The sequence below is a fragment of the Amycolatopsis jiangsuensis genome, from assembly GCF_014204865.1.
Taxonomy (GTDB): domain Bacteria; phylum Actinomycetota; class Actinomycetes; order Mycobacteriales; family Pseudonocardiaceae; genus Amycolatopsis; species Amycolatopsis jiangsuensis.
The window spans coordinates 3,974,562-4,085,977 of sequence record NZ_JACHMG010000001.1 but is presented as its reverse complement, the minus strand read 5'-3'; the positions used below and the strand labels follow the sequence as shown (position 1 = coordinate 4,085,977).

At 70.9% G+C, this 111,416-nt stretch carries 113 protein-coding genes and 1 pseudogene (2 of these 114 cut by a window edge); 63 read left to right on the top strand and 51 right to left on the bottom strand.

Annotated elements, in window-relative coordinates; translation table 11 throughout:
* Positions 1-487, top strand: the 3' portion of a protein-coding gene (locus BJY18_RS17945) for a DUF3558 domain-containing protein (RefSeq protein WP_184781070.1). The gene continues 95 nt to the left of window position 1, outside the view; 487 of the gene's 582 nt are visible here — the last part of the coding sequence; its start codon lies beyond the left edge, outside the window; its stop codon occupies positions 485-487.
* Between the two features lie 230 nt (positions 488-717).
* Here the strand turns inward: BJY18_RS17945 and BJY18_RS17940 are convergent, their stop codons facing one another.
* Complete coding sequence (locus tag BJY18_RS17940) at positions 718-999, bottom strand: hypothetical protein (protein WP_184781069.1); 282 nt, start codon at positions 997-999, stop codon at positions 718-720.
* Positions 1,000-1,179: 180 nt separating this feature from the next.
* Here BJY18_RS17940 and BJY18_RS17935 point away from each other — a divergent pair.
* A pseudogene (locus BJY18_RS17935) lies at positions 1,180-2,173 on the top strand (IS481 family transposase).
* A 1-nt stretch (position 2,174) separates the two neighbouring features.
* Here BJY18_RS17935 and BJY18_RS17930 read toward each other — a convergent pair.
* Positions 2,175-3,326: a helix-turn-helix domain-containing protein gene (locus BJY18_RS17930; protein WP_184781068.1), complete on the bottom strand. Its 1,152-nt coding sequence runs from the start codon at positions 3,324-3,326 to the stop codon at positions 2,175-2,177.
* A 203-nt stretch (positions 3,327-3,529) separates the two neighbouring features.
* Here BJY18_RS17930 and BJY18_RS17925 point away from each other — a divergent pair, with 203 nt between their 5' ends.
* The gene (locus BJY18_RS17925; RefSeq protein ID WP_312873876.1) at positions 3,530-4,426 is read left to right on the top strand and encodes an alpha/beta fold hydrolase; all 897 of its coding nucleotides are present in this window, start codon (positions 3,530-3,532) and stop codon (positions 4,424-4,426) included.
* 60 nt (positions 4,427-4,486) lie between these two features.
* Positions 4,487-5,419: an esterase/lipase family protein gene (locus BJY18_RS17920; RefSeq protein ID WP_184781066.1), complete on the top strand. Its 933-nt coding sequence runs from the start codon at positions 4,487-4,489 to the stop codon at positions 5,417-5,419.
* A 3-nt stretch (positions 5,420-5,422) separates the two neighbouring features.
* On the opposite strand, the gene BJY18_RS17915 is transcribed toward BJY18_RS17920, so the two are convergent.
* Positions 5,423-5,911: a GNAT family N-acetyltransferase gene (locus BJY18_RS17915; protein ID WP_184781065.1), complete on the bottom strand. Its 489-nt coding sequence runs from the start codon at positions 5,909-5,911 to the stop codon at positions 5,423-5,425.
* Between the two features lie 118 nt (positions 5,912-6,029).
* On the opposite strand from BJY18_RS17915, the gene BJY18_RS17910 reads away from it, so the two are divergent.
* Positions 6,030-6,452: a hypothetical protein gene (locus BJY18_RS17910; RefSeq protein WP_184781064.1), complete on the top strand. Its 423-nt coding sequence runs from the start codon at positions 6,030-6,032 to the stop codon at positions 6,450-6,452.
* Here the strand turns inward: BJY18_RS17910 and BJY18_RS17905 are convergent.
* The gene (locus tag BJY18_RS17905) at positions 6,388-8,250 is read right to left on the bottom strand and encodes an elongation factor G (protein ID WP_184781063.1); all 1,863 of its coding nucleotides are present in this window, start codon (positions 8,248-8,250) and stop codon (positions 6,388-6,390) included. The genes BJY18_RS17910 and BJY18_RS17905 overlap by 65 nt on opposite strands.
* Before the next feature lie 246 nt (positions 8,251-8,496).
* Between BJY18_RS17905 and BJY18_RS17900 the strand changes: the two genes are divergently transcribed.
* On the top strand, positions 8,497-8,937 hold the full coding sequence (locus BJY18_RS17900; protein WP_184781062.1) for a DoxX family protein: 441 nt from the start codon (positions 8,497-8,499) through the stop codon (positions 8,935-8,937).
* Between the two features lie 77 nt (positions 8,938-9,014).
* Here the strand turns inward: BJY18_RS17900 and BJY18_RS17895 are convergent, their stop codons facing one another.
* From BJY18_RS17895 to BJY18_RS17885, 3 genes are all read right to left on the bottom strand, one after another.
* Complete coding sequence (locus BJY18_RS17895) at positions 9,015-9,719, bottom strand: TIGR03089 family protein (protein ID WP_184781061.1); 705 nt, start codon at positions 9,717-9,719, stop codon at positions 9,015-9,017.
* Between the two features lie 21 nt (positions 9,720-9,740).
* A complete protein-coding gene (locus BJY18_RS17890; protein ID WP_184784682.1) occupies positions 9,741-11,045 on the bottom strand; it encodes an LCP family protein in 1,305 nt (434 codons plus the stop codon).
* Between the two features lie 401 nt (positions 11,046-11,446).
* Positions 11,447-12,973 (bottom strand): LCP family protein, encoded by a 1,527-nt coding sequence (locus BJY18_RS17885; protein WP_184781060.1) that lies wholly within the window; start codon positions 12,971-12,973, stop codon positions 11,447-11,449.
* A gap of 137 nt (positions 12,974-13,110) precedes the next feature.
* Between BJY18_RS17885 and rfbB the strand changes: the two genes are divergently transcribed.
* Both rfbB and rfbD read left to right on the top strand, forming a co-directional pair.
* On the top strand, positions 13,111-14,103 hold the full coding sequence (rfbB, locus tag BJY18_RS17880) for a dTDP-glucose 4,6-dehydratase (RefSeq protein WP_184781059.1): 993 nt from the start codon (positions 13,111-13,113) through the stop codon (positions 14,101-14,103).
* A 30-nt stretch (positions 14,104-14,133) separates the two neighbouring features.
* Positions 14,134-15,018, top strand: a complete 885-nt coding sequence (gene rfbD / locus BJY18_RS17875) for a dTDP-4-dehydrorhamnose reductase (protein WP_184781058.1) — start codon at positions 14,134-14,136, stop codon at positions 15,016-15,018.
* A 75-nt stretch (positions 15,019-15,093) separates the two neighbouring features.
* Here rfbD and BJY18_RS17870 read toward each other — a convergent pair whose 3' ends face one another.
* From BJY18_RS17870 to BJY18_RS17855, 4 genes are all read right to left on the bottom strand, one after another.
* A complete protein-coding gene (locus BJY18_RS17870) occupies positions 15,094-16,458 on the bottom strand; it encodes an NAD-dependent succinate-semialdehyde dehydrogenase (RefSeq protein WP_184781057.1) in 1,365 nt (454 codons plus the stop codon).
* Between the two features lie 64 nt (positions 16,459-16,522).
* Positions 16,523-17,608, bottom strand: a complete 1,086-nt coding sequence (locus BJY18_RS17865) for a glycosyltransferase family 4 protein (RefSeq protein WP_184781056.1) — start codon at positions 17,606-17,608, stop codon at positions 16,523-16,525.
* Positions 17,601-20,114, bottom strand: a complete 2,514-nt coding sequence (locus BJY18_RS17860) for a glycosyltransferase (RefSeq protein ID WP_184781055.1) — start codon at positions 20,112-20,114, stop codon at positions 17,601-17,603. The genes BJY18_RS17865 and BJY18_RS17860 overlap by 8 nt, the downstream gene beginning before the upstream one ends.
* A gap of 33 nt (positions 20,115-20,147) precedes the next feature.
* Entirely contained in the window at positions 20,148-21,074 is a 927-nt protein-coding gene (locus BJY18_RS17855) for a glycosyltransferase family 2 protein (RefSeq protein WP_184781054.1), read from the bottom strand.
* Between the two features lie 18 nt (positions 21,075-21,092).
* Between BJY18_RS17855 and BJY18_RS17850 the strand changes: the two genes are divergently transcribed.
* Positions 21,093-22,160 (top strand): glycosyltransferase family 4 protein, encoded by a 1,068-nt coding sequence (locus BJY18_RS17850; protein WP_184781053.1) that lies wholly within the window; start codon positions 21,093-21,095, stop codon positions 22,158-22,160.
* Positions 22,161-23,251: 1,091 nt separating this feature from the next.
* Positions 23,252-24,382, top strand: coding sequence for a glycosyltransferase family 4 protein (locus BJY18_RS17845; protein WP_184784681.1), 1,131 nt, complete (start codon positions 23,252-23,254; stop codon positions 24,380-24,382).
* Positions 24,383-24,568: 186 nt separating this feature from the next.
* Here BJY18_RS17845 and mptB read toward each other — a convergent pair whose 3' ends face one another.
* A complete protein-coding gene (mptB, locus tag BJY18_RS17840; protein ID WP_184781052.1) occupies positions 24,569-26,083 on the bottom strand; it encodes a polyprenol phosphomannose-dependent alpha 1,6 mannosyltransferase MptB in 1,515 nt (504 codons plus the stop codon).
* A gap of 191 nt (positions 26,084-26,274) precedes the next feature.
* Between mptB and BJY18_RS17835 the strand changes: the two genes are divergently transcribed.
* The gene (locus tag BJY18_RS17835; RefSeq protein WP_184781051.1) at positions 26,275-27,138 is read left to right on the top strand and encodes a glycosyltransferase family 2 protein; all 864 of its coding nucleotides are present in this window, start codon (positions 26,275-26,277) and stop codon (positions 27,136-27,138) included.
* A gap of 108 nt (positions 27,139-27,246) precedes the next feature.
* Here the strand turns inward: BJY18_RS17835 and BJY18_RS17830 are convergent, their stop codons facing one another.
* On the bottom strand, positions 27,247-27,693 hold the full coding sequence (locus BJY18_RS17830; protein WP_184781050.1) for a hypothetical protein: 447 nt from the start codon (positions 27,691-27,693) through the stop codon (positions 27,247-27,249).
* Positions 27,694-27,836: 143 nt separating this feature from the next.
* Here BJY18_RS17830 and manB point away from each other — a divergent pair, with 143 nt between their 5' ends.
* Positions 27,837-28,916, top strand: coding sequence for a mannose-1-phosphate guanylyltransferase (gene manB / locus BJY18_RS17825; protein ID WP_184781049.1), 1,080 nt, complete (start codon positions 27,837-27,839; stop codon positions 28,914-28,916).
* On the top strand, positions 28,916-29,809 hold the full coding sequence (locus tag BJY18_RS17820) for a DNA-3-methyladenine glycosylase family protein (RefSeq protein ID WP_184781048.1): 894 nt from the start codon (positions 28,916-28,918) through the stop codon (positions 29,807-29,809). The genes manB and BJY18_RS17820 overlap by 1 nt, the downstream gene beginning before the upstream one ends.
* 1 nt (position 29,810) lies before the next feature.
* Here the strand turns inward: BJY18_RS17820 and BJY18_RS17815 are convergent, their stop codons facing one another.
* The 6 genes from BJY18_RS17815 to BJY18_RS17790 all read right to left on the bottom strand — a co-directional run bounded on the left by BJY18_RS17815 (position 29,811) and on the right by BJY18_RS17790 (position 34,091).
* Entirely contained in the window at positions 29,811-30,035 is a 225-nt protein-coding gene (locus BJY18_RS17815) for a hypothetical protein (protein ID WP_184781047.1), read from the bottom strand.
* Positions 30,036-30,106: 71 nt separating this feature from the next.
* Positions 30,107-30,460 (bottom strand): GntR family transcriptional regulator, encoded by a 354-nt coding sequence (locus tag BJY18_RS17810; RefSeq protein ID WP_184781046.1) that lies wholly within the window; start codon positions 30,458-30,460, stop codon positions 30,107-30,109.
* Positions 30,457-30,993, bottom strand: a complete 537-nt coding sequence (locus BJY18_RS17805; protein WP_184781045.1) for an NUDIX hydrolase — start codon at positions 30,991-30,993, stop codon at positions 30,457-30,459. The genes BJY18_RS17810 and BJY18_RS17805 overlap by 4 nt, the downstream gene beginning before the upstream one ends.
* Positions 30,990-32,378 (bottom strand): coenzyme F420-0:L-glutamate ligase, encoded by a 1,389-nt coding sequence (locus BJY18_RS17800; RefSeq protein WP_246458904.1) that lies wholly within the window; start codon positions 32,376-32,378, stop codon positions 30,990-30,992. The genes BJY18_RS17805 and BJY18_RS17800 overlap by 4 nt, the downstream gene beginning before the upstream one ends.
* Positions 32,353-33,345 carry a 2-phospho-L-lactate transferase gene (gene cofD / locus BJY18_RS17795; protein ID WP_184781043.1) on the bottom strand — a complete coding sequence of 331 codons (993 nt, stop codon included), beginning with the start codon at positions 33,343-33,345 and terminating at the stop codon, positions 32,353-32,355. Before cofD ends, BJY18_RS17800 begins: the two co-directional genes overlap by 26 nt.
* The gene (locus tag BJY18_RS17790) at positions 33,342-34,091 is read right to left on the bottom strand and encodes a GNAT family N-acetyltransferase (RefSeq protein WP_312873875.1); all 750 of its coding nucleotides are present in this window, start codon (positions 34,089-34,091) and stop codon (positions 33,342-33,344) included. The genes cofD and BJY18_RS17790 overlap by 4 nt, the downstream gene beginning before the upstream one ends.
* A 22-nt stretch (positions 34,092-34,113) precedes the next feature.
* Between BJY18_RS17790 and BJY18_RS17785 the strand changes: the two genes are divergently transcribed.
* From BJY18_RS17785 to dapC, 3 genes are all read left to right on the top strand, one after another.
* Positions 34,114-34,311 (top strand): hypothetical protein, encoded by a 198-nt coding sequence (locus BJY18_RS17785; protein WP_184785071.1) that lies wholly within the window; start codon positions 34,114-34,116, stop codon positions 34,309-34,311.
* A 116-nt stretch (positions 34,312-34,427) separates the two neighbouring features.
* Positions 34,428-34,748, top strand: coding sequence for a ferredoxin (gene fdxA / locus BJY18_RS17780; protein ID WP_184781041.1), 321 nt, complete (start codon positions 34,428-34,430; stop codon positions 34,746-34,748).
* Positions 34,745-35,830: a succinyldiaminopimelate transaminase gene (gene dapC / locus BJY18_RS17775; protein WP_184781040.1), complete on the top strand. Its 1,086-nt coding sequence runs from the start codon at positions 34,745-34,747 to the stop codon at positions 35,828-35,830. The genes fdxA and dapC overlap by 4 nt, the downstream gene beginning before the upstream one ends.
* Positions 35,831-35,834: 4 nt before the next feature.
* Here the strand turns inward: dapC and BJY18_RS17770 are convergent, their stop codons facing one another.
* A complete protein-coding gene (locus BJY18_RS17770) occupies positions 35,835-36,452 on the bottom strand; it encodes a TetR/AcrR family transcriptional regulator (protein WP_184781039.1) in 618 nt (205 codons plus the stop codon).
* Between the two features lie 82 nt (positions 36,453-36,534).
* On the opposite strand from BJY18_RS17770, the gene BJY18_RS17765 reads away from it, so the two are divergent.
* Positions 36,535-37,953 carry an FAD-dependent monooxygenase gene (locus BJY18_RS17765; RefSeq protein WP_184781038.1) on the top strand — a complete coding sequence of 473 codons (1,419 nt, stop codon included), beginning with the start codon at positions 36,535-36,537 and terminating at the stop codon, positions 37,951-37,953.
* Between the two features lie 756 nt (positions 37,954-38,709).
* Here BJY18_RS17765 and BJY18_RS17760 read toward each other — a convergent pair.
* From BJY18_RS17760 to BJY18_RS17750, 3 genes are all read right to left on the bottom strand, one after another.
* Positions 38,710-39,663: a CHAD domain-containing protein gene (locus tag BJY18_RS17760; protein WP_184781037.1), complete on the bottom strand. Its 954-nt coding sequence runs from the start codon at positions 39,661-39,663 to the stop codon at positions 38,710-38,712.
* Positions 39,664-39,764: 101 nt separating this feature from the next.
* Complete coding sequence (gene dapD, locus BJY18_RS17755) at positions 39,765-40,745, bottom strand: 2,3,4,5-tetrahydropyridine-2,6-dicarboxylate N-succinyltransferase (protein WP_184781036.1); 981 nt, start codon at positions 40,743-40,745, stop codon at positions 39,765-39,767.
* A gap of 29 nt (positions 40,746-40,774) precedes the next feature.
* Complete coding sequence (locus tag BJY18_RS17750; protein ID WP_184781035.1) at positions 40,775-41,215, bottom strand: hypothetical protein; 441 nt, start codon at positions 41,213-41,215, stop codon at positions 40,775-40,777.
* 43 nt (positions 41,216-41,258) lie between these two features.
* On the opposite strand from BJY18_RS17750, the gene dapE reads away from it, so the two are divergent.
* Positions 41,259-42,332, top strand: a complete 1,074-nt coding sequence (gene dapE / locus BJY18_RS17745) for a succinyl-diaminopimelate desuccinylase (protein WP_184781034.1) — start codon at positions 41,259-41,261, stop codon at positions 42,330-42,332.
* 74 nt (positions 42,333-42,406) lie between these two features.
* Here the strand turns inward: dapE and BJY18_RS17740 are convergent, their stop codons facing one another.
* Together BJY18_RS17740 and BJY18_RS17735 are read right to left on the bottom strand one after the other, a co-directional pair.
* Complete coding sequence (locus BJY18_RS17740) at positions 42,407-43,444, bottom strand: chitinase (protein ID WP_376774684.1); 1,038 nt, start codon at positions 43,442-43,444, stop codon at positions 42,407-42,409.
* 242 nt (positions 43,445-43,686) lie between these two features.
* On the bottom strand, positions 43,687-45,282 hold the full coding sequence (locus BJY18_RS17735; RefSeq protein WP_184781032.1) for a M4 family metallopeptidase: 1,596 nt from the start codon (positions 45,280-45,282) through the stop codon (positions 43,687-43,689).
* A 344-nt stretch (positions 45,283-45,626) separates the two neighbouring features.
* On the opposite strand from BJY18_RS17735, the gene BJY18_RS17730 reads away from it, so the two are divergent.
* Both BJY18_RS17730 and BJY18_RS17725 read left to right on the top strand, forming a co-directional pair.
* The gene (locus BJY18_RS17730) at positions 45,627-46,412 is read left to right on the top strand and encodes an LOG family protein (RefSeq protein WP_184781031.1); all 786 of its coding nucleotides are present in this window, start codon (positions 45,627-45,629) and stop codon (positions 46,410-46,412) included.
* Positions 46,412-46,960: an LOG family protein gene (locus tag BJY18_RS17725; RefSeq protein WP_184781030.1), complete on the top strand. Its 549-nt coding sequence runs from the start codon at positions 46,412-46,414 to the stop codon at positions 46,958-46,960. Before BJY18_RS17730 ends, BJY18_RS17725 begins: the two co-directional genes overlap by 1 nt.
* Here BJY18_RS17725 and BJY18_RS17720 read toward each other — a convergent pair.
* Positions 46,944-47,558, bottom strand: coding sequence for a dihydrofolate reductase family protein (locus tag BJY18_RS17720; RefSeq protein ID WP_184781029.1), 615 nt, complete (start codon positions 47,556-47,558; stop codon positions 46,944-46,946). The genes BJY18_RS17725 and BJY18_RS17720 overlap by 17 nt on opposite strands.
* 15 nt (positions 47,559-47,573) lie before the next feature.
* The gene (locus BJY18_RS17715; RefSeq protein WP_184784680.1) at positions 47,574-48,248 is read right to left on the bottom strand and encodes a lysophospholipid acyltransferase family protein; all 675 of its coding nucleotides are present in this window, start codon (positions 48,246-48,248) and stop codon (positions 47,574-47,576) included.
* Between the two features lie 54 nt (positions 48,249-48,302).
* On the opposite strand from BJY18_RS17715, the gene BJY18_RS17710 reads away from it, so the two are divergent.
* The 4 genes from BJY18_RS17710 (at position 48,303) to BJY18_RS17695 (ending at position 50,613) form a co-directional block, all read left to right on the top strand.
* On the top strand, positions 48,303-49,211 hold the full coding sequence (locus BJY18_RS17710; RefSeq protein WP_184781028.1) for a glucosyl-3-phosphoglycerate synthase: 909 nt from the start codon (positions 48,303-48,305) through the stop codon (positions 49,209-49,211).
* Between the two features lie 67 nt (positions 49,212-49,278).
* Positions 49,279-49,602 carry a DivIVA domain-containing protein gene (locus BJY18_RS17705; RefSeq protein WP_184781027.1) on the top strand — a complete coding sequence of 108 codons (324 nt, stop codon included), beginning with the start codon at positions 49,279-49,281 and terminating at the stop codon, positions 49,600-49,602.
* Positions 49,595-50,053 (top strand): SRPBCC family protein, encoded by a 459-nt coding sequence (locus tag BJY18_RS17700; RefSeq protein WP_184781026.1) that lies wholly within the window; start codon positions 49,595-49,597, stop codon positions 50,051-50,053. Before BJY18_RS17705 ends, BJY18_RS17700 begins: the two co-directional genes overlap by 8 nt.
* Positions 50,050-50,613, top strand: coding sequence for a DNA-3-methyladenine glycosylase I (locus BJY18_RS17695; protein WP_184781025.1), 564 nt, complete (start codon positions 50,050-50,052; stop codon positions 50,611-50,613). Before BJY18_RS17700 ends, BJY18_RS17695 begins: the two co-directional genes overlap by 4 nt.
* Positions 50,614-50,655: 42 nt before the next feature.
* On the opposite strand, the gene BJY18_RS17690 is transcribed toward BJY18_RS17695, so the two are convergent.
* Positions 50,656-51,450, bottom strand: a complete 795-nt coding sequence (locus BJY18_RS17690) for an enoyl-CoA hydratase-related protein (protein ID WP_184781024.1) — start codon at positions 51,448-51,450, stop codon at positions 50,656-50,658.
* A 199-nt stretch (positions 51,451-51,649) separates the two neighbouring features.
* Here BJY18_RS17690 and BJY18_RS17685 point away from each other — a divergent pair, with 199 nt between their 5' ends.
* Both BJY18_RS17685 and BJY18_RS17680 read left to right on the top strand, forming a co-directional pair.
* The gene (locus tag BJY18_RS17685; protein WP_091294302.1) at positions 51,650-51,817 is read left to right on the top strand and encodes a DUF3117 domain-containing protein; all 168 of its coding nucleotides are present in this window, start codon (positions 51,650-51,652) and stop codon (positions 51,815-51,817) included.
* 89 nt (positions 51,818-51,906) lie between these two features.
* The gene (locus tag BJY18_RS17680) at positions 51,907-53,328 is read left to right on the top strand and encodes a leucyl aminopeptidase family protein (protein ID WP_184781023.1); all 1,422 of its coding nucleotides are present in this window, start codon (positions 51,907-51,909) and stop codon (positions 53,326-53,328) included.
* On the opposite strand, the gene BJY18_RS17675 is transcribed toward BJY18_RS17680, so the two are convergent.
* Positions 53,316-54,260, bottom strand: coding sequence for a LysR family transcriptional regulator (locus BJY18_RS17675; RefSeq protein WP_221457802.1), 945 nt, complete (start codon positions 54,258-54,260; stop codon positions 53,316-53,318). The genes BJY18_RS17680 and BJY18_RS17675 overlap by 13 nt on opposite strands.
* Before the next feature lie 27 nt (positions 54,261-54,287).
* Between BJY18_RS17675 and BJY18_RS17670 the strand changes: the two genes are divergently transcribed.
* Positions 54,288-55,487: an MFS transporter gene (locus BJY18_RS17670; protein ID WP_312873874.1), complete on the top strand. Its 1,200-nt coding sequence runs from the start codon at positions 54,288-54,290 to the stop codon at positions 55,485-55,487.
* 6 nt (positions 55,488-55,493) lie between these two features.
* Here the strand turns inward: BJY18_RS17670 and BJY18_RS17665 are convergent, their stop codons facing one another.
* Positions 55,494-56,147: an O-methyltransferase gene (locus BJY18_RS17665; RefSeq protein ID WP_312873873.1), complete on the bottom strand. Its 654-nt coding sequence runs from the start codon at positions 56,145-56,147 to the stop codon at positions 55,494-55,496.
* Positions 56,148-56,336: 189 nt separating this feature from the next.
* On the opposite strand from BJY18_RS17665, the gene sigE reads away from it, so the two are divergent.
* From sigE to BJY18_RS17640, 5 genes are all read left to right on the top strand, one after another.
* Entirely contained in the window at positions 56,337-56,951 is a 615-nt protein-coding gene (sigE, locus tag BJY18_RS17660) for an RNA polymerase sigma factor SigE (RefSeq protein WP_184781021.1), read from the top strand.
* Positions 56,948-57,670, top strand: coding sequence for an anti-sigma factor family protein (locus BJY18_RS17655; protein WP_184781020.1), 723 nt, complete (start codon positions 56,948-56,950; stop codon positions 57,668-57,670). The genes sigE and BJY18_RS17655 overlap by 4 nt, the downstream gene beginning before the upstream one ends.
* 611 nt (positions 57,671-58,281) lie before the next feature.
* Positions 58,282-59,814: a S1C family serine protease gene (locus BJY18_RS17650; RefSeq protein ID WP_184781019.1), complete on the top strand. Its 1,533-nt coding sequence runs from the start codon at positions 58,282-58,284 to the stop codon at positions 59,812-59,814.
* A 100-nt stretch (positions 59,815-59,914) separates the two neighbouring features.
* Positions 59,915-60,331, top strand: a complete 417-nt coding sequence (tatB, locus tag BJY18_RS17645) for a Sec-independent protein translocase protein TatB (protein WP_184781018.1) — start codon at positions 59,915-59,917, stop codon at positions 60,329-60,331.
* An 84-nt stretch (positions 60,332-60,415) separates the two neighbouring features.
* On the top strand, positions 60,416-60,907 hold the full coding sequence (locus BJY18_RS17640; RefSeq protein WP_184781017.1) for a hypothetical protein: 492 nt from the start codon (positions 60,416-60,418) through the stop codon (positions 60,905-60,907).
* Between the two features lie 58 nt (positions 60,908-60,965).
* Here BJY18_RS17640 and BJY18_RS17635 read toward each other — a convergent pair whose 3' ends face one another.
* From BJY18_RS17635 to BJY18_RS17620, 4 genes are read right to left on the bottom strand one after another with little or no spacing between them, the layout of a single operon-like run.
* Positions 60,966-62,111 carry an Mrp/NBP35 family ATP-binding protein gene (locus BJY18_RS17635; RefSeq protein ID WP_184781016.1) on the bottom strand — a complete coding sequence of 382 codons (1,146 nt, stop codon included), beginning with the start codon at positions 62,109-62,111 and terminating at the stop codon, positions 60,966-60,968.
* A 37-nt stretch (positions 62,112-62,148) separates the two neighbouring features.
* The gene (locus BJY18_RS17630) at positions 62,149-62,646 is read right to left on the bottom strand and encodes a DUF1003 domain-containing protein (RefSeq protein WP_184781015.1); all 498 of its coding nucleotides are present in this window, start codon (positions 62,644-62,646) and stop codon (positions 62,149-62,151) included.
* Positions 62,639-63,955: a magnesium transporter MgtE N-terminal domain-containing protein gene (locus BJY18_RS17625; protein ID WP_184781014.1), complete on the bottom strand. Its 1,317-nt coding sequence runs from the start codon at positions 63,953-63,955 to the stop codon at positions 62,639-62,641. Before BJY18_RS17625 ends, BJY18_RS17630 begins: the two co-directional genes overlap by 8 nt.
* Before the next feature lie 60 nt (positions 63,956-64,015).
* Positions 64,016-64,915: an aminoglycoside phosphotransferase family protein gene (locus BJY18_RS17620; RefSeq protein WP_184781013.1), complete on the bottom strand. Its 900-nt coding sequence runs from the start codon at positions 64,913-64,915 to the stop codon at positions 64,016-64,018.
* Between the two features lie 93 nt (positions 64,916-65,008).
* Here BJY18_RS17620 and BJY18_RS17615 point away from each other — a divergent pair, with 93 nt between their 5' ends.
* Positions 65,009-66,034 carry a slipin family protein gene (locus tag BJY18_RS17615; RefSeq protein WP_246458902.1) on the top strand — a complete coding sequence of 342 codons (1,026 nt, stop codon included), beginning with the start codon at positions 65,009-65,011 and terminating at the stop codon, positions 66,032-66,034.
* Here the strand turns inward: BJY18_RS17615 and BJY18_RS17610 are convergent.
* Both BJY18_RS17610 and BJY18_RS17605 read right to left on the bottom strand, forming a co-directional pair.
* Positions 66,019-66,828, bottom strand: a complete 810-nt coding sequence (locus BJY18_RS17610) for a DUF4190 domain-containing protein (protein WP_184781012.1) — start codon at positions 66,826-66,828, stop codon at positions 66,019-66,021. The genes BJY18_RS17615 and BJY18_RS17610 overlap by 16 nt on opposite strands.
* A gap of 30 nt (positions 66,829-66,858) precedes the next feature.
* Positions 66,859-67,185 carry a DUF4190 domain-containing protein gene (locus BJY18_RS17605; protein WP_184781011.1) on the bottom strand — a complete coding sequence of 109 codons (327 nt, stop codon included), beginning with the start codon at positions 67,183-67,185 and terminating at the stop codon, positions 66,859-66,861.
* Positions 67,186-67,340: 155 nt separating this feature from the next.
* On the opposite strand from BJY18_RS17605, the gene BJY18_RS17600 reads away from it, so the two are divergent.
* The 6 genes from BJY18_RS17600 (at position 67,341) to BJY18_RS17575 (ending at position 73,725) form a co-directional block, all read left to right on the top strand.
* The gene (locus BJY18_RS17600) at positions 67,341-68,537 is read left to right on the top strand and encodes an acyl-CoA dehydrogenase family protein (protein ID WP_184781010.1); all 1,197 of its coding nucleotides are present in this window, start codon (positions 67,341-67,343) and stop codon (positions 68,535-68,537) included.
* An 84-nt stretch (positions 68,538-68,621) separates the two neighbouring features.
* Positions 68,622-69,143 carry a YflT domain-containing protein gene (locus BJY18_RS17595; protein ID WP_184784677.1) on the top strand — a complete coding sequence of 174 codons (522 nt, stop codon included), beginning with the start codon at positions 68,622-68,624 and terminating at the stop codon, positions 69,141-69,143.
* A 282-nt stretch (positions 69,144-69,425) separates the two neighbouring features.
* The gene (locus BJY18_RS17590; protein WP_184781009.1) at positions 69,426-70,760 is read left to right on the top strand and encodes an ABC transporter substrate-binding protein; all 1,335 of its coding nucleotides are present in this window, start codon (positions 69,426-69,428) and stop codon (positions 70,758-70,760) included.
* The gene (locus BJY18_RS17585; RefSeq protein WP_312873872.1) at positions 70,757-71,704 is read left to right on the top strand and encodes a carbohydrate ABC transporter permease; all 948 of its coding nucleotides are present in this window, start codon (positions 70,757-70,759) and stop codon (positions 71,702-71,704) included. The genes BJY18_RS17590 and BJY18_RS17585 overlap by 4 nt, the downstream gene beginning before the upstream one ends.
* On the top strand, positions 71,704-72,546 hold the full coding sequence (locus BJY18_RS17580; protein ID WP_184781008.1) for a carbohydrate ABC transporter permease: 843 nt from the start codon (positions 71,704-71,706) through the stop codon (positions 72,544-72,546). Before BJY18_RS17585 ends, BJY18_RS17580 begins: the two co-directional genes overlap by 1 nt.
* Before the next feature lie 3 nt (positions 72,547-72,549).
* Positions 72,550-73,725 carry an ABC transporter ATP-binding protein gene (locus BJY18_RS17575; protein ID WP_184781007.1) on the top strand — a complete coding sequence of 392 codons (1,176 nt, stop codon included), beginning with the start codon at positions 72,550-72,552 and terminating at the stop codon, positions 73,723-73,725.
* A gap of 40 nt (positions 73,726-73,765) precedes the next feature.
* Here the strand turns inward: BJY18_RS17575 and BJY18_RS17570 are convergent, their stop codons facing one another.
* On the bottom strand, positions 73,766-74,665 hold the full coding sequence (locus BJY18_RS17570; protein ID WP_312873871.1) for a hypothetical protein: 900 nt from the start codon (positions 74,663-74,665) through the stop codon (positions 73,766-73,768).
* A 216-nt stretch (positions 74,666-74,881) separates the two neighbouring features.
* Between BJY18_RS17570 and BJY18_RS17565 the strand changes: the two genes are divergently transcribed.
* Positions 74,882-75,076, top strand: coding sequence for a PspC domain-containing protein (locus BJY18_RS17565; RefSeq protein WP_184781006.1), 195 nt, complete (start codon positions 74,882-74,884; stop codon positions 75,074-75,076).
* A gap of 92 nt (positions 75,077-75,168) precedes the next feature.
* On the opposite strand, the gene BJY18_RS17560 is transcribed toward BJY18_RS17565, so the two are convergent.
* Positions 75,169-75,849 (bottom strand): TetR/AcrR family transcriptional regulator, encoded by a 681-nt coding sequence (locus tag BJY18_RS17560; RefSeq protein WP_184781005.1) that lies wholly within the window; start codon positions 75,847-75,849, stop codon positions 75,169-75,171.
* Positions 75,850-75,967: 118 nt separating this feature from the next.
* Between BJY18_RS17560 and BJY18_RS17555 the strand changes: the two genes are divergently transcribed.
* On the top strand, positions 75,968-77,470 hold the full coding sequence (locus BJY18_RS17555) for an MFS transporter (RefSeq protein WP_184781004.1): 1,503 nt from the start codon (positions 75,968-75,970) through the stop codon (positions 77,468-77,470).
* Positions 77,471-77,548: 78 nt separating this feature from the next.
* On the opposite strand, the gene BJY18_RS17550 is transcribed toward BJY18_RS17555, so the two are convergent.
* From BJY18_RS17550 to corA, 3 genes are all read right to left on the bottom strand, one after another.
* Positions 77,549-78,391, bottom strand: coding sequence for a chromosome partitioning protein ParB (locus BJY18_RS17550; protein ID WP_184781003.1), 843 nt, complete (start codon positions 78,389-78,391; stop codon positions 77,549-77,551).
* Positions 78,388-79,092 carry a metallophosphoesterase family protein gene (locus BJY18_RS17545; protein ID WP_184781002.1) on the bottom strand — a complete coding sequence of 235 codons (705 nt, stop codon included), beginning with the start codon at positions 79,090-79,092 and terminating at the stop codon, positions 78,388-78,390. The genes BJY18_RS17550 and BJY18_RS17545 overlap by 4 nt, the downstream gene beginning before the upstream one ends.
* A gap of 198 nt (positions 79,093-79,290) precedes the next feature.
* Positions 79,291-80,379, bottom strand: coding sequence for a magnesium/cobalt transporter CorA (corA, locus tag BJY18_RS17540; protein WP_184781001.1), 1,089 nt, complete (start codon positions 80,377-80,379; stop codon positions 79,291-79,293).
* 324 nt (positions 80,380-80,703) lie between these two features.
* Here corA and BJY18_RS17535 point away from each other — a divergent pair, with 324 nt between their 5' ends.
* Together BJY18_RS17535 and BJY18_RS17530 are read left to right on the top strand one after the other, a co-directional pair.
* Entirely contained in the window at positions 80,704-81,207 is a 504-nt protein-coding gene (locus tag BJY18_RS17535; protein WP_184781000.1) for a MaoC family dehydratase, read from the top strand.
* Positions 81,208-81,241: 34 nt separating this feature from the next.
* Positions 81,242-82,387 carry a DUF2332 domain-containing protein gene (locus BJY18_RS17530; protein ID WP_376774762.1) on the top strand — a complete coding sequence of 382 codons (1,146 nt, stop codon included), beginning with the start codon at positions 81,242-81,244 and terminating at the stop codon, positions 82,385-82,387.
* A 418-nt stretch (positions 82,388-82,805) separates the two neighbouring features.
* Here the strand turns inward: BJY18_RS17530 and BJY18_RS17525 are convergent, their stop codons facing one another.
* Positions 82,806-83,231, bottom strand: coding sequence for an NUDIX hydrolase (locus BJY18_RS17525; protein ID WP_184780998.1), 426 nt, complete (start codon positions 83,229-83,231; stop codon positions 82,806-82,808).
* A gap of 170 nt (positions 83,232-83,401) precedes the next feature.
* Here BJY18_RS17525 and BJY18_RS17520 point away from each other — a divergent pair, with 170 nt between their 5' ends.
* The 6 genes from BJY18_RS17520 to BJY18_RS36945 all read left to right on the top strand — a co-directional run bounded on the left by BJY18_RS17520 (position 83,402) and on the right by BJY18_RS36945 (position 87,427).
* Positions 83,402-83,572, top strand: a complete 171-nt coding sequence (locus BJY18_RS17520; protein WP_184780997.1) for a hypothetical protein — start codon at positions 83,402-83,404, stop codon at positions 83,570-83,572.
* Between the two features lie 21 nt (positions 83,573-83,593).
* Positions 83,594-84,154, top strand: coding sequence for a PH domain-containing protein (locus BJY18_RS17515; protein WP_184780996.1), 561 nt, complete (start codon positions 83,594-83,596; stop codon positions 84,152-84,154).
* 67 nt (positions 84,155-84,221) lie between these two features.
* Positions 84,222-85,085, top strand: a complete 864-nt coding sequence (locus BJY18_RS17510) for a PHP domain-containing protein (RefSeq protein WP_376774682.1) — start codon at positions 84,222-84,224, stop codon at positions 85,083-85,085.
* A 1-nt stretch (position 85,086) separates the two neighbouring features.
* Positions 85,087-85,716, top strand: coding sequence for a MarC family protein (locus BJY18_RS17505; RefSeq protein ID WP_184780994.1), 630 nt, complete (start codon positions 85,087-85,089; stop codon positions 85,714-85,716).
* Positions 85,717-85,794: 78 nt separating this feature from the next.
* Positions 85,795-86,655, top strand: a complete 861-nt coding sequence (locus BJY18_RS17500) for a RecB family exonuclease (protein WP_184780993.1) — start codon at positions 85,795-85,797, stop codon at positions 86,653-86,655.
* Positions 86,656-86,686: 31 nt separating this feature from the next.
* A complete protein-coding gene (locus BJY18_RS36945; RefSeq protein ID WP_246458900.1) occupies positions 86,687-87,427 on the top strand; it encodes a hypothetical protein in 741 nt (246 codons plus the stop codon).
* A gap of 15 nt (positions 87,428-87,442) precedes the next feature.
* Here the strand turns inward: BJY18_RS36945 and BJY18_RS17490 are convergent, their stop codons facing one another.
* Entirely contained in the window at positions 87,443-88,180 is a 738-nt protein-coding gene (locus BJY18_RS17490; protein WP_184780992.1) for a TetR/AcrR family transcriptional regulator, read from the bottom strand.
* A gap of 111 nt (positions 88,181-88,291) precedes the next feature.
* On the opposite strand from BJY18_RS17490, the gene BJY18_RS17485 reads away from it, so the two are divergent.
* Positions 88,292-89,761, top strand: coding sequence for an MFS transporter (locus tag BJY18_RS17485; protein WP_184780991.1), 1,470 nt, complete (start codon positions 88,292-88,294; stop codon positions 89,759-89,761).
* Between the two features lie 25 nt (positions 89,762-89,786).
* Positions 89,787-90,728, top strand: a complete 942-nt coding sequence (locus BJY18_RS17480) for an alpha/beta hydrolase (RefSeq protein WP_184780990.1) — start codon at positions 89,787-89,789, stop codon at positions 90,726-90,728.
* A gap of 11 nt (positions 90,729-90,739) precedes the next feature.
* On the opposite strand, the gene BJY18_RS38065 is transcribed toward BJY18_RS17480, so the two are convergent.
* From BJY18_RS38065 to BJY18_RS17465, 3 genes are all read right to left on the bottom strand, one after another.
* Positions 90,740-90,889 (bottom strand): TetR/AcrR family transcriptional regulator C-terminal domain-containing protein, encoded by a 150-nt coding sequence (locus BJY18_RS38065; protein WP_184784673.1) that lies wholly within the window; start codon positions 90,887-90,889, stop codon positions 90,740-90,742.
* A 33-nt stretch (positions 90,890-90,922) separates the two neighbouring features.
* Entirely contained in the window at positions 90,923-92,572 is a 1,650-nt protein-coding gene (locus tag BJY18_RS17470; RefSeq protein ID WP_246460021.1) for an Rv3212 family protein, read from the bottom strand.
* 238 nt (positions 92,573-92,810) lie between these two features.
* Entirely contained in the window at positions 92,811-94,409 is a 1,599-nt protein-coding gene (locus BJY18_RS17465; protein ID WP_312874109.1) for a DEAD/DEAH box helicase, read from the bottom strand.
* 572 nt (positions 94,410-94,981) lie between these two features.
* Here BJY18_RS17465 and BJY18_RS17460 point away from each other — a divergent pair.
* Together BJY18_RS17460 and BJY18_RS17455 are read left to right on the top strand one after the other, a co-directional pair.
* Complete coding sequence (locus BJY18_RS17460) at positions 94,982-95,617, top strand: ferritin-like fold-containing protein (protein WP_184784671.1); 636 nt, start codon at positions 94,982-94,984, stop codon at positions 95,615-95,617.
* Between the two features lie 119 nt (positions 95,618-95,736).
* On the top strand, positions 95,737-95,967 hold the full coding sequence (locus tag BJY18_RS17455) for a DUF3107 domain-containing protein (RefSeq protein WP_184780988.1): 231 nt from the start codon (positions 95,737-95,739) through the stop codon (positions 95,965-95,967).
* A gap of 67 nt (positions 95,968-96,034) precedes the next feature.
* Here BJY18_RS17455 and BJY18_RS17450 read toward each other — a convergent pair whose 3' ends face one another.
* Together BJY18_RS17450 and BJY18_RS17445 are read right to left on the bottom strand one after the other, a co-directional pair.
* Entirely contained in the window at positions 96,035-96,361 is a 327-nt protein-coding gene (locus BJY18_RS17450) for a DUF4873 domain-containing protein (RefSeq protein WP_184780987.1), read from the bottom strand.
* 14 nt (positions 96,362-96,375) lie between these two features.
* Positions 96,376-97,146 carry a TetR/AcrR family transcriptional regulator gene (locus BJY18_RS17445; RefSeq protein ID WP_184780986.1) on the bottom strand — a complete coding sequence of 257 codons (771 nt, stop codon included), beginning with the start codon at positions 97,144-97,146 and terminating at the stop codon, positions 96,376-96,378.
* 89 nt (positions 97,147-97,235) lie between these two features.
* Here BJY18_RS17445 and BJY18_RS17440 point away from each other — a divergent pair, with 89 nt between their 5' ends.
* A complete protein-coding gene (locus BJY18_RS17440) occupies positions 97,236-98,144 on the top strand; it encodes an AurF N-oxygenase family protein (protein ID WP_184780985.1) in 909 nt (302 codons plus the stop codon).
* On the top strand, positions 98,141-99,052 hold the full coding sequence (locus BJY18_RS17435) for an alpha/beta fold hydrolase (protein ID WP_184780984.1): 912 nt from the start codon (positions 98,141-98,143) through the stop codon (positions 99,050-99,052). Before BJY18_RS17440 ends, BJY18_RS17435 begins: the two co-directional genes overlap by 4 nt.
* Before the next feature lie 4 nt (positions 99,053-99,056).
* Here BJY18_RS17435 and BJY18_RS17430 read toward each other — a convergent pair whose 3' ends face one another.
* Positions 99,057-99,746, bottom strand: coding sequence for an alpha/beta fold hydrolase (locus tag BJY18_RS17430; protein ID WP_184780983.1), 690 nt, complete (start codon positions 99,744-99,746; stop codon positions 99,057-99,059).
* A 4-nt stretch (positions 99,747-99,750) separates the two neighbouring features.
* The gene (locus BJY18_RS17425) at positions 99,751-100,377 is read right to left on the bottom strand and encodes a TetR/AcrR family transcriptional regulator (protein WP_184780982.1); all 627 of its coding nucleotides are present in this window, start codon (positions 100,375-100,377) and stop codon (positions 99,751-99,753) included.
* Between the two features lie 141 nt (positions 100,378-100,518).
* Here BJY18_RS17425 and BJY18_RS17420 point away from each other — a divergent pair, with 141 nt between their 5' ends.
* The 3 genes from BJY18_RS17420 to moeZ all read left to right on the top strand — a co-directional run bounded on the left by BJY18_RS17420 (position 100,519) and on the right by moeZ (position 104,038).
* Positions 100,519-101,469, top strand: a complete 951-nt coding sequence (locus tag BJY18_RS17420; RefSeq protein WP_184780981.1) for an alpha/beta fold hydrolase — start codon at positions 100,519-100,521, stop codon at positions 101,467-101,469.
* A gap of 94 nt (positions 101,470-101,563) precedes the next feature.
* Positions 101,564-102,745, top strand: coding sequence for a DUF3152 domain-containing protein (locus tag BJY18_RS17415; protein WP_184780980.1), 1,182 nt, complete (start codon positions 101,564-101,566; stop codon positions 102,743-102,745).
* A gap of 111 nt (positions 102,746-102,856) precedes the next feature.
* Entirely contained in the window at positions 102,857-104,038 is a 1,182-nt protein-coding gene (gene moeZ, locus BJY18_RS17410) for an adenylyltransferase/sulfurtransferase MoeZ (protein WP_184780979.1), read from the top strand.
* Positions 104,039-104,244: 206 nt separating this feature from the next.
* Here moeZ and BJY18_RS17405 read toward each other — a convergent pair whose 3' ends face one another.
* Positions 104,245-104,838: a TetR/AcrR family transcriptional regulator gene (locus BJY18_RS17405; RefSeq protein ID WP_184780978.1), complete on the bottom strand. Its 594-nt coding sequence runs from the start codon at positions 104,836-104,838 to the stop codon at positions 104,245-104,247.
* Positions 104,839-105,006: 168 nt separating this feature from the next.
* Between BJY18_RS17405 and BJY18_RS17400 the strand changes: the two genes are divergently transcribed.
* The 5 genes from BJY18_RS17400 to BJY18_RS17380 form a co-directional block, all read left to right on the top strand.
* Positions 105,007-106,152 (top strand): FAD-dependent oxidoreductase, encoded by a 1,146-nt coding sequence (locus BJY18_RS17400; protein ID WP_184780977.1) that lies wholly within the window; start codon positions 105,007-105,009, stop codon positions 106,150-106,152.
* Between the two features lie 115 nt (positions 106,153-106,267).
* On the top strand, positions 106,268-107,065 hold the full coding sequence (locus tag BJY18_RS17395) for a TIGR02569 family protein (RefSeq protein ID WP_184780976.1): 798 nt from the start codon (positions 106,268-106,270) through the stop codon (positions 107,063-107,065).
* Positions 107,066-107,182: 117 nt separating this feature from the next.
* A complete protein-coding gene (locus BJY18_RS17390; protein ID WP_184780975.1) occupies positions 107,183-109,225 on the top strand; it encodes a molybdopterin oxidoreductase family protein in 2,043 nt (680 codons plus the stop codon).
* Positions 109,222-110,640, top strand: coding sequence for an FAD-dependent oxidoreductase (locus BJY18_RS17385; RefSeq protein WP_184784670.1), 1,419 nt, complete (start codon positions 109,222-109,224; stop codon positions 110,638-110,640). Before BJY18_RS17390 ends, BJY18_RS17385 begins: the two co-directional genes overlap by 4 nt.
* A gap of 35 nt (positions 110,641-110,675) precedes the next feature.
* On the top strand, positions 110,676-111,416 hold the 5' portion of the coding sequence (locus BJY18_RS17380) for an MFS transporter (RefSeq protein ID WP_246458898.1). It continues 615 nt past the right edge of the window; 741 of the gene's 1,356 nt are visible here — the first part of the coding sequence; its start codon is at positions 110,676-110,678; its stop codon lies beyond the right edge, outside the window.

The window sequence follows — 111,416 nt, the reverse complement described above, 5'->3', positions numbered from 1 at the left end:
GGACGCGTCTTCGTCATCGGCCGATCCTTCGCTGAAGGTGCCCGCTCCGCTGCCGACGCAGGAACTGCTGAGTGACCCGTGCAGTGCGTTGACTGATGCGCAGCTCGCGGATATCGGTCTGGCGCCGCCGGGCAAGGTCTCGCAGGGTCCGCCAGACTTGTGCGGGTGGTCTGCCTCCACGATCCCGGAAAACCGCGTTAACGTGGGAGCGGTTCCGCAGAACAAGGGCGGTATCAGCGATATCTACGACCAGAAGGCGCAGCAGGCCTACTTCCAGCCGGTCACGGTGAACGGCTATCCCGGGGTCCTCGCTGCCGCGGACGACCTGCGCTCGTCGGGCACGTGCAGTCTGTGGGTTGGCATCACCGACCAGCTCGCCTTCACCGTGGTCACCATGATCACCACCGGGCAGAACAAGCCCAAGACCTGCGAGAGCGCCCAGAAAATCGGCGCGGCAGTGGTCACGCACCTGAAGGGCGCTGCCTGAGTAAAGGCCCGGCCGCCGCACCGGTATCGGGTTCGGTGCGACGGCCGGGGATCAGGGGGAGGGAAGCCGTGTTCCTCGGACGATAAGGCCCCGGCCGCCGCGCCGTCGTCGGGGGCATCCGTCGCGGCGGCCGGCAGATCATTCGTCGCGGCCGTGCTGTTCGTCGTCGCCGGTCTCGGCGTTGCCGTCCAGCTCCACGGTGCCGTCGTCGCTGATGCACTTGCCCATGGTCACCACAGCGAATTTCGTGGTGCGCGCGGGCCGGTGAAGAAGCAGGTCACGCAGTCCTCGGGGTGGTCGCGATCCTCCCCGAGCTCGGGCGACAGCTCACCGCGGAACGTCGTCCGCTGCGGGATCGGCTGGCCGCGCGTGCACTTCGGCCACGCCACCTCCGCGCCCGCCTGCTCGCGCGAGAACCGGTGGTTCCGTCCATCCTTCGCCCAACGGTGTACCGCGTACTGCGCGTCGGTCACCAGCTCTGCGGGTAGCTCCCCTGCGATCCGCACCGTCATGTGGCGGACACTAAAAGTGCGTACGACCGGGGTGTGTCCTACAGGGACACACATGGCCTAGGTGTACTGGCCCGGGAGGTTGCGAACGTGGGGACACGTAGTCGGATGATCTTGGCGTGCGGGAGGACCTCCGGGTTTGGTGTGGATCACCACAATCTGCACCACGCCACGGAGGTCCTCGTGTCACACCGTAATGCCCCGTTGAGTCCGACTGGCAGACTGCGCCTGGCCCGTTGTGTGGTGGACGACGAATGGCCGCTACGGCGAGCTGCTGAGCGGTTCCAGGTGTCGGTGTCCACCGCCCAACGCTGGGCTAACCGGTACCGCGTCGAGGCGCGAGGCGGGCATGACCGACCGGTCCTCACGTCCGCACTTCAGCCCGCGCCGCACCCCGACGCGCACCGAGCGGCGGATCATCAAGGTTCGGGTGCTGAGGCGGTGGGGGCCAGCCCGGATCGCGTCGTTGCTGCGCCTGGTGCCCTCCACCGTGCATCGCGTGCTGGTCCGCTACGGCCTGGCCCGCCTGTCCCACCTCGACCGTGCCACCGGCCGGCCGGTGCGGCGCTACGAGCGCGCCACCCCGGGCGAGCTGGTACACGTGGACATCAAGAAACTGGGCAACATCCCCGACGGAGGCGGCCACCGGGCCGTCGGCCGTCAGGCCGGGCAGCGGCACCGCACCCGCACGCCAGACAAAACCCTGGACTCCCATGGCCGCAGCCATGTCGGCTACAGCTACCTGCACAACGCCGTGGACGATCATTCCCGACTCGCCTACAGCGAAATCCTGCCCGACGAGAAGAAGGAAACCGCGGCCGCGTTCTGGCAGCGCGCTCAAATTTTCTTTGCTGCCAGCGGGATCACCGTCCAGCGGGTGCTCACCGACAACGGATCATGCTACAAGTCCCGACTCTGGCGCGAGACTCTCATCACGGCTGGGATCACACACAAACGCACCCGGCCCTACCGGCCGCAAACCAACGGGAAAGTGGAACGGTTCAACCGCACCCTGCTCGGCGAGTGGGCCTACGCCCAGCCCTACCAGTCCGAAACCCAACGCCGCGAAGCGTTCCCGCGATGGCTGCACACCTACAATCACCACCGCGGCCACACCGCGCTCGGCGGCCAACCACCCGCCAGCCGCGTCCCCAACCTCCCGGGCCAGTACACCTAGATCACCCGGTCGGTGCAACGCCCATGCGCCACGCCAACCCGCGAAGCTCACGGCCACCAGCGTCACGCCTTGCCGTCGCGAGGACGCTCGACACCGCCTCGCGAACGAAGATGTTGCCCCGCACCTGCTCGGGAGCCAGCGCCTCCGCCCTCAGCAGCGCGGCCAGCCCGGCTTCCCGGTGGCTCCGGCTCCCGAGCAGCCCCCGGCCGTAGTCGGTCCAGAACGTTGCCTGCCGCCCGGTCGAGATGGTTTCCGGGCGGATGGTCTTCGCGATCTCCGCGACGTGGGTGCCGTGCCCCAGTTCCACATCTATGGAGACGCGGAAGATGGCCGCGTTCGTCCGACCGAACTGCATGATGCCCGCTGGCCACGGCGAGGTGTCAGGTCCCAGCTCCTCGGCGAGCGCCGCGGTCAGGTTCGCCATGCCCCGGGTCTCGGGTCGGCCGGGTGGCGCCTCGTCGGCGACTTTCACGGACAGCTCGTACTGTCTGGGCCGGTCTGTGGAGGAGATGAACTGCGCGCGGGCGTAGTCGGCGACACCGGCCCACACCGGATCGTCGAGCTTGTCCGCGACCTGCCGCATCCGCTCGGCTGCAAGGGACGGCATACCCGGGACCCGCAGGCGGCCGGCGATACTGCCTGCTACGTGGTATGCGGTGAGCAGCGGGGCCAGCGCCTCGTGTCCGGTGGCCGGGTCAGCTGCAGCGGCGAGTAGATCACGCACCAGCGGAGCCAGCCTGTCCACCTGCTCCGGGTAGCCGCCGGCGCCGCCGCGCGCGGCTGAGTTGTTGCGTGCTTCGTGGAACGCCGCGAGATCGGCGAGGACGGCAGGCAGGGGGCGGCCGGGCGCGTCTGGGACTTCGCCGACCCACCATCCGCTGAGGAGGTTCGCGAGGACGTTTGCCGCGTCGTGGGTCTCCTGAGGCGTCCGGCCAGCGGACATGAGCTGTCCGGTGAATTCGTCGGGGGAGACGCGCAGCGCGAGCGCGAGTGCTTCGAGGACCTGGCGACTGTTGATGGGCTTCTCGCCGCGTTCGAGCTTGCCGAGATAGCCGTGGGAAAGCCCGGCCAGCTGCGCGGTCGTGCGCAACCCGAGCTTTCGCCAGTCCCGGATCTCGCGAATCCGGCGGCCGAGGTCGTCTGATTCGGGCACGGTGCATCCCTCATTTGCGGAGTTGACCTCTTCGCGTGGCCCCGGGAGCTACCCGGGGCCCGTTCCTCCGCGAAGAGGTGCAGCACCAGCCTACCTGGGTGCAGCCGGGAGCCAGGCTCACACGCGCACCGTGATCAGTAATCCCACTGCCATCCGAGGCTGCCGTTTGAGAAGCCGCCGTAGGCGGTGAGGAGCAGCGCGCCATGCGCATCGGGGGTGCCGATCACGATCCGGGCAAAGCGCTCCAATCCGTGCCTCCGCGCCGGCCCCGAGTATCTTCACCTCAGGTTCGCTCAGGGTGGAGGTACGGCATGCCGGCAGTGACGACCGCGGGTGGGCAGCGAGTTCACTACGTGGATCACGGTGGTGACGGTCCCGCTGTTGTTCTGCTGCACAGTTTTCTCATGGACACGACCATGTGGGCGCCGCAGGTTGCGGTGTTCGGTGACGGCTACCGGCTGGTGGCCGTCGACGAGCGTGGGCACGGGGGCACTCCGGCCGAGGGGCCGTTCGACTACTGGGACGTCGCCAGGGACGTGTTCGCCGTGCTCGATCGGCTCGAAATCGACACCGCGGCGGTGATCGGCACCAGTCAGGGTGGGTTCGTCGCGTTGCGGATGGCTTTGCTCGCGCCCGGGCGGGTCACCTCGCTCGCCGTGCTGGGCACGTCGGGGGAGGCGGAGGACGAGCAGGTCGCCGACGCGTACCGGCAGCTGGCGCGGGTGTGGCTCGAACAGGGCGCCGACAGCGTCGTCGACGGGGTCGCGAAGATCTGCCTCGGTGACGCGGACGCGTCGGACTGGACGCCGAAGTGGCGCCACGTTCCCGGCGAGCGGCTGATGCGGATCATGAACGTGCTGGTCGACCGGGACGGGGTGCTCGATCGCGTGGGCGAGATCGACGTGCCGGTGCTCGTGCTGCACGGTACGGCGGATCTGGCCTATCCGGTCGCCAGGGCGGAGGCACTCGTCGCCGCCCTGCCGAAGGCCGAGCCGTTGGTGACGATCGAGGGCGGGGCCCACTTCCTCAGCCTCACCGACGCCGACGCGGTCACCCCTCACCTGCGGCGATTCCTCGATGCGCAGACGGACGGAAAATAACCGTTTCCCTTTCCGGTTCACCGCGTTAAGCAGTCATCGGATTCACAGAGAGGTGAACGGATGGGCATGCGCGGGTTCGGGCGGCGGATGGTGGCAGTGGCGGCGGCACTCGGGGCGGTCGCCCTGACGACGGGTACCGCATCGGCGGCGGACAAGGAGCCGACCGGACCGGTCCAGCCGAACATCGTCGCGGCGGCGATCTACTCGGTGGCGCAACCGACGATCGCCCCACCGGGTGCGAACGACTGGGACTGCACACCGTCCGAGGATCACCCCAACCCCGTGCTGCTGTCCAACGGCACCACGGCCAACGCCTACGAGAACTGGGCGAACCTTTCGCAGCTGCTGGCCGACGAGGGCTACTGCGTGTTCGCCGGCAACTTCGGCGGCTCGCCCGGCTCCGTCCTGCAGACCGTCGGCCCGGTCGCCGGCACGGCCTCGCAGCTGGCCACCTTCGGCGACAAGGTCCTCGAGGCCACCGGCGCGTCGAAGCTGGACGTCGTGGGCCACTCGCAGGGCGGGATGAACCCGCGCTACTGGATCAAGAACCTGGGTGGCGCGTCGAAGATCGACAAGCTGATCGGGCTGTCCCCGTCCAACTACGGCACCAGCCTGTTCGGCCTGCTCAGCGCGATCCAGGCGATCCCGCCGGCCCGCGACGTGGTCGGCGCGGCGTGCCCGTCCTGCAACGAGCAGTCCACCGGTTCCGAGTTCATCACCGACCTCAACGCCGGTGGCGACACCGTGCCGGACGTGGACTACACGGTGATCCAGACGAAGTACGACGAAGTGGTCACCCCTTACACCAACGCCTACCTCAAGCCCGCGTCGAACGTGAAGAACATCCTGCTCCAGGACATCTGCTCGCAGGACTTCACCGACCACCTCGGCATCCCGTACGACCCGATCGCGCAGCGTGAGGTGCTCAACGCGCTCGATCCGCAGAACGCTGTCACGCCGAAGTGTGTTTACGTGCCGCCGGTGATCGGCTGAGCGTCACAGCATCCGGTGCATGACGTGCAGTCCGACGTACCCGTGCACCGGATGGTGGAACGCTTCCGGCACGGTTCCGACCACCGTGAAGCCGAGTGACTTCCAGAGCGCGACCGCGTGGGTGTTGGTCTCGACCACCGCGTTGAACTGCATCGCGCGGTAGCCCTCAGCCCGGGCGAGATCGAGGACGTGCTCCGCGAGCGCCCGGCCGACCCCCAGCCCGGAACAGGCGGGATCGACCATGAAACTCGCGTTCGCCACGTGCGCACCGGCACCCGGGTGATTGGGCAGGACTTTCGCCCATCCGAGTACCTTTCCGGTGTCGTCCACGGCGACCACCGACCGCTGTGGCGGTACTCCCTGCCACATCGCCCGCGCGGCCGGTTCCCCGAGGTCACGAGGAAAGGTGTAGGTCTCGCCCGCGGCGACGATGGCCTGCAGGAACGGCCAGACCGCCGGCCAGTCCCCCGCGGTGGCGTCGCGAATCCGCATGCACGAATTCTGCCGCGCGGGGCGGGTTGCCCGCGGAAGGGGTAAGAACGCGAACACTTTTCGACCCGGAAGACCATTGTGGTTGTGCAAACGAAGTCCGGATGTCACAGTCGTCGGCATGTTCTGGCCCGTCCCCGACACCTGGACGCCGCGTGACGAAGCCGAGCTCGTCGCGGGCTGGCGGCTGTGGCTCGAGCTGAGCGACCGCGTGTGGCCCACCGCGGCGTGGGACGGCACGCCGGCGGACGCCGTCCATGCGTTGCGGGAGCTGCTGGACGCGTGCGAGGACATCGAGGACGGCTGCCGTGCCGCAGGGGAGCCGTCGGAGGAGTTCGGGCACCTGATCCAGCCGCTGGTGTTGTCCGCGAGCGCGGTGATCGGCCTGTGGTGGGACGACCACGCGCCGCTGGACCCCGATCGCGCTCGCGCGCTGCACGAGGACCTGCAGCGGTTCGCCACGCTTGCCGAGCGGGTGCTCACTGTGCTGTCCGTGCACGGCGGCTGGGCGGAACTCGACGCGGTCCGCCGCCGTCCGGCCTGACCCGGTACTCGGCGAAGCTGCTCGCGAAGGTCCCTTCCCCCTGCGTCAGCCCGGGTAGCGCCTGTTCGAACTCGTGTGCCACCGCCGCCGGGAGCAGTCCGGTCACCGTGCATCCGTCCCCGGACACCACTGGCTCGCCAGGTGTCGCGCCGAGGTCCACGAGCCCGCGCAGAACCGTGCTCACCGTGCCGGCGGGTGCGGAGACCTCGAAGGAGTGGACGGGTTCGTGCACCCGGGTACCGGCCCGGCGCAGTGCCTCGTCCAGCACCAGGCGGGTCATCCCTCGGAAGTCCCCGGCCGAGCTGAGCGGCGCGTAGAACGCCGTTTCGGTGAGCGTGACCAGGCAGTCGATGACCTCCCAGCCATGCGGGCCACGCCGCAGCGTCTCGTGCACGGTCTCCTCGATGGCCTTGTGGAAGGCAAGCGGCAGGGCCCCGAGTTCGACCTCGCGCCGATAGGCGGTTCCCGATCCGGCCGGGCGCGGCTCGACGCGGAGACCGACCGTGGCCCAGAAGTACACCCGCTCGTCCGGCGCCGGATTCCGCATTCGGTGCCCGGTCCCGCGCAGCCTTTCCACGCAAAGTGGACGGGACTCCTCGAATTCCGCGGTGAGGCCGAACTCCTCGGCGAGCCTCGTGCGGAGTACCTCCTTCTGCACTTCGCCATAGAGCCGTACCGTGAGTTCGTGGTCCTGGCGCCGGACGCGGATGAACGGGTCCTGTTCGGACAGTCGTTCCAGCGCCGTGTGCAGTGCTGCCCGGTGCTCCGGATCGGCCGGCCGCACGATCGTCTCCAGGCTCGGCGGGGCGAAGAACCGGCGCCCCGGCAGGTCGGTGTGGTCGCCGATCCGGTCGCCGATCCTGGCTTCCGGCAGCCCCCGAACCCGCGCGACGTCGCCTGCGCACGCGACGCCTTCGGCGGGCGTCGCACCGTGCTCGTAGATCCGGACCGCGGACGGTTTGCCGGTCAGCTCGAGCACACCGTCCTCGGTCCGGCGGCGCAGCGGGATCTGCTGCCGGGCAGCCAGCGAGCCCGACGACACGCGCACGTAAGCGACCTTCTCCCCGGAACGGCCGCGTTCGATCTTGAAGACGGTGGCCTCGAGTGGCCCGTCCGCACTGCGCTCGCGGGCGGGCAGCAGTTCGCGTACGGCGTCGACGAGCTCACGCACCCCGGCGCCGGTGATCGCGGAGCCGAACAGCACCGGGTAGACCTCGGCTCGGCCCACCTGACGTACCAACGCTTTTCGACAGTCCACTTCGGACGTTGACCCGGAAACGTAGGATGCCAGGAAATCCTCGTCGGTGGCGAGCGCGTCGGTGAGTTCTTCGGTGAGCGCCACACATTTCGGGGAAAGCTTGGTGCGCAACAGGTCCGGCAGCTCGTCCGGCCGCGCGCCGGGGCGGTCGGTCTTGTTCACGAACACCAGAGTCGGGATGCCGAGCCGGATCAGCGTGCGCATCAGCACGCGGGTCTGCGCCTGCACGCCCTCGACCGCGGACACCACGAGCACCGCGCCGTCGAGCACGCCGAGCGCCCGCTCGACCTCGGCGATGAAGTCGGAGTGCCCGGGCGTGTCCACGAGCGTGATCCGGTGGTCCGGGGTGGAGACGGCCACCACCGAGGAGGTGATGGTGATGCCGCGGCGGCGTTCGAGGTCGAGCGAATCGGTCTGCGTGTCGCCGGCCTTGACGCTGCCGGCCTGGCCGATCACGCCGGTTTCGAACAGCAGCCGCTCGGTCAGGCTGGTCTTACCGGCGTCGACGTGCGCGAGAATTCCGATGGTCAGGGTCTTCATGCGGGAAGTGGTCCTCGGATGCGGGGGACAGGCCGAACTGGGGTCGATCGGACTGCACGCGCATCGGGGCCTCCCTGCGGTAGACGGACCGCCGGACGGTACCGCCCGCGGCCGGGTGGGCGCACCGGGTTTTCCGGTGCCTGTCGGTTTCCTGTCGATCACTCGCCGGAGCCACCACCATGGTGCCGGGTGCCCTACCGTCGACCTGGTCAGTTGAACTTTCACCCACCAGGAGCTGTGACCGGTATGTTCGATCGAGTCAAGGACGTCGCACTACTGCTCGGCCGGATCGGCGTGGCAGTCGTGTTCTTCGCCCACGGCCTGCAGAAGTGGGACAGCGGGGTCGGCGCCACCGCGGGGATGTTCGACAAGATCGGCATCCCGCTGCCGACCTTCGCGGCGATTTTCGTGATCGTGCTCGAGGTGCTCGGCTCGATCGCCTTCGTGGCCGGGTTCCTGCTGCCGCTGATCACGCTGGGATACGTGATCGACATGGTCGGCGCGCTGGTCAGCGTGCACGGCGCCAACGGCCTCACCGGCGACGGCGGCTACGAGCTCGTGCTGGTGCTCGGCCTCGCCGCACTGGCGCTGGGCCTCAACGGCGGACGGCTGTCGCTGGACCACGTGCTGTTCTGGCGGCGCCGGGAGGCGCGCCTCGCCTCCACCCGGGAGTTCGAAACCGCGTAGCCCTCGCTGCGGTTGCCCGGCAAGAAGGCCTCCCGCAGGGACTGGATCCCCTGCGGGAGGCCTTCACGGCGTTGTCGTCAGGCGGGCAGGTCGGCGGTGGTGCGCTCGGCCTCCCGGCGGGCGGCCAGCTTCGCCGGGTCCGCGTTGCTCACCTGCACCAGGTGCGCCCCCGCGGCGAGCGGTACGAGCAGGCCGTCCAGTACGCCTTCCGGCACCGTCCAGTCTACTGTGGACAGAACGCGGTCGGCGGTGGTGAGGCCGATTTTCCCGGCGCGCTCCCGGGCTTCGGCGAGTACTTCGTCCACAGTGGAGGAGCCGAGGGCCGGAGTGTCGCCGGGAGTCGGCTGCGGTGGTACGAACTGGTCGCCGGACAGCCGGGCCTCGCTCAGGTAGTCCAGTGCGCCGTCCGGCGGCGGAGAGGCGAGGCCGCGACCCATCGGATCGAGCGAGACGACCGCGACGGCCGGGGCGGCCACCTGCTCCTCGGGACCGACGAACACCACGCGTGCACCGTCGGGCTCCGCCACCACGCGCGCCCCGCACCACCAGGCGCCGAGCAGGACGCCGGCGGTCTGCCAGTGCGCGGGCAGCCGCACCGCGACGTCGTCGCCCGGCTCCACGTCGAACTCGTCCACCAGCCAGTTCGCGGTTTTCGCGGCCCAGTTCACGGTGGTCGCCACGGACAGCTCGACCCGGCTGCCGAGCCGGTCGTCGTAGTGCGTGACCAGCGGTTTCGCCGGGGAACCGAGGAGGGGGCGCAGCAGGTGCTCGGTCAGGCTCATGGGGCAAGGCTAGCCGGGCGGTCAGTCGACGCAGGGCACGCCCGGCACTCCGGAGTCCATCCGCGGTGCCGGCGCACCGGCCGCCGCGCCGCCGCCGGACGCGCCCCGCCCGGCCAGCCCCGAGACGAACGTGCGCACCCGCGCCGGATCGATCTCCACGATGCTCTGCCCGTCCGGGCTGCGCCCGTTCGCGGTGATCACCGGGATCGTGGTGAACTCCAGCTCACCCGAGGCGACGCCCTTGAGCTGCTGCGCGAAGTCCAGCACGTCCAGGCCCTCGTCGAGCGTGATGGAGCGGTGCGCGGTGTCCATCAGGTTGTCCAGCGTGTCCTGGTCGGTCAGCGTGCCCGCGGAGAGCGCCTGGTGCAGCGCGGAGGAGAGGAAGGCCTGCTGGCGCACGATCCGGTCGAGGTCGCCGTGTGGCAGATTCTTGCGCTGCCGCACGAACGACAGCGCCTCGCCGCCGGAAACCCGCTGCAGCCCGCGGGGGAAGTCCGCGCCGGAGTCCTTGTCCGCCGTCGAGTGCTTCAGACACACCTGCACGCCGCCGAGCGCCTCGGTGAGCAGATAGAAGCCGAGCAGGTTGACCTCGGCGTAGTGGTCGACGCGGACCTGGGTGAGGTCCTGCACGGTCTGCACCAGCTCCCGCCGGCCGGCCGCGTCCGAATCGCGGGCCAGCTTCGCCTGGTCACGCTCGCCGCGGCCGCGTTCGGCGTCCTCGGCCTGGGCCTTCGCCACGCCGTAAGCCGAGTTGATCTTGGCCGGACCGCGCCCCGGTACGGTGACCCAGCTGTCCCGGGGAACCGAAACGCCGGCGGGCTTGCCGCCGTTCTTCGGAAACCGCAACAGGATGATCGTGTCGGTGTTGATTCCGGCTTTTTCCTCGGTACGCAACGATTTCAGCATGCTGGCCGGCAGCGGGTTGCCCTGCGCGTCGGTCCGCGCGTCACTGCCGACGAGCAGGATGTCGGTGGCCCCGTCGTCCGCGGGCGGCGCGGGTGGCTCCCCGGCCCGCGGGGTGAGCACATCGGTGGTCGGGACGTTGTTCTGCAGCCGGTCCTTGGTGACGTAGGCGTACCCGGTCGTCCCGAGCGCCAGTATGGACACCAGCCCGAGCGCGACCCGCCGGGTGATCCGGCCCGCCCTGCCCGGTCGATGCCCGCGGTTCCGGGGCTCCGGCGCGGGCTGCTGAACCAGCGCCGGCTCCGGCGGGGGTGGTTTGGAGGGCTGCGGCAGCTGAACGCGCGGGTAGGGGGACGGCTTCCACTCGCCGTCCGCCGCGGAGGCAGCTGCGGTGGACGGCTGGGTACCGGGCGTTTCGGGCAGGCTGGCGGGCGGGTGGGACGCGTCGGGGAGCGGGTCGGCTGCGGTGGCGGCCTCGGGAGCGGCGGTGGGATCGGCAGCCTCGTGCGCGTTGCCCGGTGTTTCCGAGCCGTCCGGTGCTTCCGCGTCGATCTGACCGGTCCCGCTGCCCGGTGCTTCCGTGCTGACCGAGTCTTTCGCGCCGACCGGTGCGTCTGTGCCGTCAGGGTCGGCCGAGTCAACCGAGTCAACCGAGTCAACCGAGTCAACCGGGTTCTCCGGGGTTTCCGGCGTCACCGGGCGCGCCGAAGCCGGGCCGGGGTCGTCCGGCCGGTTCGGGTTGTCCTGGTTGTCGTCCACCCCGCGTACCTTCCCACCTCACCGGCCGGCGGCCTGTCGCCTGCCGCCGCGCCGGGTGTCCGACTCTAGTTGACGCAGGGCACTTCGCCTGCCGTGATCGGCGGCGCGGCGGGGGTGACGGCGGTCGCTGAGGAGGGTGAGGCGAGTGGGGCCGAAGTGACGGGACTGCCCGCCGGGGAGCTGCCCCCGGAGAAGCCGCCGCGGGCGTCCTTGCCCAGCAGGACGCGGACGTGGCCGGGGGAGACGTCGGCGTCCGGTTCGGCCTGCGGGTCGCCGCCGAGGGCCTGGCGGACCAGGTCGGCCGCGGCCTCGTCGGACGGGTGGTAGCGCAGCACCGTGCTCGAGCGGGTGGACAGCTCCGTGTCGCCGCTCAACTGAAAACCCTTGTCCTGCAACAGGCTTCGGGTCCGGGTGGCGGCGTCCCCGCCGGAGCCGTCGAACAGCTCCACGGTGACCGCGTCCGCGCCGGGCACTGCCGGCCCGCTCGCCGGGGGCGCGGCGGCGTCCGGGATCAGCCGGTCGATCTCGGCCCGGACGTGCGACTGGTCGAGGCGCAGGACGTCCGCGCCGCCGATCTTCGCGTTGCCCTCGGTGGGGATCGTGTGGAACTCGACGTTGCCGCCGGTCAGGCCGCGCATCTGGTCGGCGAACTCGGCGAGGTCCCAGCCCGCGGACAGCACCACGGACTTCTTCACCGCCCCGATCAGGTCGGCGAGCTTCACCGGATTGGCCAGCACCGCCGGGGAGAGCACCTTGGCCGCCAGCCCGGACAGGAACGCCTGCTGCCGGGCGATCCGGTCCAGGTCGTAGTTCGGCAGCCCGTACCGCTGGCGGACGAAGGCCAGCGCCTGCACGCCCTGCACGCTCTGCTGCCCGGCCGGCAGGTTGATCCCGGACTTCTTCTCCCGCACCGGCGCCTTCAGGCACACCTGCACCCCGCCGATGGCCTTGGTGACTTCGTAGAAACTGGCCAGGTTCACCTCGGCGTAACGGTCGATCATGCCCGGTTTGCCGATGAGCTTCTCCAGCGTGGCGACCAGGTTCTTGCGCCCGGCGAGCTTGGCCTGCTCGTCGATGTCCTTCGCGTCGCCACCCTTGGCCTGCAGAGTCTTGAACGTGTCGTTGTAGGCGTACACGTACGCGCTGTTCAGCTTGTGCTTGCCGAACCCGCCGGTGATCTCCACGTACGAGTCACGCGGGAAGGAGATCGCGGTCGCGTGCTCACCGTTCTGCGGAATGTGCACGAGGATCATCGTGTCGGTCTGCTTTTCCCCGTCCGCGTCGCCGGCGTGCAGCATGTCCAGCACCTCGCGCGGCAACGGGTTGCCTTGGGCGTCGGTGCGGCTGTCCTGACCGACCAGCAGGATGTCCACCGCACCGTCGAGCGGTTTCGCGCCCGGCTGCTGCTGCCCGAAGACGTCGGTGGTGGCGAATCCGCTGTTCGGGTCGCCGATGAACTGCCAGCCGTACCAGGTCAGGCCCAGCACCACGACCGACAGCACGGCCAGCACCACCTTGCCGCCGCGGCGTAACCCGACGAGCACGCCGCGACCGCGGTGCGCCGGTAGCGGCGCCCCAGGCCACTCGGCCACGTGTTCCTCCCCCAGACGCGCCCCCGCGCACCTGTGTGCCTTCCCCGGACTCTACCGGCCTTCCGCTGAAGGGCCCGTAGGCTGGGTGCCGGATTGCCCGCTCGGGCACGACACAGTGGCAGGAAGGGTGGAAACGGATGCGGGTCCTGGTCACGGGAGGTGCCGGGTTCATCGGATCGCACTACGTGCGGGAGGTGCTTTCGGGGGCCTACCCGACGCTCGGTGACGCCGAGGTGGTGGTGCTGGACAAGCTCACGTACGCGGGCAACGAAGCCAACCTGGCGCCGGTGGCCGGCAGTCCGCGGCTGCGGTTCGTGCGCGGCGACATCTGCGACGCCGGCGTGGTGACCGAGGTGATGGCCGGGGTCGACCTGGTGGTGCACTTCGCCGCCGAGTCGCATGTGGACCGTTCGATCCTCGGTTCGACGGATTTCGTGCTCACCAACGTGCTCGGCACGCAGACGCTGCTGCAGGCCGCGCTGGAAGCACAGGTCGGCAAGTTCGTGCACGTGTCCACCGACGAGGTCTACGGGTCCATCCAGGACGGTTCGTGGTCGGAGGACCACGTACTGGAGCCGAATTCGCCGTACTCCGCGTCGAAAGCCTCCTCCGATCTGATCGCGCGCTCGTTCTCCCGTACGCACGGGATGCCGGTGTGCGTCACGCGGTGCTCGAACAACTACGGGCCGTACCAGTTCCCGGAGAAGGTGATCCCGCGCTTCGTCACGAACCTGCTCGACGGGCGGAAGGTTCCGCTCTACGGCGACGGGCTCAACGTCCGTGACTGGCTGCACGTGGACGACCACTGCCACGGCATCCAGCTGGTCGCCGACGGCGGACGACCGGGGGAGATCTACAACATCGGGGGCGGCACGGAGCTGACCAACCGCGAGCTGACCGGACGGTTGCTGGACGCGGTGGGTGTCGGCTGGGAAATGGTCGAACCGGTCGAGGACCGCAAGGGCCACGACCGCCGGTACTCGGTCGATATCGGCAAGATCAGCGCGGAACTCGGTTACGCTCCGCGGGTGTCCTTCGAGGACGGTCTGGCGGGTACGGTGCGCTGGTACGCCGACAACCGGGCGTGGTGGGAGCCATTGAAGGGCCGCGCCGCGCTCGGCACGTCCTGAAACGTTTTCGCAGCAGTAGGAGGTACGCCGGTGCGGCTGGCTCTGCTCGTGCCCGGCGGTTCCGGTCAGCTCGGCCGGGACCTGGTGGACGCCGTCCCGCCCGGGACGGAGGTGGTCGCGCCGTCGTCGGCGGAGCTGGACCTGACCGCGACCGGTGCCGTGGTTTCGGCGGTGGGCGCGCTGGCCGCGCAGGCCGCGGAGTCCGGTGCGTTCCCGGTGGTGCTGAACGCCGCGGCCTACACCGCGGTCGACGCCGCGGAGACCGACGAGGCCCGAGCGTTCGCCGTGAACGCGGACGGCCCCCGCGTGCTGGCGGCGGCCTGCGCGTCCCACCGGGTGCCGCTGGTGCAGGTCTCCACGGACTACGTCTTCCCCGGCGACGCCACCCGGCCCTACGAGGTGGACGATGCGCTCGGCCCGCGCAGCGCGTACGGCCGGACGAAGGCGGCCGGCGAGGACGCGGTACTGGGTTCCGGTGCGTCTTCCTGGGTGGTCCGGACCAGCTGGGTGTACGGGCGGTCCGGCAGCAACTTCGTGAAGACCATGCGGCGCTTGGCTTCCGAACGAGACCAGCTGTCCGTTGTGGACGACCAGCTCGGGTCGCCGACGTGGTCGGCCGATCTGGCCGCCGGCCTGCTGGAGCTGGCCGGCGCGATCGCCGAGGGGTGCGGTCCGGCGGCGAGAATCCTGCACTGCACGGGCGCGGGCGAGGTGTCCTGGTACGGGTTCGCGCGGGCGGTTTTCGAGGAGATCGGCGCGGATCCGGAGCGGGTCAAGCCCTGCACGACCGAGCAGTACCCGCGCCCGGCTCCGCGGCCGTCGTATTCGGTGCTGTCGAACGAGTCCTGGTGTGCGGCGGGGCTTAGTCCGTTGCGGGGCTGGAGAGAGGCGCTGCACGCGTACTTCGCGGATTAGGTCACGAGCGAGGTCCTTCGGAGGGGTCGAGAAGTGCGCTCGAACCACCCGCGGTGACCGGTGCTGCCGGCCTCGTCAGGCCAGCCAGACAGTCTTCGCGTTGACGAAGGCGCGCGGCCCGAAGGCAGCGAGCTCGCGGCCGTACCCCGAGTTCTTCACCCCGCCGAAGGGAACCTCCGGAGTGGACTGGGTGAACTCGTTGAGATACAGCATGCCCGTCTCGACCTCGGTGACCAGGCGTTCCTGCTCGGCCGGGTCCGTGGTCCACGCACTGCCGCCCAGCCCGAAGGGCGAGTCGTTGGCGATGCGGATGGCGTCGTCGAGGTCGGCGGCCCGCCAGAGGAGGGCGACCGGGCCGAAGAACTCCTCGTGATGCCCGGGCGAGCCGTCCGGGATGTCGGTGAGCACCGTGGGCGGGTAGAAGAAGCCGGGACCGTCGAGGGGTTCGCCGCCGGTGCGTAGCGTGGCGCCGGCCTGGACGGTGTCGGTCACCTGCTGGTGCAGGGTTTCCACGGCGTCGGCCGAGGACAGCGGCCCGAGGTCGGTCTCGTCCTTCGTCGGATCGCCGACGGTCAGCGACTGCATCCGTTCGGTCAGCCGGCGCGCGAACTCCTCGGCGACGTCCGCGTGCACGATGAACCGCTTGGCGTTGATGCAGGACTGGCCGTTGTTGAGGGTCCGCGACTGCACTCCGGCGTCCACCGCTTTGTCCAGATCGGCCGAGGGCAGCACGATGAACGCGTCGCTCCCGCCGAGTTCCAGGACACTCGGCTTGATGTTGCGCCCGGCCGCGGCGGCGACCTGGCGCCCGGCCGGTTCGCTGCCGGTCAGCGTCGCGGCGCGGACCCGCTCGTCGTCCAGCAGGCCTTCGACCGCCGAGGACGGGATGAGCAGGCTCTGGAACACGCCCTCGGGGAAGCCCGCCCGGCGGAAGACGTCTTCGATCGCGAGCGCGACCTGCGGCACGTTCGAGGCGTGCTTGAGCAGGCCCACGTTCCCGGCCATCAGCGCCGGCGCGGCGAACCGGAACACCTGCCAGTACGGGAAGTTCCACGGCATCACCGCGAGCACCGGCCCCAGCGGCTGGTACCGCGTGAACACCCGCGCACCGTCGACTGGCCACGGCTGGTCCGCCAGCATCTCGCCGGCGTGCTCGGCGTACCAGCGGCACCCGGCCGCGCTCTTACGGACCTCGGCGACGGCCGCCGAAACGGTCTTGCCCATCTCCAGCGTCGCCGTCCGGCCCAGCCCGTCGGCCTCGTCGTCCAGAATCCGCGCCGCCCGGCCGAGCAGCTCGGCCCGCTCGCTGAAAGTCGTGCGGCGGTAGCTGCGGAATGCCTCCGCCGCGAGCGCCACCTTGTGCTCGAGCTGGTCGTCGGTGAGGGCGTCGAACTCCCGGACGCGCTCACCGGTCGCCGGGTTCACCGTAGCGATGGCCACCAGGATCTCCTCCGTCGTCGATCGATGGCCTTCGGCTACCCGAGTCGCGGTCCCGGGAAACGGGCTACCGCCGCATCGCCTGCTGGTAGGCCTCGACGGTGCGCAGAGCGCAGGCACGCCAGGTGAAGCCGGCGGCGTGGGTGCGGCGGGCGGTCGACGTGGTGGTCGCGTGCGGGTCGGTCACGGCCTGGCGCAGCGCGTCGGCCAGTCCGTCCACGTCGTCGTACCGGACCAGGGTCGCGCAGTCGCCGGCCACCTCGCGCAGCGCGGGGAGGTCGGTGCAGACCACCGGCACGTCCGAGGCCATCGCTTCCAGCACCGGCAGGCCGAAACCCTCGTCACGGGAGGGCAGCACCAGCGCGGCCGCGCCGGCGACCACCGTGCGGAGGTCCACATCGGACAGGTAGCCGGTCTGCCCGGAACGCGGGAGCCGGGGGAACGGGCCGGGGCCCGCGAACACCAGCGGGGGCAGGTCCGGGGCGGCCGCGTGCGCCTTGGCCAGCCACTCCAGGCCCTTGCGCGGGCCGGCCGCGCCGGCGAAGAGCAGGTACTTTTCCGGCAGCCGCAGCTTCGCGCGGACACCGTCCTCCGGCGGACGCGCGGTGAACCAGGCCGGGTTCACCCCCAGCGGCGTCACCAAGATCTTCCCGCGGTCCACGTCCAGTTTTTCCGCCACCGCGTCGGCCACCGCGGCGGTCGGCGTGCAGATCACGTTCGCCCGGCGGGCCCCGCGACGGACGAGCTGGGGCAGCGTCCGATCGGACGGATTGAGCTCTTCCGGGGCGTCGAGGAAGGCCAGATCGTGGATGGTCAGCACGCCCGCGGCCCGGAACCGCCCTGGCAGCACGAAGTTGGTGCCGTGCACGACGTCGGTGGGGCCGGCGAACAGCTCCACCGGCGGCAGCTGTGAACGCACCCAGCTCGCGCGCAACAGCCGAGCCGAAACCGGCATTCCGCGGGCCCGCACGCCGTGCGGCAGCACCTTGCGCAGCTTTCGCCAGCCACGCAAGGTGAACGCGACCGCTCGAAGGTCCACTTCGGACATCGACGTGAGTTCTTCGCTGAGCGCGGCGGTGTACCGGCCGATGCCGGTGCGGGAGCCGAGCAGTGGTGTGCCGTCCAGCAGGACCCGCAGCGGACGCTCAGCCACGGCGCAACCGCTCCCGCGCGACCTTCGCGACCCGTCCGCCTGCCCGCCGGGCCAGCTCGCCCGGACCGCCGGCGGCGAGGTATTCCTTCACCAGCGCCAGATCCCGGCGAACCAGCTCGGCGCCGCGCACCGGCGCCGACGTGGTGAGGTCCGCGGCGCCGGGCAGCCGGTCCGCAGCCGGGCGCGGGTTGCGGCAGAACTCGACGAGCGGCTTCAACGCCTCCGGCCACGCGTAGCGCTGGGCGACCACCCGGATCCGCTCGATGCAGCCCGCCGCGAACTCCTCGTCGTACAGCGTCTTCTCCAGCGCGGCCGCCAGCGCCTCGGCATCCTCGGCGGGCACCACGACACCCAGCTTCTCCGCCCGGACCAGGTCGGCGAACGCGTCCCCGTCCGTGGTCACGATCGGCAGGCCCGCCCACAGGTAGTCCAGCACCCGGGTGCGGAACGCGAAGGTGGTCTCCACGTGCTCGTAGTGCGTGGTCACGCCGGTGTTCGCGTCGAGCAGCCAGTTCTGCCGGTCGGAGTAGGGCACCCAGTGCTCGTTGAAGAACACGTGCTTGTCGGTGAGGCCCAGCGAATCCGACAGCCGCACCGTGCGCGCGCCGATGTCCATCTCGGCGACCTCGGGATTGGGATGTTTCATGCCGAGGAACACCAGCCTGGCGTCGTCCCGGCGCTGGCGCAGCAGGTCGACCGCGCGGATCAGGGTGAGCGGATCGAACCAGCTGTAGACGCCGCCCGCCCACAGCACCACGCGATCGGCCTCGCCGATGCCGAGCGCGGAACGCAGGCCCGGCCCGGTCCGTACCGGCGCCTGCGGGGACAGCCCGAACGGCACCACCGCGAGCAGTGACTGGGTGGTGGGGTCCGCGTCGTACAGCCGCGGCGAGAGCCGGCCGAGCGCGGCCAGGTGACCCAGCCAGAAGTGCCGCTGCCGCTCCGAAGCGCACAGGAAGAAGTCGGCCCGCTCCAGCTGTGCGTCGAGCACCCGCGTGACGCCCGCCAGGTCCAGCGCGCGCTGGTCGTCGGGGGCGTCCTTGCCCTGCTCCAGCAACTCCAGGTGCATCGGGTCGTAGACGTCGGCGACCACGATCTTGTTCTCGTGCTGCTTCTTCAGCGACGGCGCCAGCTCCAGCACGTGGCCCTGCAGGACCACCACGTCCGCCCACTCGATCGGGCCGTCGAGAGCACGGTGCTTGCCCGAGCTGATCCGGAACGCGGCAGGCGGCGGCGACAGCAGCGGGTTGGTGGTCATCAGGTGCACGTCGTGCTCGGTGGCCAGGGTCGCGGCGATGTGCCACGCCCGGATCGCCGGACCGGCCATCCGCTCGGTGATCGAGTCGCCGGTGAGCACGAGGACCTTCCGCCGCTGCCCGAACACCTCCTTGATGCCGAACGCCTCGACCAGGATTTCGTGCGCACGCAGGTAGTCCGGCAGCGGGTACGCCGGTTCGAGCGCCTTGCGCAGCAACGGCAGCAGATCGGCGTCGGTCCGCACCCGAGCGGCCTGCTCGGTGGCACGGGACTCGGCCAGCGACGGCATCAGCTCCACGAACCGGTCCACGGCCAGCACCCCGGCGAGCGTCGTGCGCGGCACCGCGACCGGTTCGGTCACCGCCGGGCCGACGCCCTTCTCCAGGTCGAGCTGATCGGGATCGAGCCCGCCGCGGGCGGTGGCGCGGCGCACCGCCAGCGCGAGCGCCGCGGGCAACGCGCGGATCAGCGACTCGTCGGAAAGGTTCTTGTACAACGCGGCCAGCGCGTTGCGTTCGAGGAGGAAGGTCTCGCGGCCGCTCTCCGGCGCGTCGAGCGCCGACATGGTGCCGTGGTGGCGGTGGTAGGTCAGCGATCCGGGGACGTACCGCACGCGCCAGCCACGCAGGTTCAGCCGCCAGCCGAGATCGACGTCCTCGTAGAACATGAAGAAACGCTCGTCGAAGCCGCCCAGCTCGGCGAACACCGCGGCCCGCACGAACATCGCCGAACCGGTGCCGAAGAGCACGTCCTTGGCTTCTTCGTGCTCAGCCGCGGGCACGTCGGCCAGCGGACTGCCGGCGTGCCGCTTGTAGCCCATGCCGAACCACGTCAGGCCGGCGTCGACGAAGTCGGTACCGGTGCCCTCCCAGTCGAGCACCTTGCTGGCGACCGCGGCCACCGTCGGCTGCGCGCGCAGCTCGGCGACCGCGGCGGAGACCCACGCGGGTGCCGGGCGCGCGTCGTTGTTGAGGAAACCGAGGACGGTCCCGTTCGCGTGCTGCGCGCCGAGGTTGCAGCCACCGGCGAAACCGCTGTTCACCGGGGACTCGACGACCTGCACGCCGGGCATCGCGGCGCGGATGCGGGCCGCGTCGTCGCCACCGGAGGCGTTGTCGACGCAGATCAGCTCGACATTCTCGTAATCCAGCTCGGATCCGAGCGCCCGCAGGCAGGTGATGGTGTCGTCGGCGCCGCGGTAGTTCACCACGATGACCGAGACGAGCGGCTGCGAGTCCCCCAACGCCAAGACGGGCTCCTGTCCCTCGAGTTCCCGCTCAGCTTAAAGGCCCGCCCAGGCCTGCCAGATCGCACCTCGGTCCAGCGCCGAGACCCGGGCCACCCGGCGGCGTTCACGCAGCGTGGCGGGCAGCCGGAGGACGACCTCGGCCAGCACCCGCCACCGCAGCCCTGGCGCGAAGTTCGCCGCGGCCGGGCGGTGCCGTCGCAGCGGCAGCAGCACGGTGAGCACGGCGAACCGCGCCAGCTCGCGCACCGCGACGACGGACGGCGCGCAGCGCAGCAGCATGAGCAGCCGGTTGCGCTCGTTCCAGCGGTGGAACAGCGGAGAGCCGGGCCGGGTGCTGGCGCCGTGGAGGTGGCGGACCCGGGCGTCGGCGAACATCACGTGCCAGCCCGCCAGCCGCAGCCGCCACGCCGTGTCGGTGTCCTCGTAGTAGCAGAAGAAGCCGGCCGGGACCCCGCCGACCGCGCGTACGGCCTCGGTGCGCAGCAGGGCCGCGCCGCCGCAGAAGCCGAACACCTCGTCGCCGGGTTCGGTGAGGTCGGCGCCGTGCCCGTCGGCGGTGAGCCGGACGCCGGTGGACTGCGTGCTGCCGTCGGCCAGCTCCAGCCGGGACGTGACGGCGGCGGCGAGCGGATGGCTCGCCAGGGTGTCCTCCAGCGCGGCCAGCCAGCCCGGCTCCGGTTCCGCGTCGTCGTTGAGCCAGGCGACGAACGGGGTCTCCACCCGGTCGAGCGCCTTCGCCATCGCGCCGGCGTACCCGGTGTTGCGCCGCAGCCGGAGCACCTCGGGTTCGCTGGGGTGCGCGGCCAGCAGGGCCGCGGTGCCGTCGTCGGAGGCGTTGTCCACCACGAGCGTCCGATGTGGACGCTGCTGGGCGGCGAGGGCGTCGAGGCAGGCCGTGACGTGACGTGCGCCACGCCAGGTCACCACGACGACGGTGGTGCCGGAATCCGCGCTGGTCACCTGGGAGACAATAGCGTCGTGCCCGAACTGGTCGTGCTCGCCGAGCAACTGCTGGCCCCCGTTCCGGGTGGCACCGGCCGGTACACGGCTGAGCTGCTGCCCGCGCTGGCGGCCACCGCCCCACCGGGCTGGACGGTGTCCAGCGTGGTCGCGAAGCACGCGGACGTTTCCGCCGCGCGGGTCGAGGGGGTCGACGGACCGCGCACGCTGCCGCTCCCGCCCCGTGCGGCGATCGCGCTGTGGCAGCTGGGCCTGCCCTGGTGGCCGGGCGGGGACGCGGTGCACGCGCCGACCCCGTTCGCGCCCCCGCGTGCCCCGGCCGGGCGGACGCTCACCGTCACGGTGCACGACACCGTGCCGTGGACGCATCCGGAGACGCTGACCGCGCGGGGCGTGAGTTGGCACCGGTCGATGATCGCCCGGGCCGCGCGTCGGTCGTCCGGGCTGATCGTGCCGACGCGTGCGGTGGCCGACGAGCTGGCCGTGCTGGTGGACGTGACGGTGCCGGTGCGGGTGGTACCGCACGGCGTGACCGTGCCGGAGGGTTCGGCGGAGCTGGATTTGCCGCCGCGGTACGTGCTGGCGGTCGGCACGATCGAGCCTCGCAAGGGCATGGACGTGCTGGTGGACGCCGTGGCCCAGCTGGACGACGTGGCACTGGTGATCGCCGGCCAGCCCGGCTGGGGCGCGATCGACCTGGTGCGCCTGGCCGCCGACCGTGGCCTGCGTGACGTGCGGGTCCTGGGCAAGGTCACGGACGCGGAACTGGCGACGGCCCTGCGCGGCGCGCGGGTACTGGCCGTCCCGAGCCTGGCGGAGGGTTTCGGCCTGCCCCTGCTGGAGGCGATGGCGATGGGTGTCCCGGTGGTGCACACGGACGTCCCGGCCCTGGCGGAGGTCGCGGACGGCGCGGGGATGATCGTGCCCCGCGGAGACGCCCCGGCACTGGCGAACGCCCTCCGCACGGTCCTCGACAACCCGGAACGAGCAGCCGAACTGACCAAACTGGGACGAGAACGCGCCCGCACGTTCACCTGGCGAGCGGCCGCGGAGGCGGTGTGGGCCGCCCACTGCCGCCCCGACTGACGGATTGGCGTCTTTAGCGGATTGGCGGATTGGCCGGCTTAGCGGGCTTGGCGTGTGTAGCGGGCTGGCGGGCTTGGTGGTCTGGCCGGCTTAGCGGATTGGCAGGCTCTTGCACGCGGAGCGTGCGCGCGGGGGGGCGGCTCTGCCGATTCTGGCGGCTGCGCTGCGGAGCGAGCGGGCCGGTCGCGACGGGTTCGCTGGAGCCAGCGGGCCGGTCGCGACGAGTTCGGCGGAGCCAGGGGGCCGGTCGCGGTCGTGTTGGCGGTGTGAACGGGCCGGTCGCGACGGATTTTGCGGAGCTAGAGGGCCGCTCGTGTGGGTTTGGCGGAGCCAGGGGGCCGGTCGCGGTCGTGTTGGCGGTGTGAACGGGCCGGTCGCGACGGATTTTGCGGAGCTAGAGGGCCGCTCGTGTGGGTTTGGCGGAGCCAGGGGGCCGGTCGCGGTCGTGTTGGCGGTGTGAACGGGCCGGTCGCGACGGATTTTGCGGAGCGAGAGGGCCGCTCGTGTGGGTTTGGCGGAGCCAGCGGACCGGTCGCGGTCGTGTTGGTGGAGTGAGCGGTCCGGTCGTGGCGGGTTGGCGGAGGCAGTGGGCCGGTGGTGGATGTGTTGGCGGAGTGAGCGGGCCAGTGGTGGCTGCGTTGGTGGTGTGAGTGGGCCGTTCGTGGCGGGCGTGGCGGAGCGAGAGGGCCGGTCGTGGCGGAGGCAGCGGGCCGGTGGTGACTGTGTCTCGGCGACGTCTCGGCGAAAGCTCGGCGGAGCGAGTGGGCCGTTCCCTCCAGTCTGGTTGCAGACGGTTACCGCGCCGCCGAGCCTCTACGGTCCTGCCTTCACGAGCTTCGGCACGACGCGCGCGGACCGGCCGGGTGGGGCACGTCGGTCGCCGGCTGCAGGGCCAGAGGGCCGGATGACCGGGCGTGCCGGGATGAACGGGCCGGTCGTGACGGTCGTCGCGGGTGGTGGCGGCTGGGTGTGCGGCACGGCGAGGTCGGTCGGCCGGGGTTGTGGTGGAACGGCCGTCGGTCAGTTTGTCGGTTCCCCACCTGTGCGTTGCGTGATCGCCGTACGCTGCACTCGTGACCGGTGATCCCCGTGTGCTGATCGACGCGACCGCGGTGCCCGCGGACCGGGGTGGGGTCGGCCGGTACGTGGACTCGCTCGTCGCGGCGCTCGATCAGGACGGGGCGCGGCTCACCGTGGTGTGCCAGCCGCGGGACCTTCCGCTCTACGACCGGCTCGCGCCCGGCTCGCGGGTCGTGCCCGCGTCGCCCGCGACGTCGACCCGCACAGCGCGTCTGACCTGGGAACAAGCGACCCTGCCGCGGCTCACGCGCCGGCTCGCCGCGGACGTCGTGCACTCGCCGCACTACACGATGCCGCTGGCCAGCGGGACCGCGTCGGTGGTGACGTTGCACGACGCGACGTTCTTCACCGACGCCGTGCTGCACTCGTCGGTCAAAGCCCGGTTTTTCCGTGCCTGGACGACCACTGCGCTGCGGCGGGCGACCTTGTGCGTGGTGCCGAGCCACGCGACGGCCGCCGAGCTGAGCCGGGTGAGCCCGGTCCGGCGGGCCGAGTTGGAGATCATCTACCACGGCGTCGACTCCGAGAGGTTCCATCCGCCCTCGCCCGAGGAGGTCGACGCGGCACGCGCGGCGGTCGGGCTCGGACGGGCGCCGTACATCGCGTTCCTCGGCGCCCTCGAGCCGCGCAAGAACGTGCCGGCGCTGATCCGCGGCTACGCCCGCGCGGTGGCCGGGCAGCGGGAGGCGCCCGCGCTCGTGCTCGCCGGTCAGCCGGGCTGGGACACCCAGGTGGAACGGGCGCTGGATTCGGTACCGCACCGGCTGCGCGTGCTCCGCGCCGGCTACCTGCCCTTCGGCACGCTCGCCGGGTTCCTCGGCGGGGCCGAGCTGGTCGCCTATCCGAGCCTCGGCGAGGGGTTCGGTCTGCCGGTGCTGGAAGCGATGGCCTGCGGTGCCGCCGTGCTGACCACGCGCCGCCTCTCCTTGCCCGAGGTCGGCGGCGACGCGGTCGCGTACTGCGGTGTCGGAGCCGGCGACGTGGCCGCGGCGCTCACGGAGCTGCTGGCGGACCCGTCACGCCGGGCGTTCCTCGCGTCCGCCGCCCAGCAGCGGGCGAAGGACTTCTCGTGGGCTACGACGGCGGAGCAGCATCGGGAGGCCTACGCGAAGGCGTGGCACCGGCATGCGCGGGCACGCTGAGTTCCGTCGGCATGGTTCGCCGCAGCGCCAGGAACGCCACCGCGGCCACGCCGATCGCGATGGCGTAACCGGCGACGAGCAGGCTCACCCGGCCCGCGAAGTTGCCGCCCACCGGTGGCAGGACCACTGCGGCCACCGCAGGATCACCGCGACCACCGCGGAGAGTGCGACCAGTGCGTTCCGCGGTTACGACGGCGGAGCAGCATCGGGAGGCGTACGCGAAGGCGTGGCACCGGCATCCGCGGGCACGCTGAGCTCCGCCGGCACTGTCCGCCGCAGCGCCAGGAACGCCGCCACGACCACGCCGATCGCGATGGCGTAACCGGCGACGAGCAGGCCCACCCGGCCCGCGAAGTTGCCGCCCACCGGTGGCAGGACCACCGCGACCACCGCGGAGACCGTGACCACCGCGTTCCGCGCACGGCCCTCCGGCAGCGAAGCGGCGAGCGGAATCACCGCCCACAGCAGGTACCACGGCTGCACCACCGGCCCGAACACGACGACCAGCGCCAGCAGCAACCCCAGCGACCGCACCTCGTCGACGCGTCCGGTCCACTGGCGGCGCAGCACCAGCGCTATGCCGGCCGCGCTCAGCACGTACCCGATGATCCGGCCGACGCCGATCATCGGCTGGGTCAGCTGCCCGCCGAACAGCGAGCCGATGCCGCCGACGAGGAAACCGAACCAGTTCGTCGGCGCCATCCAGCTGTTGACCTGCCCGGGCGTGTCCAGCGCCGGCAGCCAGCCGGCCCCCGGCCCGATCAGCAGCGAAACCAGCATCGACACCAGCGCGAACGCCACGACCATCCCGGCCCCGGCGAGCAGGAAGTCGCCGAGCCGTCCGCCGCGGCGCCGGGCGAGCGCCGTCCCCACCACGGCCAGCGCCACCAGCGCGGGCAGCTTCACATCGGCGGCGAGCGCGACCAGCACGACTCCGGCGGTCAGCGGCCACCAGCGGATCTTCTCCGCCAGCGCGTCGAGCGCGAGCACCGTGCCGGTGAGCATCAGGCCCAGCATCAGGGAGTCGTTGTGCGCACCGGCCACGAGATGCCAGAGCACCAGCGGGTTCAGCACCCCCAGCCAGAGCGCCACCCGCGGCGAGGCACCCGCGCGGGCGGCAAGGCGGGGGACCGCCCAGACGATCAGCAGCAGGCTCAGGACCTCGACCAGCCGGTGCAGTGCCACGCCTGCCACCGGGTTCCCCGCCGAAACCTGCGCGATGACCCGTTCGACCGCTCCGAACAGCGGACCGTAGGGCGACGGCGTGTTCTGCCAGTAGCCGCTCACCCGCGCGACGATCGCGGAACCGGCGCCCAGCCCGTCCAGTGGTCCGGTCGTGTTCGGGTCGAGGCCGTGCGCGGCGACTTCCCCCTGTGCCAGATAAACGAACACGTCCCCGCTGAACAGCGGAGGGACGACCAGCAGTGGTACACCCCACAGCGCGACTGTCCACTTCAGCCACTTGGCGGACGGCAGGTCCCAGCCGACGGCGAGCAGCAGCCAGCACAGCACGACCAGTCCGACCCCGCCGACCCCACCGGCGAGCGCCGGCATCTCCGCCCCTGGCGAGAAGTGTCCGATCAGCACCGCCACCGTGAGCAGCACGCTTCCGGCGAATCCGGTCCAGCGAAGCGCAGCGGCCGGCGGTCGCCGCCACCGTCCATTCCGGCCGGACACGCACCGCTGAACCCATTGCCGCATCACCGAAGGTTAACGGGCTGACCTGGCGGTTCACACGTGGCACCGGACATAGTGGCCATTCGGTCGAGGACCGGGGTAAGAACGGTCATCCGGACCGAGGGGCCCGCTTCGGTGGGCCGGCCGGGCAATCACCCTCGGTGAGTGGTTCGGTCACCTTCGTTCGCTGTCGGTGAGCGGTGGACAATGGCGCGGTGACTGAGCAGCGCGCGTATGGCGACCGGGTCGGGATCGTGACGGTGACCTACTTCGCCGGGGACACGCTCGGGAAGTTCCTCGACACCCTGGAGACGGCGACCGAGCGGGAAGTGCACGTCGTGGTCGCGGACAACGCTTCCACGGACGGTGCGCCGGAGAAGGCCGCGGAGCGCGAGAACGTCACATTGGTCAGCATCGGCGAGAACGTCGGCTACGGGACCGCCGCCAACCGCGGCGTCGCGGCCCTCGACGACAGCTACGGCTGGGTCGTCGTGGTCAACCCCGACCTCGAATGGGAGCCCGGCGCGCTCGACGCGTTGCTGGAGGTCGCCGGCAGGTGGCCGCGCGGGGGAGCGTTCGGGCCGCTCATCCACGACCTCGACGGCACGGTCTACCCGTCCGCGCGGCTGCTGCCCTCGTTCGGGCGGGGGATCGGGCACGCGGCGTTCGGCAAGATCTGGCCGGGCAACCCGTGGACCCGCGAGTACCGCCAGGAGAACGCCGCGCCCGCCGAACGCGTGTCCGGCTGGCTTTCCGGCTCCTGTCAGCTGTTCCGCCGCGAGGCGTTCGATTCGGTCGGCGGGTTCGATCCCCGCTACTTCATGTACTTCGAGGACGTCGACCTCGGTGACCGGCTGGCCAGGGCGGGCTGGCTGAACGTCTACGCCCCCTCGTCGGGCGTGATGCACATCGGCGGGCACTCCACGGCCCAGGCCTCGGCGAAGATGCTGCGCGCCCACCACGCGAGCGCTTACCGCTACCTCGCCGACCGGCACCAGGGCCTGCGCTGGAAGCCGGTGCTCGCGGCCGTGAAGCTGGGCCTGGCCCTGCGCGTCAAGCTGGAGACACGCCGGGGCTGACCGCCACCTGCGACGGATTCCTGCCGATCCGCCGCACCAGGCGATCCGTGCAGGTCACCCAGAGCGAACCGGGAACCTGCGCGGACCGCGCACCAGGCACGTGCGGGCTCAGAGACCGTCGAGCCTGCGGGAGAGGTTGGACTGCCCGCTGTTCTGCTGGACCGTGGGCACCAGGCCGGTCATCTCCTCCTCGGCCGGGTCCTTGAGCGGGCTCGACACCGGCTGCGCCTTCGGACGTGGCACCAGCGGGGTCGCCTTCGCCTTCGGGCCCGGCACCTCCAGCGGTGTCGTCGGGTTGGCTCGGGCGAGCGGGTGCTCCTCCGGCGTGGTCGGCGTCTGCCCGTCCAGCGGGTGGTCGTTCTCCTCGATCAGCGACGCCGGCAGCTGGGTCGTCGTGTCCGGGTCCTGCCCGTCCAGCTCGGAGACCACGGATCTGGGAATCTGCTGGGTGTTGGAGGCGTCCATCGGCGACGTCATGTTGTCCGGCGTCACCACGAAGGCGCCGCGGGCCCGTGCACGTGCGAGCAGGGCGTCCGCGCGATCGCGGGGGTCCATTCCCCTCGGCCTCCCGACTGAGCCGTGGCCCCTCCGCGGAAAGGCCCCTCTGTTTCGTGTCTAGGGTAGGCCCTCGGGGGCCGCGCCGCCCACGTTTCCCGCAGGCTTGTCGCCCAGCGGCGCGTGATACAAAGGAGAATTCTGTGACGTCCGAGATCGAGGCCGACGCCGTCGTCCTGGTCGGGGGGCGGGGCACCCGGCTGCGCCCGCTCACGCTTTCGGCGCCGAAGCCGATGCTCCCGACGGCAGGGACCCCCTACCTGAGTCACCTGTTCTCCCGCATCCGCGCGGCGGGGATCCGGCACGTCGTGCTCGGCACGTCGTATCGGGCGGAGGTCTTCGAGGAGTACTTCGGCGACGGCTCCGCGCACGGGCTGGAACTGGAGTACGTGGTGGAGGACGAACCGCTGGACACCGGTGGGGCGATCCGCAACGTGCACGACCGGCTGCGCGCGGACCACGCCATCGTCTTCAACGGCGACATCCTCTCCGGGGCCGATCTGCGTGCGCAGCTGCGTACCCACGTCGACTCCGGCGCGGACATCACGTTGCACCTGCAACGGGTTTCCGACCCCAGCCGGTTCGGCTCGGTGCCGACCGGACCGGACGGGCGGGTCACCGCGTTCCTGGAGAAGTCACCGAATCCACCCACCGACCAGATCAACGCCGGCTGCTACGTCTTCCGCCGCTCGGTGGTCGAGACCATTCCGGCCGGACGCCGGGTGTCGGTCGAACGCGAGACCTTCCCGGGGCTCCTCGCCGACGGCGCGCACCTGCATGGCTTCGTCGACTCTTCGTACTGGCTCGACGTCGGTACGCCTGAGGCGTTCGTGCAGGGCAGCGCCGACCTCGTGCGCGGCGTCGCGCCCACGGCCGCGCTGCCCGGCCCGACAGGCGAATCCCTCATCTTGGACAGCGCTTCGGTCGACGCCGCAGCAACCCTCTCCGGGGGGACGACGGTCGGCGCGAACGCCGTGGTCGAAGCGGGGGCGACGGTCGCGGGCTCGGTGCTGTTCGATGACGCGGTGGTCGGTGCGGGATCCACTGTGGAACGTTCGGTGCTGGGACGCGGGGCGCGGGTCGGAGCCGGGGCGGTGGTGCGCGGTGTGGTGCTCGGCGATGGCGCGAGCGTGGGCTCCGGCTGCGAACTGCTCGACGGGGCACGGGTGTGGCCGGGTGTGACCCTGCCCGAGGGCGCGATCAGGTTTTCGAGCGACGCGTGATGGAGTGGCGTCCGACGTTCCCGCTGGACCTGGCCGTGGTGCTGGGTCCGCTCAGCCGTGGACGGGGATCGCTCAACTTCCGCTCCCATCGCGGGGTGTGGTGGCTGGCGGCCAACACGCCCGTCGGCAAGGGCACGCTGGCGTTGCTGCGTCGTCCGGACGGCGTGGTCGAAGCCGAGGCCTGGGGCGACGGCTCGGAGTTCCTGCTGGCCGGCGTGCCCGCGCTGCTCGGCGCGGAGGACGACGACACGGGCTTCGTCGCGCACCACGAGGCGATCGCGCGAGCGCGGCACGGACTTCCCGGCTTACGGCTGGGCTCGACGGGCCGGGTGTGGGACGCGCTCGTGCTGGCCGTGCTGGAGCAGAAGGTCACCGGCAAGGAGGCGATCCGGTCGTGGGCGGAGCTGTGCCGGTGGTTCGGCACGCCCGCACCCGGGCCGGGGCCGGAATTCCTCCGGGTGCCTCCGGATCCGGTGGCGATCCGATCCATTGTGGACTGGAACTGGCACCGGATCGGCGTGGACCTCAAGCGGCGTACGACGTTGGTCGAGGCAGCCCGCGTGGCACCACGGCTGGAGGAGGCGGTGGCCCTCGGTGGCGCCGAGGGCCGGGCGCGGCTGCGCAAGGTGCGGGGCATCGGCGTGTGGACCGCGGCGGAGATCGCGCAGCGTGCCTGGGGCGATCCGGACGCGGTCAGCTTCGGTGACTACAACATCCCGTCGATGGTCGGGCACACCCTGCTGGGCCGCCGCGTCGACGACGACGGGATGGCCGAGCTGCTGGCCCCGTACGCCCCGCAACGGCAACGGGTGATCCGCTACCTGGAGACGTCCGGCGCCCGCGCCCCGAGGTACGGCCCCCGCATCGAACTCCGCGACTACCGCGCGATGTGACTCACCGCTGCGGCGGGAACTGCTGCTGACCGGGGTACTGCGGGCCGGGTTGCCGCGGGAACTCCGGCTGCGCGTAGGCCGGCGGGAACCCCGGCTGCTGCGGATACGGCGGAACCACCGGCCGCTGCTGTGCCACGGCCTGGTTCGCCCGGTTCAACGCCATGATCGCGACGCCCAGCGCGGCCACCGCGACAAGCAAGCCCACAAGCGTGATGAGCAGGTACATCACCAAACCCCCCTCGATAGACAGCCGTGACCTTACGACATCACCACGGCACTCGAAGGCGGTCAACGGCCTCAGCGCAGGGCTGCCTCCGCGATGGCCAGCGCTTGTTCCGGCGTGATGCCCAGCCGGCGGGTGATCGCGGCGTACTCGGCCGCTGCGGCGCGGGCGCGGGCCAGGACTTCGTCGCCGGCGGAGCCGACGAAAGTGCCGGCGCGGCCGCGGGTTTCCAATAAGCCCGCTTCTTCCAGCTCTCGGTACGCGCGGGCCACCGTGTTCGGCGCGATGCCCAGCTCGGCGGCCAGCGCGCGCACGGTGGGCAGCTTCGCGCCGACCGCCAGCGTGCCGTCGTTGATCTGCGTGGCAAGAGACGATCGCACCTGCTCGTACGGCGGCACCGGCGACGCGCTGTCGTAACTGACGCTCACCGGCTCACCGTAGCGACTCGCAGCAGCTCGGTCAGATCCTCCGAACCGGCGGGCAGCGCCTCGAGCGGCCACCAGCGCAGGTCGTCGGATTCGTCGCTGCGGACGGGTTCCGCGCCGGCCGGCGCCCGCACCACGTACCGCACGTCGAAATGCCGCGTCGGGACGCCCAGCGAGCAGGTGACCGGGTGGACGTCGAGGTGCACCGGCGTTTCGCCGATCGTCAGCCCGGACATGCCCGACTCCTCGGTCGCTTCGCGCAGCGCCGCGTCGAGCAGCGACTCGTCGGACGGCTCGCAGTGCCCGCCCAGCTGCAGCCACCTGCCCACCCGCGGATGCAGCGTGAGCAGCACCTGCGTGCCGGTCGAGTCCAGGACCACGGCGGACGCGGTGAGGTGCCCCGCCTCGCAGGCGCGCTGACAGGTGTCCGCCCGCGACGCGAGGAAGCCGAGGAACGCCTGCCGCAACGCCTCCTGCGAGGCCAGCGGCGGTGTCCACTCCGACAGCGTCGACACCGCCGATTCGTGCAGCGTCACAGTTCGACCAGCCCGTCCCCAGCCGACAGCGGTCCGCGCGCGGGCGGCGCTCCGCCTGCCGGATGCCCGATCGCGACGGAACCCAGCGGCTCCCACTGTTCGTCCAGCCCCAGGGTGGACCGCACGAGGCCGGGCGCGAAGATCGTGGATCCGATCCAGCACGAGCCGAGGTCCTCCGCAGCCAGCGCGACCAGCAAACCCTGCACCGCGGCGCCCGCCGCGACGGTGAACATGGTGTGCTCGTGGCCGTTGCGCCGTTCGTCGCGATAGGTGTGCGCGCCCTCCGGCACAAGGAAGGGGATCACCAGCTCCGGCGCGCGGTACAGGATGTCGCCACGGGAGAGGCGCTTGGCGATCTGATCGGAGGTGAACCCGTCGCCGGTCAGGTCCGATTCCCACGATTCACGCATCGCGTCGAGCAGCTTGCGGCGCAGCCCGTGCTCACGCAGCCAGAGGAACCGCACCGGATGCGTGTGGTGCGGAGCAGGCGCGGTGAGCGCCGAGGCCACCGCGCGGCGCATCGCGCCGGCATCCACCGGCTCGTCGCTGAACTGCCGCACCGAACGCCGGTGCGGCACGGCTTCCCGGCGGCCCTGCGCGATGGATTCGTTGGTGCCCAGCCGAAACAGGTCCTCCTCGACCGGGCGCACCAGGTCACGGGCGCTGGAACCGTCGTCGGTCAGCGTGAGCCCGCGCACCACGGCCATCGGGAGCCCGCCGAGCTTGCCCTTCACCAGGTCGGCCGCGGCGGCCAGCTCGTCGGCGACGGCGATCTCGGTCACCGCGAGCTCGTTGCCCTGCGCGTCGATCTGCCCCGCGTACCCGTGCAGCACCCGCAGGCCCGACGCGCCGATCGCAGCGTCGGTCTGCCCGACCCGCCAGGCCCGGCCCATGGTGTCGGTGACGACCACCGCGACCTCGACGCCCAGCCGTTCCCGCAGGCCGTTGCGCAGCGCGAGCGCCGAAGCGTCCGGGTCGGCGGGCAGCAGCGCCACCTCGTCGCCACGCACGTTCGAGGCGTCGATACCGGACGCCGCCTGCACGATGCCCAGCCGGTTCTCGGTGATCAGCGTGCGCGCGACCCGCGCGACCACCCGTACCGACTCCTGCTCGACCAGCGCACGCCGGGCCGCGTCGCGGGCCTCGGGATCGCTGGGCACACGCACGAGCCTGCCTTCGGTCTTCGACACGACCTTGCTGGTCACCACGAGCACGTCGCCCGAACGCAGCCACGGCGCGGCGGCCACCACGGCGCCGGTCAGGTCGTCGCCGGGGCGGAACTCCGGCATGCCGGTCACCGGCAGGATCTCGACCTTCCCGGAGGCGTGATCAGCGCGCGCGGGATCGGACTGCTTCTGCTCAGACACCGGAAACCCCTGCCACATCGAGTGCTTCGCGGACCATCGCCGCGGTCGCGTCCACATCGGACATCAGCAACGGCACGGCACGCACGTGCACGCCCGGCACCGTCACCTCGTGCTCTTCCGGAGCCACGAGCCAGCCGTCGAGCACGCCGCCCTCGGAGCGGGCGCCGTAGTGCCGGCCCACGGCCTCCGCCGAGGTCTCCACCCCGATCGCGGTGAGGCACGCGTCGGCCATCCCGCGCACCGCCTTGCCGCCGATGATCGGGGAGATGCCGACCACCTTCGCGGGCGATTTCCGCAGCGCTTCGCGCACGCCGGGCACGCCGAGCGTGGTGCCCACCGAGACGACGGGGTTGGACGGCGCGAGCAGCACCACGTCCGCACCGGCCAGCGCGTCCAGCACGCCGGGGCCGGGCTTGGCTTCGTCGTTGCCGACCGCGACGATCGAATGCGCGGGCCTGCTCGCCTGGTAGCGCACCCACCACTCCTGGAAGTGGATCGCCTTCTGCTGCTCCGGCTGATCCGGATCGTCGATCACCACGTGCGTCTCGACCCGGTCGTCGGACATCGGCAGCAGCCGCACCCCGGGCTGCCACCGGTCGCACAGCGCCTCGGTGACCGCGGAGAGCGGGTAGCCCGCGCGCAGCATCCGCGAACGGATGAGGTGCGTGGCGATGTCCTTGTCGCCGAGCCCGAACCAGGTCGGCTCGGCCCCGTACGCGGCGAGTTCCTCCTTGACCACCCAGGTCTCGCCCGCGTGCCCCCAGCCGCGGGCAGGGTCGATGCCGCCGCCGAGGGTGTACATGCAGGTGTCGAGGTCGGGACAGATCCGCAGCCCGTGCATCCACACGTCGTCGCCGGTGTTGACCAGCGCCGTGATCTCGTGCGGGGAGTCCCCGGCGCCGATCGCGGGCAGTCCGAGTGCGGTCTTGACCCCGAGCAGGAAGCGGGCGCCGCCCACCCCGCCGACCAGTACGACGATCTTCACGACTGCGGATCCTCGCACGTCCGCTGCCCCGGGCCCCAGTACCGGTACCTGTGGTGCTCGGTACAGCCGAGCCCGGAATACAGCGCGAGCGCTCCGGTGTTGTCGACCGCCACCTGGAGCACCCACTGCTCCGCGCCCTGCGCGCGACCCCACGCGGCAAGGGCGTACAGCACCGCGCGGGCCAGGCCGCGGCGCCGGAAGTCCGGCCGCACGGCGAGCCGCGAGACGTGCAGCCAGCCGTCCACGATCGCCCCACGGACGGCACCCGCGGTGACACCGTCGGCGCTCACCACTCCGTAGCCCACCTTTCCGGTGGTCATCACGTGCCGTTCGGCGACGCTCGGTTCGGAGGTGCCGACCGTCAGCTCCCACCACTGCGAGGTGGGCCCGTCGAGCACTTCGGCACCAGGGCCGGGCCCGGCGGGCAGCGGGCCGGTCAGCACGCTCACCCGGTGACCGGCCGCGTGGCCGACCTGCTCACCCCAGCCCGCGGCGGCCACCGCACGCTCCTGCTCGCTGTCCTGCACGACCTGGACGGCCGGCGGAATCGCCCGGGCGTGGGCGAAGTCACACACGGCCGCGAGCGCCGCCGGGACGGTCATGCCGGGGTCGCCGACCGCGAGTGCGCTGTTCGCGCGGCCGGTGAAGCCGTCCGCCCAGCGCAGCCGCCACTGCCCCAGCGGCTCCCCGACGACCGGCGGCCACGCTTTCGAACAGACCATTTCGAGCTCTTCGTCGGCATACACGGTTAGATTGTGACGGAGAAGGGTGCCCGATTCCCAGGAGAACCTCATGAGCTACGTGCGCAAGGACGACCGGCACAACGACGACCTGGTCGACGAGATCGCCGACGGCTTCAAGCGGACGCTGGAGGAGAAACGCGAGGACGGCACGTCCGCCGGGCCGGGTTTCACCATCACCGGGGACGCCCGCGACGCCCCGCAGCCCCGTCGCCGGGACCGCTGAACGGCACGGATTCCGTTCCAGGGACAGGAATAAGGGTCGCCTAACCATTACCGGTGGTGCGGCAGGCGCGTAATGTCCGCACCAACGGCCCAGCAGGAGAAAAGCAGGAGTACGCAGTGACCTACGTGATCGCCGAGCCCTGCGTCGACGTGCTCGACAAGGCGTGTATCGACGAGTGCCCCGTGGACTGCATCTACGAGGGCGAGCGGATGTTGTACATCCACCCGGACGAGTGTGTCGACTGCGGCGCCTGTGAGCCGGTCTGCCCGGTCGAGGCGATCTACTACGAGGACGACGTGCCGGACAACTGGGCCGATTACACCAAGGCCAACGTCGACTTCTTCGACGAGCTGGGCTCGCCCGGCGGCGCGTCGAAGGTGGGCAAGACCGCGCACGACCCGGCCTTCATCAAGGCTTTGCCCCCGCAGGGCGAATGACCCGGCTGCCGGACTTCCCCTGGGATTCCCTCGCCGGGGTCAAGGCTCGCGCGCAGGCGGTCGAGGGTGGGATCGTGGACCTGTCCGTCGGCACGCCGGTGGACCCGGTGCCGGCGAGCATCCGCGACGCGCTCGCGCTGGTCTCGGACATCCCCGGCTACCCGGCCACGCACGGCACGCCCGCGCTGCGCTCGGCGGTGATCGAGGCGCTCGGGCGCCGGCACGGGATCACCGGCCTCGAACCGGACGCGGTGCTGCCGACCATCGGGTCGAAGGAGGCGGTGGCCTGGCTGCCGCGGCTGCTCGGCTTCGGGCCCGGCGACGTGGTGGTCATCCCGGAGCTGGCGTACCCGACGTATGAGGTGGGCGCGCTGCTCGCCGGTGCCGAGGTGGTGCGCGCGGACGGGCTGACCCAGCTCGGCCCGCGCCGCCCGGCGATGCTCTGGCTCAATTCGCCGTCGAACCCGACCGGTCGCGTGCTGGGCGTCGACCACCTGCGCAAGGTGGTCGAATGGGCCCGCGAGCGCGGCACGGTCGTGGTGTCCGACGAGTGCTACCTCTCGCTCGGCTGGGACGCGCAGCCGTTGTCCGTACTGCATCCGTCCGTCCATGGTGGACGGACGGATGGCCTGCTCGCGGTGCATTCGCTGTCCAAGTCGGCCAATCTGGCCAGCTACCGCGCCGGCTTCGTGACCGGCGATCCGAAGCTGGTCAAAGACCTGCTGGAGGTGCGCAAGCACGCCGGCATGATCGTGCCGCGGCCGGTGCAGGGGGCGATGGTCGCCGCGCTGACCGACGACGAGGCGCTGGCCGCCCAGCGCGAGCGCTACCAGCGGCGCCGGCTGGTCCTGCGCAAGGCGTTGCAGGACAACGGTTTCGAAATCTCGCACTCGGAGGCCGGGCTGTATTTGTGGGCCACCCGCGGTGAACCCGCGCTGACGACCGTCGAATGGCTGGCCGAGCGCGGCATCCTCGTCGCTCCTGGCACCTTCTACGGCCCGGCAGGCGGCTCCCACGTGCGCGTCGCGCTCACCGCGACCGACGAACGCATCGACGCGGCCGCCCAGCGCCTCTCCGCCTGAGCCCTCAGTAGTCGCGGCCGGTCAGTCCGCGGTAGACGAACCTGGTCATGGCCTCCACGGCGGCCTCGTCGGTCGGCGGTGGCCAGCCGGGCGTCGGGTTCAGCAGCCACAGCTGCGCGCAGCCTTCGACCAGCTGGTACATCATCGCGATCGACACGTGCGCCTCCGCGGGCAGCCGGTGCCCGGCGGCGCCGATGTGGTCGAGATGGCCGTGGAGGTCGGCGGCCTGCGCCGCGCCGAAACTCGCGAGCGTGGCGGCGAACTCGTCGTTCACCATGGCCGCCTGCCGCAGCGCCAGCATGATCGCCGCGTGTGAGCGGTAGTAGTCCCAGTACTCGCGGATGTGCCAGCGAACCGCCTCCGGGTCGGTGAAGTCGCTCAGATGATCCACGTCTCCGGCGCGCACGTCACTCGCCGCCGCGAGGTCGGCCAGCAGTGCCTCGAGCAGCTGCTCCTTGCCGGCGAAGTGGTTGTAGAACGATCCCGCGGCGCGGCCGGCTTCCGCCGTGACGTCGGTGATCTTCGTGTTCAGGTACCCCTTGCGGGCGAACACCCGGATGGCCGCCTCCTTGAGCGCAGCCTCCGTCTCGGCGGCCTTCTCCTTGCGGCTCGTGGCAGTCATGTACCGGCACCTCCTTGACAGGAACGCTAGCAGCGAGCAGTCTGAATCTACATTCACTGAATCATAGTTCATTGGAGGGGTCATGGACACGACGGTGCTGATCGCGGGAGCGGGGCCGGCCGGGCTGACGCTGGCGATCGATCTGGCACGCCGCGGGGTCGCGGTGCGCCTGGTCGACCAGGCGCAGGAGTACTTCGCCGGGTCCCGTGCGGACGGGTTGCAGCCGCGCACGCTGGAGGTCTTCGAGGACCTCGGCGTGCTGGACGCGGTGCTCGCGGCGGGCGCGGAGGGTTATCCGACGCGGGTGTACCTGGACGGGCAGTACACGACCGTGCGATGGATGCGGGAGCTGGCCGAGCCGACGCCGGACACGCCGTATCCGAACGGCTGCATGCTTGGCCAGTCACAGATCGAAGCGATCCTGCGCGACCGGCTGGCCGAGTTCGGGGTGCCGGTCGAGTTGCGCAGTGGGCTGACGGGTTTCACCCAGGACGAGGCGGGAGTGACTGCCGAGCTGTCCACCGGCGAGACCGTGCGCGCGCGGTACCTGGTGGGTGCCGACGGCGGGAAGAGCCTGGTGCGCAAGACGCTGGGCATCGCGTTCGAGGGCAGCACGGACGAATCGCTGCGGATGTTGCTCGGCGACGTGCAGGCCGAAGGCCTGGACCACAGCGCCTCCTACTGGTTCGCCACCTCGGACGACCCGAGGTCCGGGGTGATGTTCACCCCGCTGGCCGGCACGCCGTACTTCCAGTTCGGCTCGGAACTCGGCGAGGGTGAGCACGATCCGGAGACCTCACTGGCCGCGCTGCAGACCCGGCTCGACGCGATGTCCGGCGGCGCAGTCCGGCTGCACGACCTCGCGTGGTCCACGGTCTGGCGGCCGAACATCCGGCTCGCCGCGGAGTACCGAAGCGGCCGGGTGTTCCTCGTCGGGGACGCCGCGCACGTCAACCCGCCGACCGGTGGCCAGGGGCTCAACACCGGCGTGCAGGACGCGTACAACCTCGGCTGGAAGCTCGCCGACGGCACGCCGGAGGTGCTGGCCAGCTACGAACCGGAACGCCGGGCGGTGGCTGCCCGCGCGATCGGCGTTTCCACCGAGCTGCTGGAGAAGTACCTCGACGGCGCCGAGGACGCGCACCGGCGTGGCGACGAGACGAAGGGCCTCGACATCACCTACCGGGGCGGCCCGCTGGCACCGGCCGGGACGGGCGCGCTGCGTCCGGGCGACCGTGCGCCGGACGCTCCGCTGGCCGACGCGAACGGCAAGCAGGTGCGCCTGTTCGACCTGTTCCGCGGTCCGCACGCGACCGAACTCCGGTTCGGGGACGGCCCGCTCGGCTCGCAGCACCCGGCGTACCGCGTGGTGCCCGCCGGTTCGGTCGCGAAGGGCGAGGAGCTGGTCGACATGAGCGGCCACGCGTTCGCGGCGTACGCCGCCGAGCCCGGCCGCCGAGTCGTGGTCCGGCCGGACGGGTACGTCTGGTCGGTGGACTGAGGCGGGTGAGCCGGGCGGTTGTGCCCGGCAGGTGAGGTGAGCTGGGTGCTCGTGCCGGGTGGGGCGTGGCTGCGTTGCTGGTGAGGTGAGCCGGGTGGTTGTGGCTGCCGGTGGGGCGATCCGGGGGGCGCGCTGCCGGTGGGTGAGCTGGGCGATCGTGCCGGGTGGGGCGTGGTTGCGTTGCTGGTGGGGTGAGCCGGGTGGTCGTGGCGGCTGGTGGGTGGGCTGGGGGCTCGTGCCGGGTGGGGCGTGGTTGCGTTGCTGGTGGGGTGAGCCGGGTGGTCGTGGCGGCTGGTGGGTGGGCTGGGGGCTCGTGCCGGGTGGGGCGTGGTTGCGTTGCTGGTGGGGTGAGCCGGGTGGCCGCGCTGCCGTTGCTGAGTTGCGGTGCGCCGGGAAGTCGAGTCGTGCCGCCGGGGATGCCTTGCACGGCAAGGCATCCCCGGCTCGCCGCAGCGGGGTGGTGGCGCGAACGGCACGGCCGGGTCCGGCTCGCCGGTCAGGTCGGTCCGGCGCTGCCGAGGCCCGGCGGAAGCCCGGCCGAGTCCGGCCAGACCTGGGCCGGCGGAAGCCCGGCCGAATCCGGCCTCACCGGCCAGGTCGGTCCGGCCCGGCAGAAGCCCGGCCAGACCCGGGCCGGCCGAAGCGCTGCCGAAGCCGGCCCGGCCGAATCCGGCCGAATCCGGACTCACCGGCAGGCCGAAGCCCAGCCCGGCCGAAGCCGGCCCGGCCGAAGCCGGCCAGGCGGGGCGTCGCCGGTCAGGAGACGGGGCGGGCGGCTTTGCGGATGCGCTTCCACCGTCCGGGCCACGCGGCTCGTGTTTCGGCCTGTTTGGCCAGCTCGTGTTCGGCGACGCGGCCCGCGATGAAGCCCAGCTCGGCGTCGGTACCGGCGACGGCGGCGCGTACCTTCTCGGCGGCCACCACGGCGTCCTGGTGATCGCCGAGCGCGGTCTGGAACTTGCGCGTCGCTTTGATCAGTCCGGCGAGCTTCGCGGCTTGCTTCTTCTTCGCCGACGCACGCGCCAGCTCCGCGGTGTAGCGCAGCTTCTTGCCGTGGATGCGCAGCCGGTGCAGGTCGCCGTCCGGGGGCGGGGACGGCAGCGCGCGGACCGCCTTGGTCAGCTTCCGGTACCGCTTGCGCACGTCGGCGGCGAGGTTCGGCTCGGCAGCCGGGGTCTCGTCGATCTCGTGGTCGGGAAGCCGGGTGAGCTGGGCGACGCTCTGCAGCAGCGTCGCGTAGCGCGGGGCGGCCATGGCCTCGGCCAGCCGCTCGCGGGCCGCTGCGCGTTCGGCGACGAAGAGGGACACCAGCCGGCGCCCTGCGGGCTGGTCACGGACCTCGAACGTGGCCACGACCTCGCGGAGGTGGTCGATCAGCACGTCGTAGTCGCGGACCTCGCCCAGCGCCTGGCCCAGCCAGGCCAGCTCCGCCCGGACCTGTTCGCTCGCCGGCCCGAGCAGCCGTCCGGACGCCCTGAGCGTGCTGCGCATCCGGCGCAGCGCGACCCGCATCCGGTGCACGTCCTCCGGATCGGTACCGGCTCGGGCACCCGGTTCGTGCGCGAGCAGTTTCCGGAGCTCGCGCTCGAGCCCGACGCGCAGGTGCGTGGCGGCCGGCGCTGCCGGACCGGCTTTCCGCGGCTTCCGGGGGAGCCCGAGCGCGGCCGGTGTGGTCGGTTCCGGTGCGTGCGGCGTCGGTGTGGTGGTCATCACCTCAATGGTAGGTGAACGAACGGCGCCTGCGGAGACGGAAAACGGGTGCCTCCTGCAAGGGAGACACCCGCTGTCCGGTGGCCGGACTGCTCGCCCGTTCAGTTGGCGTGCAGTGCGGCGTTCAGCTCAATGCCCGCACCGGTCCTCGGCACGACCTCCACCGCGCCGGTCGCGGAGTTGCGCCGGAACACGGCGCCGGAAATGCCGGTGAGCTCGCGGGCCTTCACCGTCTTGCCGTCGACCTCGACCTTGGTACCGGAGGTCACGTACAGGCCGGCCTCAACCACCGTGTCGTCGCCGAGGGAGATGCCGATACCGCCGTTCGCGCCGATCAGGCAGCGCTCGCCGACGGAGATCACCTCGGTCCCGCCGCCGGAGAGCGTGCCCATGATCGACGCGCCGCCACCGATGTCGCTGCCGTCGCCGACGACGACACCGGCCGAGATGCGTCCCTCGACCATCGACGCGCCGAGCGTGCCCGCGTTGTAGTTCACGAAGCCTTCGTGCATGACGGTGGTGCCCGGTGCCAGGTGGGCGCCGAGGCGCGCGCGGTCCGCGTCGGCGATGCGGACGCCGGTGGGCGTGACGTAGTCGACCATGCGCGGGAACTTGTCCACCCCGTACACGGTGACCGCGCCGCGGGAACGCAACCGCAGCCGGGTCTGCTCGAAGCCTTCGACCGGGCACGGCCCGTGGTTGGTCCACACGACGTTGGCCAGCAGGCCGAAGATGCCGTCGAGGCTCTGTCCGTGCGGCCGGACCAGCCGGTGCGAAAGCAGGTGCAGGCGCAGGTACACGTCGTGCGCGTCGGCGGGGGCGGCGGCAAGGCTGCCGATCGTGACGCGCACCGCGACGACCTCGGCACCGCGGTCGGTGTCCAGGCCCAGCAGCGCGGCAGCGGCCTCGCCGAGCAGCTCCGCGGTCTGTTCCGCGGTCAGCCGCTCCGTGCCGGAAGTACCCGGCCCGGTCAGCTTCGGCTGCGGATACCAGGTGTCCAGCACCGTCCCGTCGGACGTCACGGTGGCCAGCCCGACGCCGACGGCGCCGGTCTTCTCGGGGTCAGGGGTCTGCTCGCTCACGCCGGTCACGGTAGCCGAGCCGCGCCGCCTCAGCCCGTGGTGGCCTGCTGGTTCACCTGCTTCTTCACCGCGGTGATGGCGGTCGCGATGTCGCTGAGCGCCTTCGTGCACGCGCCGCCCGGCGAAGGCACGGTGGTGCACCCGGCGCCGCGGAACGCGCCGACTGCCTGGTCCAGCGCGGTGCCCTGGGCGTCGAGCGGCCGGTTGACGGTCTTGCCCGCCTGCGCCCGCTGGTGCACGGCGCCTGCGGTGCCGCCGACCTCGGTGACGTACTTCTCACAGCCGCGGGGCAGCTGCGTCTCCGGGCTGCTGTAGCAGGCGTCCGCGGAGAGCGCGTCGAGTTTGATCGGCAGGGCGTCCGGGCCCGGGGTACCCGGGTTGGGGCCGGGCGTGGGACCCGCCTCGTGGCTGCAGCCGGTCAGGACGACGGTAAGGACGCCCAGAGCGACCAGGGAGGTTCGCGTGCGCACGTCCCTCACGGTAGCCCCCGCCTGACCTGGGTACGGTGCCGGTATGACCTCGCTCGACCTGCGTGCCGACCCTGCCGACCTCACTGCCGCTCTGGTGGACGTGTTCAGCGTTTCGGGCCAGGAGGCGAAGCTGGCGGACGCGGTGCAGGCCGCGCTCGTCGAGCAGGCGCCGCACCTCGAAGTGGTGCGCAACGGCGACGCCGTGCTCGCCCGCACGCAGCTCGGCCGCGGCTCGCGCGTCGTGCTGGCCGGGCACCTGGACACCGTGCCCGAGAACGGGAACCTGCCCTCGCGGCGCACCGGCTCCGGCGGCGACGAGGTGCTGCACGGCCTGGGCTCGGTCGACATGAAGGGCGGCGACGCGGTGTTCCTGCACCTGGCCGCCACCTTGCCGGAGCCGAAGCACGACATCACGTTCGTCTTCTACGACAACGAGGAAGTCGAGGCCACCCGCAACGGTCTCGGCCGCATCGAGCGCGAGCTGCCCGAATGGCTCGCCGGTGACCTGGCGATCGTCGGCGAACCGTCGAACGGCGTGATCGAGGCCGGCTGCCAGGGCACGCTCCGCGTCGAGGTGCGCACGAGTGGTGCCCGCGCGCACACGGCACGCGCGTGGATGGGGGAGAACGCGATCCACGCGCTTGCCGAGCCGTTGGGCCGGCTGGCCGGATACTCGCCGCGGGTGGTGGACATCGACGGCCTCACCTACCGCGAAGGCTTGCAGGCCACCGGTATTTCCGGCGGCGTGGCCGGGAACGTGGTGCCGGACGCGGCGGTGCTGACGGTGAACCACCGGTTCGCCCCGGACCGTAGTTCACCGCAGGCCGAAGCCCATGTGCGCAAGGTGTTCGACGGGTTCGACGTGTCCCTTGTGGACCTTTCACCGGCGGCGCTGCCCGGGCTGTCCGCACCGGCGGCCGCGGAACTGGTGGCCGCGGCCGGCGGACGGGCGGCGGCCAAACTCGGCTGGACGGACGTGGCCCGGTTCGCCGCACTGGGCATGCCCGCGGTCAACTTCGGCCCCGGCGATCCCACGCTCGCGCACACGCAGCAGGAGCACGTGCGGGTCGCGGAGATCCGGCAGGTCGCGGACACACTGCGCACGTTCCTGGCGTGAAGAGGTCGGCGGGTTTCGTGCGGCCTGCCGGCCGGCGAACTCATGCGGGCCGGGTACCTGACCCGCATGAGAGGTCAGCGGCCCTGCAGTGACTTCACGGTGTCGCCGAAGCTCCAGCCCTTCGAGCCGTCCCAGTTGAGCGACCAGGTCATCAGGCCCTTGAGCCCCGGCACGCTCCGGTAGGCCTCGGACACCAGATCCGGCGACAGGTACCCGCCACCGGCCCCCTGCTGGGCCGGCAGTCCGGGAACCTGTTTGTCCAGCGGGATCTTCACCGTGGTGCCCTGCACGGTCAGGCCCTGCTCCAGGCACTGCGTCTGCACGGTGAAGCCCTGGACGGTGCCCGCCTCGTAGCTGTCGCCCGAGCAGCCGTACATCGAGCCGTTGTAGTACTGCATGTTCAGCCACCACAGCCGGCCGTTGTCCAGGTACTTCTTGATGATCGGCAGATACGATCCCCAGATCGAGCCGTAGGTGACGGATCCGCCGGTGACGTACGCGGTTTCCGGGGCCATGGTGAGCCCGAAGTTCGCCGGCATCCGGGCGAGCACGCCGTCGATGATGCGCACCAGATTGGCCTGGGAAGCCGACAGTGTCGTGATGTCCCCGCTGCCGGACAGGCCGGTCTCGATGTCGATGTCGATCCCGTCGAAGTTGTACTTCTGCAGGATCGGCACGATGGTGTCCACGAACCGGTCCGCGACCGTGCTGGACGACAGGTCGATGCCCGCCGTCGCGCCGCCGATCGACATCAGGATGGTGGCACCGGCGGCTTTCGCGGCGCACATCTCCGCCGGTGTGGCGACCTTGACCCCGGTGTCCATCCCGTCCTGCCACAGCACGGTGCCGTCCGAGCTGATCACCGGGAAGGCCGCGTTCAGCACGGTGTAACCGTGCTGTCCGATGCGCGCGTCGGTGATCGGCACCCAGCCGAGACCGGGATGGACCCCGTTCGCCTCGCCGTCCCAGTTCTCCCAGTAACCCTGCAGGACCGGGCCGTCCGGCCGGGACTTCACCGCGCAGGTGTCCGCCTGCGGTGCCGCCCCGGCGGGCGCCGTCCCGGCCAGCGGCAGGACGAGCAATCCGGCCAGTACCGGTACGGACCACAGCACTTTCCGTGACCGCAGTGGTTTCCGCGACCACAGCGCTTTTCGTGATGACAGGACTTTCCGCGACCACAGAGCGTTCCGAGATTTCCGACCGAACATGACGGCTCCCGTCTGAGCACGGTTCCCCCGGTTGCGCTGCACACTAGGCCGCCGCGGACGTCGTTGCGTACCGGCGTTCGGGTGGTCTAGACAAATCGAAGGGCCGCCGCGGACAGGTCCACGGCGGCCCTTCGATGCTCGATGCGTCAGCCGCAGGTCGGCTCGCCGCTCACCTCGGGCACGCTGATCGCGCTCCACGCCGCCTTGACGGTGTCGAACTCGGTGCAGCTGTCCGGGTACAGCTCCTTGGCGGCCTCCAGGGTGGCCTCACGGGCGGCCTGGTGGTCCCACGACGAGGTCTTCTTGAGCAGGCCGTTGTAGAAGATCTCGCCCGCCTTCTGGATGCCGACCCCGGTCACCGTGCTGTCGTCACAGGTCGGGCTGGCCGGCTTGCCCTCCGGCGCGGAACCCTCGGCCAGCAGGTAGAACCAGTGGTTCTGCGGGCCGGCCGCGGCGTGCACCTCGGTGTTCGGGATGTCGTCGGAGTAGCAGTTCGGGTCGCCGACCTTCGACGGGTCGTACATGTACCGGATCGGCCCGTCGCCGACCAGGTTCACGCCCTCGCCGACCTCGTAGTCCGGGGTGTCCTTCGGGTTGTTCGCGTACGCCTCGGTCAGCGCGCCGAAGATGTCGCCGGTCGACTCGTTGAGGCCGCCGTTCTCGTTGCCGAAGCCCGAGCCGCCGGGGGTGTTCTGGAAGACGCCGTGGCCGAACTCGTGCGCCACCACGTCCATCGAACTCGCCTGGCGCTGGTTGTCCGAGGCATGGCCGAAGTGCGTGGAATGGCCGTCCCAGTAGGCGTTCGCGTCGTCGAGTCCGACCGAGGCGGGGAAGCCCTTGCCGTTGCCGTCGATTCCGTCGCGGCCCAGCCAGTCCTTCAGCATCTTCCACTCGGTCTGCACGCTGAAGAGCGCGTCGACGCAGGCCGTTTCCAGGCTCGTGCCGGAACCGTCGCCCCACTGGTCGTCGGGGCCGGAGAACACGTCGCCGCCCTCTTCGCCGCAGCTGATGCCGGAACGGCCGGGGTCGGTCATCGAGTACGTGCCGCCGTCGCCGGTGGTGTCGATGTCCACGTCGCCGACGTAGTAGCTGTTCCCTTGACCGGCAACGGTTTTCGCCGTTCCCGGTTGGGCAGCGGACCCGGTCGGCGCTTCCGACTTCACGTCGTCGCGCTGGGCCAGCACCGATCCGTTCGCGGCGTCGACGAGCACGTGCAGGTTGCTCGGCGTGGTCGGCGTGGTCACTGAGCGGCCGGCGACGACCACCTCGTAGGCCAGCTTCGGCTCGGCACCGCCGAACACGACCAGCTCCGGTTCGCGCACACTGTCCACAGTGGCCAGCTGCTTGCGGGCGACGCCGGCCGCGCGGTTCGCGTCCACACCCGGCGTGGTGCCCACCTTGATCGCCGCGGTGTTCGCGGCCGCGGTGCCCCGGACGTGACCGGCGCTGTCGCTGGTGACCACCGCGTCCCCGCCGACCACGCGCAGGCCCTGGTAAGTGCGTTCGTAGGCGTTGTAGAACAGTCCCGCGTCACCGGCGGTGGTGCCGACGCGGTGGAACGCTTCGGCCGGGCCCTTCAGCAGTGCGGCCACGCCGCTGTCGGCCGCCGCGGCGGCGACCGCGAGCGGATCGGCGGGAGGCGGGGCGGGAGCCGCGGCCGCCGGCGTCACCGGCAGGGCGAGCAGGGAGAGGGCGAGACCGGCAGCGGCCACACCGGTGGTGAGCCCGGATTTGGACGGCATCGGGGTCCTTTCGGGTGCACGGATGGGGAAGGGGAGTCCGGTGCACGGGGTGATCAAGCCCGCGGACACCGTGAGTAAAGGGGTGGTCACGGGGCCGGTCAATGCGCCGAACGGCCCAGCGCGCGCTGCCCGCGTGGTGATCAGGTACCGGAAAACCCATGCACAGCAGCGAATTCCTCACCGCTGCCGGGAATGGCCGACTTTCGTAGGGAATCGCCGGGAACCGGCCGTTCGTAGGCATACCGGTGGTCCGGTCCGGACGTTCACTTCCGGGTCACCGACTCGTCACGCTGTGGTGCCGACGCGCGCGGCCCGGTGGTCACTCCGGCCCGTAGGCTTGGCTGGTGAGCGAACAGTCTGAGTTCCCCGACGGCCAGTACCCCGAGCGTCCGGTGGAACGGCACAAGGGCCCGGTCGTGCTCCGGCGCGACCGGCGTGACCAGGGCAGCACCACCGACCAGCGGCTGCTCGACTCGCGGGGGCCGAGCGACTGGGTGCACACCGACCCGTGGCGGGTGCTGCGCATCCAGGCCGAGTTCGTGGAGGGCTTCGGCGCGCTGGCCGAAGTGCCGCGGGCGGTGACCGTGTTCGGGTCCGCGCGTACGAAGCGGGACAACCCGGAGTACGAGCTGGGCCGCAAGCTCGGCGGATCGCTCGCCTCGGCCGGGTTCGCGGTGATCACCGGTGGTGGGCCGGGTGCGATGGAGGCGGTGAACCGCGGCGCGGCCGAGGCCGGTGGCTTCTCCATCGGGCTGGGTATCGAGCTGCCGTTCGAACAGGGCCTGAACCCGTGGGTCGACCTCGGGGTGAACTTCCGCTACTTCTTCGCCCGCAAGACCATGTTCATCAAGTACTCGCAGGCCTTCATCTGCCTGCCCGGCGGGTTCGGCACGCTGGACGAGCTGTTCGAGGCGCTCACCCTCGTGCAGACGAAGAAGGTCACCAAGTTCCCCGTGGTGCTCTTCGGCACCGAGTACTGGGGCGGGCTCTACGACTGGATCGCCAAATCGGTGCTCGACGGCGGCAAGATCGGCGAGAAGGACCTGGAGCTGCTGCACCTGACCGACGACATCGACGACGCGGTACGCGTGGTTCAGGAGTCCTACCAGGCCTGGGAGGACACGCACTGATGCGGATCTGTGTGTTCTGCGGCTCGTCCACCGGGTTCTCCCCGGAGTACGCCGAAGCCGCCGCCGGAGTCGGCAAGCTGCTGGCGCAGCGCGGGATCGGGCTGGTCTACGGCGGCGCGAGCGTGGGCACCATGGGAGTGGTGGCCGACGCGGCGCTGGCCGCGGGCGGCGAAGTACAGGGCGTGATCCCGGAAGTGCTTTCCAGCGTGGAAATCGCGCACGGCGGCCTCACCGAACTGCACGTGGTGGCCGACATGCACCAGCGCAAGGCGAAGATGGCCGCACTGTCCGACGCGTTCGTCGCGCTGCCCGGCGGTGCGGGCACGCTGGAGGAGCTGTTCGAGGTGTGGACCTGGGCCCAGCTCGGGCTGCACAGCAAGCCGATCGGATTGCTGGACGTCGGCGGGTACTACGCGCAGCTGGTGTCCTTCGCCGACCACATGGTCACCGAAGGCTTCCTGCGCCAGGACACCCGCGCCCTGCTGACCGTGGAGGCTGACGCGGCGAAACTGGTGGACAAGCTCACCGGGATCAGCGCCGCACCTTGAACCGCAGGTGCAGCACGCCCTCGCCCTGGATGACCACATGCGGATCGGCCAGCAGCTGCCGGCCTTCGAGGGCACCGAAGTAGCGCTTGCCCGTGCCGAACACCACGGGCACCACGTCCATCGCCACTTCGTCGACGAGCCCGGCCGCGAGAACCTGGCCGCCCACCTGGCCGGCGTTCACCGCGACCGCGCGTTCCCCGGCGAGCTCTCGCGCCTTGGCGATCGCCGCGGGCACCTCGCCGACGAAGTGGCAGGACGCCTCCGGATGCCAGCCTTCGGGCTTGGGCCGGTGTGACACCACGACCAGGTGGTCCCCGGCGGGCGGCTGGCCTTCCCAGCCGTTCACCAGGTCGAACAGGCTGCGGCCCAGGACGATCGCGCCGAGGGAGGCCCACATCTCCCGCACGTACCCGGCCGAGGCGCTCGACACCCGGAAGTCGCTTCCGGCGCCGGAATGGTCGTACTGCCGCTCGTCACGGGCCGGCCGGATCGGGGTGTCCCCGCCGAAGTACCACTCGTGCAACGGCCCGACGTCGTCGTGCTCGTCCGCGATGAAGCCGTCCACCGACACCACACTGTGCAGGATGACCGCGCCCACGGGTTTCTCCTCGGTTCAGGCGGACTTGTCGTCCGGTCTCTTGTGATAGCTGTCCACGTACTCCTGGCCGGACAGCTCGAGGATCGCGTACATGATCTCGTCGGTGACCGAACGGCGGATCGCCGACGCCGACTCCATGCCCTCGTAACGGGAGAAGTCCAGCGGAGCACCGAAACGCACCCGGATCTTCGCCGGCCGCGGGATCCGGGCGCCGTCCGGCTGCAGGCCTTCGGTGCCGAAGAGCGCGACCGGGACCACCTTCGCGCCGGTGGACAGCGCGAGCGCCGCGACGCCGGTGTGCCCGCGGTGCAGGCGGCCGTCGAGAGAGCGCGTGCCCTCCGGGTAGATCGCGAAGACGCCGCCGTCCTCGAGCACCTTGCGGCCGGCTTCCAGCGCGGCCAGCCCGGCCTGCGCGTTGCCGCGTTCCACCGGCACGTACCCGAGCGCGTCGAGTGAGCGGGCGATGAACCGGCCCTTGAGGCCCTTGCCGGTGAAGTACTCGGCCTTGCCGAGGAAACGCACCTTGCGCGGGGTGGTGAAGGTGATCACACCGGTGTCCAGCGCCGCCCGGTGGTTGGCGGCCAGGAGCACCGGACCGTGTCCCGGCACGTTCTCCACCCCCTCGACCCGCGGCCGGTAGAGCACGCGGACGAGCGGGCCGAGCACGAAGCGGACGAGCAGGGACAGCAAGAGTTCTCCCTCCGGTGGACCGGGCACCGACTCCAGCATGGCACGATCGCCGCCATGAGCTGGTTCGAGCGGCGCACCTGGCAGGAGCCCGGGTGGAGCACCGCGGCCATCCTGGCGGCGAAGCGGGGCCGCACGGTGTCGGTGGTGTTGCCGGCGTTGAACGAGGAGCAGACCGTTGCCGAAGTGGTCGCCTCGGTGCGGCCGCTGCTCGGCACCGTGGTGGACGAACTGGTCGTGGTCGACTCCGGCTCCACCGACGCGACCGCCGAGGTGGCCGCCGCCGCGGGAGCGCGGGTGGTGCGGCGCGAGGACGTGTTGCCGGAGGTGCCGCCGCGTCCGGGCAAAGGTGAGGTGCTGTGGCGTTCGCTGGCCGCGACCACCGGCGACGTGCTCGTGTTCCTCGACTCCGACCTGGTCGACCCGGACCCGTCGTTCGTGCCCGCGCTGCTCGGGCCGATGCTCACCGAGACGGGTGTGCACCTGGTGAAGGGCTTCTACCGCCGTCCGCTGCGGCTGGAGAGCACCGGCGGCGGCCGGGTGACCGAGCTGCTGGCCCGTCCGGTGCTGTCCGCGTTGCGCCCGGCGCTGGCCGAACTGGTGCAACCGCTGGGCGGCGAGTACGCGGGCACCCGCGAATTCCTCGAAACGGTGCCGTTCGCCGGCGGGTACGGCGTGGAGATCGGCCTGCTGATGGACGCCGAGGCCCGCTACGGACTGGACGCGCTCGCCCAGGTCAACCTCGGCGTGCGCAAGCACCGCAACCGGTCGCTGCTGCAACTGGGCGTGATGTCCCGCCAGATCCTCGCCGCGGCGCTGGAGCGCTCCGGGATGCCGGCCGGCGAAACGGACCGGTTCACCCAGTTCGTGCCGGTGTCCGGGGAATGGCTGCCGGACGTGACCGAGGTGCCGCTGGCCGGACGGCCGCCGATGCGGGAGGTGCTGGCCGGGCGCGCCGGGAGCTGAGCACGTCCGAAGTGGACCCGGGCGTGCTCACGCGACGGTGCGCGCACCGGTGTGCCACGATCGGGAGGTGACGACCGCGCTGATCTACCTCGTAGTCATGCTGCTGGTGGCCGCCGTCGTGTTCCTGCTGGCCGCGGTGGTGTTCGGCCGCGGCGAGGAACTCGCCCCGCTGCCGCCGGGCAGTTCGCCCACCCGGCTGCCCGCCGAGGACATCCACGGCGACGACGTGCGGCAGGTGCGGTTCCAGCTCGTGCTGCGTGGCTACAAGATGTCCGAAGTGGACTGGGTGCTGCGCCGGCTGGGCGGGGAGCTGGACGAGCTGCGCGCGCACGTCGCCCGGCTGGAGGCGGCGAAGGCCGGCGGCGCGCACCGGGGGCCCGCGGGTGAGTGACCTGGTCCTGTCGGTCGACGTCGCGGCACCCGCCGGTACGACCTGGCTCGCGCTCACCGACTGGAACCGCCAGGGCGAATGGATGCTCGGCACGTCGGTGCGCGTGACCGAGGGCAACGGGCGCAGCGTGGGCTCCCGGCTCTCCGCGTTCACCGGGATTGCCGGGGTCGGTTTCACCGACACCATGGAGATCACCTCGTGGGAGCCGCCGCTGCGGTGCACCGTGCGCCACCTCGGCCGGATCGTGCGCGGCACCGGTACCTTCCAGGTGGTCGCGAAGGGCGCGGGGGACTGCACGCTGGTCTGGGCGGAACATCTGAGCCTGCCGTTCGGAGTCGTCGGCCGGGCAGGCTGGCCGGTGGTGCGCCCGGCGTTCGCGCTCGGCGTACGGCAGTCGCTGCGGCAGTTCGCGCGGTTCGCGGAAAACTATTCGATGGGGGACCAGCAGTGACCGACCTGCTCGGCGACGACGGGGTGGCGCGCTGCCCGTGGGGCAACTCGGCGCCGGACTACGCGGCCTACCACGACGAGGAGTGGGGCTTCCCGCTGCACGGTGAGCCGGAGCTGTACGAGCGGCTGTGCCTCGAATCGTTCCAGTCCGGGCTGTCCTGGATCACCATCCTGCGCAAGCGGGAGAACTTCCGGAAGGCGTTCCATGGCTTCGTGCCGGCGAAGGTGGCCCGGTTCGGCGAGGCCGACGTGGCTCGGCTGATGCAGGACGCGTCGATCGTGCGCAACCGCGCGAAGATCGAGGCGGCGGTGAACAACGCCCGTGCCATCGCCGACCTCGACCGTCCGCTCGACGAGCTGCTGTGGTCGTTCGCCCCGAAGAAGCACCGGCGTCCGCGCACGCTCGCCGACGTGCCCGCGGTGACCGACGAGTCGAAGGCGATGGCGAAGGACCTGAAGAAGCGCGGCTTCGCCTTTCTCGGCCCGACCACCTGTTACGCGCTCATGCAGGCGACCGGCATGGTCGACGACCACCTCCGGGACTGCTTCCGCGCCTCGTGAGTGCTGAAGCCGGTTCTAACCGGCGTCAGCACTCACGAGGTCTCACTTGCCCTGGAAGTCCGGCTTGCGCTTGGTGACAAAGGCTTCCACGGCTTCGCCGTGGTCGGCGGTCTTGCCGAGCGCGCCCTGCGCGGCGTCCTCCGCCTCCAGCGCTTCGTCCAGAGAGGACTGCGCGGCCACGGCAAGCACGTGCTTGATCTTCGAGTAGGCCACGGTCGGGCCGGCCGCCAGCTTCGTGGCCGCGGCCTGTACGCGTGCGGTCAGCTCCTCGTCCGGCACGACCTCGCCGACGATCCCGATGCGCAGCGCCTCCGCGGAGTCGACCTTGCGCCCGAGCAGCATCAGCTCGGAGGCGCGGCCGAGACCGATCAGCCGCTGCAACGTCCACGACGCACCGGAGTCCGGTCCGAGACCGACGTTCGCGAACGCCATCAGGAACGACGAGGACTCGGCCGCGATCCTCAGGTCGCAGGCGTAGGCGAGCGCCGCGCCCGCCCCGGCCGCGGTGCCGTTCACGGCCGCGATCACCGGCTTCGGCATGCCGATGATCGCCCGGACCATCGGGTTGTAGTGCTCGCTGACCGTGTTCAGCGGCGCCGGGTCGTTCGCCTGCAGCAGCCCCACGTGCTCCTTCAGGTCCTGCCCGGCGCAGAACGCCTTGCCGGTGCCGGTGAGCACGACCGCACGCACGCCGGCGTCCTCGGCGGCGGCGCGCAGCTCGGCCAGCAGCCGCTCCTTGAGCTCGACGGTCAGCGAGTTGTACGCCTGCGGCCGGTTCAGGGTCAGCGTGCGCACGCCGTCGGCGTCGGCGGACAGCAGGACTTCGGATGTGGTCACTGGTGCTCCTCTGCGGGCGGTGAGTCGGTCCGCCGCCGAGTCTTTCACCCCCGCCGGGCGGCATACCAGCACGGATGCGTCCGCAAATGATCGGTCCGCGTTCGCGCCCGGCCGCTGATGAGGGACAATGGAGTCCTGGACCCGGCTGGCATGGGAGTGCGCGACCCGGGCGCGCCGGTTGAGACGGAGGGAGCACGCTATGGCGGCCATGAAGCCCCGGACCGGAGATGGTCCCCTCGAAGTGACCAAGGAGGGGCGGGGCCTCGTGATGCGGGTGCCACTGGAGGGTGGCGGCCGGTTGGTCGTCGAACTGTCCGCGGAGGAAGCGAAGGACCTCGGCGTGGCATTGCAGGAGGTCACCGGCTGATTCCGGCTCCATCCACTCTGTCCGATGTGCACCCCGGTCTCCGCTGGAGGCCGGGGTCGCGGTTCGTCTGCGCCCGAAGGTAGCTCGCTGTGCGTAATCCACTACCAGCCGTCCCCACGAAACTGCCCGAGATCGAGGTCGTCGCCGCGGCCCGGCGAGGGATCCCGCGAGCCACGCTGGCCGCGGCGCCCGCCGAGGGTGAAGAGGCGGTGCGTGCCGGTGAGGTGCGCGAGCTCGCCGAAGACGGGGATTCACCGCGCTGGGTCGCGGGAATCGGGGAAGGCGAGCCGAAGGACTTCCGCCGCGCCGGTGCGGCGCTGGCGCGCTCGCTGCGCGACGCGGCGGCGGAGAGTCCGATCCGGACAGTGCAGGTGACGCTGCCCGAGAGCGTCACCGCGGCGCAGGTCGGCGAGCTGGCGACCGGTTTGTCGCTGGGCGGCTACCGCTTCGTGGTCACCGCGAGCGAGCCGAAGCCGCCGGTGCCGGCGGTGCGGCTGATCGCCGGGGACGGTCCGGCGGCGGAGTTCGCCCGCGAGGTGGCGCGGGTGCGGACGCTGGCCGCGGCCGCCGCGTTCACCCGGGACCTGGCGAACGCCCCGTCGAATGTGAAGAACCCGGCGTGGCTGGCGAACACCGCGGCCAAGGTCGTCGGGGAGCCGGTACGGGTGACCGTGCGGGACGAGAAGTGGCTGGCGGAGAACGGGTTCGGCGGCGTACTGGCGGTCGGCGGCGGCTCCGCCTCGCCGCCGCGGCTGATCGAACTCGACTACCGCCCGCGTAGCGCGGCGCAGCACCTGTTGCTCGTGGGCAAGGGCATCACGTTCGACACCGGTGGCCTGTCGCTGAAGCCGAACGACGGAATGCACCTGATGCGCACCGACATGGCGGGCGGGGCGGCCGTGCTCGGCGCGGTGCGCGCGATCGCCGAGCTCGGCCTGCCCGTGCGGGTGACCGCGCTGGTCCCGGCGGCGGAGAACCACGTGTCCGGCGGTTCGTACCGGCCGGGCGACATCGTGCGGCACTACGGCGGCCGGACCACCGAGGTCGGCAACACCGACGCCGAAGGCCGGATGGTGATGGCCGACGCGCTGGCGTACGGCATCGAACGTTTCAAGCCGGACCTGGTGGTCGACGTGGCCACCCTGACCGGCGCGATGAAGGTTTCCCTCGGACTGCGCACCGGAGGCGTCTTCGCGACCGAGGACGCGATCGCGAAACGCGTCGTCGAGGCCGGTGCCCGTGTCGGCGAGGCGTGGTGGCGGATGCCGCTGGTGGAGGACTACGCGAGCGGTGTGGAAGGCACGCTCGGTGATGTGCGCCAGGCACCCGGCGGCCCGGGCGGCATCATGGCGGCGCTGTTCCTGCGGGAGTTCACCGAGGGCCTGCCGTGGGCCCACCTGGACATCGCCGGCCCGGCCCGTGCGGACAAGGCATACGACGACGTGGTCCCCGGCGCATCGGGATTCGCGGCGCGAACGCTGGTGGAGCTGGCGGCTTCCTACGCCGGGTGATCCCGGCGGCTGGCGAGGACGTGGTTGCGGAAGTTGTGGACGGCGGGTGGTTGTGGTTCGCCGGTGCGCCAGGCGAGGCCGATGGTGCGGCTGGCTGGTGGGGTGAGGGTGATTTCGGTGACTCCGGCGGGGGTGCCGGGTTCGAACAGTGGCAGTAGTGCGACTCCCAGCCCGGCCGCGACGAGGCCGCGTACGGTGTCCGACTCCTGGCCTTCGAACGCGACTTTCGGCGTGAAACCGGCGGCGGCGCACAGGTCGTCGGTGATGCGGCGGAGGCCGTAGCCCGGTTCCAGGAGCACGAACGGCTCGTCCGCCAGCTCCGCCACCCGCACGGTGCGTCGGCCGGCCAGACGGTGTCCCGCGGGGACCGAAAGCACGATCGGCTGCTCGTCGAGCGCGACGGACTCCAGCCGTTCGTCCTCCGGCAGCGGGGCGAGCAGCGCCAGGTCCAGCTCGCCCGCGGTCAGCCGGTCCAGCATGTCCTGCCGGGAGCCCTGGACGAGGGTGAACCGGGCGCCGGGCGCGTGCGCGCGGTAGCCGCGCAGCAGCTCCGGTACGAGGGCACGGCCGAGCAGGTGCAGGAACCCCAGCACGATCCGGCCGCTCGCCGGTTCGATCTCCTCGCGGGCCAGCCGGGCACCGGCATCGACCGCGGTCAGCGCCCGCTCCGCGGCTTCGGCGAGCAGTTCGGCGGCCCGGGTCAGCCGCACGCCCCTGCCGTCCGGCACGGTCAGCGGAGCACCGAGTGAACGGCTCAACGCGGCCAGCCGCCGGCTGACCGTCGGCTGCGGCACCCCCAGCAGCTCCGCTGTGCGGGTGACGTTCCCGGTCTCCCGAAGCGTGGCGAGCAACAGCAGATGCGGGGCGAGCTGCGCAGTCAGTCTTTCATCCACCACAGCATGAATTATCGGCCACAGACGTATTGGACGCATTGTTTAGCACGGCTTACTTTCGATTCGGTGACCATCTCCGTCCGTCCTGCCCGCCGCGTCAAGGTCGCCGTGGCCGCCGCCGGTTTCACCTCGTTCGCCCTGCTCTACGCGCCGCAGCCGGTGCTGCCGCAGCTCGCCGCGCAGTACCACCTCGACCCGGGGAGCGCCTCGCTCGCGGTGAGCGTGGCCACTGGCGCCCTCGCCATCTCCGTGCTGCCCATCGCGGCACTGTCCGAAGTGGTCGGACGGCGGCCGGTGATTCTCGCGTCCGTGGTGCTTTCCACGGTGCTCGGACTGCTGTTGCCGCTCATGCCGGACTACTCGCTGCTGCTCGTGCTCCGCGCGGTGCAGGGGGTCGCGATCGCCGGATTCCCCGGAGTCGCCACGGCGTACCTCGCGGAACGGCTGGGCAGAGCCGGGGTCGCCGCGGCGGTCGGCGCGATGATCGCGGGCAACTCCATCGGCGGCATGACCGGACGCCTGGCCACCGGGTTCACCGCCGGTCCACTCGGCTGGCGCGGGGCGCTGTACGTGGTCGCCGGTGTCTCGGCGGTCTGTGCCGTGGTGACGGTGGTCGCGCTGCCGCGGTCGGACGGCGGGCCGGGAGGCGAGCGGCAGACCCTCCGGGACGTCGGCGCGGGGTTGCTCGCCGCCGTGCGCCAGCCGGTGCTTCTTGCCCAGTACGCGGTCGCGTTGCTGGGTATGGGCTCCTTCGTCGCGCTGTACAACGCGGCGGGTTTCCGGCTCACCGGTGCGCCGTTGAACCTCACGCCCGCGGTCGCGTCGCTGGTGTTCCTCGCCTACGCACTCGGGTCGGTCTCCTCGGCCACCGCGGGCCGGCTCGCCGCTCGCGTCGGACGACGGCGGGCGATCCTCGGCGTACTGCTGGCGATGGCGATCGGTGGCGTGTTGACGATTTCCGATGCGCTGCCGTTGATCGTGCTCGGCTTCGTGGTGCTGACGGCCGCGTTCTTCGCCGCGCACTCGATCGCGAACGGCTGGGCCGCCGCCGAGGCCCCGGAGAACGCGCGCGGCCAGGTCGGTGGCCTCTACACGCTGATGTACTACCTCGGCAGCAGCGTCGGCGGGGCGGTCGGCAGCGTCATCTACGGCCGCACCGGCTGGACGTGGCTGATCGCAGCCGTGGTGGTGTGGCTCGCGCTGGCCGGTGCGGCGATCGCGGTCGGCACAGCCGCCCGCGCTGAACGCCAGCTCGCCCCGTCGTGAGCGGCGTCAGCCCAGCGCCGCGACGAGCAGCCCGCCGCCGACCGGGAGCAGGGCCGGGACCAGGCGTTCGTCCTCGCGGATGGCCCGGGCCACCTCACGCAGGGCGAGGGTTTCCGGGTCCCGCCGCGACGGGTCGACCATCCGGCCGCCGGCCAGCACGTTGTGGAAAGCGATGATCCCGCCCCGGCGCAGCAGCGCCACCCCCTGCTCGTAGTAGCCGGGGTACTCGATCCGGGCGGCGTCCACGAACACCAGGTCGTAGCCGCCCGGGGTGAGCCGCGGCAGCACGTCGAGCGCGCGGCCGACGATGAGCCGCATCCGTCCCGGCGGGTAGCCGGCCTCGAGGAACGTGCGCCGGGCCGCGCGCTGGTGCTCCGGCTCGACGTCGATCGAGGTCAGCACGCCGTCGCCGGCCATCCCGCGCAGCAGACACAGCCCGCTCACCCCGGAACCGGTCCCGACCTCCACGACCGCCCGCGCGCCCAGCGTCGCGGCGAGGAACCGCAGCGTGGTGCCCGCCCCGGGAGCGAGCGGGGAGCAGCCCAGCTCGGCCGCGCGCCCGCGTGCCGCGGCCAGCACATCGTCGTCGGGCAGGTACCCGTCGATGTACTCGGCACTCATCGGGTCGGCCTCCGACGCCGCACGCGTCCCGGAACTCACGCGCGAAGGTTAGCGCTGGGTGTCGACAAAACCGCGAAGGCTCCCTGGTAAGCCGTCGGAACAACTTCTCAGGCTGCTCTCAGTCCCGTCTCACCAGAACCACGGGAAGACCGGACAGACTGGATCCAGACCGCACGGGAACACCGTGCGCCCGATCCGCGTTGGCTGAGCAGAAGAGGAGTTACGCAGATGGAGGTGCCTGCTCCCCCGATGCAGAACGCCGAGACACCGGTCGCCGAGACGGTGGCCGTGGAGCCCGCCGAGGCGGCCTGGACGCCGCCGTCGTGGGACCAGGTCGTGCGCGAGCACGCCGACCGGGTCTACCGGCTGGCCTACCGCCTGACCGGCAACACACACGACGCCGAGGACCTCACGCAGGAGACCTTCATCCGGGTCTTCCGCTCGCTGGCGTCCTACAAGCCGGGCACCTTCGAGGGCTGGCTGCACCGGATCACCACCAACCTGTTCCTCGACATGGCCCGCCGCCGCCAGCGCGTGCGGATGGAAGGGCTGCCCGAGGACACCGACCGGATCGTCGGCGACGACCCGAGCCCGGAGCAGCACTACAGCGACACGCACCTGGACCCGGACCTCGACGCCGCGCTCGACGAGCTGCCGCCGGAGTTCCGCGCCGCGGTTGTGCTGTGCGACGTCGAAGGGCTGTCGTACGAGGAGATCGGCGCCACCCTGGGTGTGAAACTGGGCACGGTGCGCAGCCGGATCCACCGCGGGCGCTCGGCGCTGCGGGCTTCGCTGGAGCGTCGTCGCGCGGAGCGGGAAGAGTCTGTGAAGGTGTCCGTATGACCGGCTGGGGCCTTCGTGAATCCCATTTGCTGCCCGATGTGGTGGTCGCGTTCGTCGATGGCGAACTGACCGCGGGCGCGCGGGACCGGGCCGCCGCGCACCTCGCGTGCTGCCCCGGCTGTGTCGCCGAGGTCGCAGCGCAGCGGCAGGCGGGCGCGGCGGTGAAGCAGGCGGGCGACCCGATGATGTCGGCCGGTTTCCTGGCCAGGCTGAGCTCCATCCCGGAACACACCGACCTGCCCGGCGCACCGGACAACCTGGCGGTCACGGCCGACGGTCAGCTCGTCGCGATCCAGCGTCCGGACCGGGTCGCCGGTCTGCGTGACTCCGGCCTGCGTGACGGCGTGCTGGGAGGTGCGGCGCCGTTGGGAACAACCGCGCCGCTCGGCCAGTCGGCGAACGTGCTGGGCGGCGGTCGGTTCGCCTTCAGCCGCAAACGCGCGGCACAGGGAGCGGGCGTGGTCGTGTCGGGTCTGGTGCTGAGCGCGCTGGCCCTCGTCGGCACGGCCGCCGACAGTGGTGACGGCTCCGACCCGGGCCCGGCCCCGCAGCCGAACGCGAACCTGCTGCCCGCCCACATGGGTGTCTCCCGCCCCCAGCCGAGCCAGCCCGCCCAGCCGAGTCTGCCCACCCAGCCGACCGGCTCGCCGGCACCGCCGAGTCCGGCACCCCCGGTACGCCCGGTGGACGATCGGGTGCAGCCGGTCCCGGCTCACTGAACCGCAGCCCGCTGTCTCGGGGCGGGGAGGGATCGCTGGTTCCCGCGGCCAGGAGGGAGTGCCGCCGCCAGGGCCCGTCATGGGTGATTGCCGCTGCTACGTCGGGCCAGTACGAGGGTCGCTGCCGTCTCGGCTGGGGCAAGCGACTGGCACGGCTGCAACGACCGTGCGGGAAATCTGGTCGCTTCGCCCGGCTGGCGTCTGAACGAACAGGGAGTCCGCGCTGTAGCCCCAGGCCGCCCGCCGCAGACGCCGTGGAGTAGCCCGGCTGCCGAGCGCGATGCTCTGTGCGGTCGAGGAACTCGCCCACCGCCGCGAGAACTGCGGCACCCAGTTGGCGGGTCTCGTCGTGTCGGCTCGGGCAGGAGACTGCTGCCGCCCGCAGTGCCCTGACACCCGTACCGCCCTGCCGTCTGACCCGCATCCTGCCCTCTGCCGCCGCACCGGCTTCCGCCGTCTGCCTCTGCCGTCTGTCCCGCAGCCCTGCGTTCGTCCGCTACCCAGACCAGCCCAGGCAGGAAACAGCCACTTCACCGTCCGGTGGGCACACTCGGGTTCTGCAGCCTTGGGTATCGTCGAGGCCCAGCCACTGAACGCAGCCCCGGGGAATGATGACCGACCAGCCGAACGCGAACTCTGCCCAGCCCGGTGCCGTGGGCGCGGACCGGCTGGAGCCGCGGCCGCTCGAGCGGCCCGCGGTCGATCCGGCGCAGACCGCCGTCTTCGGCAGGCCGCGGGGGGTCGAGGGCGCGTTCGACAAGCTCTACACCCCGCCGCCGAACGGCAACGGTGGTGGCCGTGGTTTCGAGCTGGCCCCGCCGCCACCCGAGTCGCTGGCCGAGGCGTTCCGCCGTCCGCCGGGGGCCGAGGACGTGGTGCTGCAGCGGCCGCTCGAAGCCACCGGGGAGCCACCCGCGCCGGAGGAACCGCTGTGGACCGACCAGCGCGATCCGTGGCGGGACCCCGCCGCGGGGGCCGTGCTGGCCGGGCCCGCGGTGGCCGGTGAGGAGTCCGGGTCCGCATCCGAGACCCGACCCTCCGGGGCGCTGCTCAGCCTGCCCGAGGTGCTGTTCGGCCGCCGGGTCAAGCCGAGGGCACTCGCGCTGCTCGGGGTGGTCGCGCTGCTGGTCGGCGCGATCGGCGGGCTGGCCGCCTGGTGGATCGCCGACACCGGATCCGAGCTGACCGGCAGCGCCACGATCTCCGAGGCGGAAGCGGCCAAGGAACGTCCACCCGGCTCGCTGGCCGACATCGCCCGCCGGGTGTCGCCCGCGGTGGTGTCGCTCGAGGTCGTCAAACCCGGCGCGGAAAACGGCGAACAGGGTTCCGGGGTGGTCATCGACCCGCAGGGTTACGTCCTCACCAACGAGCACGTGGTCTCCTCCGCGGCCGGCGATTCCTCGGTCAAGATCACCGCGATCTTCAACGACGGCACCCGCACCGAGGCCAAGCTCGTCGGTGCGGACCAGAAAACCGACCTCGCGGTCGTGAAGGTCACCGTGACCAACCCGGTGGTCATGCAGATCGGCAAATCAGCCGACCTGCAGGTCGGCGATTCGGTGATCGCGGTCGGTTCGCCGCTGGCGCTGCAGAACTCGATCACCTCCGGCATCGTCAGCGCACTCGACCGGCCGGTCACCGCGGGCGGCGACAACGGCGCGCCCCCGGTCACCTACGAGGCCATCCAGACCGACGCGGCGATCAACCACGGCAACTCCGGCGGCGCGCTCGTCGACTCCACCGGCGCGCTGGTCGGCATCAACTCCGCGATCCGCTCGTCCAGCGCGGACGGCGGCAGTATCGGCATCGGGTTCGCCATCCCCAGCGACTACGCGATCAAGATCGCCGAGGAGCTGATCCGCAGCGGCAAGGTCACGCACGCCGACATCGGGATCAATGCGGCGTCGGTGGCCGGGTCCACGAGCATGGGCGCGCAGGTGCAGAACGTCGTCCCGAACGGACCGGCCGCGGGCGCCGGGATCAAGGAGGGCGACGTGATCACGAAGGTCGGTGACCGGCTGGTCCGCGATTCGGCCGAGCTGACCGTGGCCGTGCGCAACCACGAGCCGGGCGAGGTCGTTCCGGTGCAGCTGGCCCGCGGCGGCGCGCTGCTGGTCGTGGACGTGACCCTGGGCACCGACTGAGGTTCACCGGGACTTCGGCTGCCCGAGCACCATCGGGCCTGCCGGACCCCGGCCGGGCGCGAGTATCCTGAGCGGGCCAGCACCGAGCGGAGGTTCACGGGTGTTCGACAGCATCGGCTGGGGCGAGATCCTCGTCCTCATCATCGCCGGTCTCTTCATCCTCGGCCCCGAACGGCTGCCCGAGGCGGCGGCCTGGATGGCCAAGAGCGTCCGCAAGGTTCGCGAGTTCGCCACCGGCGCGCGCGAGCAGCTGCGCGAGGAGATGGGCCCGGAGTTCGACCAGCTGCGCAAGCCGCTGGAGGATCTGCGCGGGCTGCGCAACTTCGACCCGAAACGGGTGGTCACGCAGCACCTGTTCGACGGCGATTCGGACCCGCTGGGCCTGAACTCGGTGAATGGCAACGGATCGAACGGCAGCAACGGGTCGGCCGGCGCGGTCAAACCGCAGAGCAGCGTGCCGCAGCCGGAGCCGCTGAAGCCCGGCGAACGCCCGCCGGTGGACCCGGACGCCACCTGAGCGGGCGATCCGGCCTGGTGATAGAGCCCTGATCAGACTGGGTAGCCTCGGGGGATCAGCTCAACGATCCTGGAGGTTCCTGACATGTCTCGTCGCGGTGCTGCGCTGGCCGGAACGATCGCGGCGGCGGCCCTGCTGGCTGCCGGGTGCAACGCCGACGACGAGCCGAGCACCGAGCCGCCCGCCACCCACACCTCGGTGCCCGGGCCGGTCGCGCCGTCGTCCTCGTCCGCTTCGAGCGCGCCCGCGAGCAGCGCCGCCGGGCAGCCGGCCAACGTCAAGCGCGGCGCGGAGACCGGCGAGGCCGGCGTGGACGTGCTGATCACGGTGAAGTACGCCGGTGGCAAGGTCACCCCGCCCGCCGGTGCGGTCGACGCGCAGGTGGGCGATCGGGTCAAGGTCGAGGTGACGTCGGACAAGTCGCAGAACATCGACGTGCAGGGCATGCCGGACAAGTCCGCGGACGTGGACCCCGACGAGCCCGAGGGAATCGACTGGACAGTGACCAAGCCCGGTGACACTCGCGTGACGCTGCGCGAGTCGAACACCCTGCTGACCACTGTGCACGCGGTCTGACCGCCGTAAGTGCCGTGAAGGCCTCCTCCAGAAATGAAGGAGGCCTTCACAGCGCCGGTCAGCGGCCGGCGGGGCTCACGTTCAGCATCATTCCCGCCAGGCCGCGGGCGCGGACGGACAGCTGCTTGGCCGCGTCCCTGAGTACCTGCGAGGCGGGCGCTTCGGGTTCGGCCAGCACCAGCGGGGTGCCCTCGTCGCCCTGTTCGCGCAGGCGCGGGTCGAGCGGGACCTGACCCAGCAGCGGCACCTGCGAGCCCACCGACTTCGACAGCGAATCGGCCACGGTCTGGCCGCCGCCGCTGCCGAACACCTCCATCCGCTCACCCGAGGGCGTCTCCAGCCAGGACATGTTCTCGATCACGCCGGCCACCCGCTGGCGGGTCTGCAGGGCGATCGCGCCCGCGCGCTCGGCGACCTCGGCGGCCGCCTGCTGCGGGGTGGTGACGACCAGGATCTCCGCGTTCGGGATCAGCTGCGCCACCGAGATCGCGATGTCGCCGGTGCCCGGCGGCAGGTCCAGCAGCAGGATGTCCAGGTCGCCCCAGAACACGTCGGCGAGGAACTGCTGCAGCGCGCGGTGCAGCATCGGGCCGCGCCACACCACCGGTGCGTTGCCCGGGGTGAACATGCCGATAGAGATCACCTTCACGCCATGTGCCTGCGGCGGCATGATCATCGTGTCGACCTTGGTCGGCTTCTCGCGCGCGCCCAGCATGCGCGGGACCGAGTGCCCGTAGATGTCCGCGTCGACCACGCCGACCGACAGCCCGCGCTCGGCCATCGCGACCGCGAGGTTCACCGTGACCGACGACTTGCCGACTCCGCCCTTGCCCGAGGCCACGCAGTACACCCGGGTCATCGAACCCGGCTGCGCGAACGGGATCACCGGCTCCGCCGCGTCCCCGCGCAGTGATTTGCGCAGTTCGGTGCGCTGCTCGTCGCTCATCACGTCCAGCTCGACCCGGACGTCGGCGACGCCGGGGAGCTTCTCGACGGCCTTGGTGGTGTCCTGGGTCAGCGTCGCCTTGAGCGGGCAGCCCGCCACGGTGAGGTAGATGCCGACGGTGACCACACCGTCGTCGTCGACCGCCACGTCCTTGACCATGCCGAGGTCGGTGATCGGTTTCTTGATCTCCGGGTCGTACACGTCCTTCAGCGCGGTGCGGACGTCGTCGACGCTGGGGAGCTGCTGTGTACCAGTCACGCAACCCATGTTACGTACCGGTACGCGGCGGGTGTTTTCACGCCTGCTTGGTCTTGCGCGGCTTCGTCTCCACGTCGAGGTCGTCCCGCAGCCGGTCCAGTTCGCTGCGGAGGTAGTCGCGGGTGGCGACCTCGCCGATCGCCAGCCGCAACGCGGCCAGCTCGCGTGCCAGGTACTCGGTGTCGGCCTTGGTCTGCGTGGCCCGCGCACGGTCCTCTTCCAGCGAAACGCGGTCGCGGTCGTCCTGGCGGTTCTGCGCCAGCAGGATCAGCGGCGCGGCGTACGCGGCCTGCGTGGAGAAGGCCAGGTTGAGCAGGATGAACGGGTACGGGTCCCAGCGCAGCGACAGCGCGGTGAGGTTCAGCACGATCCAGACGACCACGATCAGCGTCTGCCAGAACAGGTATTTGCCGGTGCCGAGGAACCGCGCGATCCGCTCGGTGAACCGGCCGAAGGTGTCCGGATCGATGTTCAGCCGCAGCCGGGCCTGGCTGCGCGGCTGGTCGAGCCTGCGGCCGGAGGACGGTTCAGGCACGGTCGGCCTCCTCGGGTTCGGCGGGGGAGTCGGCCGGGTCGAGGCCGAAATCGTGCAGTCCGGTCTCCCGCCAGTCGTCGGGCAGCAGGTGGTCGAGGACGTCGTCCACGGTGACCGCGCCCAGCAGGTGGTCCTCGGCGTCGACCACCGGCCCGCAGGCGAGGTTGTAGGCGGCGAAGTAGCGGGTGACCTCCGCCAGCGGCGCCTCCGGGCGGAGCGCGGTGAGGTCGGTGTCCACCGCGGAGGCGACCAGCTCGGCAGGCGGTTCGCGCAGCAGCCGCTGGAAGTGCACGACGCCGACGAACCGGCCGGTGGGCGTCGCGCTGGGCGGCCGGCACACGAAGACCACGGTCGCGAGCGCGGCGGGCAGCTCCGCGTTGCGGATGTGCGCCAGCGCCTCGGCGATGGTGGCGTCCGGGGCGAGCACCACCGGCTCCGGCGTCATCAACCCGCCCGCGGTGTCCGAGGAGTACGCCAGCAGCCGCTTGACCGGGGCCGACTCCTCCGGCTCCATCAGCTCCAGCAACCGGTTCTGCTCGGCCGGGGCCAGTTCGGCCAGCAGGTCGGCGGCGTCGTCCGGGTTCATCGCCTCGAGCACGTCCGCGGCCCGCTCCTCGGGCAGGTAGCCGAGCAGCTCCTTCTGGTCGTCCTCGGGCAGCTCCTCGATGACGTCGGCGAGCCGTTCGTCGTCCATCTCGTCGGCCACCTCGTGCCGGCGCTTGAGCGGCAGATCACGCACGGTGGCCGCGACGTCGACCGCTCGCATGGTGTCGAACAGCATCAGCAGCTGCCCGGCGCCCTGAGGATGGCCGGCGAGGTCGGTCAGGCCGAGTCCGGCCACCTCGTTCCAGGGCAGGACCTGCGTGGCGGCCCGGCGCCTGCCCAATGCCAGCCGCGTGGACCGTTCCCGCACGGCGAGCTTCGCCAGCACCCAGTCGCGGGTACGGGTGGGCTCCATCGCGGCGTCGGTGACCGTCAGCCGGGTGCTGCCGTCGCTGCGCATCGCGTGCGCGTCGAGCAGCTGGCCGCACACCAGGACCTCGTTGGGGCGCTGGGTGAAATGCCGCATGTTCACCGAACCGGTGGCCAGCGTCACCGCGTTCGGTTCGATCGAGGTGACCCGGAGCATGGGCACGAACACCCGGCGCCGGGTGGCCAGTTCGACGACCAGCCCGAGCACCCGCGGCGGCTGCTGGTCCAGCCGGAGCCCGGCGACCACGTCGCGGACCTTGCCGATGGACTCGCCATCGGGGCCGAACACCGGCAGACCTGTCAGCTGAGCTGCGAAGACCCGGTTCACACCTGCCATGGGGCCGACACTATCGGCTGGCAGGCGGCCGCGCTCGGGACGTTTCCGGCGTTCCGCCGCTCAGGTCCGCATGGCCCAGCGGGTCAACGCGGGCAGGTGCGCGGCGGACGGCCCCTCGCTGCCGAGACTCCCGGTGTCCCGCAGGTCCTCGGCGAACCACAGCCGGTTCTGCACCGAGCGCACCAGCGTCCAGGCCCGTGCCCGGTCCGCGTCCAGTCCGGTCGCGGCGAGCTTTGACTCCACTGTGGACTCACTGAACCGGTTCCACAACAAGGAGAACACGCCGTACTCCAGGTCTCCGGCAATCGGCTTGGGGTCGATCACCAGCCATGGTGCACGTTCGCCCGCCAGCACGTTCTCGTAGTGCAGGTCCTCGTTGACCAGCGTGGATCCGGATTCCGGACCGAGGTCGCGGCAGACCTCGAGTGCCGCGTCCAGGTCCCGGCGGGGCAGCGGCCGGTCCAGTTCCTGCCACGACCGGGGGAGCTCGGCCCGCAGTCGCTCGGCCTCGGCGGCCACCGAACGGGTGAGCGACGCGGGCGCGGGCACCGCGAGCCGTCGGGCGAGCCCGCTCATCACCTCGACCGCGGGCAACAGCGGTTCGTCCTGCAGGGTGCGGGAATCGTCCAGCCGCTCCAGCAGTAGCACCCCGTCGTCGGCCGCGGATGCCAGCAGCAGCACGGAACCACGACCGGCCCATGTGGACAGTGCAAGCGGTTCGTCACGGGACTCCTCGTGGGGCCACCCGAGTTTGAGCATCACCCGGGTGCCGTCAGTCCGTCGCGCGGGCTGTACGACGCCGGTGAAGCCGTGCCGCGCGGTATCCTCGAACTCAAGCCCCCACTCGCGCGCGTACCGTGCGGCGAGCGCGGGCAGCCCGGTCAGCCACGGCCCGGATCCCGGGCCCAGTACGCGAGGCGCGCGGGCGGCGAAGGCAGGCGGGATCCGCAGCGGGGGCACGAACCCATCCTGGCCGGGCGTGCAACCCGTTTCGCCGGCCGTGGTGCGCGCGTACAGTGAGTGAGCAGGGGTTCCGCGAACCCGGGAGCTGTCATGATCGTCGAGATCGCCAGCGCAGTGGTCGTCGCGGGCGGGCTGTGGCTCGCGTCCGCGGTACGTGTGGTGAAGCAGTTCGAAAAGGGCCTCGTGTTCCGGTTCGGCCGGGTCCGGCCGCAGGTGCGCGGGCCGGGGCTCACCCTGCTGGTTCCGGTCGTCGACCGGATGCAGAAGGTGAACATGCAGGTCGTCACCATGCCCGTGCCCGGGCAGGACGGCATCACCCGCGACAACGTCACGGTACGGGTCGACGCGGTGGTGTACTTCAAGGTGGTCGACCCGGTGCTCGCGGCGGTCCACGTGCAGGACTACACCGCCGCGATCGGCCAGGTCGCGCAGACCTCGCTGCGGTCCATCATCGGCAAGAGCGACCTCGATGATCTGTTGTCCAACCGGGAGCGGCTCAACGAGGGCTTGGAGCTGATGATCGACAGTCCGGCGCTGGACTGGGGCATTCACATCGACCGGGTGGAGATCAAGGACGTCGCACTGCCGGAGTCGATGAAGCGGTCGATGTCACGCCAGGCCGAGGCCGAACGCGAACGCCGTGCCCGGGTGATCTCCGCGGACGGCGAACTGCAGGCCTCGCACAAGCTGGCCCAGGCCGCCGCGGCGATGGAGTCGACGCCGGCGGCACTGCAGCTGCGTCTGCTGGAGACGGTGGTGCAGGTGTCCGCGGAGAAGAACTCGACGCTCGTGCTGCCGTTCCCGGTGGAACTGCTGCGCTTCCTCGACGCGAAGACCTCGGAGCCGACCGCGCCGGCGGCCGAGGGCCCGCCACGTCCCCGGCCGGAGAGCGATCCGCTGCCCGGCGAACCGGGTCCGCAGGCGGACTCGCAGCCGGACGTGCAATCGGGTTCGTTGCCGGACGCAGGGCCGGGCTTGTTGTCGGAGGCACGGCCGGGCGCGCGGCCGGGTTCGCTGTCGGATGCGCTGCCGGGTTCGTTGTCCGGTGAGCCGGATACCCGGGCGGACTCGCAGTCTGGTCCGGTGTCCGGCGATGCGGATCAGCTGTCCAGGTAGCCGTTGACGCCGAGGATCGTGATGGTGACCACGAACCCGACGTACAGCGCCACGATCACGTAGCCGACCACGATCGCGGCGATCGCCATGCCCCGGCCGCCCGCCTCGCCACGCTGGTACTTGGCCAGCGCGAGGTGCCCCATGACGAGGCCGGGGATGGTGCTCACACAGGTCACTATCCCGAGCAGCGAACAGATCAGCGCCCCGATGGCGAGCCCGTTCTGTTCCGGCGGCGGCCCGTACGGCGGATACGGCTGCCCGTAGGGCTGCGCCTGCCCGTACGGCTGCGGATAGCCCGGATACTGCGCGGCCGGCGGAGCGTACGGATCAGCGGTCGGGTAGCCCGGCTGCGCAGGCACCGGCTGGCTGAACTGGCCCGGTGCGCTGGATTGCCCCGGCTGGCTGAGCTGCCCCGGCTGGCCGGGCTGCGCTGACTGACCCGGCTGCCCCACCTGCCCGGGCTGGCCGTAGGGCGGATACTGCCCGGCGCCGGTGCTGCCGTAGGTGGTCATGCCGCTGGGGTCGACGCCGGGTACGTGGTATCCGGTCGGGTCGCTGCCCGGCGCGGGGAACCCGGACTCCGGCGAGGCCGCGTTCGTGCTGCCCGAGGCGCTCCAGCCGGGCGGCGGCGCGGGAGTCCCGCCGGATTCCGAAGTGGACGGCCCGGCAGCACCGGCAGGCGGCTCGCCCGTGACGGGGGAATCGAACGGCGCCGGTTCGGCGGTCGCAGGTGGTTCGGAGCCGGTCGGGTCGGCGGTCGCGGGAGGCTCTTCGCGATCGGACGGGTTGGTCATCGGGGTTCCTCGGGTACGGGTGGGCGGGCCTCAGCCGAAGGCCCCGGACTTCACGAGCGCTTGCACGATCAACGGAATCATGATCCCCCACACGAGGAGTGCGCCATAGCCGACGACGAAGCCGGCGACCGCCACCGCGCCTGCGGGCGCGCGGCCGCGGCGGGCCCGGGAGTGCGCGACGTGCCCCATCACGATCCCGGCGATCGCGAGCGGCGCGCAGACCACGAACCCGGCGATCGAGCACACCAGTGACGCGATCGCGAGCCCCGGACCGGGTGGTGGGCCCTGCGGCGGATACGGCTGGTGCTCGAAGGCCGGGGATTCCCAGCCCTCGCGGCCGTCGTCGCCCTCGTGCATCGTGGTCTCCCGGGTCGGCGGGGGTGGAATCGCACCCTAACCGGCGAAATACGCCCGGGGCGTGAGCACCCTCATAGCAGTACGTCCCGGGACCCGTCATACTCGCCGGTAACCCAGCGCCGGGAGCCGGCGTTCCCGCCGAAGGGAGTCCGAGAATGGCCCGTCTCGCCCAGACCGCCGGTCTCACCGACGTTCAGCAGGAAATCCTCAGCACGGTGCGGTCCTTCGTGGACAAGGAGATCATTCCGCACGCCCAGGAACTCGAGCACGCCGACGAGTACCCGGCGGAGATCGTCGAGGGCATGAAGGACATGGGCCTGTTCGGGCTCACCATCCCGGAGGAGTACGGCGGGCTGGGCGAATCGCTGCTCACCTACGCGCTGGTGGTGGAGGAGATCGCGCGGGGCTGGATGAGCGTTTCCGGCGTGATCAACACGCACTTCATCGTGGCGCACATGATTTCCCGGCATGGCACGGACGAGCAGAAGCAGCACTTCCTGCCCCGGATGGCCACCGGCGAGGTCCGCGGCAGCTTCTCCATGTCGGAGCCGGACCTGGGCTCGGACGTGGCGGCGATCAAGACCCGCGCCCGCCGGGACGGCGATGCCTACGTGATCGACGGCGCGAAGATGTGGCTGACCAACGGCGGTTCGTCGAACCTCATCGCTCTGCTGGTCAAGACCGACGAAGGCGCGGACAAGGCGCATCAGAACCTGACCACGTTCCTGGTCGAGAAGCCGGCCGGGTTCGGCGAGGTCGCCCCGGGGCTGAGGATTCCCGGCAAGCTCGACAAGATGGGCTACAAGGGCGTGGACACCACCGAGGCGGTGTTCGACGGCTTCCGCATCGGGGCGGACCAGGTGCTCGGCGGGGCGCCGGGCAAGGGCTTCTCGTTCATGATGGACGGCGTCGAGGTCGGCCGGGTCAACGTCGCCGCCCGCGCGTGCGGGATCGCGATCCGCGCGTTCGAGCTCGCGGTGGCCTACGCCCAGCAGCGCAGCACGTTCGGCAAACCGATCGCGCAGCACCAGGTGATCGCGTTCAAGCTCGCCGAGATGGCCACCAAGGTGGAGGCCGCGCACCTCATGATGGTCAACGCCGCCCGGCTCAAGGATTCCGGTGCGCGCAACGACGTCGAGGCGGGCATGGCCAAGCTCATCGCGAGCGAGTACTGCGCCGAGGTCACCCAGGAGTCCTTCCGCATCCACGGCGGATACGGCTACTCCAAGGAGTACGAGATCGAACGGCTCATGCGTGAGGCGCCGTTCCTGCTCATCGGCGAGGGCACCAGCGAAATCCAGAAAACCATCATCAGCCGTGGCCTGCTGCGGGAGTACAGGTCGCAGTCCTGATCGGGGCCCGCTCGGCAGGGGATTCGCACGGTTCGCCGGTTCTTGACAAGATGGAGCCCCCGGACGCCCACGAGTGCGCAGGTGATGATGGTGAGCAGTCCCCTTAGCGGTCAGCGCCCGGCAGGGCCGCCGCGGCTCCCGACGCCGCCCACCGGGTGGCCGATCGGCTCGTACGGCACCTACCGCGAAGCGCAGCAGGCGGTGGACTACCTCGCGGAGAACGAGTTCGAGGTCAGCGACGTGACCATCGTCGGCGTCGACCTGATGCTGGTGGAACGGGTGATCGGCCGGATGTCCTGGGGACGGGTGCTCGGCGCGGGGGCGATGTCCGGCGCATGGTTCGGCCTGTTCGCCGGACTGCTGCTCGGGATGTTCGCGGGACAGGGCGCGTTCGCTCTGCAGCTGGTCACCGGGCTCGTCCTCGGCGTGCTTTTCGGGCTGCTGTTCGCCGCGATCGGTTACGGCATGTCCCGCGGCCGCCGCGATTTCTCCTCGGCGAGCCAGCTCGTCGCCGGCCGGTACGACGTGCTCTGCCAGCCGCGGACCGCCGAACAGGGCCGGGAACTGCTCGCGAAGCTGGCACTGCGGCCGCCGGCGACAGCCTGAGCGAGCCGGCCCGTCACCCACCCGGACCATCCGCGCCGCACTTGAACAGTCGCGGCGGACAATTGAGGAATTTTTGTGCGCGGCGCAGTACTGTCGCGATCCGGTTCCGCGCGCCCGCCACCATTCCGGCGTTTCGTCCGGCACTGGGCTGAATCGTTACCGCCACTGCTTGCGGGGGGTGATCCCCCGGCATAAGTTGTCCGACACCGGTCGGTCGGCGGCATCGTGGCTGCCTGGGGGCGTCGCGGAAACGCGGCGTGCACGCGGCCTGAGGAGGCTTCGATGGGGAAGAAACGTCCGGGTGGGCAGCAGCCCGGCGGGGCGGGGCGAGCACCCGCGCGGTCGGCGGCGCTGCTGGCCGCCGGCCTGGTGGGTACCGGGCTGATCGCCGGATGCTCCTCCGGTTCCGGGCTCACGGTCAACGTCTACTACGCGCCGGAGGACCATTTCCAGGACGTGGTGGACAACTGCAACAAGGCGGCGGCCGGGCGGTACCGGATCGTCTACAACAAGCTCCAGCGCGGTTCCGACGACCAGCGGATCCAGATGGCGCGCCGGCTCGCCGCCGGGGACACCTCGATGGACGTGCTGGGTCTCGACGTGACCTGGGTTCCGGAGTTCGCCGAGGCCGGCTGGGCGCAGGAGTGGACGGGGCAGAACAAGGCAGCCGCGTCCGCCGGGGTGCTGGAAGGCCCGCTGGAGACCGCCGGCTACCAGGGAAAGCTGTACTCGGCGCCGAAGAACACCAACATCCAGCTGCTCTGGTACGACGATCGCATCACCCCGCGTCCGCCGAAGACGTGGGACGAGATGATGCGCATGTCGCAGCAGCTGAAAAGCGAGCACAAGCCGTACTCCGTGGTCTTCACCGGCGCGCAGTACGAGGGCCTGGTGGTCGTCTACAACACGCTCGTCGAATCGCTCGGCGGGCACATCCTCTCCGACGACGGCAAGTCCGTGGTGATGGACCAGGGTGCGGTGGAGGCGTTGCGGCTGCTCAAGGAGGTCACCTCGACCGGGATCACCGATCCGTCGCTGACCAACCAGAAGGAGGACGACGTCCGGCAGACCTTCCAGCGCGGGGACGCCGCCTTCGAGCTGAACTGGCCGTTCGTCTACGCCTCCTACGCCGAGGAGAACCCGGACGACCTGGCGCACTTCAAATGGGCGGTTTACCCGGAGGCGAAGGCCGGCCAGCCGGCCAAGACCACGATCGGCGGTTACGACCTCGCGGTGAGCACCTACTCGCAGCACAAACCGGAGGCGTTCGAGGCGGCGTTGTGCTTGCGCAGCCCGGAAAACCAGAAGTACTCCGCGATCAACGACGGGGTGCCGCCGACCATCGAATCGGTCTACCACGACGACGTGCCGCTCGATCCGGCGAAGCCGGCGTCCACGGACAACCCGAACATGGCCGTGAAGTACCCGATGCGCGACACCATTCTCGATGCGCTCAAGGCCGCCGCGCTGCGTCCGCTTTCGCCGGCGTACCAGAACGCGTCCACGGTGATGTCGAAGGTCCTGTCGCCGCCGTCCGCGATCGATCCGCAGGCGACCGCGGACAAGCTGCGCGAACAGCTGGATGACGCGCTCCAGTCGAAGGGGGTGATCCCGTGACCGTCCAGGACTCCTCGACCGAAGCCGCGCCGGCGACCCGCCGCACCGGGAAAACCGAGCTGTCGGAAGGCAAAAAGGCGGAACGACGGCTGGGGCTGTGGTTGTGTGCCCCGGCGTTTCTCGTGATGATCGCGGTCACCGGCTATCCGATCGTGTACTCGATCTGGTTGTCGTTGCAGCGTTACGATCTTCGGTTCCCGGCGCAGCACGAGTTCATCGGCTTCGCCAACTACGCCGCGGTGCTCACGAACTCCTACTGGTGGACCGCTTTCGGCACGACGATGTTCCTCACCGTGGTGTCGGTGGTGATCGAGTTCGTGCTCGGCATGGCGCTGGCGCTGATCATGCACCGCACGCTCGTCGGCCGCGGTCTGGTGCGCACCGTCGCGCTGATCCCGTACGGCATCGTCACGGTGGTGGCGGCGTTCTCGTGGTACTTCGCGTGGACGCCGAAAACCGGTTACCTCGCGAACCTGCTGGCCTCCGACGCGGCGCCGCTGACCGACCAGTGGCCGTCGCTGTTCATCATCATTCTCGCCGAGGTGTGGAAGACCACGCCGTTCATGGCGCTGCTGCTGATGGCCGGACTGGCGCTGGTGCCCGACGACCTGCTCAAGGCCGCGTCGATGGACGGTGCGTCCGCGTGGCAGCGCTTCACCAAGGTGATGCTGCCGGTGATGAAGCCGGCGATCCTGGTCGCGCTGCTGTTCCGCACGCTCGACGCCTTCCGGATCTTCGACAACATCTACGTGCTCACCAATGGCGCGCAGGACACCGGATCGGTGTCCATGCAGACCTACGACAACCTGGTCAAGGGGCTCAACCTGGGTATCGGCTCCACCATGGCGGTGCTGATCTTCATCACGGTGGCGATCATCGCGTTCATCTTCATCAAGGTGTTCGGCACGGCGGCACCGGGTTCGGACAACGGGGGGAAGCGCTGATGGTCATGGGTGGTGCGGTCACGACCGGCCGCAAGATCCGCTGGAGCCTGCTGGACATTCTCGTGGTGGTGTTCGCGATCGTCCCGGTGCTGTGGGTGGTGTCGCTTTCGTTCAAGACGAAGGACACCCTGACCGACGGCAGTTTCATCCCACAGGAATGGACGCTCGAGAACTACGCCGACATTTTCCGGACCACCGAGTTCATCCGGGCGCTGGTGAATTCGATCGGCATCGCGGTGATCTCCACGGTGATCGCCGTGGTGCTCGGCACGATGGCCGCCTACGCCATCGCTCGGCTGGAGTTCCCGGGCAAACAGCTGCTGGTGGGGCTTTCCCTGCTGATCGCGATGTTCCCGCAGGTTTCGCTGGTCACCCCGCTGTTCAACATCGAACGCGGGCTCGGCCTTTTCGACACCTGGCCGGGACTGATCCTGCCCTACATCACGTTCGCGCTGCCGTTGTCGATCTACACGCTGTCCGCGTTCTTCCGGGAAATCCCGTGGGAGCTGGAAAAGGCGGCGAAGATGGACGGGGCGACGCCCTCGCAGGCGTTCCGCAAGGTGATCGCGCCGCTGGCCGCGCCGGGCGTGTTCACCACGGCGATCCTGGTGTTCATCTTCTGCTGGAACGACTTCCTGTTCGCCATCTCGCTGACGTCCACCGAATCGTCGCGTACGGTGCCGGCCGCGCTGTCGTTCTTCACCGGTTCCTCGCAGTTCGAGGATCCGACGGGGCAGGTGAGCGCGGCCGCGGTCGTGATCACCGTCCCGATCATCCTGTTCGTGTTGTTCTTCCAGCGTCGCATCGTGGCGGGGCTGACGTCCGGTGCGGTGAAGGGCTGAGGCATGGCTGAAATCGTTCTCGACAAGGTGTCCAAGCGCTACCCCGACGGTGCGCTCGCGGTGTCCGAAGTGGACATCACCATCGCCGACGGCGAGTTCATCATCCTGGTCGGCCCGTCCGGCTGCGGGAAATCGACCACCCTCAACATGGTCGCCGGGCTGGAGGACATCTCCGGCGGGGAACTGCGCATCGACGGCAAGCGGGTCAACGAGAAGGCGCCGAAGGACCGGGACATCGCCATGGTGTTCCAGTCTTACGCGCTCTACCCGCACATGAGTGTGCGGGAGAACATGGCCTTCCCGCTGCGGCTGGCCAAAGTGGACGACGGGACGGTCCGGTCGAAGGTCGAGGAGGCGGCACAGATCCTCGACCTCACCCAGCACCTGGACCGCAAGCCGGCCAACCTGTCCGGTGGCCAGCGCCAGCGGGTGGCCATGGGACGGGCGATCGTGCGCAACCCCAAGGCGTTCCTGATGGACGAACCACTGTCCAATCTGGACGCGAAGCTGCGCGGTCAGATGCGCACGTCGGTGTCGAAGATCCAGAAGCAGCTGGGTACGACCACGCTGTACGTGACACACGACCAGACCGAGGCGATGACCCTCGGCGACCGGGTGGTGGTGCTGCGGGCAGGCTACGTGCAGCAGATCGGCTCGCCGCAGTTCCTCTACGACAACCCGGCGAACCTCTTCGTGGCGGGCTTCATCGGCTCGCCGTCGATGAACTTCGTGCCGGCCACGCTGGAAAACGGTGAGCTGCACAGTGCGCTCGGTACGACGCCGCTGCCGGACCGGCTCCGCCGCACGGCGGAGGAGGCGAACGCGCCCCGCGAGGTGATCATGGGTGTGCGTCCGGAGCACTTCGAGGACGCGTCGCTGGTCGACTCCGCGCACACCGGGGCCACCTTCACCGCGCACGTCGACGTGCTGGAGTCGATGGGTTCGGAGAAGTTCGCCCACTTCACTGTCGACGGTGAGGTGGCTTCGTCGGCCGAGTTGGCGGAACTGGCCGCGGACAGCGGTTCGGCGGACGTTCCGGGTGCGGAATCGCTGATCGTGGCACGGCTTTCCGCCGAGTCCCCGGTCACCGAGAACAGCGACCTGCGGATGTGGTTCGACGTCGAGAAGATCAAGCTGTTCGACCCGGCGAGCGGGAAGAACCTCACCTACCGGGGATGACGCCGTCAAGGCCTCCTTGCGGAAAAGGAGGCCTTCACGGTCACGGGATCTTCGCGAACACCAGCGCGGCGGCGGTGCGCGTGCCGGCGCAGGCGGCGTCACCACCGGAGCCGGTGGTGTCCACCACGCTCACGGTGACCTGTTCGGCCCGGCCCGCCACGGCGGGGGAGGGCTGCACGGTGCGGGCCCGGCAGAACGCGCCGTCGGTGGCGACCCGGGCCGTCCGGCCGCCGAGGGTCTCCGGTGGCCCGGCCGGTGCCTGCTTCACCACGGCGAAGTCCACGCTGACGGTGCCGCGGATGCACGAGTGCCCGGTCATCCCTTCGGACGTCTCGGTGCCAGCGCCTGCCGCCGGGGCGAGGTCGTGGCCCTGCAGGAGAGCGCACGAGTCGACGCGGCCCCAGGACCGGTCGGGGAACTGCACGTGCCGCACGCCGTTGCCGGTCAGCGCGGCCAGCACTCCGCCGACGACGGCGTCCGCACCGCCGCACCGGGCCGCGGGGTCGCCGCCGGAGACGGACACGGGCAGCCGTGTCCCGTCGGCGAAGATGATCGCGCGGGCACAGGCCTGCTCCGGGGCGAAGCCGGTCTGCCGCACGGTGATCCCGTCGGGCAGCCGACCGGGATAGGCGTACTGCCGCAGGTTCGGATCACGGTCGGCGGCCGGCGGTCCGATCGTCACCGAGCCCCGGCGGCCCTTCTGCACGAGGTCGGCCTGGCAGTCGGTGAACGACGAGTCCGGCGTGGCGACGGTGCTGCCCTCGAGCAGGGCGGGGTCGAGGAGACTGCAGTAGTCGAGCGTGCCGAGGTCCCCGAGCGCGCTCACCGCGGTGAGCGGACCGGGCGCTTCGGAGCTCGGGGGAGCCGCCGCGGGCGCCGTCGAACAACCGGCCAGCAGCAGCGCGGCGCCGAGGGCGACGGCTCCGAATGGGGTACGCACGGGGTGCAGTATCGCGATCAGGCGGGAAAACGCCAGCCCGGATCGGGAAATCCCACACTTCGCTGCGTCATCACCGCTGGTCGGCGGAAAAACCCGGAGCCGGTACCGGGGTTTTCCGCCCGTCCCCTAGGGGCCCGGATAGCTCCCGGGAGCGATGCGCGACCCCGCCCGCACGTGATGCCATGGAGGCACGCAACCACCTGGAGGGGAACGAAGATGACCGTACCTGTCACTCACCGGCTGAGCCGGCCGCGCGGGGACCGCATGATCGGCGGAGTGTGCGCCGGACTGGCCCGCCGCTTCGGCATCAAGACGGGCACTATGCGGCTCATCGCCCTGCTGTCCTGCCTGCTGCCCGGCCCGCAGTTCGTCGCCTACCTGATCCTCTGGGCGATCATGCCCAGCGAATGAACCACTGACGAGCGAAAAGCCGGAGCGGACCAGGTGGACCGCTCCGGCTTTTCCGTCTGCAGCGCGCGCTGCTCGCGGCTAAGGCGGCCGCCTCAGCTGTGGTTACGCGGTTGCCGCCAGGTGCCCATCGCCTGTTCGATCGCGTCCGCGGCCAGCCCGGGACTCGGCAGCTCGCTCAGCGGGCCGGCTTCGGTGCGCAGGCCGTCGATCAGCAGGGCGAGGCAACGCCGCCACACGTGCGGTTCCACGTGCCCGATGTACTCGGACACCGCGCCGACCATCTGGTGCAACAGCGTCAGATCGGTCGGCACCACATCCGCCCGCAGCTGGCCGGAAGCCTGGGCCCGCTCGACGAGCTGAGTGATCAACGGCACCATCCGGGCTTTCGCCTCGGCGACGCGCTCGTGACCGAACGCCGTGGACAGCATGACCTCGCGCAGCCCGCGATCGTGGGAGTGCAGCTCCACGGTCTGCCACACGAATCCGACGAAGCCCTGCCACGGGTCGGGCACCTGCAGTGCCTGCTGCGCCAGGTCGGCCATCGCGTCCAGTCGTTCCGCGAACATCGCCTCGACCAGGTGTTCCTTACTGGGAAAACGGCGGTACACGGTGCCGACGCCGAGACCCGCGTGCTGCGCGACGTCGTCCAGCGTCGCTTCCAGGCCGCGGCGGCCGAACACCTCGCGCGCGGCCTCGAGAATGCGCCGCCGGTTGCGTTCGGCATCGCGCCGCAACGGCCGTGCCGCCGCGGCCGGACCAGCGTCGGATGTCATGGCGTCCAGGTTACCAAAAGAAGTCGAGACACCACCTCCGTTTCTTGTGTACGGTGGCCGACGTAAGGGGAGGTGCCTCCTCCACATAACGTTGTGACCACTCTGCACAAGGGATGACATGACCGAGCCCACACCCACGCTCGATCGTCCGGGGGCGGACGAGCCGGCCGCCGCGAACGCCCACCACTCCCGGAGATGGCTGATCCTCGTGATGATCGGCCTGGCCCAGATGATGGTCGCGGTCGACGCGACCGTCGTGAACATCGCGCTGCCTTCGGCACAGGCCGACCTCGGCTTCTCCGACGACGCCCGTCAGTGGGTCGTCACCGCGTACGCTCTCGCCTTCGGCAGCCTGTTGCTGCTCGGCGGCCGCCTCGCGGATCTGTTCGGCCGCAAAACCACGTTCCTCGTGGGGCTCGCCGGCTTCGCCGTGGTGTCGGCGATCGGTGGCGCCGCGAGCAGCATCGAGATGCTGCTGGTCGCCCGTGCCGCACAGGGTGTCTTCGGGGCGCTGCTCGCGCCGGCCGCGCTTTCGTTGCTCACCACCACGTTCACCGATCCGAAGGAACGCGGCCGGGCGTTCGGTGTGTTCGGCGCGATCGGCGGCGGGGGTGCCGCGCTCGGGTTGCTGCTCGGCGGCGTGCTCACCGAGTACCTCGACTGGCGCTGGTGCATGTTCGTCAACGTCGTTTTCGCGGTTGTTTCGTTCGCGGGCGGTGCGGTCCTGTTGCGCCGCCAGGAGCCCGACGGTCCGCGGCCGAAGCTCGACCTGCCTGGCACGCTCACCGCGTCGGCCGGCCTGTTCTCGCTCGTCTTCGGCTTCTCCAACGCGGAACGGGATTCGTGGGGTTCGGCTTCGGTGTGGGGTTTCCTGCTGGCCGGAATGCTGTTGCTGGTCGTTTTCGTGGTGCTGCAGCAGCGGGTGCGGCATCCGCTGTTGCCACTGCGCGTGCTGCTCGACCGGGACCGCGGTGGTTCCTACCTGGCGATGTTCCTGATCGCGATCGGCATGTTCTCGATCTTCCTGTTCCTGACGTTCTACTTGCAGCAGAACCTGGACTTCACCCCGATTCAGAGCGGATTCGGCTTCCTGCCGATGGTCGTCCCACTGATGGTGGCCGCGACCAGTGCGAGCAGCCGGCTGCTGCCGCGGTTCGGGCCGAAACCTCTGGTGCCCACCGGAATGGTGATCGCCGCCGCCGGGATGTTCTGGCTCAGCGCCATCGACCCGGACACCGGTTACGTGGGCGGCGTGCTCGGCCCGCTCGTGCTGATGGGCGTGGGCATCGGCCTGTCGATGGCGCCGGCGATCAGCGTGGCGACGCTCGGCGTCGCGGAGCACGATGCGGGTGTCGCCTCGGCGACGGTGAACACCATGCAGCAGATCGGGGCCTCCATCGGAACCGCACTGCTGAGTACGCTGGCGAGCAACGCCGCCGCGTCCTTTGTGGCCAGTCACCCGGCAACGCCGCAACTCGCGGCCCAGGCCGCGGTACACAGCTACGCGACAGCGTTCACCTGGGCCGCAGCGATCTTCGCGGCCGGCGCAGTCCTCACCGGACTGCTGCTTCGCCCAGGTGTCCCGAAGCACCATCCGACGACGACCACGGTGCATCTGTAATTCGGGGCCAAGAGTCCGTGAAGGTCCCCTCGACGGAACTCAAGTTTCTGGAGGGGACCTTCACAGACTGCGTCAGGGTCACTGGTGGCGGCCACGCAGTGTGGTCAGTACCTCGTCGTCCCAGCGGTGGGTGCGGATCAGCCGGTAGCGTTCGCCGGCGACCCACAGGTACGCCTCGGCCTCGGTGCGTTCGCCGATCAGGTCGGCTTGCCGCAGCATGGCGACCACCGGGGTGAATTCCTCGTCGAACCAGCGCTGGGCGATTTCCGTCCGGCCGGTGAACCGGTTCTCGTCCTGCATCAGCCGGAAGCCCCAGGCTTCGACGTGTTCGCCGAGCAGCGCGTAATCCCACGGGTCCGACACGATCACCGACGCCCGCGCGTGACCGGTCAGCGGGACCCTGGCCAGGAACAGCCTGCGATAGTCCTTCACGATCAGGTCGCCGCGGTAGCGGATGCCGCTCGGGTCCAAGGTGGTCCGCACGACCGTGACATACGCTTCTATGGTGGACAGTCCTTGGGCGAGCGCGACGGACACCCGGTGGTGCCCGTCGACGATGAAGTGCAGTTCGCCCACCCGGTACACCTCGATCGGTGGAATCTCCTCGCCGCGCCGGGCGGCGAGCGCGAGCCGCTCCCAGCGCTGCCGGACCCGTCCGGTGGTCGGGCGGAACCGCCGGTCGAAATCGCGGCTGCGGTCCACGGTGCCCACGATCGAGTCCACAGTGATCACTCGCAGACCCAGCCGGGATTCCCCCGCGTAACCGAGCGCGTCCACCACCTCCTGGTACGGCAGCATGATGTTGACGTCGTCGGGTTCCCGACGCAGCCAGGTGGACAGCCGGGACAGGACCTGCCTGCGGCGGGCGCGCAGGAAGTCGTTTTCGGCGTCGGCACGGGGAAAACCGGTGGGCCTGGTCATCGCGGGTACCTCCGGATCGCCACCCCGCCGTCCGCGGCGGGGCAGCCGGGCCGCGTGAGGTCGAGGACCTGGTGACCGACCACGTTGCGGATCCGGGTGTGCCCGGCCACCCGGTCGGGCACCGGCTCGCCGTGTGGATGGATGTGGCCGTGCAGCAGCCACCGCGGCCGCAGCGTTTCGATCGTCCGGTGCAGGCACGAGAAACCGTGGTGTGGTGGGTCTTCGCGGTCCCCGAGGTGTCGCGGCGGGGAATGGGTGAGCAGCACGTCGACCTCCCGTCCGTCACGCCGGCGGCGCCACCGCGCGCGGCGTTCGAGCCTTCTGGCTCGGCGGGCCTGCTGGCGCTGCGTCCACTGGTTCGGGCCGTCGTGGTAACGGATCGACCCGCCGAGCCCGGCGAACCGGAGCCCGGCGACGTCGACCACCCGGCCGTCCGCGTCGACCCCGCCCGCCGGGCCGGGCCACTCGGACGGAAAACCGTCCTTCATGGACAGTCCGCCGTAGCGGGTGTAGCCGCTCAGGTCCGGATCGTGGTTGCCGGGCACGAACACGCACGGCACGTCGAGCGCGGTGGCGAGGAACTCCAGGTACTCGTACGGCAGATCACCGGCACCGATGACGAGGTCGACGGCGAGCGAGGCGACCGCCGCGGTCCAGAGCCGCTCGTCGACCTCGTCCGCCACCACCAGCGCCTTCGGCATCCGCCCAGGGTAAGCCCCTGCGCGCGTCAGTTCATGCCGTGCGCGAACCCGGGGTTGGCCGCGATCACGGCGACGATGCCGACGATCCAGGCGAGGGTGAGCGTCACCGCCCAGAACTTGAGGTTGGTCAGGAAACGAGACATGGGGATACTCCTGTCCGGCTACCGGGAAAACAAGAAACGGGGACCGCGGGGGCGGCTACAACCAGCCGTTCTTCCGGAATATTCGGTACAGCAGCAGGCAGATCCCGAGGATCACGGTGACCACGATCGGATAGCCGAACTGCCAGTGCAGCTCGGGCATGTAGTCGAAGTTCATGCCGTAGATGCCCGCGATCATGGTGGGCACGGTGATGATCGCCGCCCAGGCGGTGATCTTGCGCATGTCGGTGTTCTGCTGCAGGGAGATCTTCGCGACCGTGGCATCGACCAGGGTGCTCAGCAGTTCGTCGAACGCGGCCACCCGCTCGGACACCGTCGCCAGGTGGTCGGCGACGTCGCGGAAGTACGAGCGGACCTCGTCCGGCACCAGCCGCGTGTAGCCCTCGGCGAGCCGGGAGACCGGGGTGGCCAGCGGCATCACCGCGCGCCGCAGCTCGAGCACCTCCCGCTTCATCAGGTAGATCTGCTCGGCGCTCACCGACGAGCGGGGCGCGAACACCTGTGCCTCGATCTCGTCGATGTCCGCCTCGATCCGGCTGGTGACCTCCAGGTAGTGGTCGACCACGTGGTCGGCGATCGCGTGCACGACCGCGGCCGGGCCCAGGTCGAGGCGCTCCGGGTCGTCGTCGAGATCGCGGCGCAGCCGGGCGAGACCGGAGTGGTTGCCGTGCCGGACGGTGATCACGAAGTCGCGGCCGAGGAAGACCATCAGCTCCCCGGTCTCCACGATCTCGTTGGCCGTGGTCGGCGACTGGTGCTCGACGTAGCGGACGGTCTTCAGCACCAGGAACAGCGTCTCGTCGTAGCGCTCCAGCTTCGGCCGCTGGTGCGCCTCCAGCGCGTCCTCCACCGCCAGCTCGTGCAGCCCGAACGTCTCCGCGATGCCCTGGATCTGCTCGGAGTCCGGCTCGTGCAGCCCGATCCAGACGAACCCGGCGTGCTGCTTGCGCACCTCGGCGATCGCCTCGGCGTGGGTCCAGCGACCGGGCAGCCGCTTGCCCTCGATGTACACCGCGCAGTCGACGACGTACGCCGAGAGCGGCACCGGGATCGGCCGGCCGAGGGCGGCCTTGGCACGGTTGCCGCCGCGGCCGCGAAGGCCGCCGAGCGAGGGAATGGCAGGCATGATTACTCCTGGGCTGACGTCGTGGAACGCGAATGACGACGGCCAGGCGGACCGCGGTGTCCGTCCGGCAGCACCGCTGTTCCCGGAACGCCTACCAGGTGCCGAAGGAGCCGGCCGGCGAGGCGGGAACGCGGGGACTACTAGGGAGCGGACTATCACCACTACTCATGGTCGGTTCCTCACCTCCTTCCGATCGGGCACGCCGCGGCGTGCGGAGTGACGGGGGTCGTGTTGACCCACGAACACCGATGGTCGAGGGTACTCCTCACCACGAATGCGTGTCGCACCTGGCTCGTCAGGTGTCACCCGGACAGGAGGCGGACGGTGCAATTCGGGCGGTACTACGAGGAGTTCGAGGTCGGCGCGGTGTACAAGCACTGGCCCGGCAAGACCGTCACCGAATACGACGACCACCTGTTCTGCCTGATCACGATGAACCATCACCCGCTGCACCTCGACGCGCACTACGCGGGCGAGACCACCGACTTCGGCAGGAACGTGGTCGTGGGCAACTACGTCTACTCGCTGCTGCTCGGCATGTCGGTGCCGGACGTGTCCGGGAAGGCCATCGCGAACCTCGAGGTGGAGTCCCTGAAACACGTGAAGCCGACATTTCACGGCGACACCATCTACGGCGAGACCGAGGTGCTGGACAAGACCCCGTCGAAGTCCAAGGACGACCGCGGGGTGGTGTACGTGGAGACCCGTGGGTACAACCAGGACGGCACGATCGTGTGCACCTTCCGGCGCAAGGTGATGGTGCCGAAGCAGTCCTACGGGGACGCTCGCGGCGGCGAGCAGCCCGGCCGTCCGATCCCGCACGAGTGACCGGGCCGCAGCGGAAAGAGGAGCACGGGTGGCCATCGCCCTGGAGAAGATCAAGCAGTCCCTGCGTACGTTCGCCGAGACGGAGGCGCGCGGCGTTTCCCCGCTGTATGAGCACCTGGCCACGAAGGCGGCCGAAGACGACGACGTCGCCGCCCTGCTCGCCGACGCCCGCGGTGGCGAGGCGCGCGCCAATCTGCTGCTGGCCGTCGCGCACCGGCTGATCCAGGCCGATCCGATCCACCCGCTGTCGCGGTACTACCCGTCGGTGGGCGGCTTCGACGGTGTCGACACGGAGACCTGGCCGCTGTTCCGCTCGTTCCTGCTGGAGCGCGCGGACCGGGCACGGGAACTGATCGCGACGAGGTACACCCAGACGAACGAGGTCCGGCGCGCCGCGCTGGTCTATCCGGCGGTGGCCGCGGCGGCGAAGGAAGCGGGCGGCAAGATCGGCCTGCTGGAGGTCGGCTGCAGTGCGGGTCTGCTGCTGGGTTTGGACCGTTTCGCCTACCGCTACCAGTGCGATGGCGGCGAACAGCTGGTGGCCGGCCCGGCGAAGGCCGCCGTCGGGCTGCACTGCGCACTGGACCTGGCCCCCGGCGGCGTGCTGCCGAAGCTGCCGAAGAAGGTGGCCGTGGCGGCCCGCACCGGCCTGGACCGAGCGCCCGTGGACCTGTCCGACGAGGACGAGCTCGCCTGGCTGGAAGCGTGCGTGTGGGCCGACCAGGTGGACCGGATCCGCCTGCTGCGCACCGCGGCGGCCGAACAACGCAAACACGCGCCGAACCTGCTGGCCGGCGACGCGGTGACCGACCTGGCGACCGCCGCCGCCACGGTGCCGGCGGAGCTGCCCCTGGTCGTGCTGACCAGCCACGCCCTGGCCTACCTCGGCGACCGCAGGGCGGATTTCGTCACCGAACTGACCCGCCTTGCCGGCGAACGGCCGGTGTGGTGGGTCAGCCAGGAGTTCTACCGGGCGGGACTGGAACTCGTCCTTCCCGGCCGGGAGGACCTGGCTTCGGGCCCATCAGGTGCGGGTGCGGCTTCCGGCTCCGGTTCGACGCCGTCCGACCCGCTGCAGGCAGTACTGGGCCTGACGACGTGGTCGGAGGGAAAGCCCTCGGCCCGTCCACTGGCGCGGACCACGCCCCACGGACAGCGGATGACCTGGCTACCCGCCTGAACCGCCGCCCCCCGGCGACGCGGGACCTCGACGACCGCCTTGCGCGGCCACCTCGCGTCGGTGAGCTGCGCTGGCCGCCCTGCGCCGACCACCTTGCGCGGCCACCTCGCGTCGGTGAGCCGCCGTCCCCCTTGCGTCGACCGCCCTGCGTCGACCGCCTTGCGTCGACCGCCCTGCGCTCGCGAGCCGGGCAGCCCTGCCAACCCTCGCCAATCCGGCTGACACCCTGTGTAACGTGTGTCACATTCACCCCATCAGTCACGCTCGACGGTCGCCGTGCCGGTGTCCGTGTGGCGCGGACTCATGCGCGGGCATTGATACCGAATACCGCCCCGGCCGCATTCTCGGTGCTCATGGCGTCGATTCCGGGATCCGCTGATCGGCAATGCGTCCGATGATTCACGCGGGTACCCGGGTGCTATCCGGAATGGGCGTCGCGGGGGCACGTCCGGGGCAGGGCACCCCAGTCACGCAAAGTCACGAAAAGCTTCTCCGTCAAGCGGCCGGCCGTGTGCATGGCGACCAGTTCGGCGGAATCGACCCAGCGTGCGTCGGCGGCGTCGTCGCCGGCTGTGAGTGTGCCGGAGGAGACCGTGCATTCGTAGTCGTTGATCGCGTAGTGACCGCGGACGACGGCGCCGATCAGTGTGTGCGGAGTCACGTCGAGACCGGTCTCCTCACGCAGCTCCCGGACCACTGCTTCGGCGTCCGTTTCGCCCTTTTCGACCCGTCCGCCGGGCAGTGACCAGAGCCCCTTGCCGGGGTCGTGCCCACGCTGGATGAGCAGGAGTCTGCCCAGGTCGTCGACCACTATGCCGCCGACGCAGCGTTCGAGGTGCGCCATCCGGCGAAGGTAGCCCACCCCTGCCTTTCCGGGAAGCTGTACACGGAGAGTAGCCGTACGGTACACTTCGAGCGCCTTGCTGACCCATGCGCGGGACTTTGCTCCCGCGCGGGTGGTCAGTGCGGTACAACGTAGAAAGTCAGTTTCCGGGTGCCACGTAAGAGACGGGATTGATCGCTGTGAACGCGAAGAAGCTTGCGGGTCTCGTGGGTATCGCGTTGGTGCTGTTCTTCGTGATCGCCCAGCCGGGCCAGGCCGCGGGGCTCGTCGGCAACGTCGTCGACTTCCTCCGCAATTCGGCCGAATCGGTGATCACGTTCGTCAGCAGCATCTTCAACTGACGCCGGGGATACCCTGGACCCATGTTCGCGCCACGCGACCCCGACGAGTACCTCCTCGACACGGAACGACGGGTCATCCGGATCCGCCGGCACTGGTCCGTGCTGCTCTGGGACACCTTCGAGGCGGCTGCCCTGCTGGCGGTCTGTGTCCTCATCTCCTATCTGCTCCCGCCGTCGATGTGGGTGGTGCAGAACATCCTGTGGTACGTCGCGCTGGTGGTCGTGCTGCGCTTCGCCTACGTGGTCGTCGAGTGGTGGGTCGAGCGGCTGGTCGTCACCGACAAGCGGTTCGTGATGACCACCGGCGTGTTCACCACGAAGGTGCTGATGATGCCGATCAGCAAGGTCACCGACCTCACCTACCAGCGTTCGGCCTGGGGCCGGATGCTCGGCTACGGCACCATGGTCGTCGAGTCCGCCGGGCAGATCCAGGCGCTCAACCGGATCGACTACCTGCCGCGGCCCGAGGAGTTCTACGACACGATCTCCGAGCTCGTCTTCGGCGACAAGCAGAAGCAGGCCGAACGGTTCTCGATGATCAAGGCGCAGCGCGCGGCGCGGGGCAAGAAGCTGGTCGGCTGACCGGAGCGGCTCGTCGTCCCAGGTCCCGGCCGCAGTGCGGGCCGGAGCATCGTCGAGAATGGGTCCGATGCGCATCGATCTGCACGCCCACTCCACCGCCTCCGACGGTACCGACAGCCCGGCCGAGCTCGTCGGCGCCGCCGCGTGCGCCGGTCTCGACGTGGTCGCGCTGACCGACCACGACACCACCGCCGGATGGGAACCCGCCGCCGCGGCGCTGCCCGCCGGGCTCACCCTCGTCCCCGGCGCCGAGCTGTCCACGGTGTCGGTCGACCCGGACACCGGCTACCGGATCAGCGTGCACCTGCTGGCCTACCTGTTCGATCCGACCGCGCCCGCGCTCGTGGCCGAGCAGACGCGCCTGCGTGCCGAACGGCGCACCCGGCTGCGGGCGATGGCCGAGCGGATGGCCGCGGACGGCCTGCCGGTGGACGCGGACGAGATCATGGGCCTGCTGCCCGCCGACTCGCCGGCCGGGCGCCCGCACCTGGCGCAGGCGCTCGTGCGTGCCGGTCTCGTCGATTCGGTCGACGAGGCGTTCGCGCACTACCTGAGCAGCCGCCGCGGCTACTACGTGGCGCGGCGTGACACCCCGGTCGAAGAGGCCATCGACATGATCGCGGCGGCCGGCGGCGTCACCGTGATCGCGCATCCGTTCGCCTACAGCCGAGGCGCCACGATCAGCGAAGACACCCTGGCCGGCCTGGCCCGGCGCGGCCTCACCGGGGTCGAGGCGCAGCACCCGAACCACGATCCGGACACCCGGGTGCGCACCCGTGAGCTGGCGGCCGAGCTCGGGCTGGTGCACACCGGTTCGAGCGATTACCACGGCACGAACAAGACGATCGCGCTCGGCCAGGAAACCACCGAACCGGACCAGTTCGAGGAGCTGGTGGGCCGGGCGAGCGGGTACCAGGTCGTGAAGGGCTGAGATGGCCTTCGCGGATTTCTTCGACGCCAAGCTGTTCATCAGCGCCACGATCACGCTGGTGGTCATCATGGACCCGCCCGGTACGGTTCCGGTGTTCCTGAGCCTCGTCGGCCGCAAGCCGATGGCCGTGCGGGTGAAGGCTGCGCGACAGGCGGTCCTGGTGTCGCTGCTGGTCATCACGCTGTTCGCGGTGGCGGGGCAGGCGATCCTGGCCTACCTCGGCATCGGGATCCCGGCGCTGCAGGGCGCGGGTGGGCTGCTTCTGCTGCTCATCGCACTGCAACTGCTGACCGGCAAGGACGGCAGCGAACCCGAGGCGGCCGACGACGTCAACGTCGCCCTCGTCCCGCTCGGCACGCCGCTGCTCGCCGGTCCCGGTGCCATCGCGGCGACCATCGTGTTCGTCCGCCAGGCCAACGGGCACCTCGGCGCCTACATCGCGCTCGGCCTGGCGATCATCGCCGTGCACTTCGTGTTGTACACGTGCATGCGGTTCTCCGGGGTGGTGATCCGGCTGATCAAGGAAAGCGGCATCACCCTGCTGGCGAAGATCGCCGGTCTGCTGCTGGCCGCGATCGCGGTGGAACTGGTGGCGAATTCGGTGAAGGGCTTCATCTCCGGCGCGGGATAGCGGCCGCTGCCGAGCGCCCTGCTCCGGAAAGTGTCGGTGGTGGTGCGTAGCGTGGGGCGCGAACCGGATGGGGGTGTCGTGAAGGAACAACTGGGGTTCGACTTCGGGGTGGAGCAGCCGCAGCGGCTCACCAAGGTGTCGCCGGCGCGGCTGAGCACGTTCGACGACTGCCCGCGCCGCTATCGGCTCACCTACCTGGATCGGCCGACGCCGCAGCGCACCGGGCCGTGGGCGCACAGCACCCTCGGTGCGGTGGTACACAACGCTTTGCGCGCGTTGTTCGACCTGCCGGTGGTCAAGCGCACCCCGCAGCGGGCGATGGCGCTCGTCGCCGAACACTGGAAGGACGCCGGTTTCGCGGACGACGAGCAGGCCGCGCGGTACCGGGCGCGGGCGAAGGGCTGGGTCGCGGAGTACGTCGAGGACCACGACGTGAGCGAGGATCCGGTCGGCCTCGAACGGTGGGTGTCCGCGCCGGTCAGCACGTCCGGCGGCCGGCCGTCGATGATCATCGAGGGGCGGGCCGACCGGATCGACCAGCGGCAGGGTGAACTCGTCGTGGTGGACTACAAGACCGGGCGGCGTGCCCCCGACGAACACGAGGCGCGGGCTTCGCAGGCGCTGGCCATGTACGCGGTGGCGTCGGCGCGCACGTTGCGTCTGCCGTGCACCACTGTCGAGCTGCACCACCTGCCCACCGGCACGGTCGCGGCGGCCGAGCACACCCCGGAAACCTTGCGCAGGCACCTGGAACGCGCCGAACAGACCGCCGGAGATCTGCGCCTGGCCACCGATACCCTGGACGCGGGCGGAGACGGCGACGTGCTGTTCCCCGCCCGGCCCGAGCGCCGCTGCTCCTGGTGCGACTTCCGCCCGAGCTGCGCCGTGGGCCGGGAAATCGGCCCGGCCGCGCAGCCCTGGGACCTGCTCGCACCGTAGCCACCCGCGACGACGATTGGACCCGAACACCGTGGCGTCATCCGACACCGAGGCACTGGCCGCCGTCCCGCATCCCGCCGACCCGGCCATTGTGGAGCGGCGAGACGGCGTTTCCCGGTCGGCCGAGCCGGATGGCGTCGGCGCGGCCGAGGTTTCCGGTGCGGCGGCAGGTTCGTCTCGTGACGCGGTGGCGAAAGCCGTCGAAGTGGAGGATGCGTTACCGGGCGGAGTCGTTGGCGCAGGGGGAGTTGTGGCGCCCGCGGCCGATCTCGGCGTTGCTGTGCGCAGCGGTGAAGGCGTGCGAGCGCGCGGTGTCCGGGACGCTCCCGACGGGACGGACCACGGGCAGGAAGCGCGGCCGCGGCGGATCGATCCGGTGGAGGAGCCGCGGCGGGACAGCCCGGCAGAAGAGCCGCGACGGGACGGTTCGGCAGCGGACTTGCCGCGGATCGTTCCGGCGGAGGAGCCGCGGCAGGGCGTTGCGGCGGTGCAAGGAAAAGCGCGTGGCCGGCGGTGGCGCGGATTCACCGGCTCGGTCGCGGCAGGACTGGCTGTGCTGGCGGTCGGGGTGCTGGGTGTCGGCGTGGCGTGTCTCGCCAATGGCGCGCCTGGCCCCGGCGTACCGCTGCTGGTCGGACACCCGGTCGCAGCGGTCGCCGCATTGCTGTTGCAGCGGGTCGCGGACCGGCGGAACGGCCGGGTGGCCGGGTTCGCCGGAGCCGCGGTGCTGGTGGTCGCGGCAGTCGCGCTCACGGTGCTCTGGCTGCTCTGAGTGCGGTCGTGAAGGTCACGACATGGGAAGTCCGCGCAGCAACGTCGTCAGGGTGAACTCGAAGCGTTCGTGTCCCTCGCCGGAGGTGAGCTCCCGGATGTGCGCGACGGTGCTCGGGAAGGTGTCGACGGGCAGCATCCGGTAGCGCTCGACGAGATCTTCCCGGTCCAGGACCCGCTGATCGAGGCCGCTGCCGGGGTGGAATCGCAACGAGGCCTCGAAGCAGTACGCCGAGACGTAGAGGAACGCGGCGTCGATCGCCCACGCGGCGGGCTGCGGGAGGACGCCGCCGGTCAGCAGAATCGTCAGCATGCCTTCGCTGAGCCGCAGCGCGTCCAGGCTGTCCGGGGCGGCGGCCAGCGCGGCGCGGGAAATCCCGGGGTAGCGCAGGAACTCGTCCCGCAGCGCGCGGCAGACGTCGAGCATCTGTTCGATCCACTGCGCCGGGTTCGGCTCCGGCAACGGCACCCGCGCGCACACCGCGCTGATCAGCAGTTCGTCCAGTTCGGCCTTGTTGCGGACGTGCGCGTACAGCGACGCCGGACCGGTCTGCAACGCGGCGGCGACCCGGCGCATCGTCAGGGCTTCGAAGCCCTCGGTCTCGATCAGCCCGAAGGCCGCGTCCATGATCCGCTCGACCGTGATCGGGGCCTTGCCCGGCCGCGCGGTCTTGCCCGCCTCGCCCAGCGCGGCGATCTTCGCGGCCCAGCCGGCACGTGCTTCGGCGCGATCGGGAGCGCTTCTGTTGGCCATGACCACAGCATAGCTTGACGCGAACGTCGTTCCTAACGTAGAACAGTGTTCGTGCGAAGAACGGCGTTCGTCAACCGGAGGCGACCCGAACCCTTCCGGAGAGGAACTCCGATGACTTCCCCTGACGTCCAGGAGCGTCCACCCGGCGCGTTCCGTTCCCTGCGTGCGGCCTGGGTCGCGCTGGCGGGCCTCTCCGCGGTCTTCCTGTTCGAAATGATGAGCAACACCGTCCTCAACGTCGCGCTGCCCTCGATCGGGCGCGAGCTCGCCGCTCCGACAGTCGCCCTGCAGTGGGTCACGAACGGCTACTCGGTCGTGTTCGGCGGCCTGATGCTGGTGTTCGGCGTGGTCGCCGACCGGCTCGGCCGGCGTCGCGTGATGCTCATCGGCCTGGTGCTGCTCGGCCTCGCGAGCCTCGCGACGGCGGCCGTCACCACCACCGGTGAACTCATCGCCGTCCGCGCTGTGCTGGGTCTCGCGGCCGCGATGACCACGCCCGGAACGATGGCGATGGCCTTCCGGCTGTTCGGCGAGGAAGGTCTGCGGGTCCGGGCGATCACGCTGATCTCCACCGTCGGCATGGTCGGGCTGGCGATCGGTCCGACTGTCGGCGGCTTCGTACTTTCCTTCGCCCCGTGGCAGGTCCTGCTGCTGGTGAACGTGCCGATCGTGGTGCTCGCGATCGTCGGGATCCGGATCGGCGTCCCGGCCGACGACCCGGCCGATCTGCACCGCGCGCCGGTGGACCTGCCTGGTGGCGTGCTGGGCACCGCGACGATCGTGCTCGCGCTCGTCGCGCCGACCCTGTTCGTCGATTCGGGCGCCGGATCCTGGGCACCCTGGGCCGCCGTCGCCGGCGTCGTCGTGGCGGCGATCCTGTTCGTCCTGCGAGAGCGCTCGGCCCGGCACCCGCTGCTCGACCTTTCGCTGGTCGCCGTGGCGAAGGTCTCCGGCGGCCTCGCCTACAAGGCCGCCGCCGGGCTCGGCAACGCCGGGCTCGCCTACCTGGTGACGCTGCAGCTGCAGCTCGACCTGGGCTGGCCGCCCGCGCTCGCGTCGATCGGCATGCTGCCCCAGGTCGTCGTGCTGATCGCAGGCGGGCCATTCGTCCACCGGTTCGTCGAATGGGCCGGCATCGACCGGGCCGCGTGGATCAGCGCCGGATCGATCGTCACCGGACTCGCCGTCTACACGCTGTTCGGCAACCTCGGCTATCCCGGCGTGGCCGCCGCGCTGGTCCTCGTCGCCGCCGGAATGCGCGTGGTCGGCGCCGCCGCCGGCGTCAACGTCCTGGACGGCCTGCCCCGCAACCGCACCTCCACCGGTGCGGCGCTGGTCGACACCGCCGCCGAGGTCACCGCCGCACTCGGCGTCGCCGTGGTCGGCACTGTGCTCGCCGCGCTGTTCGCCGGAAACGTTGCCGCCGGGCACTGGAGCCCCGAGCAGAACGGGCAGTTCCACGAGGCGGTCACCGTCTCCGGTGCGGTGCTCACCGTCGTTTCCGCGGCACTGGTCGGCTGGGCGATGCGCCGCACCCGCCCGGGCCTCGTGCCCACCACAACCCCGGCGACCGCGAACTGATCGGTCCCACGAAGAGGAGGATCCCATGCACACCACCGTGATCGGCCCCGAGTTCCCGCCCCCGGCAGGGCTCAGCGCCAAGGCGATCGACAGCCTGCGTAATCCCCGTCCGAAGATCCGGTTTCCCGCCCTCGACGACTACGCGGGATGGCAGGAGCTGGTCGCGAACTGGGAGAGGGAGGCGAAGGGCCGGTTGGCCCGGATGGACAACGGGCTGTCGGCCGGCGCCGAGGAGTGCTACCTCGACGGAGTCCACACCTACCTCTCGCGGGCCCCGGGAGCGGGCGACGGCGGACCGGTCCAGCTGTTCTTCCACGGCGGCGCGCTGAGCTTCGGCGCCGGCGAGGCATGCCGGGTCTCCGGCGCGCTCGCCACCACCAGCAGCGGCATCACGAGCTACGCCGTCGACTACCGGATGCCGCCCGAGCACCCGTTCCCGGCGGCCCTCGATGACGCGATCACCGCTTACCGCCGGCTGCTGGCCGAGCACGATCCTTGCGACATCGTGGTGGGTGGCGGGTCGGCCGGCGGGAACATCGCCGCGGCGCTGCTGGTACGGGCGCGCGAGGAGGGCCTGCCGATGCCGGCCGCGGCCGTGTTGCTGACTCCGGTGGTCGACCTCACCGAGTCCGGGGACACCCACCGGACGCTGGCCGCGGTCGACGAGTTGCAGTCGCTGGCAGCGGTCAACCTGCTCTACGCGGCGGGCCGACCACTGGAAGATCCTTGTCTCTCACCGCTATTTGCGGACCTGAGCCACTTCCCGCCGACCTACCTGCAATCGGGCACCCGCGACACGCTGCTGTCCGGCACCGTGCGGATGCACCGGAAGCTGCGCGCGGCCGGCGTACCCGCGGAGCTGCACGTCGGAGAGGCGATGCCGCACGGCGGTTTCGGCGGTGCCCCCGAGGATCGGGAACTCGACGCGGAGCTCCGGCGGTTCATCGCGGAGCACACGCGCCGCTGATCGCGGCAACGTCATCGGTAGGCACGGAGGAACGTGTCGACGCCGGCGTGGACGTGCGTCTGGATGTGCTCGGCGGTGGGTGCCTTCGTTTCGAACAGCGCACGGTCCAGCGCGGCGCCGAAGACGAGGAAGGCGAAGTGCTCCGCGCCAGTTCGGGGAATCGCTCGGCCTCGACACGTTGGCCCGCCACGCGCTCAGCGCAGCGCGGCGACTGTCGAACCGCGTTGCTCCAACAGAATCGGGCCCAATGCGGTGAGGCGGACCGGGCCGGAGTAGGTGCCACGGTCCACGCCTACTGTGCGCAGCGTCGCGCCGGTGGCTTCGTCGAGGACTGCCAGTCCGCCGGGGATCGGGACCACCAGCTGGTTCGCGAACGTGATGCCGGGGCCGAGGGTACGGTCGAGGGTCCAGCGTGGCGCGAGGGTATCTCGGGACAGGGCCACGGTTTTCGTTCCGGTGAACCAATAGATCGCGCTCGCGGTGCGGGTGGTCTGCTCGGTGCCGCCTGCCGGGTCGCCGGCCAGGTCGGTGGCCGGGAGGTCGAGGGGGTAGGCGGTTTTCTCGGCGCCGTCGGCGTCGAAGGTGACCAGCAGCTTCTGTTCCGGCAGCGCCACCGCGGTCAGCTCACCGGACATCGCGACCACGCGCGCGCGAGACCCGGCCAACACGGTGCTGAACACGACCTGCGGTTCGTCCTCGTGCTCGGCCGTCGCACGGTAGACGGTCAGCCGGTCGTGCGGATCGTCCGGGCAGCGCTCGATTACGCCGATCCGCTCCGCGGCCGCGGCGACCGTGCCGTAGGTGCAGCCCGTGCGCGGCTGCTTGTTCGCGTTCTGCGGGAACGGAACCTGGCCGTACTCCATGCTTTTCACCAGGTCGTCGCGCCAGGTGTCGAGCAGGTGCTTGCCGGTGGTGGTGACGTGCGTGCCGTCGCTGACCAGCCGGGTGCCGAGTTCCGCGTCGCCGTTGCGCTGCGCGGTGATCCGGCCGGTCGCGGGATCGAGCTGGGTGACCTCACTGCAGCCCATGGATTTGTGGTACACCGCGTTGATCCGGCCCCACGCAGTGTCCACAGTGCACAGTGGCAGGTTCTCCCGCGTGTAGTGCCAGCGGATCTGCCCGGTCCGCGGGTCTCGCCCGGCCACTTCGCCACCGTCGGCGGTGGTCACGGTGTCGCGCTGCCCGATCGGCTCCGGCGTGGCGGCGCTCGGGGCCTGCCACAGCTGCGTCATCGACCCGGGTACCGCGGCCGGCGCCTCCGGAAGCGCGGCCGGGGTGTCCGCGAGCGCACGGCTGGTGTGCAGGTTGTCGCTCTTGACGGCCACGATCACCGACAACGCCACCATGAGCACGCCGATCAGACCGACGAGCACCCAGTCGCGCCGCTGGTTCCACGGTGACCGCCGCGCGGTGGCCGCCCGGGATCCCGACGAGCTGCGGTTCCGGCCGGAACCGCGAGTGGTCGCGGTCTGGGGCTGCGAGGCGTGATCGCGGGCGGTGCCCGCGCGGGAGTACGACGGAACGTCGCTGTACTCGGCAGCCGCATGCCGCCCACCGGACTCGCGGACGCTCCGGACACCGGAAACCGCTCCCGCCGACGGAAGTGTGCCGGTCGGCAGGTCCGGCCCGCCGCCCGCATCGGGCCGGTGCCCCGATGGGAGGCCGGCCGCGGTGTCGCTCGGGCCGGCGAGCGCGGCCGCCCCGCTCGTACCCGCCGGATCGTCGGCCTCGGGCGACCCCGCGTGCCCCGTTCGACCTGCGGAAACTTCTGGGGCGCCGGCGGCGGTACCGCTCGAGCCTTCACCTACGGCGGACGGGCCGCCTGCGCTGCCCGGATCGCCCAAGACGGCCGGGTCACCGAGACCACCCGCTTCCCAGTCCGTGCCGCCGTCGGCGGGCCGGGCCGGGTGCTCGGTGGTGGGTGGAACGCCCTCCGGTGCGGCGGCCGCACCACGGGGGTGCGGTCCGTCCGCCGCGGGCAAGTCGGGCTCGGCGGGTGCCTGGTGGTCGGCGCCGTGCTCGCGACCGGTGCCGTCCCCGTGGTCGTTCACCGTGCCTGGCTCCCCGCGTGCGGTGGTTTCCTCAGTCTGCCGACGCAGGTGTATCAGATGTCGCCGACGGGCGGCGGCGCCGGCGGCGCCGGGCGGGGCGTTCGGCGGGCGGTTCGCCGGATTCGCCGGATGCCGGGGCGGCCGGGCCGGTCGAGTCCCCGCCGGACCGGGTGCGGCGGCGGGTGCGGGCCGGGCGGTCCTCCGACGAAGCCGCTTCCGGCCCCTTTTCCGAGGACGACGGCGACGACGACGAAGCCTCGGTGCCGGCCGTGCCGGTGCGGGCGCCACGGGTGCGCTTGCGCGGGGCACGGTTGCGCTTGCGCGGCGCGTCCTCCCCGGCGTCCGGCGCAGCGGGACCGCCGCGGCGACGGCGCTTGCTGCCGCCCAGGTCCTCTTCCTCCTCGGCGGCCAGGCCGGCGCGGGTCCGCTTCGACAGCGGCAGCCTGCCCTTCGTGCCCTCCGGGATGCCCAGGTCGGTGAACAGGTGCGGCGACGAGGAGTAGGTCTCCACCGGCTGCGGCTTGTCCAGCCCCAGGGTGTCGGAGATCAGCTTCCAGCGCGGTTCCTCGTCCCAGTCGACGAGGGTGATCGCGACGCCGGTGCGACCCGCCCGGCCGGTGCGGCCGATCCGGTGCACGTAGGTCTTCTCGTCGTCCGGGCACTGGTAGTTGATGACGTGCGTGACGTCGTCGATGTCGATCCCGCGGGCCGCCACGTCGGTGGCCACCAGCACGTCGACCTTGCCCGAACGGAACGCCCGCAGCGCCTGCTCTCGCGCGCCCTGCCCGAGGTCACCGTGCACGGCGGCGGCCGCGAAGCCGCGCTCCACGAGCTCGTCGGCCACCTTCTGCGCGGTGCGCTTGGTGCGGCTGAAGATCATCGTGAGCCCGCGGCCCTCGGCCTGCAGGGCCCGCGCGATCAGCTCCGGCTTGTCCATCGAGTGCGCCCGGTAGACGAACTGGGCGGTGCGCTCGTGGATCGCGCCGGCGTCGTTCTCCTCGGCGCGGATGTGCGTGGGCTGGTTCAGGAACGTGCGGGCCAGCGTGATGATCGGGCCGGGCATCGTGGCGGAGAACAGCATGGTCTGCCGCTCGTCCGGGACCATCCGCAGGATGCGCTCGATGTCCGGCAGGAAGCCGAGGTCGAGCATCTCGTCGGCCTCGTCGAGCACCAGCCCGCGGACCTTGCCCAGCACCAGGTGCTGCTGCTCGGCCAGGTCGAGCAGCCGGCCGGGGGTGCCGATCACGACGTCGACGCCCTTGCGCAGCGCCTCGATCTGCGGCTCGTAGGGCCGCCCGCCGTAGATGGCCAGCGTGCGGATGCCTAGGTGCTTGCCCGCGCCCTTGAGGTCGTTCGCCACCTGGATGCACAGCTCGCGGGTCGGCACGACCACGAGCACCTGCGGGGTGCCGTCGCCGGGCACCTGCACCCGGTGCAGCAGCGGGACGCCGAAGCCGAGGGTCTTGCCCATCCCGGTGCGGGCCTGGCCGATCACGTCGTCGCCTGCCATGGCCAGCGGCAGCGTGAGCGCCTGGATGGCGAACGTGCGCTCGATCCCGGCCTCGGCCAGCGCGCGCACGATCTCCGGCTTGACGCCGAAGTCGGCGAACGCGGGCGACTCCTCGGTCACCGGCGCGCCTGCCTGCAGCGGATGCGAGGTGTCGATCGCCGCCGGGGCGGTCTCGCTGTGCTCCAGGACGAGCGCGGGAGTCTGTTCGGTTGTGGTCTGTTCGGTACTCAGGATTGATCGCCTCTCTCGTGACCGCGCGCACAGGCCGGTTGTCACTCGACACTCGACCGGGGGCCTGGCCCGCACCGGCGCACTGTGGTCTCGGCGAAGGAGACCGGTGGCGGCGGAGCCGACCTCCCGGGAATGCCGCTGGGAGGCGTGCACGCACACTGGTGACGAACCCCGGGCACCCTCGTGGGTGCCGGTCGTCCGCCGGTTCCCCGCCGTACCGGTCCGGTTGCCGATCCGATACGGGGGAAGCTCTGATTATCCGACCACAGTGTAGCTGGTCAGGAGTTTTTCCACAGTACCGGGCGCGACGGGTCGGGTGGGATCGGTCTCTTCCCGGCACCGGCCTGCGCTTCGGCGATACCCTCGTCGCTGTGACCCAGCCCGCCGAGACACCCGAGACATCCGGGACAGCCGAGCCTCCCGAGACCACTGAGCCCTCCGCGAGCAGTGCGCTCCCCGAGATCAGTGAGGGCGTCGTCGACCTGCTCGGGGTGGTCGCCTACCTCGAGCTGTCCGCGTTCGACCGGATGGCCGAGGACGCCCGCAGCGCGCCGACGCTGCCCGGCCGCGCCGCGCTGGCCTCGATGGCCGCGGCCGAGATCGGGCACTTCGACCTGCTCTCGGCGCACCTGTCCGCGCACGGGGTCGCGGTCGCGGACGCCATGGCGCCGTTCGTCGCGCAGGTGGACGCGTGGCACGCTTCCACCCGGCCGAAGTCCTGGCTGGAGTCGCTGGTCAAGGCCTACGTCGGGGACGGGCTGGCGGCCGACCTGTACCGCGAGGTCGCCAGCTGGCTGGACGCGGAGACCAAGGAGCTGGTGCTCACCGTGCTCGCCGACACCGGGCATTCGGCGTTCGCCGAACGCGAGGTCGCGGCCGGGATCGAAGCCGATCCGAAGACCAGGGGCAAGCTCGCGCTGTGGGGCAGGCGGCTGCTCGGCGAGGCGCTCACCCAGGCTCAGCACGTGGTCGCCGAACGCGACGGGCTGGCCGAGCTGATCATCGCCGGCTCCGGTGACCTGGCGGGAATCGGCGCTCTGTTCCGCCGGTTGCAACAAGGACACGGCAAGCGCATGCAGGCGCTCGGGTTGGGCTGAACGTCGGTGGCAGCGGGTCGGTGGCAGCGGGTCATCCTCTGGTCGCACGCCACCGCGCCGGGGCACTTCGGCTAGCCTTGCCGGGCGTAACCACAACGAATTTCCAGCGGAGGTCCCACGTGGAGGTCAAGATCGGCATCAAGGACACGCCACGCGAGCTGGTGGTGTCCAGTGGCCAGACTCCCGACGAGGTGGAGAAGCTGGTCGCCGACGCGTGGGCGGGCGACGACAAGCTCTTCCGCCTCGACGACGAGAAGGGGCGCAAGTACCTCGTCCCGGTCGATCGCATCGCCTACGTCGAGATCGCGCCGTCCGACGTGCGCAAGGTCGGCTTCAGCGTCGGCGACTGAGCCCACCCGGTTCGGTTGGCAAGCGTGAAGGCCCCCTCGTGGAGGGGGCCTTCACGGCGTTCCGGGCTCAGGCGGTGGCGGCTTCGACTTCCGCCAGTGTCTTCGGCACGGTGAACGGCGGGGTCGACGTGCCGGTGATCCGGTAGCGGCCCCACGGGTCCGGATCGGACACCTCGCCGGTGGCGGTCAGCTCGCCCACCCGGATCTCGCAGGACTTCTTGCGTCCGCCCACGTGCTCGGTCAGCGCGGCGTCCACCGCGATCCGGCCGTACCAGTGGTAGTAGCCGTCGATGGGCTGGAAGTGCCCGCGCAACTCGACCTCAACCGGCAGCTGCGCGTCGCCGACCAGCAGGGTCGCCGGGCCGTGGTAGCCGTCTTCGTCGTGCTCGCTCATCGCAGTCCTCTTTCTCAGCCGGCGTCGGTCTGTTCCTGGTCCCGCCCCAGCCGGACGACCTTGTTCTCCTCCAGCGGCAGGTTCGGGTCGATCGCGACGCCCTGCTGCCGGGTGAGCCCGTCGATGGCCGCCCAGATGATCTGCGTCAGGTACTCGACCACCGAGTCCCGGCTCATCGAACGGCGGTCCAGCCACCATTCGCCGGTGTTCTGCACCATGCCGACGATCCCGTGCGCCCAGGGTTCGGCGGCGCCGGAGTCCATGCTGAACATGCGCATGTAGTCGCCGAGCAACGCGGTCAGCGCGGTGGCGATGACCTGCTTGTCCTCGGCCACGACGTCGGACTGGGCCAGCTTCTCCTGCAGACCGCCGTGGGCGAGCAGGCGGTAGAGGTTCGGATGCTCCTCGATCACAGTGAAGAACGCGTCGAGCGCCATCCGGATCCGCGGCACCGGCGCGAGTTCGGCGTTGATCGCCGGGATCAGCCGCTGGAACAGGATCTCGGTGCCGCGCTGCCCGAGCGCGAGGTAGAGATCGGCCTTGTCGTCGAAGTGCCGGTACAGCACGGGTTTCGTGACACCGGCCTCCGCGGCCACGTCTTCCATGCCGAGGTCGGGACCATGCGTGTCCAGTGCCCGCAGGGCCGCCTCGACGAACTCCGCGCGGCGCGCGATGCGGTGCTTGCGCCAACGGTCGCGGCGCGCGTCCCCGGTCGCGGCCTCGGTGCTCTTCGCGGACGCGGACTGCTTGCTGGGGCGCTTGACACGGTCGATCACCGGGGTCATGCTACCAGAGGTAACTGTTACCAAGGGTTACAGGTTAATCCGACGCTGCTGCATTCGACGGCGAGTCAGGCGCTGGAAGGGGCTGGGCGATGACGCGGGCACTCGACGGGACCGACCGGGAACGCACGGCACAGCGGCTGCTGAAGTCCGCGGCCGGCAAGTTCTACGACCCGGACGTGGACATCGACTGGGACGCACCACTGGTCGAGGGCAAGCACTACATCCTGCCCGAGCGTTCCTCGCTGTACGGCACCCCGCTGTGGGACCGGCTCAGCCCCGAGCAGCGCATCGAACTGGGCAAGCACGAGGTGGCCAGCGTCGCGACCACCGGGCTGTGGTTCGAGATCCTGCTGATGCAGATGCTGCTCAAGGAGGTCTACGACGAGGACCCGACCTCGGCGCACGCGCAGTTCGCGCTCACCGAGATCGCCGACGAATGCCGGCACTCCACCATGTTCGCCCGGATGTCCGCGCGGATCGGCTGCCCGGCCTACGGGCCGGTGCCCACGCTGCGGCAGCTCGCGAAGGTGACGCCGGCGATCTCCTACGGCCCGGCGCGTTACGGCGCGATCCTGGTGGCCGAGGAGGTCCTCGACCGGCTGCAGCGGGAGCAGATGATCGACGAACGCGTCCAGCCGCTGGTCCGCATGGTCAACCGGATCCACGTCCTCGAGGAGGCGCGGCACGTCACCTTCGCCCGTGAGGAGGTCACTCGCGGGATGGCGAAGCTGCGCAAGCCGGAAATCGCCTACCAGCAGTTCGTCATCGCGCTGATCTCGTACTTCGTGACGCGGGCGTTCATCAATCCGTACGTCTACAAGGCGGTCGGCATCCGCCCGCGCGAAGGCGTGGAAGCCGCGCTGAACAATCCGCACTGGCGGGCCACGATCGCCTGGGCCGGTGAGAAGATCATGCCATTCCTGCAGGAGTCCGGTCTGGTCGGCGCGCCGGGAAAGCACTTCTGGCGCAAGTCCTTCCTGCTTCCGGAGACGGCGTGAGCACCGTCTCGCGCCTGCGGGACCCGGCAAGGGCGCATCGCTTCGTGACCAGTGACGGCTGTGCCCTGCACCTCGAGACGAGCGGTCCGGCCGACGCCGAGCTGACCCTGGTGCTGGTGCACGGCTGGACGCAGGACCACCGGACGTGGGACGGCGTCGTCGCGCACCTCGGGCCCGGGGTCCGGACGCTGCGCTACGACCTGCGTGGGCACGGTGGTTCCGCGCCCGCGCTGGACGGTGCGGCGACCATCCCGCGGCTCGCCGACGACCTCGCCGAGCTGATCGCGGACCGGATCCCGCGGGGGCCGGTGGTGCTGGCGGGGCACTCGATGGGCGGGATGACCATGATGGCGCTCGCCGAACGGCATCCGGAGCTGGTCGCCTCCCGGGTGGCCGGGGTCGCGTTCGTCGCGACGTCGTCCGGGCAGATGGACCGGATCACGCTGGGACTGCCGGGCATGGCCGGGCAGTTCTCCGCGCGGTTCGAGCGACGGCTGGCGAAGGCGCTGGCGCACCGCAAGGGCGACCGGCTCCCGCTCAGCCCGGCGATGGTCCGTTCCGGTGCCCGGTTCCTCGTCTTCGGCGACCATCCCCGGCGCAGTGACCTGCGGGTCGTCGCCGACCAGCTGCTGTGCGCGCATCCGGCGAGCCTCGGCGCGTTCCAGGACGCGATCTCCACGCACGACTGCCGGGTGGCGCTGGCGACGCTGCGCGACACCCCGGCGGTGGTACTGGCCGGCGAAAAGGACCGGCTCTGTCCGTTGCCGCACGCCAAGGTGATCGCGGACGAGCTGCCGGAGGCCGAGTTCGTCCGCTATCCCGGAGCAGGACACATGTTGCCGCAGGAACGCGCGGGGGAGGTTGCCGTACGGATCGGTGCACTGCTGCGCGCCGCGGCCGCGCGCTGAGGGATCACCTCGCGCGCAGTCGTTCCAGCGCCGCGACGGTGCTCGGGACGTCCTCCCAGAACGGCGTGTGTCCCGTCGCGACCACGGTCAGCTCGCAGTCCGGCAACTGCTCGGCAAGGTAACGCGCGTCAGCGACGGAACGGGCACGATCGTGACTGCCGTGCAGCACGGTGGCCGGGCAGGTGATCGACGCGAGTTTCGGCGTCAGGTCGAGATCCCGTTGGCTGGTGAGCACTTCCAGCACGGCAGCCGGGGGGACCCGGGCGGCGTACGCGAGCAGCCGGGTGCGCAGGCCGGACGGCAGCGGGGTGGCGAACGACCGGTCGAGCACCGCGGCGTGCAGCGAGGGCCCCCAATCCTCGGTGATGGTGGTGAGAATCCGGTCCACGTCGCCGTGGCCGCGCATGTGCGCGCCGGTGTTCGCCAGCAGGAGGTGGGAGACCAGGTCCGGGCGGGTGGCGGCCACCGTCGCGGCCACGCAACCACCGGTGGAGTGGCCGAGCAGGGTGACCGGTTCGCCAAGGGCTTCGATCCGGCGGGACACGGACGCAGCGACGTCCTCGATCCGCCACGGGCCCGGTGCGGTCAGCCAGTCCACGGCGTCCACCGTGTCCGAGCCGCCGGGCAGCGCGGCGGCGAGCCGGTCGAAGATCTCCGGCGCGCACAGCGTGCCCGGTATCCCCACGACCGGCACCGGCTCAGCCGTCCTTGAGCGGGAAACCGCCGCCGATGCCACGCCAGGCGAGGTTGGCGGTCAGGTCCACCGCCTCCTCGCGGCTCATCGACTGGTTGTGCTGCAGCCAGTAGCGCGCGCTCACCTGGCTCATGCCCACCAGGCCGACCGCGAGCAGCCGGGCCTTGTCCTCGTCCAGCCCGGCGTCGGAGGTGATCGTCTCGGTGATCGCCTCGACACTCGCCGAGGTGGCACGGTCCACCGCCTCCTGCACGGCCGGCTCGCCGCGCAGATCGGATTCGAACACCATGCGGAAGGCACCCGCGTCGTTGTTGACGAAGTCGAAGAACGCGCCGACCGTGGCCGGTACCCGGTGCCGGTTGTCGCTGGTGGAGTCCAGCGCGCCCTGCACCCGCCCCACCAGGTCGTCGACGTGGCTTTCCAGCAGCGCGATGTAGAGGTCCAGCTTGCCGGGGAAGTGCTGGTAGAGCACCGGCTTGCTGACCCCGGCCTCCTCGGCGATCTCGTCCATCGCCGCCGAGTGGTAGCCGTTCTCCGCGAAGACCCGCTGTGCGGCCGTGAGCAGCTGGGCGCGGCGTTCGGTACGGGGCAACCGCACACCTCGCCCTTGCAGTCGCGCCATCTCCGTCATCTTTCCTCCCGTCCACGGCCGCCATGGCGTGAAGTAGATCCGACATTACTCGCCGGTACACCCGAAACGCCAAGGGTCGGGCATCCTGGATGCGTGACGACCACGTCTTCCCGCCCTTCGACAGCGCCAAGCCCGCCGCCGATGACCCGCGTGCCATTGTCGACCACGCCCCTGCCGGACCTCGACCCGGCGCTGCCGCCCTGGCCCGGCGGCCTCGACGAAGCCGGAGGGGTGCCCCTGCACGTGCGGCGCACTCCCGGGCCGGACGGCACGACCGCGGTGTACGTGCACGGGCTCGGCGGGTCTTCCACCAACTGGACCGACCTGGCCGCGCTGCTGTCCCCGTTCGCCGCGGGCCGCGCGCTGGACCTGCCCGGATTCGGGTTCTCCGAACCCGAGCCCGCCTTCGGTTTCGGTCTCGGCGAGCACGCCGAGGTGGTCGCCCGCTACGTCGAAGGGCTCGGCACTGCTCCGGTGCACCTGCTCGGCAATTCGATGGGTGGCGCGGTCGCGCTGCTCGTCGCGGCCCGGCGGCCCGAGCTGGTGAAGACCCTCACGCTCATCTCGCCCGCCATGCCGGACCGCAGGCCGGACCCGCGCCGGCTGTCGGATCCGCTGATGGCACTTGCCTACCTTCCGTTGGTCGGGGCCCGCGCCCGGCGCCGGATGGCCGCTCTCACCGCCCGCGAGCGGGCCGCCCAGGTGATCAAGCTGTGCTTCCACGACCCGGCGCGCTTCCCCGAGCGGCGGCTGGACGAGCTGACCGAGGAGCACGGTGCGCGGGCGGAGTTCGCCTGGGCGGTCCGGGCGATGGAACGCAGTACCTTCGGCATCTTCCGGCAGTGGACCTCCCGCGGCGAAGGGTCGCTGTGGTCGGTCGCGACCCGCGTGCGGGTGCCTGCCCTGGTCGTCTGGGGCCTGCACGATCGGGTGATCTCGGTGCGCAGGGCGGCGCGTACCGCCCGGTCGCTGCCGAACGCCCGGCTGCTCGTCCTGCCGCGGACCGGGCACGTGGCACAGATGGAACGGCCGAAAGTGGTGGCCAAAGCCGTGCTGGGGCTGTGGGAGGAGGCCGGGCGGGGCACGTGGTGAGCGGCCGCGGCGCGATCCCCCGGGCGGTGGCGGTTCGCCGGGCGGTCCGCCAGTCGCCCGGGGGATCGCGGTGCCGGTGTGGCACCCTGAAGCGGTGGACCGGCTGACACAGGAAGCGCAGGACCGGCGGGCTTCGGCCGGCGGCCCGGCCCGGCGTTCCCCGGCACGGGACTCGTCGCTCACCGACACCGGGTCACCGCGCGTCGGTCAGTTCCGCCCCTCGAAGCGGCCCGCCGAGCGGGTCGGCCAGGACCGCTACCGCCCCGGTTCGCGCCGTACCAGCGCGGAGCCGCTGAAGGCCTCGTGGCAACCGCACGACGGTTCGCCCGAGGCCCCCGAGGCCGACGAGAAGCCCGTCCGGCGCAAGCCGCCGACGAAGAAGACCACGCTCGCGGCGTTCGTGAAAACCTACGGCTGGCGGGTCTACGCGCTGCCGATCCTCGTGGTGATCACCGTGCTGGTCGTGGTCAACACGGCGGGCAGCCCGGCCGAGCCCGGCGGTGCGCCCGGCTCCGGAGAGGCCGCGGTCGGCGACGCCACGGCCGGTGCCATCGACAGCGGGGGCGGCATCCCCGAAAACCCCGCGCAGCCGGTGAACCTGAAGGTGCCCACCGCGGACCTGCCCACCGGCGGCCCGTACACCGAGGAGGGCAAGGGCACCTGGCACGTCGTGCCCGGCTCCGGTGACGTGGTCGGCAAGAGCGGCAAGCTGTTCACCTACACCGTCGAGGCCGAGGACGGGATCGATCCCGCCAGCTACGCCGGGGACGACAGCTTCGCCACCGCGGTCGAGGGCATCCTGTCGGATCCGCGGAGCTGGACGTGGAACGGCAAGATCCGGCTGCAGCGGGTCGACTCGAGCTATCCCGACCCCAGTTTCCGGGTGAGCCTCACCACGCCGAACACCACCCACCGGCCGGACGCGTGCGGGTTCCAGATCAAGTTCGAGGCCTCCTGTTACCGCAGCAGCATGGACCGGGTGCTGATCAACCTGGCGCGCTGGGTGCGGGGCGCGAAGGCCTACGGCGCCGACATGACCGGCTATCGGCAGTACGCGATCAACCACGAGGTCGGGCACGCGCTGGGCAACCACCACGTCGGCTGCCCCGGCAACGACCAGCCGGCGCCGGTGATGATGCAGCAGTCGTTCGGCGTCGCCGACGACTACGTGGCGATGCTCAACAACATCCCCGGCGGGGACAAGGGCAAGGTCGCCGCGGACCACCGCGTGTGCGTGCCGAACGCCTGGCCGAATCCCACGCCCGCGGGACAGTAGCGGAACAAAGCACCCCGCGTCCCACCATCCGGACGCCGGGAAGCGGGGCTTGCCAGCGTGCGTTGTGGATACTGGGATTGAGACGCGATCCGCGCGACTATGGAGGACCCGATGTCAGACACGGCACTGCCCCCGCTGGTGGAGCCGGCTGCCGAGCTCACCAAGGAAGAGGTGGCCCGGTACAGCAGGCACCTGATCATCCCGGACGTCGGGGTGGCCGGGCAGAAGCGGTTGAAGAACGCGAAGGTCCTGGTGATCGGGGCAGGGGGGCTGGGCAGCCCGGCGCTGCTGTACCTCGCCGCGGCCGGTGTCGGCACGCTGGGCATCATCGACTTCGACGTGGTCGACGAGTCGAACCTGCAGCGTCAGGTGATCCACGGCCAGTCCGACGTGGGCAAGCTCAAGGCAGCCTCGGCGCAGGAGTCGATCGCCGAGATCAACCCGCTGGTCAAGGTGCACCTGCACACCGAGCGGCTGGAGTCGGCGAACGCGCTGGACATCTTCCGCCAGTACGACCTGATTCTCGACGGCACGGACAACTTCGCCACCCGCTACCTGGTCAACGACGCCGCGGTGCTGCTGGGCAAGCCGTACGTCTGGGGTTCGATCTTCCGGTTCGAGGGCCAGGTGAGCGTGTTCTGGGAGGACGCGCCGAACGGCCGGGGCCTGAACTACCGCGACCTCTACCCGGAGCCGCCGCCGCCGGGCATGGTCCCCTCCTGCGCCGAGGGCGGCGTGCTGGGTGTGCTGTGCGCGTCGATCGGCTCGATCATGGTGACCGAGGCGATCAAGCTGATCACCGGCATCGGCGATCCGCTGCTGGGCAGGCTGATCAGCTACGACGCGCTGGAGATGCGGTATCGCGAGGTCAAGATCCGCAAGGACCCGGAGACGCCGAAGATCACCGAGCTGATCGACTACGAGGCGTTCTGCGGGGTGGTGTCGGACGAGGCCACCGAGGCGGCGTCGGGCAGCACGCTGACCCCCGCGGAGCTGAAGGCGAAGTTCGACCGGGGCGACGATTTCGCGCTGATCGACGTCCGTGAGCCGCACGAGTACGAGATCGTGAACATCAAGGGCGCCACGCTGATCCCGAAGGACCGGATCCTGTCCGGCGAGGCACTGGCCGAGCTGCCGCAGGACAAGCCGATCGTGCTGCACTGCAAGTCGGGTGCGCGCTCGGCGGAGGCGCTGGCCGCCCTGCACGCGGCGGGGTTCAAGGACGCCACGCACCTCGGTGGCGGCGTGCTGGCCTGGGCTCGCCAGGTCGACCCGAGCCTGCCCACCTACTGAGCAGTCCGCGAAGGCCTCCTTCTGGGAACTTGTTTCCCGGAAGGAGGCCTTTTTTGCGCGTTCTGCTTCGCCGGGAGGGCTGTCGAGAGGCGGAGCCGTGCCGAACGTCTGCTTCCGCCGAGAAGACCGCGTGGGGGCCGATGAGGCCGCTTGCCGGATCACGCGACGAACAGGACGGTTCGCCGGCCCCGCAACGTTTCCGATGATCACTGCGCGGTCGAGCTGACGGCGCTCCATCCGTGTTCCAGCAGCGCGAAGATCCGGTCGAGGGTGGCGTCGCCGGTCTGTCCGCGCACGAGGGTGACCGCTTCCAGGGCGAAGTGGGCCAGGGCTCGGCAGACTGCGTCGTCGGTGGGAAGACCACTGTCCGCGGCAATCGCGTCGGCCAGTGCGACCTCGTGTCGCAGCCACATAGCTCGGGCGTACTCGCGCAGCTCCGGGGTGCTGTCGATGAGCTGCCGATACGCCTGGAAGCCCGGGTGGTCGGCGTTGCGCAGGGCCCGCCCCGTCTGCCGCAGATGGTCCCGCAGGGCGGCCGGGATCGAGCATCCGGCGGGGCGGTCCCGGACGGCGGCGACCAGTGCGGCCTCGCGGTCGGTCTCCTCGTCGAACACCAGCGCGACCTTGCCGTCGGGAAAGTGCTTGAACAGCGTGGTCACCGACACGTCCGCCGTGTCGGCGATCTCCCGCACTCCTACCGCGTCGTACCCGCGCTCCAGGAACAGGCGCAGCGCGGCATCCGCCAGAGCCTGGCGGGTCGCGGCTTTCTTGCGCTCGCGGCGTCCCACGGTCTGCGTCACCACTCCACCCTAACACACCGTGGTGTACCGACTAGCAAAGTTTAACAGTTGCACTTTGTGAGCGATTGTGGTTCCTTGAATCTCGTCCACGGAATCCGCCCCGGCTCTGTCCGAGACGAGGTGCGCTGCCTTCCGAACCACTTCCTTGCCACGAAAGGACGCCCGACGATGCGCTCACCCTCGCCCGGAGCAGCCCGGATCGCGGTCATCGGCGCCGGCCCCGGCGGCCTGACCTGCGCCCGCATCCTGCAACGCCACGGTCTGCGCGTCACGGTCTACGACCGCGACCGCGAGGCCCATGCCCGCGACCAGGGCGGCACTCTCGATCTGCACGCCGACAACGGCCAGATCGCCCTTCGGCACGCCGGGCTGCTGGCGGAGTTTCTCGCCGCGGCCCGCCCCGAGGGTCAGGAGATGCGCCTGACCGACCACACCGGAGCCATCAGGCACCACGACGTTCCCGCCCCCGGCGACACGTTCAAGCCGGAGATCGACCGGGGTGACCTGCGGGACCTGCTCCTGAACTCGCTCCGGCCCGGCACCGTGCAGTGGGGACACGACCTGCGGACAGTCACCGCACCTGTCGACGGCCTCCGCCGACTGCACTTCGCCGGCGGCGCCACCACGGACGCCGACCTCGTCATCGGCGCGGACGGCGCCTTCTCCCGGGTTCGGACCCTCGTGTCCGACGCCGTCCCCGCCTACACCGGAGTCACCTTCCTCGAGGCCTGGTTCGACGACGTCGAAACCCGCCACCCGGAGCTGGGCCGGTTGGTCGGCCCGGGCAGCGCCTTCGCGATCAGCGGCGGCAGGGGACTGCTGGCCCAGCGGAACAGCGGGGAGCACATTCGCGTCTACATCGCCCTACGCGTCCCACGGGATGCGAACACCCCCGCCGGGATCGACCTCACGGACACCGAAGCCGCCCGCGCCTGCCTGCTCGACCTGTTCCCGGGCTGGGACCCGCTGCTCCTGCGCATGATCACGGACAACGACGGTCCGTACGTCGACCGACCCCTGTACGCGCTGCCGATATCGCATACGTGGACCCACAATCCGACGGTCACCCTCCTCGGAGACGCCGCCCACCTGATGCCGCCCCTCGGCGTCGGCGTCAACCTGGCCATGCTCGACGCCGCCGAACTCGCCCTCGCGCTTCGTGACAGCGACAGCATCGCCGACGCCATCCACGCCTACGAAAACGTCATGCTGCCCCGCTCCGCCGGGGTGGCCCGCGAATGCGCCGAGGGACTCGACGGACTCCTCGCCCCGACCCCGGATCACGCCCACCACCACCTCACGGCCGACCGCTGACCGAGCAGCTGTCACGGGAGATCGACATGTCACGCGCGGTGAGACCGTAGTTTTGTGCCGCGTGACCAGCGAGTCTTCCCGAAGGTGGGCCGTGCGGGCGGTACCGTGTGGGTTTGTGCGGTCCACTCTCGAACGGCCTTCCGAGCGGGTTCGCGCCGCTTTCGGCGGTGCGCCCGATTCCGCGTCGCCGGTACCGGATTCGGCGGTGTGGCGGTGTGGCGACCTGGTGTTCAAACCGGCCACCGACCGGTCCCGCGCGTTGTGGACGGCGCGGGCGCTCGACTACGCCGACGACCCAGGGCTGCGGATCGCGAAGCCGGTGCGTTCGCTGGACGGCCGGTGGGTCGTCGGAGGCTGGTCGGCGTGGCGGTACGTCGCGGGTAGCCCGGAGCACCGTTGCGAGGAGTCGGTGCTGGCCGCCGTCCGGCTGCACCGGGCGACGGCGGATCTGCCGCGGCCGGATTTCCTCGCCGCGCGGGACGACCTCGACGCGGTGGCGGACCGTATCGCCTGGGAGGAACTGGACCGCCCGTTGCCGGAGGCCAAAGGCGGCCGCTGGTTCGAAATCCTGGCCCCGGCCCGGCGGCCGGTGCGCCTGCCGCACCAGATCGCGCACGGCGAGCTGCTGGCCGGCCTGCTTTTCGACGGCGACGCGGCACCCGGCGTCGTCGACTTCGTCCCGTACTACCGGCCGGGTGAGTGGGGTGCGGCGATCGCCGCCGTCGATGCGCTGGCCTGGGGCGGGGCGTCGGGGGCGTTGCTGGAGCGGTGGGCGCATCTGCCGGAGTGGCCGCAGTTGCTGTTGCGTGCGGTGTTGTTCCGGTTGGCGGCCCACGCGCTGAACCCGCGGTCCACCGGTGCCGCGCTGGACGGCCTGCGGGCCGCCGCCCGTGAGGTCAGCGCGGTTCTCTGACCGCTCACGCGCCGGTGGGCCGCGCGGCGCGGCCGATGTCAACTCCATGAAACATTCGACGCGGTTCCGGGTAACACAGCCTCCTTAACGTCGGGTCATCCGACCCGAGGAGCGCCCGTGCCGCACGTCGACACGCACTGCCCGTACTGCGCTCTGCAGTGCGGGATGCGCATGGACGAAACCCGCGTCGGCCCTCGCGACTTCCCGGTCAACGCCGGTGGGCTCTGCCAGAAGGGCTGGACGTCCGGGGAGCTGCTGCGCACCGGCGACCGGCTGACCACGCCGTTGCTGCGGCGGAACGGGGAACTCCGCCCGGCGAGCTGGGACGAGGCGCTGGATTTCGTGGCCGGACGGCTGGCCGGGCTGCGCCGCGACCACGGCGCGGACGCGGTCGCGGTGTTCGGCGGCGGCGGGCTCACCAACGAAAAGGCTTACCAGCTCGGAAAGTTCGCCCGGGTCGCGCTGGGCACGCGGAACATCGACTACAACGGCCGGTTCTGCATGTCGTCGGCCGCCGCGGCGGGACTGCGCGCGTTCGGGCTCGACCGCGGCCTGCCGTTCCCGGTCACCGACCTGGCCGGCGCCGGTACCGTACTGCTGGCCGGCGCCAATCCGGCCGAGACGATGCCGCCGTTCCTGCAGCATCTGCGGAACGCGGACCTGATCGTGGTCGACCCGCGGCGCACGCCGACCGCGGAGCAGGCGAGCCTGCACCTGGCACCCGCTCCGGGCACGGATCTCGCACTGGCGCTGGGCATCCTGCACGCCGTGGTCGCCGAAGGGTACCTCGGAAAGTCCTATGTGGACGAGCGGACGCGTGGCTTCGAAGAGGCATGGCGGATTGCCGCTGCCTGGTGGCCGGAGCGGGCTGAGCGCGTGACCGGCGTGGCCGCTGCTGACCAGCGTCGCGCGGCGGAGTTGCTGGCACAAGCGGAGAACGCGTACGTCCTCACCGCGCGCGGCACCGAACAGCACGCCACCGGTACGGACACGGTCGGCGCCTGGATCAACCTCGCTCTCGCGCTGGGGTTGCCGGGGCGCGCCGGTTCCGGTTACGGCTGCCTCACCGGCCAGGGCAATGGGCAGGGCGGCCGCGAACACGGGCAGAAAGCCGACCAGTTGCCCGGGTACCGCAAGATCGATGATCCGGCGGCTCGCGAGCACGTGGCCCGGGTGTGGGGCGTGACGCCGGAAAGCCTGCCCGGGCCCGGACGATCGGCGACCGAGCTGCTCGACTCGCTGGGGCGGGACGGCGGCCCGAAGGCGCTGCTTGTCTTCGGCAGCAACGTCGTCCTGTCTGCGCCTCGCGCGCAGCATGTCCAAGAGCGACTGTCTTCAGTGGATCTCTTGGTGGTGGCGGACTTCGTGCTCTCGGAGACCGCGGCGATCGCCGATGTGGTGTTCCCGGTGACGCAGTGGGCTGAGGAGGACGGCACGCTCACCAACCTCGAAGGCCGGATTCTCCTGCGTCGCAAGGCACTCGACCCGCCCGAGGGAGTCCGCACCGATCTCGGACTGGTGCACGGATTGGCTACTCGGCTGGGACAGCCTGCCGAACGGTTCCCGACCGCCGCCGAGAGCGTATTCGATGAACTGCGCGCCGCCTCGAAGGGCGGTCCTGCGGACTATTCCGGTGCCAGCTACCAACGTCTGCGCTCTGGTGAAGCCTTGCATTGGCCGGTGCCGTCCGAGGACCATGCCGGCACGCCGCGGATGTTCCTCGACCGCTTCGCGCATTCGGATGGCCGTGCCAGGTTCACTGCCGTCGACCACAGTGGACCCGCGGAGCCGTCGAACGCGGAATTCCCGTTGCAAGCCACCACAGGCCGGGTGCTCCAGCACTACCAGTCCGGTGCCCAGACCCGCCGGATCGCCGAGCTGAACACCGTGGTGCCGGAGGCTTTCGTGGAGGTGCATCCCGACACTGCGGTACGGTCCGGGCTCGCCGACGGGGAACGCGCGGTGGTCCGGTCACGGCGTGGCGAGACGGTGGCGCGGGTGCGGTGCGTTCCGTCGATGCGGCCCGATCTGGTGTTTCTCCCGTTCCACTTCCCGGGGGAAGGCCGGGCGAACCTGCTCACCAATCCGGTACTCGATCCGGTGAGCCGGATGCCGGAGTTCAAGGTGTGCGCGGTTTCGCTGGCGAGGGCGGACACGTGAGCGCGCGGCACGTCGTCATCGCGGGCTACGGCATGGCCGGCGCCCGGCTGGCCGACGAGATCCGCCGCCGTGACCCGGAAGCCGAACGCGTCCGGCTCACCGTGCTCGGTGCCGAGGCGCATCCGGCGTACAACCGGGTGCTGTTGTCCACAGTGGTCGCTGGCGGGCTGAGCCCGGAGGCCGTGCGCCTGCACGACGACGAGTGGGCCGCACGCGCGAAGGTCGAGCTGCGCCTCGGTGCGCCGGTGACCGGTCTCGACCGCTCGCTTCGCCGCGTGGAGACCGCGACCGGCTCTTACACCTACGACGCGCTGGTCCTCGCGACCGGTGCGAGCCCGTGGCTTCCGCCGGTGGAAGGCCTGGAGCCGGGACCGGAGGTCGTCGCGTTCCGCACTCTGGACGACTGCCGCCGGATCGTCGACGTCGCGCGTCCCGGCGCTCCGGTCGCGGTCCTCGGCGGCGGACTGCTGGGCCTGGAAGCCGCGCGCGGGCTCGCGGGCCGGGGCGCGAACGTCACGGTGGTCCACCCCAGCGTGCACCTCCTGGAACGGCAGGTCGACGCCGCTGCCGGGCGGGTGCTCGCCCGCCGGCTCACCGGGCTCGGCGTGAGTTTCCGGTTCGAGGTGACGGCTGCGCGGCATCTGCCCGGTGACGGGCTCAAGCTGGACGACGGCAGCTTCGTCCCGGCCGATCTCGTGGTCGTCGCCGCCGGGGTGCGGCCGGAAACCGGTCTCGCCGAGGCCGCCGGCCTGGCAGTGGACCGTGGAATCCTCGTCGACGACCTGCTGCGGTCCAGCGACGGGCGGATCCACGCGCTGGGGGACTGCGCTCAGCACGAGGGCGCGCCGGCCGGGCTCGTGCAGCCGGCGTGGGAACAGGCTGCCGTGCTCGCCGACCTGCTGACCGGTTCCGACCCGGCCGCGCGATACCGCGGCACTGCGGCAGTCACCCGGCTCAAGGCGCGCGACATCGATCTCGCCGCACTCGGTGAAGCGCAGGCGACGGGTGAGGGCGCCGAAGTGCTCACGCTCGACGATCCGTCCGGCGGCCGCTACGGCAAGCTCGTCGTCCGCGAAAACCGCGTGACCGGGGCGATCCTGCTCGGCCTGCCGGACGCCGCCGCGACCGTGACCCAGTTGCACGACCGCGGCATCCCCGTGCCGGACGACCGGCTCGCGGTGCTGCTCGGCCGCGCCTTGCCCGCGGACACGGCGACCGCGGCGAGTCCCGCGGAACTGCCGTCGTCGGCGTTGATCTGCCGTTGCAACACGGTGACAAAAGGACGGCTGGTCGACGCCTGGCGCGGCGGCGCGACCGACGCGACCGCGCTCGTCCGTACCACCCGTGCCACCACCGGCTGCGGTAGTTGCCGCGACACGGTGGGTGCGGTCGCGGACTGGCTGGCCGCTCAATGATCCCGCACTCCCTGCAGTACACCGAGGAGGACGCCATGACCGTCACGGCCCATCGGGGCGCCCGCTGGATCGAGCGCTGGGACCCCGAGGACGAAGCGTTCTGGGAACACACCGGAAAGCGGATCGCCCGGCGCAACCTGTGGTTCTCGGTGTTCGCCGAGCACATCGGGTTCTCGATCTGGACACTGTGGTCGGTCGTCGTGCTGTTCATGGGCCCGGCCTACGGGTTCTCCGCGGCGGACAAGTTCCTCCTGGTGTCCACGCCGACGCTGATCGGTGCGCTGATGCGCCTTCCCTACACCTTCGCGGTGGCCAAGTTCGGCGGGCGCAACTGGACCATCGTCAGTGCCGCACTGCTCCTGGTGCCGACGGTGCTCACCGCGATCGTGCTGCACCCCGCGACCTCGCTGGGCACGTTCCTGGTGATGGCCGCACTGGGCGGCGTCGGCGGCGGAAACTTCGCGTCGTCGATGACGAACATCAACAGCTTCTACCCGGAGCGGTACAAGGGCTGGGCGCTGGGCCTCAACGCCGGCGGCGGCAACCTTGGCGTGGCGGTGATCCAGCTGGTGGGCCTGCTCGTGATCGGGCTGGCCGGGGCGAGCGCGCCGCGGCTCGTGCTCTCCATCTACCTGCCGCTCATCGTGCTCGCCGCGCTGGGTGCCGCGTTGTTCATGGACAACCTCGCCACCGTCCGCGGGGACACCAATGCGATGCGCGAAGTCGTCCGAAGTGGACACGCCTGGGTGATGTCGCTGTTGTACGTCGGGACGTTC

Excerpts from the sequence above, each read along its gene's own strand:
- BJY18_RS17940 (WP_184781069.1), bottom strand. The coding sequence starts at position 999 with ATGACGGTGCGGATCGCAGGGGAGCTACCCGCAGAGCTGGTGACCGAC.
- BJY18_RS17925 (WP_312873876.1), top strand. The coding sequence starts at position 3,530 with ATGCGCATCGGGGGTGCCGATCACGATCCGGGCAAAGCGCTCCAATCC.
- BJY18_RS17920 (WP_184781066.1), top strand. The coding sequence starts at position 4,487 with ATGGGCATGCGCGGGTTCGGGCGGCGGATGGTGGCAGTGGCGGCGGCA.
- BJY18_RS17915 (WP_184781065.1), bottom strand. The coding sequence starts at position 5,911 with ATGCGGATTCGCGACGCCACCGCGGGGGACTGGCCGGCGGTCTGGCCG.
- BJY18_RS17910 (WP_184781064.1), top strand. The coding sequence starts at position 6,030 with ATGTTCTGGCCCGTCCCCGACACCTGGACGCCGCGTGACGAAGCCGAG.
- BJY18_RS17905 (WP_184781063.1), bottom strand. The coding sequence starts at position 8,250 with ATGAAGACCCTGACCATCGGAATTCTCGCGCACGTCGACGCCGGTAAG.
- BJY18_RS17900 (WP_184781062.1), top strand. The coding sequence starts at position 8,497 with ATGTTCGATCGAGTCAAGGACGTCGCACTACTGCTCGGCCGGATCGGC.
- BJY18_RS17895 (WP_184781061.1), bottom strand. The coding sequence starts at position 9,719 with ATGAGCCTGACCGAGCACCTGCTGCGCCCCCTCCTCGGTTCCCCGGCG.
- rfbB (WP_184781059.1), top strand. The coding sequence starts at position 13,111 with ATGCGGGTCCTGGTCACGGGAGGTGCCGGGTTCATCGGATCGCACTAC.
- mptB (WP_184781052.1), bottom strand. The coding sequence starts at position 26,083 with ATGCGGCAATGGGTTCAGCGGTGCGTGTCCGGCCGGAATGGACGGTGG.
- BJY18_RS17830 (WP_184781050.1), bottom strand. The coding sequence starts at position 27,693 with ATGGACCCCCGCGATCGCGCGGACGCCCTGCTCGCACGTGCACGGGCC.
- BJY18_RS17820 (WP_184781048.1), top strand. The coding sequence starts at position 28,916 with ATGGAGTGGCGTCCGACGTTCCCGCTGGACCTGGCCGTGGTGCTGGGT.
- BJY18_RS17815 (WP_184781047.1), bottom strand. The coding sequence starts at position 30,035 with ATGTACCTGCTCATCACGCTTGTGGGCTTGCTTGTCGCGGTGGCCGCG.
- BJY18_RS17800 (WP_246458904.1), bottom strand. The coding sequence starts at position 32,378 with ATGTGGCAGGGGTTTCCGGTGTCTGAGCAGAAGCAGTCCGATCCCGCG.
- dapC (WP_184781040.1), top strand. The coding sequence starts at position 34,745 with ATGACCCGGCTGCCGGACTTCCCCTGGGATTCCCTCGCCGGGGTCAAG.
- BJY18_RS17770 (WP_184781039.1), bottom strand. The coding sequence starts at position 36,452 with ATGACTGCCACGAGCCGCAAGGAGAAGGCCGCCGAGACGGAGGCTGCG.
- BJY18_RS17765 (WP_184781038.1), top strand. The coding sequence starts at position 36,535 with ATGGACACGACGGTGCTGATCGCGGGAGCGGGGCCGGCCGGGCTGACG.
- BJY18_RS17760 (WP_184781037.1), bottom strand. The coding sequence starts at position 39,663 with ATGACCACCACACCGACGCCGCACGCACCGGAACCGACCACACCGGCC.
- dapE (WP_184781034.1), top strand. The coding sequence starts at position 41,259 with ATGACCTCGCTCGACCTGCGTGCCGACCCTGCCGACCTCACTGCCGCT.
- BJY18_RS17735 (WP_184781032.1), bottom strand. The coding sequence starts at position 45,282 with ATGCCGTCCAAATCCGGGCTCACCACCGGTGTGGCCGCTGCCGGTCTC.
- BJY18_RS17725 (WP_184781030.1), top strand. The coding sequence starts at position 46,412 with ATGCGGATCTGTGTGTTCTGCGGCTCGTCCACCGGGTTCTCCCCGGAG.
- BJY18_RS17710 (WP_184781028.1), top strand. The coding sequence starts at position 48,303 with ATGAGCTGGTTCGAGCGGCGCACCTGGCAGGAGCCCGGGTGGAGCACC.
- BJY18_RS17685 (WP_091294302.1), top strand. The coding sequence starts at position 51,650 with ATGGCGGCCATGAAGCCCCGGACCGGAGATGGTCCCCTCGAAGTGACC.
- BJY18_RS17675 (WP_221457802.1), bottom strand. The coding sequence starts at position 54,260 with ATGCGTCCAATACGTCTGTGGCCGATAATTCATGCTGTGGTGGATGAA.
- sigE (WP_184781021.1), top strand. The coding sequence starts at position 56,337 with ATGGAGGTGCCTGCTCCCCCGATGCAGAACGCCGAGACACCGGTCGCC.
- BJY18_RS17655 (WP_184781020.1), top strand. The coding sequence starts at position 56,948 with ATGACCGGCTGGGGCCTTCGTGAATCCCATTTGCTGCCCGATGTGGTG.
- BJY18_RS17650 (WP_184781019.1), top strand. The coding sequence starts at position 58,282 with ATGACCGACCAGCCGAACGCGAACTCTGCCCAGCCCGGTGCCGTGGGC.
- BJY18_RS17640 (WP_184781017.1), top strand. The coding sequence starts at position 60,416 with ATGTCTCGTCGCGGTGCTGCGCTGGCCGGAACGATCGCGGCGGCGGCC.
- BJY18_RS17625 (WP_184781014.1), bottom strand. The coding sequence starts at position 63,955 with ATGGCAGGTGTGAACCGGGTCTTCGCAGCTCAGCTGACAGGTCTGCCG.
- BJY18_RS17615 (WP_246458902.1), top strand. The coding sequence starts at position 65,009 with ATGATCGTCGAGATCGCCAGCGCAGTGGTCGTCGCGGGCGGGCTGTGG.
- BJY18_RS17610 (WP_184781012.1), bottom strand. The coding sequence starts at position 66,828 with ATGACCAACCCGTCCGATCGCGAAGAGCCTCCCGCGACCGCCGACCCG.
- BJY18_RS17605 (WP_184781011.1), bottom strand. The coding sequence starts at position 67,185 with ATGCACGAGGGCGACGACGGCCGCGAGGGCTGGGAATCCCCGGCCTTC.
- BJY18_RS17600 (WP_184781010.1), top strand. The coding sequence starts at position 67,341 with ATGGCCCGTCTCGCCCAGACCGCCGGTCTCACCGACGTTCAGCAGGAA.
- BJY18_RS17595 (WP_184784677.1), top strand. The coding sequence starts at position 68,622 with ATGATGGTGAGCAGTCCCCTTAGCGGTCAGCGCCCGGCAGGGCCGCCG.
- BJY18_RS17590 (WP_184781009.1), top strand. The coding sequence starts at position 69,426 with ATGGGGAAGAAACGTCCGGGTGGGCAGCAGCCCGGCGGGGCGGGGCGA.
- BJY18_RS17580 (WP_184781008.1), top strand. The coding sequence starts at position 71,704 with ATGGTCATGGGTGGTGCGGTCACGACCGGCCGCAAGATCCGCTGGAGC.
- BJY18_RS17575 (WP_184781007.1), top strand. The coding sequence starts at position 72,550 with ATGGCTGAAATCGTTCTCGACAAGGTGTCCAAGCGCTACCCCGACGGT.
- BJY18_RS17565 (WP_184781006.1), top strand. The coding sequence starts at position 74,882 with ATGACCGTACCTGTCACTCACCGGCTGAGCCGGCCGCGCGGGGACCGC.
- BJY18_RS17560 (WP_184781005.1), bottom strand. The coding sequence starts at position 75,849 with ATGACATCCGACGCTGGTCCGGCCGCGGCGGCACGGCCGTTGCGGCGC.
- BJY18_RS17555 (WP_184781004.1), top strand. The coding sequence starts at position 75,968 with ATGACCGAGCCCACACCCACGCTCGATCGTCCGGGGGCGGACGAGCCG.
- BJY18_RS17550 (WP_184781003.1), bottom strand. The coding sequence starts at position 78,391 with ATGACCAGGCCCACCGGTTTTCCCCGTGCCGACGCCGAAAACGACTTC.
- BJY18_RS17545 (WP_184781002.1), bottom strand. The coding sequence starts at position 79,092 with ATGCCGAAGGCGCTGGTGGTGGCGGACGAGGTCGACGAGCGGCTCTGG.
- corA (WP_184781001.1), bottom strand. The coding sequence starts at position 80,379 with ATGCCTGCCATTCCCTCGCTCGGCGGCCTTCGCGGCCGCGGCGGCAAC.
- BJY18_RS17525 (WP_184780998.1), bottom strand. The coding sequence starts at position 83,231 with ATGGCGCACCTCGAACGCTGCGTCGGCGGCATAGTGGTCGACGACCTG.
- BJY18_RS17515 (WP_184780996.1), top strand. The coding sequence starts at position 83,594 with ATGTTCGCGCCACGCGACCCCGACGAGTACCTCCTCGACACGGAACGA.
- BJY18_RS17510 (WP_376774682.1), top strand. The coding sequence starts at position 84,222 with ATGCGCATCGATCTGCACGCCCACTCCACCGCCTCCGACGGTACCGAC.
- BJY18_RS17505 (WP_184780994.1), top strand. The coding sequence starts at position 85,087 with ATGGCCTTCGCGGATTTCTTCGACGCCAAGCTGTTCATCAGCGCCACG.
- BJY18_RS17490 (WP_184780992.1), bottom strand. The coding sequence starts at position 88,180 with ATGGCCAACAGAAGCGCTCCCGATCGCGCCGAAGCACGTGCCGGCTGG.
- BJY18_RS17485 (WP_184780991.1), top strand. The coding sequence starts at position 88,292 with ATGACTTCCCCTGACGTCCAGGAGCGTCCACCCGGCGCGTTCCGTTCC.
- BJY18_RS17480 (WP_184780990.1), top strand. The coding sequence starts at position 89,787 with ATGCACACCACCGTGATCGGCCCCGAGTTCCCGCCCCCGGCAGGGCTC.
- BJY18_RS17450 (WP_184780987.1), bottom strand. The coding sequence starts at position 96,361 with ATGAGCGAGCACGACGAAGACGGCTACCACGGCCCGGCGACCCTGCTG.
- BJY18_RS17445 (WP_184780986.1), bottom strand. The coding sequence starts at position 97,146 with ATGACCCCGGTGATCGACCGTGTCAAGCGCCCCAGCAAGCAGTCCGCG.
- BJY18_RS17440 (WP_184780985.1), top strand. The coding sequence starts at position 97,236 with ATGACGCGGGCACTCGACGGGACCGACCGGGAACGCACGGCACAGCGG.
- BJY18_RS17425 (WP_184780982.1), bottom strand. The coding sequence starts at position 100,377 with ATGACGGAGATGGCGCGACTGCAAGGGCGAGGTGTGCGGTTGCCCCGT.
- BJY18_RS17420 (WP_184780981.1), top strand. The coding sequence starts at position 100,519 with ATGACCCGCGTGCCATTGTCGACCACGCCCCTGCCGGACCTCGACCCG.
- moeZ (WP_184780979.1), top strand. The coding sequence starts at position 102,857 with ATGTCAGACACGGCACTGCCCCCGCTGGTGGAGCCGGCTGCCGAGCTC.
- BJY18_RS17400 (WP_184780977.1), top strand. The coding sequence starts at position 105,007 with ATGCGCTCACCCTCGCCCGGAGCAGCCCGGATCGCGGTCATCGGCGCC.